The sequence below is a fragment of the Siccibacter colletis genome (assembly GCF_000696575.1).
GTDB lineage: Bacteria > Pseudomonadota > Gammaproteobacteria > Enterobacterales > Enterobacteriaceae > Siccibacter > Siccibacter colletis.
On sequence record NZ_JMSQ01000006.1, the window covers coordinates 114,334 to 227,438 of the forward strand.

Annotated in this window: 106 protein-coding genes and 7 tRNA genes (2 of these 113 only partly in view); 73 read left to right on the plus strand and 40 right to left on the minus strand. The window is 57.5% G+C overall.

Features of this window, described 5'->3' with window-relative positions:
• Both tkt and tal read right to left on the minus strand, forming a co-directional pair.
• Positions 1 to 1,187, minus strand: partial view of a transketolase gene (tkt, locus tag ET34_RS0106210; RefSeq protein WP_031520408.1) — the 5' portion only. Its footprint begins 808 nt before the window's first position; 1,187 of the gene's 1,995 nt are visible here — the first part of the coding sequence; it begins with the start codon at positions 1,185 to 1,187; its stop codon lies beyond the left edge, outside the window.
• A 20-nt stretch (positions 1,188 to 1,207) separates the two neighbouring features.
• Positions 1,208 to 2,158 (minus strand): transaldolase, encoded by a 951-nt coding sequence (gene tal / locus ET34_RS0106215; protein WP_031520410.1) that lies wholly within the window; start codon positions 2,156 to 2,158, stop codon positions 1,208 to 1,210.
• Between the two features lie 292 nt (positions 2,159 to 2,450).
• Here tal and maeB point away from each other — a divergent pair, with 292 nt between their 5' ends.
• A complete protein-coding gene (maeB, locus tag ET34_RS0106220) occupies positions 2,451 to 4,730 on the plus strand; it encodes an NADP-dependent oxaloacetate-decarboxylating malate dehydrogenase (RefSeq protein ID WP_031520412.1) in 2,280 nt (759 codons plus the stop codon).
• Between the two features lie 468 nt (positions 4,731 to 5,198).
• Positions 5,199 to 5,831 carry a LuxR C-terminal-related transcriptional regulator gene (locus ET34_RS0106225; RefSeq protein WP_031520414.1) on the plus strand — a complete coding sequence of 211 codons (633 nt, stop codon included), beginning with the start codon at positions 5,199 to 5,201 and terminating at the stop codon, positions 5,829 to 5,831.
• Between the two features lie 42 nt (positions 5,832 to 5,873).
• On the opposite strand, the gene hemF is transcribed toward ET34_RS0106225, so the two are convergent.
• Both hemF and amiA read right to left on the minus strand, forming a co-directional pair.
• A complete protein-coding gene (hemF, locus tag ET34_RS0106230) occupies positions 5,874 to 6,773 on the minus strand; it encodes an oxygen-dependent coproporphyrinogen oxidase (protein WP_031520416.1) in 900 nt (299 codons plus the stop codon).
• A 3-nt stretch (positions 6,774 to 6,776) separates the two neighbouring features.
• Positions 6,777 to 7,652, minus strand: coding sequence for an N-acetylmuramoyl-L-alanine amidase AmiA (gene amiA, locus ET34_RS0106235; RefSeq protein WP_031520418.1), 876 nt, complete (start codon positions 7,650 to 7,652; stop codon positions 6,777 to 6,779).
• 212 nt (positions 7,653 to 7,864) lie between these two features.
• Here amiA and ET34_RS0106240 point away from each other — a divergent pair, with 212 nt between their 5' ends.
• Positions 7,865 to 8,290, plus strand: a complete 426-nt coding sequence (locus tag ET34_RS0106240; protein ID WP_031520420.1) for a GNAT family acetyltransferase — start codon at positions 7,865 to 7,867, stop codon at positions 8,288 to 8,290.
• A gap of 45 nt (positions 8,291 to 8,335) precedes the next feature.
• Here ET34_RS0106240 and ET34_RS0106245 read toward each other — a convergent pair whose 3' ends face one another.
• Positions 8,336 to 8,728: a YgiW/YdeI family stress tolerance OB fold protein gene (locus ET34_RS0106245; RefSeq protein WP_031520422.1), complete on the minus strand. Its 393-nt coding sequence runs from the start codon at positions 8,726 to 8,728 to the stop codon at positions 8,336 to 8,338.
• 96 nt (positions 8,729 to 8,824) lie between these two features.
• Here ET34_RS0106245 and ET34_RS0106250 point away from each other — a divergent pair, with 96 nt between their 5' ends.
• The 8 genes from ET34_RS0106250 (at position 8,825) to cysM (ending at position 15,838) form a co-directional block, all read left to right on the plus strand.
• On the plus strand, positions 8,825 to 9,262 hold the full coding sequence (locus ET34_RS0106250) for a DUF2919 domain-containing protein (RefSeq protein ID WP_031520424.1): 438 nt from the start codon (positions 8,825 to 8,827) through the stop codon (positions 9,260 to 9,262).
• Between the two features lie 63 nt (positions 9,263 to 9,325).
• Positions 9,326 to 9,898 (plus strand): RpoE-regulated lipoprotein, encoded by a 573-nt coding sequence (locus ET34_RS0106255; protein ID WP_031520427.1) that lies wholly within the window; start codon positions 9,326 to 9,328, stop codon positions 9,896 to 9,898.
• A gap of 92 nt (positions 9,899 to 9,990) precedes the next feature.
• Positions 9,991 to 10,890: a Dyp-type peroxidase gene (locus ET34_RS0106260; protein WP_031520429.1), complete on the plus strand. Its 900-nt coding sequence runs from the start codon at positions 9,991 to 9,993 to the stop codon at positions 10,888 to 10,890.
• A 163-nt stretch (positions 10,891 to 11,053) separates the two neighbouring features.
• Complete coding sequence (locus ET34_RS0106265; protein WP_031520431.1) at positions 11,054 to 12,070, plus strand: sulfate ABC transporter substrate-binding protein; 1,017 nt, start codon at positions 11,054 to 11,056, stop codon at positions 12,068 to 12,070.
• On the plus strand, positions 12,070 to 12,903 hold the full coding sequence (gene cysT / locus ET34_RS0106270) for a sulfate/thiosulfate ABC transporter permease CysT (RefSeq protein WP_031520433.1): 834 nt from the start codon (positions 12,070 to 12,072) through the stop codon (positions 12,901 to 12,903). The genes ET34_RS0106265 and cysT overlap by 1 nt, the downstream gene beginning before the upstream one ends.
• Positions 12,903 to 13,775 (plus strand): sulfate/thiosulfate ABC transporter permease CysW, encoded by an 873-nt coding sequence (gene cysW, locus ET34_RS0106275; protein WP_031520435.1) that lies wholly within the window; start codon positions 12,903 to 12,905, stop codon positions 13,773 to 13,775. The genes cysT and cysW overlap by 1 nt, the downstream gene beginning before the upstream one ends.
• Positions 13,765 to 14,859, plus strand: a complete 1,095-nt coding sequence (gene cysA / locus ET34_RS0106280) for a sulfate/thiosulfate ABC transporter ATP-binding protein CysA (protein WP_031520437.1) — start codon at positions 13,765 to 13,767, stop codon at positions 14,857 to 14,859. The genes cysW and cysA overlap by 11 nt, the downstream gene beginning before the upstream one ends.
• 67 nt (positions 14,860 to 14,926) lie before the next feature.
• The gene (cysM, locus tag ET34_RS0106285; protein ID WP_031520439.1) at positions 14,927 to 15,838 is read left to right on the plus strand and encodes a cysteine synthase CysM; all 912 of its coding nucleotides are present in this window, start codon (positions 14,927 to 14,929) and stop codon (positions 15,836 to 15,838) included.
• Between the two features lie 60 nt (positions 15,839 to 15,898).
• Here the strand turns inward: cysM and crr are convergent, their stop codons facing one another.
• The 5 genes from crr to cysZ form a co-directional block, all read right to left on the minus strand.
• A complete protein-coding gene (crr, locus tag ET34_RS0106290) occupies positions 15,899 to 16,402 on the minus strand; it encodes a PTS glucose transporter subunit IIA (RefSeq protein WP_031520441.1) in 504 nt (167 codons plus the stop codon).
• 45 nt (positions 16,403 to 16,447) lie between these two features.
• A complete protein-coding gene (ptsI, locus tag ET34_RS0106295; RefSeq protein WP_031520443.1) occupies positions 16,448 to 18,175 on the minus strand; it encodes a phosphoenolpyruvate-protein phosphotransferase PtsI in 1,728 nt (575 codons plus the stop codon).
• 42 nt (positions 18,176 to 18,217) lie between these two features.
• On the minus strand, positions 18,218 to 18,475 hold the full coding sequence (gene ptsH, locus ET34_RS0106300) for a phosphocarrier protein Hpr (RefSeq protein WP_000487600.1): 258 nt from the start codon (positions 18,473 to 18,475) through the stop codon (positions 18,218 to 18,220).
• A 385-nt stretch (positions 18,476 to 18,860) separates the two neighbouring features.
• Entirely contained in the window at positions 18,861 to 19,832 is a 972-nt protein-coding gene (gene cysK / locus ET34_RS0106305) for a cysteine synthase A (RefSeq protein WP_031520445.1), read from the minus strand.
• Between the two features lie 149 nt (positions 19,833 to 19,981).
• A complete protein-coding gene (gene cysZ, locus ET34_RS0106310; protein ID WP_031520447.1) occupies positions 19,982 to 20,743 on the minus strand; it encodes a sulfate transporter CysZ in 762 nt (253 codons plus the stop codon).
• A gap of 329 nt (positions 20,744 to 21,072) precedes the next feature.
• On the opposite strand from cysZ, the gene zipA reads away from it, so the two are divergent.
• From zipA to ET34_RS0106330, 3 genes are all read left to right on the plus strand, one after another.
• The gene (gene zipA, locus ET34_RS0106320; protein WP_031520450.1) at positions 21,073 to 22,074 is read left to right on the plus strand and encodes a cell division protein ZipA; all 1,002 of its coding nucleotides are present in this window, start codon (positions 21,073 to 21,075) and stop codon (positions 22,072 to 22,074) included.
• 70 nt (positions 22,075 to 22,144) lie between these two features.
• Positions 22,145 to 24,172, plus strand: coding sequence for an NAD-dependent DNA ligase LigA (gene ligA / locus ET34_RS0106325; RefSeq protein WP_031520451.1), 2,028 nt, complete (start codon positions 22,145 to 22,147; stop codon positions 24,170 to 24,172).
• Positions 24,165 to 24,380 carry a DUF3820 family protein gene (locus tag ET34_RS0106330; protein WP_031520453.1) on the plus strand — a complete coding sequence of 72 codons (216 nt, stop codon included), beginning with the start codon at positions 24,165 to 24,167 and terminating at the stop codon, positions 24,378 to 24,380. Before ligA ends, ET34_RS0106330 begins: the two co-directional genes overlap by 8 nt.
• Here ET34_RS0106330 and ET34_RS0106335 read toward each other — a convergent pair whose 3' ends face one another.
• The 5 genes from ET34_RS0106335 to ET34_RS0106355 form a co-directional block, all read right to left on the minus strand.
• Positions 24,381 to 24,725, minus strand: coding sequence for a FlxA-like family protein (locus ET34_RS0106335; protein ID WP_031520455.1), 345 nt, complete (start codon positions 24,723 to 24,725; stop codon positions 24,381 to 24,383).
• 143 nt (positions 24,726 to 24,868) lie between these two features.
• Positions 24,869 to 24,944, minus strand: a tRNA-Lys gene (locus ET34_RS0106340).
• 4 nt (positions 24,945 to 24,948) lie between these two features.
• Positions 24,949 to 25,024 (minus strand) — tRNA-Val (locus ET34_RS0106345).
• Between the two features lie 42 nt (positions 25,025 to 25,066).
• Positions 25,067 to 25,142: transfer RNA gene (locus ET34_RS0106350), tRNA-Val, on the minus strand.
• 43 nt (positions 25,143 to 25,185) lie between these two features.
• A tRNA-Val gene (locus ET34_RS0106355) sits at positions 25,186 to 25,261 on the minus strand.
• A 257-nt stretch (positions 25,262 to 25,518) separates the two neighbouring features.
• On the opposite strand from ET34_RS0106355, the gene gltX reads away from it, so the two are divergent.
• On the plus strand, positions 25,519 to 26,934 hold the full coding sequence (gltX, locus tag ET34_RS0106360; protein ID WP_031520457.1) for a glutamate--tRNA ligase: 1,416 nt from the start codon (positions 25,519 to 25,521) through the stop codon (positions 26,932 to 26,934).
• Positions 26,935 to 26,972: 38 nt separating this feature from the next.
• Here gltX and ET34_RS0106365 read toward each other — a convergent pair whose 3' ends face one another.
• Together ET34_RS0106365 and ET34_RS0106370 are read right to left on the minus strand one after the other, a co-directional pair.
• Positions 26,973 to 28,118, minus strand: a complete 1,146-nt coding sequence (locus ET34_RS0106365; protein ID WP_031520459.1) for a trans-sulfuration enzyme family protein — start codon at positions 28,116 to 28,118, stop codon at positions 26,973 to 26,975.
• 13 nt (positions 28,119 to 28,131) lie between these two features.
• Entirely contained in the window at positions 28,132 to 29,499 is a 1,368-nt protein-coding gene (locus ET34_RS0106370) for a pyridoxal-phosphate dependent enzyme (RefSeq protein ID WP_031520461.1), read from the minus strand.
• Positions 29,500 to 29,956: 457 nt separating this feature from the next.
• Here ET34_RS0106370 and ET34_RS0106375 point away from each other — a divergent pair, with 457 nt between their 5' ends.
• The 3 genes from ET34_RS0106375 to ET34_RS0106385 are packed head-to-tail and all read left to right on the plus strand — an operon-like array spanning position 29,957 to position 32,465.
• Positions 29,957 to 30,979: a methionine ABC transporter ATP-binding protein gene (locus ET34_RS0106375; RefSeq protein WP_031520463.1), complete on the plus strand. Its 1,023-nt coding sequence runs from the start codon at positions 29,957 to 29,959 to the stop codon at positions 30,977 to 30,979.
• A complete protein-coding gene (locus ET34_RS0106380; protein ID WP_031520464.1) occupies positions 30,972 to 31,640 on the plus strand; it encodes a methionine ABC transporter permease in 669 nt (222 codons plus the stop codon). The genes ET34_RS0106375 and ET34_RS0106380 overlap by 8 nt, the downstream gene beginning before the upstream one ends.
• 21 nt (positions 31,641 to 31,661) lie before the next feature.
• On the plus strand, positions 31,662 to 32,465 hold the full coding sequence (locus ET34_RS0106385; protein ID WP_031520466.1) for a MetQ/NlpA family ABC transporter substrate-binding protein: 804 nt from the start codon (positions 31,662 to 31,664) through the stop codon (positions 32,463 to 32,465).
• A 43-nt stretch (positions 32,466 to 32,508) separates the two neighbouring features.
• Here the strand turns inward: ET34_RS0106385 and ET34_RS0106390 are convergent, their stop codons facing one another.
• Both ET34_RS0106390 and ET34_RS0106395 read right to left on the minus strand, forming a co-directional pair.
• Positions 32,509 to 32,901, minus strand: a complete 393-nt coding sequence (locus ET34_RS0106390) for a YfeC-like transcriptional regulator (RefSeq protein ID WP_031520468.1) — start codon at positions 32,899 to 32,901, stop codon at positions 32,509 to 32,511.
• 3 nt (positions 32,902 to 32,904) lie between these two features.
• Positions 32,905 to 33,267 carry a YfeC-like transcriptional regulator gene (locus ET34_RS0106395; RefSeq protein ID WP_031520470.1) on the minus strand — a complete coding sequence of 121 codons (363 nt, stop codon included), beginning with the start codon at positions 33,265 to 33,267 and terminating at the stop codon, positions 32,905 to 32,907.
• A gap of 220 nt (positions 33,268 to 33,487) precedes the next feature.
• On the opposite strand from ET34_RS0106395, the gene ET34_RS0106400 reads away from it, so the two are divergent.
• From ET34_RS0106400 to ET34_RS0106410, 3 genes are all read left to right on the plus strand, one after another.
• Positions 33,488 to 33,563, plus strand: a tRNA-Ala gene (locus ET34_RS0106400).
• Between the two features lie 44 nt (positions 33,564 to 33,607).
• Positions 33,608 to 33,683 (plus strand) — tRNA-Ala (locus ET34_RS0106405).
• Positions 33,684 to 33,887: 204 nt separating this feature from the next.
• Positions 33,888 to 36,080, plus strand: coding sequence for a sensor domain-containing phosphodiesterase (locus tag ET34_RS0106410; protein WP_031520472.1), 2,193 nt, complete (start codon positions 33,888 to 33,890; stop codon positions 36,078 to 36,080).
• Between the two features lie 39 nt (positions 36,081 to 36,119).
• On the opposite strand, the gene ET34_RS0106415 is transcribed toward ET34_RS0106410, so the two are convergent.
• Positions 36,120 to 37,304, minus strand: a complete 1,185-nt coding sequence (locus ET34_RS0106415) for a NupC/NupG family nucleoside CNT transporter (RefSeq protein WP_031520473.1) — start codon at positions 37,302 to 37,304, stop codon at positions 36,120 to 36,122.
• 323 nt (positions 37,305 to 37,627) lie between these two features.
• Between ET34_RS0106415 and ET34_RS0106420 the strand changes: the two genes are divergently transcribed.
• Positions 37,628 to 38,884, plus strand: coding sequence for an Nramp family divalent metal transporter (locus ET34_RS0106420; protein WP_264386197.1), 1,257 nt, complete (start codon positions 37,628 to 37,630; stop codon positions 38,882 to 38,884).
• A gap of 41 nt (positions 38,885 to 38,925) precedes the next feature.
• Here ET34_RS0106420 and ypeC read toward each other — a convergent pair whose 3' ends face one another.
• Both ypeC and mgrA read right to left on the minus strand, forming a co-directional pair.
• Positions 38,926 to 39,267 (minus strand): DUF2502 domain-containing protein YpeC, encoded by a 342-nt coding sequence (gene ypeC / locus ET34_RS0106425; protein ID WP_031520477.1) that lies wholly within the window; start codon positions 39,265 to 39,267, stop codon positions 38,926 to 38,928.
• A gap of 136 nt (positions 39,268 to 39,403) precedes the next feature.
• On the minus strand, positions 39,404 to 40,393 hold the full coding sequence (mgrA, locus tag ET34_RS0106430) for an L-glyceraldehyde 3-phosphate reductase (protein ID WP_031520478.1): 990 nt from the start codon (positions 40,391 to 40,393) through the stop codon (positions 39,404 to 39,406).
• Positions 40,394 to 40,811: 418 nt separating this feature from the next.
• On the opposite strand from mgrA, the gene glk reads away from it, so the two are divergent.
• A complete protein-coding gene (gene glk, locus ET34_RS0106435; protein WP_031520480.1) occupies positions 40,812 to 41,777 on the plus strand; it encodes a glucokinase in 966 nt (321 codons plus the stop codon).
• Positions 41,778 to 41,817: 40 nt separating this feature from the next.
• On the opposite strand, the gene ET34_RS0106440 is transcribed toward glk, so the two are convergent.
• Entirely contained in the window at positions 41,818 to 42,546 is a 729-nt protein-coding gene (locus ET34_RS0106440; protein WP_031520482.1) for a LytR/AlgR family response regulator transcription factor, read from the minus strand.
• Positions 42,543 to 44,255 carry a sensor histidine kinase gene (locus ET34_RS0106445; RefSeq protein ID WP_051640489.1) on the minus strand — a complete coding sequence of 571 codons (1,713 nt, stop codon included), beginning with the start codon at positions 44,253 to 44,255 and terminating at the stop codon, positions 42,543 to 42,545. The genes ET34_RS0106440 and ET34_RS0106445 overlap by 4 nt, the downstream gene beginning before the upstream one ends.
• A 388-nt stretch (positions 44,256 to 44,643) precedes the next feature.
• Here ET34_RS0106445 and alaC point away from each other — a divergent pair, with 388 nt between their 5' ends.
• Entirely contained in the window at positions 44,644 to 45,882 is a 1,239-nt protein-coding gene (gene alaC / locus ET34_RS0106450) for an alanine transaminase (protein ID WP_031520485.1), read from the plus strand.
• 38 nt (positions 45,883 to 45,920) lie between these two features.
• On the opposite strand, the gene ypdK is transcribed toward alaC, so the two are convergent.
• The 4 genes from ypdK to ET34_RS0106465 form a co-directional block, all read right to left on the minus strand.
• The gene (gene ypdK, locus ET34_RS23180; RefSeq protein ID WP_201770424.1) at positions 45,921 to 46,019 is read right to left on the minus strand and encodes a membrane protein YpdK; all 99 of its coding nucleotides are present in this window, start codon (positions 46,017 to 46,019) and stop codon (positions 45,921 to 45,923) included.
• Positions 46,020 to 46,305: 286 nt separating this feature from the next.
• The gene (gene corA / locus ET34_RS0106455) at positions 46,306 to 47,274 is read right to left on the minus strand and encodes a magnesium/cobalt transporter CorA (RefSeq protein WP_031520487.1); all 969 of its coding nucleotides are present in this window, start codon (positions 47,272 to 47,274) and stop codon (positions 46,306 to 46,308) included.
• A 142-nt stretch (positions 47,275 to 47,416) separates the two neighbouring features.
• Positions 47,417 to 47,488, minus strand: a tRNA-Arg gene (locus ET34_RS0106460).
• A gap of 87 nt (positions 47,489 to 47,575) precedes the next feature.
• Complete coding sequence (locus ET34_RS0106465; protein ID WP_031520489.1) at positions 47,576 to 48,517, minus strand: formate/nitrite transporter family protein; 942 nt, start codon at positions 48,515 to 48,517, stop codon at positions 47,576 to 47,578.
• A gap of 459 nt (positions 48,518 to 48,976) precedes the next feature.
• On the opposite strand from ET34_RS0106465, the gene mlaA reads away from it, so the two are divergent.
• Entirely contained in the window at positions 48,977 to 49,729 is a 753-nt protein-coding gene (mlaA, locus tag ET34_RS0106470) for a phospholipid-binding lipoprotein MlaA (RefSeq protein WP_031520491.1), read from the plus strand.
• A gap of 190 nt (positions 49,730 to 49,919) precedes the next feature.
• Here the strand turns inward: mlaA and fadL are convergent, their stop codons facing one another.
• Positions 49,920 to 51,239 (minus strand): long-chain fatty acid transporter FadL, encoded by a 1,320-nt coding sequence (fadL, locus tag ET34_RS0106475; protein ID WP_031520493.1) that lies wholly within the window; start codon positions 51,237 to 51,239, stop codon positions 49,920 to 49,922.
• Between the two features lie 367 nt (positions 51,240 to 51,606).
• Between fadL and ET34_RS0106480 the strand changes: the two genes are divergently transcribed.
• The 4 genes from ET34_RS0106480 to sixA all read left to right on the plus strand — a co-directional run bounded on the left by ET34_RS0106480 (position 51,607) and on the right by sixA (position 56,196).
• Positions 51,607 to 51,891: a YfcZ/YiiS family protein gene (locus ET34_RS0106480; protein WP_031520495.1), complete on the plus strand. Its 285-nt coding sequence runs from the start codon at positions 51,607 to 51,609 to the stop codon at positions 51,889 to 51,891.
• Between the two features lie 146 nt (positions 51,892 to 52,037).
• Positions 52,038 to 53,348, plus strand: a complete 1,311-nt coding sequence (fadI, locus tag ET34_RS0106485; RefSeq protein WP_031520496.1) for an acetyl-CoA C-acyltransferase FadI — start codon at positions 52,038 to 52,040, stop codon at positions 53,346 to 53,348.
• A complete protein-coding gene (fadJ, locus tag ET34_RS0106490) occupies positions 53,348 to 55,480 on the plus strand; it encodes a fatty acid oxidation complex subunit alpha FadJ (RefSeq protein ID WP_031520498.1) in 2,133 nt (710 codons plus the stop codon). The genes fadI and fadJ overlap by 1 nt, the downstream gene beginning before the upstream one ends.
• A 227-nt stretch (positions 55,481 to 55,707) precedes the next feature.
• Complete coding sequence (sixA, locus tag ET34_RS0106495; RefSeq protein ID WP_031520500.1) at positions 55,708 to 56,196, plus strand: phosphohistidine phosphatase SixA; 489 nt, start codon at positions 55,708 to 55,710, stop codon at positions 56,194 to 56,196.
• Positions 56,197 to 56,318: 122 nt separating this feature from the next.
• Here sixA and smrB read toward each other — a convergent pair whose 3' ends face one another.
• Positions 56,319 to 56,870 carry an endonuclease SmrB gene (smrB, locus tag ET34_RS0106500; RefSeq protein ID WP_031520501.1) on the minus strand — a complete coding sequence of 184 codons (552 nt, stop codon included), beginning with the start codon at positions 56,868 to 56,870 and terminating at the stop codon, positions 56,319 to 56,321.
• Between the two features lie 168 nt (positions 56,871 to 57,038).
• Here smrB and prmB point away from each other — a divergent pair, with 168 nt between their 5' ends.
• The 6 genes from prmB (at position 57,039) to ET34_RS0106530 (ending at position 61,617) form a co-directional block, all read left to right on the plus strand.
• Positions 57,039 to 57,971, plus strand: coding sequence for a 50S ribosomal protein L3 N(5)-glutamine methyltransferase (gene prmB, locus ET34_RS0106505; RefSeq protein WP_031520503.1), 933 nt, complete (start codon positions 57,039 to 57,041; stop codon positions 57,969 to 57,971).
• Positions 57,972 to 58,042: 71 nt separating this feature from the next.
• Positions 58,043 to 59,128 (plus strand): chorismate synthase, encoded by a 1,086-nt coding sequence (gene aroC, locus ET34_RS0106510; RefSeq protein ID WP_031520504.1) that lies wholly within the window; start codon positions 58,043 to 58,045, stop codon positions 59,126 to 59,128.
• 4 nt (positions 59,129 to 59,132) lie between these two features.
• The gene (gene mepA / locus ET34_RS0106515; protein WP_031520506.1) at positions 59,133 to 59,957 is read left to right on the plus strand and encodes a penicillin-insensitive murein endopeptidase; all 825 of its coding nucleotides are present in this window, start codon (positions 59,133 to 59,135) and stop codon (positions 59,955 to 59,957) included.
• A 9-nt stretch (positions 59,958 to 59,966) separates the two neighbouring features.
• Positions 59,967 to 60,767 (plus strand): sulfite exporter TauE/SafE family protein, encoded by an 801-nt coding sequence (locus tag ET34_RS0106520; RefSeq protein ID WP_031520508.1) that lies wholly within the window; start codon positions 59,967 to 59,969, stop codon positions 60,765 to 60,767.
• Positions 60,768 to 61,307 (plus strand): elongation factor P hydroxylase, encoded by a 540-nt coding sequence (locus ET34_RS0106525; protein ID WP_031520510.1) that lies wholly within the window; start codon positions 60,768 to 60,770, stop codon positions 61,305 to 61,307.
• Between the two features lie 31 nt (positions 61,308 to 61,338).
• Positions 61,339 to 61,617, plus strand: coding sequence for a YfcL family protein (locus ET34_RS0106530; RefSeq protein ID WP_031520511.1), 279 nt, complete (start codon positions 61,339 to 61,341; stop codon positions 61,615 to 61,617).
• Between the two features lie 67 nt (positions 61,618 to 61,684).
• On the opposite strand, the gene mnmC is transcribed toward ET34_RS0106530, so the two are convergent.
• Positions 61,685 to 63,685 carry a bifunctional tRNA (5-methylaminomethyl-2-thiouridine)(34)-methyltransferase MnmC2/FAD-dependent 5-carboxymethylaminomethyl-2-thiouridine(34) oxidoreductase MnmC1 gene (mnmC, locus tag ET34_RS0106535; protein ID WP_031520513.1) on the minus strand — a complete coding sequence of 667 codons (2,001 nt, stop codon included), beginning with the start codon at positions 63,683 to 63,685 and terminating at the stop codon, positions 61,685 to 61,687.
• 156 nt (positions 63,686 to 63,841) lie between these two features.
• Here mnmC and fabB point away from each other — a divergent pair, with 156 nt between their 5' ends.
• A complete protein-coding gene (gene fabB / locus ET34_RS0106540) occupies positions 63,842 to 65,062 on the plus strand; it encodes a beta-ketoacyl-ACP synthase I (protein WP_031520515.1) in 1,221 nt (406 codons plus the stop codon).
• Between the two features lie 59 nt (positions 65,063 to 65,121).
• On the opposite strand, the gene flk is transcribed toward fabB, so the two are convergent.
• The gene (gene flk / locus ET34_RS0106545) at positions 65,122 to 66,126 is read right to left on the minus strand and encodes a flagella biosynthesis regulator Flk (RefSeq protein WP_031520516.1); all 1,005 of its coding nucleotides are present in this window, start codon (positions 66,124 to 66,126) and stop codon (positions 65,122 to 65,124) included.
• Positions 66,127 to 66,286: 160 nt separating this feature from the next.
• Between flk and pdxB the strand changes: the two genes are divergently transcribed.
• The 15 genes from pdxB to hisP all read left to right on the plus strand — a co-directional run bounded on the left by pdxB (position 66,287) and on the right by hisP (position 80,459).
• A complete protein-coding gene (pdxB, locus tag ET34_RS0106550; RefSeq protein WP_031520518.1) occupies positions 66,287 to 67,423 on the plus strand; it encodes a 4-phosphoerythronate dehydrogenase PdxB in 1,137 nt (378 codons plus the stop codon).
• A 62-nt stretch (positions 67,424 to 67,485) separates the two neighbouring features.
• A complete protein-coding gene (locus ET34_RS0106555; RefSeq protein ID WP_031520519.1) occupies positions 67,486 to 68,499 on the plus strand; it encodes an aspartate-semialdehyde dehydrogenase in 1,014 nt (337 codons plus the stop codon).
• The gene (gene truA / locus ET34_RS0106560) at positions 68,499 to 69,311 is read left to right on the plus strand and encodes a tRNA pseudouridine(38-40) synthase TruA (RefSeq protein WP_031520521.1); all 813 of its coding nucleotides are present in this window, start codon (positions 68,499 to 68,501) and stop codon (positions 69,309 to 69,311) included. The genes ET34_RS0106555 and truA overlap by 1 nt, the downstream gene beginning before the upstream one ends.
• A gap of 25 nt (positions 69,312 to 69,336) precedes the next feature.
• A complete protein-coding gene (locus ET34_RS0106565) occupies positions 69,337 to 69,996 on the plus strand; it encodes a DedA family protein (RefSeq protein ID WP_031520523.1) in 660 nt (219 codons plus the stop codon).
• A 263-nt stretch (positions 69,997 to 70,259) separates the two neighbouring features.
• Positions 70,260 to 71,180, plus strand: coding sequence for an acetyl-CoA carboxylase, carboxyltransferase subunit beta (gene accD / locus ET34_RS0106570; protein WP_031520524.1), 921 nt, complete (start codon positions 70,260 to 70,262; stop codon positions 71,178 to 71,180).
• Positions 71,181 to 71,246: 66 nt separating this feature from the next.
• Positions 71,247 to 72,515, plus strand: a complete 1,269-nt coding sequence (folC, locus tag ET34_RS0106575; RefSeq protein WP_031520527.1) for a bifunctional tetrahydrofolate synthase/dihydrofolate synthase — start codon at positions 71,247 to 71,249, stop codon at positions 72,513 to 72,515.
• A complete protein-coding gene (gene dedD, locus ET34_RS0106580; protein WP_031520529.1) occupies positions 72,505 to 73,224 on the plus strand; it encodes a cell division protein DedD in 720 nt (239 codons plus the stop codon). The genes folC and dedD overlap by 11 nt, the downstream gene beginning before the upstream one ends.
• Before the next feature lie 187 nt (positions 73,225 to 73,411).
• Positions 73,412 to 73,900, plus strand: a complete 489-nt coding sequence (cvpA, locus tag ET34_RS0106585) for a colicin V production protein (protein ID WP_031520530.1) — start codon at positions 73,412 to 73,414, stop codon at positions 73,898 to 73,900.
• Positions 73,901 to 73,934: 34 nt separating this feature from the next.
• Positions 73,935 to 75,452, plus strand: coding sequence for an amidophosphoribosyltransferase (purF, locus tag ET34_RS0106590; protein ID WP_031520532.1), 1,518 nt, complete (start codon positions 73,935 to 73,937; stop codon positions 75,450 to 75,452).
• A 117-nt stretch (positions 75,453 to 75,569) separates the two neighbouring features.
• On the plus strand, positions 75,570 to 76,139 hold the full coding sequence (locus tag ET34_RS0106595; protein ID WP_031520534.1) for a UbiX family flavin prenyltransferase: 570 nt from the start codon (positions 75,570 to 75,572) through the stop codon (positions 76,137 to 76,139).
• 274 nt (positions 76,140 to 76,413) lie between these two features.
• Positions 76,414 to 77,196, plus strand: coding sequence for a lysine/arginine/ornithine ABC transporter substrate-binding protein ArgT (argT, locus tag ET34_RS0106600; protein WP_031520536.1), 783 nt, complete (start codon positions 76,414 to 76,416; stop codon positions 77,194 to 77,196).
• Positions 77,197 to 77,385: 189 nt separating this feature from the next.
• Complete coding sequence (gene hisJ / locus ET34_RS0106605; RefSeq protein ID WP_031520537.1) at positions 77,386 to 78,168, plus strand: histidine ABC transporter substrate-binding protein HisJ; 783 nt, start codon at positions 77,386 to 77,388, stop codon at positions 78,166 to 78,168.
• A gap of 103 nt (positions 78,169 to 78,271) precedes the next feature.
• A complete protein-coding gene (locus ET34_RS0106610; RefSeq protein ID WP_031520539.1) occupies positions 78,272 to 78,958 on the plus strand; it encodes a histidine ABC transporter permease HisQ in 687 nt (228 codons plus the stop codon).
• Positions 78,955 to 79,674: an ABC transporter permease gene (locus tag ET34_RS0106615; protein ID WP_031520541.1), complete on the plus strand. Its 720-nt coding sequence runs from the start codon at positions 78,955 to 78,957 to the stop codon at positions 79,672 to 79,674. The genes ET34_RS0106610 and ET34_RS0106615 overlap by 4 nt, the downstream gene beginning before the upstream one ends.
• An 11-nt stretch (positions 79,675 to 79,685) precedes the next feature.
• Complete coding sequence (gene hisP / locus ET34_RS0106620; protein ID WP_031520543.1) at positions 79,686 to 80,459, plus strand: histidine ABC transporter ATP-binding protein HisP; 774 nt, start codon at positions 79,686 to 79,688, stop codon at positions 80,457 to 80,459.
• A gap of 84 nt (positions 80,460 to 80,543) precedes the next feature.
• On the opposite strand, the gene ET34_RS0106625 is transcribed toward hisP, so the two are convergent.
• Positions 80,544 to 81,437 carry a TIGR01777 family oxidoreductase gene (locus tag ET34_RS0106625; protein ID WP_035890941.1) on the minus strand — a complete coding sequence of 298 codons (894 nt, stop codon included), beginning with the start codon at positions 81,435 to 81,437 and terminating at the stop codon, positions 80,544 to 80,546.
• Positions 81,438 to 81,512: 75 nt separating this feature from the next.
• A complete protein-coding gene (gene folX / locus ET34_RS0106630; protein ID WP_031520547.1) occupies positions 81,513 to 81,884 on the minus strand; it encodes a dihydroneopterin triphosphate 2'-epimerase in 372 nt (123 codons plus the stop codon).
• Positions 81,885 to 82,078: 194 nt separating this feature from the next.
• Between folX and yfcF the strand changes: the two genes are divergently transcribed.
• From yfcF to yfcD, 3 genes are read left to right on the plus strand one after another with little or no spacing between them, the layout of a single operon-like run.
• Positions 82,079 to 82,723 (plus strand): glutathione transferase, encoded by a 645-nt coding sequence (yfcF, locus tag ET34_RS0106635; RefSeq protein ID WP_031520549.1) that lies wholly within the window; start codon positions 82,079 to 82,081, stop codon positions 82,721 to 82,723.
• A gap of 35 nt (positions 82,724 to 82,758) precedes the next feature.
• Positions 82,759 to 83,310 carry a phosphodiesterase gene (gene yfcE, locus ET34_RS0106640; protein ID WP_031520550.1) on the plus strand — a complete coding sequence of 184 codons (552 nt, stop codon included), beginning with the start codon at positions 82,759 to 82,761 and terminating at the stop codon, positions 83,308 to 83,310.
• Positions 83,311 to 83,366: 56 nt separating this feature from the next.
• Positions 83,367 to 83,918 (plus strand): NUDIX hydrolase YfcD, encoded by a 552-nt coding sequence (yfcD, locus tag ET34_RS0106645; protein ID WP_031520552.1) that lies wholly within the window; start codon positions 83,367 to 83,369, stop codon positions 83,916 to 83,918.
• A 62-nt stretch (positions 83,919 to 83,980) separates the two neighbouring features.
• Here the strand turns inward: yfcD and ET34_RS0106650 are convergent, their stop codons facing one another.
• Positions 83,981 to 84,553, minus strand: coding sequence for a TetR/AcrR family transcriptional regulator (locus ET34_RS0106650; protein WP_031520554.1), 573 nt, complete (start codon positions 84,551 to 84,553; stop codon positions 83,981 to 83,983).
• Between the two features lie 309 nt (positions 84,554 to 84,862).
• On the opposite strand from ET34_RS0106650, the gene ET34_RS0106655 reads away from it, so the two are divergent.
• Complete coding sequence (locus ET34_RS0106655; RefSeq protein WP_031520556.1) at positions 84,863 to 85,213, plus strand: RamA family antibiotic efflux transcriptional regulator; 351 nt, start codon at positions 84,863 to 84,865, stop codon at positions 85,211 to 85,213.
• 59 nt (positions 85,214 to 85,272) lie between these two features.
• Here the strand turns inward: ET34_RS0106655 and pta are convergent, their stop codons facing one another.
• Together pta and ackA are read right to left on the minus strand one after the other, a co-directional pair.
• Complete coding sequence (gene pta, locus ET34_RS0106660; RefSeq protein ID WP_031520558.1) at positions 85,273 to 87,411, minus strand: phosphate acetyltransferase; 2,139 nt, start codon at positions 87,409 to 87,411, stop codon at positions 85,273 to 85,275.
• Positions 87,412 to 87,491: 80 nt separating this feature from the next.
• Positions 87,492 to 88,694, minus strand: coding sequence for an acetate kinase (gene ackA / locus ET34_RS0106665; protein ID WP_031520559.1), 1,203 nt, complete (start codon positions 88,692 to 88,694; stop codon positions 87,492 to 87,494).
• 331 nt (positions 88,695 to 89,025) lie between these two features.
• Here ackA and yfbV point away from each other — a divergent pair, with 331 nt between their 5' ends.
• From yfbV to ET34_RS0106685, 4 genes are all read left to right on the plus strand, one after another.
• Entirely contained in the window at positions 89,026 to 89,481 is a 456-nt protein-coding gene (gene yfbV / locus ET34_RS0106670) for a terminus macrodomain insulation protein YfbV (RefSeq protein ID WP_031520561.1), read from the plus strand.
• A gap of 76 nt (positions 89,482 to 89,557) precedes the next feature.
• A complete protein-coding gene (locus ET34_RS0106675) occupies positions 89,558 to 90,052 on the plus strand; it encodes a YfbU family protein (protein ID WP_031520563.1) in 495 nt (164 codons plus the stop codon).
• Positions 90,045 to 90,725, plus strand: a complete 681-nt coding sequence (locus ET34_RS0106680) for a sugar phosphatase (RefSeq protein ID WP_236633825.1) — start codon at positions 90,045 to 90,047, stop codon at positions 90,723 to 90,725. Before ET34_RS0106675 ends, ET34_RS0106680 begins: the two co-directional genes overlap by 8 nt.
• 95 nt (positions 90,726 to 90,820) lie before the next feature.
• Complete coding sequence (locus tag ET34_RS0106685) at positions 90,821 to 92,653, plus strand: SLC13 family permease (RefSeq protein ID WP_031520567.1); 1,833 nt, start codon at positions 90,821 to 90,823, stop codon at positions 92,651 to 92,653.
• A gap of 29 nt (positions 92,654 to 92,682) precedes the next feature.
• Here the strand turns inward: ET34_RS0106685 and yfbR are convergent, their stop codons facing one another.
• Entirely contained in the window at positions 92,683 to 93,282 is a 600-nt protein-coding gene (yfbR, locus tag ET34_RS0106690) for a 5'-deoxynucleotidase (protein WP_031520568.1), read from the minus strand.
• Positions 93,283 to 93,358: 76 nt separating this feature from the next.
• Positions 93,359 to 94,573: an alanine transaminase AlaA gene (gene alaA / locus ET34_RS0106695; RefSeq protein WP_031520569.1), complete on the minus strand. Its 1,215-nt coding sequence runs from the start codon at positions 94,571 to 94,573 to the stop codon at positions 93,359 to 93,361.
• A 973-nt stretch (positions 94,574 to 95,546) separates the two neighbouring features.
• Here alaA and lrhA point away from each other — a divergent pair.
• From lrhA to nuoN, 14 genes are all read left to right on the plus strand, one after another.
• Entirely contained in the window at positions 95,547 to 96,485 is a 939-nt protein-coding gene (gene lrhA / locus ET34_RS0106700) for a transcriptional regulator LrhA (protein WP_031520570.1), read from the plus strand.
• A 629-nt stretch (positions 96,486 to 97,114) separates the two neighbouring features.
• Complete coding sequence (gene nuoA, locus ET34_RS0106705; protein WP_031520571.1) at positions 97,115 to 97,561, plus strand: NADH-quinone oxidoreductase subunit NuoA; 447 nt, start codon at positions 97,115 to 97,117, stop codon at positions 97,559 to 97,561.
• 15 nt (positions 97,562 to 97,576) lie between these two features.
• The gene (gene nuoB / locus ET34_RS0106710; RefSeq protein WP_031520572.1) at positions 97,577 to 98,251 is read left to right on the plus strand and encodes an NADH-quinone oxidoreductase subunit NuoB; all 675 of its coding nucleotides are present in this window, start codon (positions 97,577 to 97,579) and stop codon (positions 98,249 to 98,251) included.
• Positions 98,252 to 98,395: 144 nt separating this feature from the next.
• On the plus strand, positions 98,396 to 100,207 hold the full coding sequence (gene nuoC, locus ET34_RS0106715) for an NADH-quinone oxidoreductase subunit C/D (RefSeq protein ID WP_031520573.1): 1,812 nt from the start codon (positions 98,396 to 98,398) through the stop codon (positions 100,205 to 100,207).
• Between the two features lie 2 nt (positions 100,208 to 100,209).
• Positions 100,210 to 100,710, plus strand: coding sequence for an NADH-quinone oxidoreductase subunit NuoE (nuoE, locus tag ET34_RS0106720; protein ID WP_031520574.1), 501 nt, complete (start codon positions 100,210 to 100,212; stop codon positions 100,708 to 100,710).
• Positions 100,707 to 102,044 (plus strand): NADH-quinone oxidoreductase subunit NuoF, encoded by a 1,338-nt coding sequence (nuoF, locus tag ET34_RS0106725; protein WP_031520576.1) that lies wholly within the window; start codon positions 100,707 to 100,709, stop codon positions 102,042 to 102,044. The genes nuoE and nuoF overlap by 4 nt, the downstream gene beginning before the upstream one ends.
• 121 nt (positions 102,045 to 102,165) lie before the next feature.
• The gene (gene nuoG / locus ET34_RS0106730; protein WP_031520578.1) at positions 102,166 to 104,892 is read left to right on the plus strand and encodes an NADH-quinone oxidoreductase subunit NuoG; all 2,727 of its coding nucleotides are present in this window, start codon (positions 102,166 to 102,168) and stop codon (positions 104,890 to 104,892) included.
• Positions 104,889 to 105,866 carry an NADH-quinone oxidoreductase subunit NuoH gene (nuoH, locus tag ET34_RS0106735; protein WP_031520579.1) on the plus strand — a complete coding sequence of 326 codons (978 nt, stop codon included), beginning with the start codon at positions 104,889 to 104,891 and terminating at the stop codon, positions 105,864 to 105,866. Before nuoG ends, nuoH begins: the two co-directional genes overlap by 4 nt.
• 14 nt (positions 105,867 to 105,880) lie before the next feature.
• Positions 105,881 to 106,423: an NADH-quinone oxidoreductase subunit NuoI gene (gene nuoI / locus ET34_RS0106740; protein ID WP_031520582.1), complete on the plus strand. Its 543-nt coding sequence runs from the start codon at positions 105,881 to 105,883 to the stop codon at positions 106,421 to 106,423.
• A 10-nt stretch (positions 106,424 to 106,433) separates the two neighbouring features.
• Positions 106,434 to 106,988 (plus strand): NADH-quinone oxidoreductase subunit J, encoded by a 555-nt coding sequence (nuoJ, locus tag ET34_RS0106745; RefSeq protein WP_031520584.1) that lies wholly within the window; start codon positions 106,434 to 106,436, stop codon positions 106,986 to 106,988.
• Positions 106,985 to 107,287, plus strand: a complete 303-nt coding sequence (gene nuoK, locus ET34_RS0106750) for an NADH-quinone oxidoreductase subunit NuoK (RefSeq protein ID WP_023479838.1) — start codon at positions 106,985 to 106,987, stop codon at positions 107,285 to 107,287. The genes nuoJ and nuoK overlap by 4 nt, the downstream gene beginning before the upstream one ends.
• A complete protein-coding gene (gene nuoL / locus ET34_RS0106755) occupies positions 107,284 to 109,125 on the plus strand; it encodes an NADH-quinone oxidoreductase subunit L (RefSeq protein ID WP_031520586.1) in 1,842 nt (613 codons plus the stop codon). Before nuoK ends, nuoL begins: the two co-directional genes overlap by 4 nt.
• Positions 109,126 to 109,333: 208 nt before the next feature.
• The gene (gene nuoM, locus ET34_RS0106760) at positions 109,334 to 110,863 is read left to right on the plus strand and encodes an NADH-quinone oxidoreductase subunit M (protein ID WP_031520588.1); all 1,530 of its coding nucleotides are present in this window, start codon (positions 109,334 to 109,336) and stop codon (positions 110,861 to 110,863) included.
• A 7-nt stretch (positions 110,864 to 110,870) separates the two neighbouring features.
• The gene (gene nuoN / locus ET34_RS0106765; RefSeq protein ID WP_031520590.1) at positions 110,871 to 112,328 is read left to right on the plus strand and encodes an NADH-quinone oxidoreductase subunit NuoN; all 1,458 of its coding nucleotides are present in this window, start codon (positions 110,871 to 110,873) and stop codon (positions 112,326 to 112,328) included.
• 88 nt (positions 112,329 to 112,416) lie between these two features.
• Here nuoN and rnz read toward each other — a convergent pair whose 3' ends face one another.
• Positions 112,417 to 113,105, minus strand: the 3' portion of a protein-coding gene (gene rnz / locus ET34_RS0106770) for a ribonuclease Z (RefSeq protein ID WP_031520592.1). 226 nt of this gene lie beyond the right edge of the window; the window shows 689 of its 915 coding nt (coding positions 227-915); the start codon falls outside the window, past its right edge; the stop codon is at positions 112,417 to 112,419.

The following is a 113,105-nucleotide window of genomic DNA, read 5'->3' on the forward strand; positions in this document are numbered from 1 at the left end:
TTCAGCGAGGTTGAGCCGGACCAGATGGTGAGGTTACTCGGTGCCAGGTCGGCAGAGCCGCCCAGAAACTCCGGCAATACCGGGCCGTATTCGTTGAGCGCGTTCTGTGAGGCTTTACGCGAGGCGATTTTCGCCGGCTCGGCCTGCAGCTTGTTGATGTAGTCGCGGGTCAGCTGCTCCCAGTTCTCCGGCAGCCCGCCGCCCATACGGCGGTTGAATTCGCGTGCCAGTTCCGGGTGGGCTTGTTCGTAGGCAGCAAATTTCTCATTCCACGCTGCTTCCTGCTGCTGGCCGCGCTCACGCGCATCCCAGGCCTGATAGATCTCTTTCGGGATCTCAAACGGCGCATAGTTCCAGCCCAGCTGCTTACGGGTCAGCGCTACCTCTTCATCACCCAGCGCGGCACCGTGCGCCTCTTCCTTACCGGCTTTGTTCGGCGACCCGAAACCAATCACCGTGCGACAGATAATCAGCGATGGTTTGTCGGTGACGCTTTGAGCTTCCTGAATGGCTCGCTTCAGCGCTTCCGGGTCATGGCCGTCAATCTCATGCACGACGTGCCAGTTATAGGCTTCGAAACGCTTCGCCGTGTCATCAGTGAACCAGCCTTCGGTTTCACCATCGATGGAGATACCGTTGTGGTCATAGAAGCCAATCAGCTTGCCGAGACCCAGCGTACCCGCCAGGGAGCAGACTTCATGGGAGATGCCTTCCATCAGACAGCCGTCGCCCATGAACACGTAAGTGTGGTGATCGACGATCTCATGGCCCGGCTGGTTGAACTGCGCCGCGAGGGTTTTCTCGGCAATCGCCAGACCGACCGCATTTGCCAGCCCCTGGCCCAGCGGCCCGGTGGTGGTTTCCACGCCCGGCGTGTAGCCGATCTCCGGGTGACCCGGGGTTTTCGAGTGCAGCTGGCGGAAGTTTTTCAGCTCTTCAATCGGCAGATCGTAGCCGCTCAGGTGCAACAGGCTGTAGAGCAGCATGGAAGCGTGACCGTTTGACAGAATAAAACGGTCGCGATCGTACCAGGTCGGGTTGGTCGGGTTGTGCTTCAGAAAATCGTTCCACAGCACTTCAGCAATGTCGGCCATCCCCATTGGAGCGCCGGGGTGGCCTGATTTGGCTTTTTGTACCGCGTCCATACTGAGGGCGCGGACCGCGTTAGCAAGCGCTTGACGAGACATGTTTCTCTCCATGACAAAGGTTAAAGTTTGGCGGCCAGCAGATCTTCGAGTTTGCGCTGGTCAACAGCGAACTGGCGTATGCCATCAGCCAGTTTTTCAACCGCCATCGGATCCTGATTGTGCTCCCAGCGGAATTCCGCTTCGGTCAGCGGGGCAGGGCGGTGGAAGGTCTGACGCGGCGGGACCAGCTTGCGCACCACCTCGCCCTCTTTAGCCTGCAGCTCTTTCAGCAGATCCGGGGAGATCGTCAGACGGTCACAGCCCGCCAGCGCCAGAATCTGCTCGGTGCGGCGGAAGCTGGCACCCATCACGATGGTGTCGTAGCGGTGCTGCTTGAAGTAGTCATAGATATTGCGTACCGATTTCACGCCCGGATCTTCGTCCACCACATACGGGTCCATCGGTTTGCGCGCCTGATACCAGTCGTAGATGCGGCCAACGAACGGGGAGATCAGGTAGACGCCTGCTTCGGCACAGGCGCGGGCCTGCGCGAAGGAGAACAGCAGCGTCAGGTTGCACTTGATGCCCTCTTTCTCCAGTTCCTCGGCGGCGCGAATGCCTTCCCAGGTGGAAGCGAGCTTGATCAGGATGCGCGATTTATCAATGCCCAGCTCCTGATAGAGCTCCACGATGTGGCGTGCTTTCGCGATGCTCTTCTCTTTGTCGTAAGAAAGGCGCGCATCCACTTCGGTAGACACGCGGCCAGGGATGCTTTTCAGAATTTCCGCACCCACCAACACCGCCAGTTTGTCGCTGGCATGCGCCACCTGCTTCTCCTGGGTGCTGCCCTTGCTCTTGCCGTAGCTAATGGCATCTTCAATCAGATGCCCGAAGTGCGGCAGGCCCGCTGCCTTCAGCAGCAGAGAGGGGTTGGTGGTCGCATCTTCCGGCTGGTAGCTGCGAATCGATTCAATATCACCGCTGTCGGCGACGACCGTGGTGAACTGTTTAACGCCGTCTAACTGATTCATCGTTAATACTCCTTGTAAAGCAAATGCTTGTGGGTGCGTTTCCTGTCACGCGCCCGGGAAATTTATGAGCTGCATAACAAAAAAGCATAGCAGACAGGCATGGCATTGCTTTAAAGACCTGGTAACATACAGCACCTGAATTGCTAACATTACCCGGTGGGAATGGTAAGAGTTTGGCTGCCTTCAAAGTTTACCGGCGGCGCAGACGGCATACTGAGCGGCACTTCAGGTGTGCCAGTGACTTCACCATGACGCTCCACTTATCAGAACGAGACGAAAAAGGATCCAAAAAATGGACGATCAGTTAAAGCAAAGTGCCCTCGACTTTCATGAATTCCCGATCCCCGGCAAAATCCAGGTCTCCCCGACAAAACCGCTGGCAACCCAGCGCGATCTGGCGCTGGCGTACTCCCCGGGTGTAGCCGCCCCCTGCCTTGAAATCGCAGCCGATCCGCTGGCGGCGCATAAATATACTGCGCGCGGCAACCTGGTGGCGGTGGTCTCCAACGGCACCGCGGTACTTGGCCTCGGCAATATCGGTGCGCTGGCCGGTAAGCCGGTGATGGAAGGGAAAGGCGTACTGTTCAAGAAGTTTGCCGGCGTTGACGTGTTCGACATCGAAGTAGACGAACTGAACCCGGACAAATTTATTGATGTGGTCGCGGCGCTGGAGCCGACTTTTGGCGGCATCAACCTCGAAGACATCAAAGCGCCTGAGTGCTTCTACATCGAGAAGAAGCTGCGCGAGCGCATGAACATTCCGGTGTTCCACGACGATCAGCACGGAACCGCGATTATTAGCACCGCCGCTATCCTGAATGGTCTGCGCGTGGTGGAGAAAAATATCTCTGACGTGCGCCTGGTGGTCTCCGGCGCGGGTGCTGCCGCAATCGCCTGTATGAACCTGCTGGTGGCGCTGGGTATGCAGAAGCACAATATCGTGGTCTGCGACTCGAAAGGCGTTATTTTCAAAGGCCGCGACGAGAAGATGGACGAGACCAAAGCGGCCTACGCCATCGACGACAACGGCAAGCGCACGCTGGATGACGTGATTGACGGGGCGGATATCTTCCTCGGCTGCTCCGGTCCGAAAGTGCTGACGCCTGAGATGGTGAAGAAGATGGGCACCGCGCCGCTGATCCTCGCGCTGGCCAACCCGGAGCCGGAGATCCTGCCGCCGCTGGCGAAAGAGGTGCGTCCGGACGCCATCATCTGCACCGGGCGTTCTGATTACCCGAACCAGGTGAACAACGTGCTTTGTTTCCCGTTCATCTTCCGTGGTGCGCTGGACGTGGGCGCGACGGCCATCAATGAAGAGATGAAGCTGGCAGCGGTGCACGCGATTGCCGAGCTGGCGCTGGCTGAGCAGAGTGAAGTGGTGGCATCCGCCTATGACGATCAGGAGCTGAGCTTCGGCCCGGATTACCTGATCCCGAAACCCTTTGACCCGCGTCTGATCGTGAAAATCGCCCCGGCGGTTGCCAAAGCGGCAATGGATTCCGGCGTGGCGACGCGTCCGATTCAGGATTTCGAAGCCTACAAAGACAAGCTCACCGAGTTCGTCTACAAAACCAACCTGTTCATGAAGCCAATCTTCTCCCAGGCGCGTAAAGATCCGAAACGCGTGGTGCTGGCGGAAGGGGAAGATAACCGCGTGCTGCATGCCACTCAGGAGCTGGTGTCACTCGGGCTGGCGAAACCGATCCTGATTGGTCGTCCGAGCGTCATCGAAATGCGCATTCAGAAACTCGGGCTGCAGATCAAGCCGGGCGTGGACTTCGAGATCGTAAATAACGAATCCGATCCGCGCTTCAAAGAGTACTGGAGCGAGTACTACAACATCATGAAACGCCGCGGCGTAACGCAGGAGCAGGCGCAGCGTGCAGTGATCGGCAACACCACCGTTATCGGCGCCATCATGGTGCACCGTGGTGAAGCAGATGCGCTGATCTGCGGCACCATTGGTGACTACCATGAACATTTTGGCGTGCTGGAGCCGCTGTTCGGCTACCGTGACGGCGTGAAAACCGCCGGGGCGATGAACGCGCTGCTGCTGCCGGGCGGCAACACCTTCATTGCCGATACCTACGTCAATGAAGATCCGACCCCGGAACAGCTGGCAGAGATTGCGATTATGGCCTCAGAAACCGTGCGTCGCTTCGGTATTGAGCCGCGCGTAGCGCTGCTGTCGCACTCTAACTACGGCTCGTCCAGTTCGCCGTCCGCCCTCAAGATGCGCGAAACCCTGCGTCTGGTGCGTGAGATTGCTCCGGACCTGATGATTGACGGTGAAATGCATGGCGACGCCGCGCTGATGGAGAGCATCCGTAACGAGCGTATGCCGGACAGCCCGCTGAAAGGGTCCGCTAACATCCTCATTATGCCGAACATGGAAGCCGCGCGTATCAGCTACAACCTGCTGCGCGTTTCCAGCTCCGAAGGTGTGACCGTTGGACCGGTATTGATGGGCGTTGCGAAACCGGTACACGTGCTGACGCCAATCGCCTCGGTGCGCCGTATCGTTAACATGGTGGCGCTGGCGGTGGTAGAAGCTCAGACCAACCCGCTGTAATCGCAGGCGCTGCATCAGCAGCGTTTTGCCGACGGGAGAGACGTTGAGAGACGCTCTCCCGTTTTTTATTTTATTCCGGAAATCGGCGTTTATTATTTAATAAAAATATGCTTTCCAATTCTTAATTTATCGCGTGAATATTTAAGGGCTGGTCGTTAATTGTTATTTTATATGTTCTATTAGTTCAGTCGGGCGGAAATAATATTTAGCATCCTGGGGCTCGACCCGGCAGAAATAACGCGCTATCTTCTCAGGGCTGTGATGCCATGCTTCAGCTGGCGTCAGCGCTATATCCTGTATGACAAAGCCTGCTGGCTCTCTGTTTCGCTAATACCGCTGGTATATTAATCTCATGAATAATGTGCGGGCGTGCATCAGGTAAATTCTCGCTGCGAACGCTCAGCTTTTAAGGCTGTTTGAGTGAAACGCAGTTATTGCAGCTATCAATAACTACGGAAGGTACGCGTAATGATCAATGTAATTATTCAGGACGTGGATAATTTTTTTAAACGCGGTCTCATTGAGGCGCTTCATCAGGCTTTCGAAGCGAAGTATCAGCGTTCATTGACCTTCTATGAAGAGATGACCGAAGAGACTATTGGCTATATGGATATTATTATCCTTGAGGTGCGCCCGGGCGATAACGTGCAGTGCTACCCGCTGCTGCAGTACCGCAAAAAACGCAGCGTTATTGTCGGTTTCTACGAAGGCGACGCGCCGCTGCTTCAGCCGCGTGCGCCGCTGTGCCTGAAGAACATGGTCTATCTCAATAAGCGCAGCCCGATGACGAAAATACGCAACGATGTGCTGTTTGCCTGGAATGAGCACATTACCGGAAACTGTGAATGGGTGATGCCCAACTGTAAAACCTGTAGTCACGTTATGCTGTCGCGCCAGCAGCAAAAAATCGCCCATTTCACTATTAAGGGTTTTAATAACCGGCAGATCGCCGGGCTGATGAATATCAATGCTAAAACCGTCAGCGCCCATAAGCACTGTATTATGGAAAAATTTAATATCGATAATAATGCGGAGCTGGTGCAGTTTTTACGCCGCCGTATCGCTGTACGTCCGGATGATAATCTGGAAGGAACCTGTTAATCGTTACGTTAAATATCAGGGCCTCGTGAGCCCTGATACCCTTTATATCCACGCTTTAACTTTCAGAAATTCGCTCAGCGCCGCTTCGGGGCTGTTGTTTTCCGGTTGATAATTATATTCCCAGCGCACCAGCGGCGGCATCGACATTAAAATAGACTCGGTGCGTCCGCCGGTTTGCAGGCCAAACAGCGTGCCGCGATCCCAGACCAGATTAAACTCCACATAGCGGCCACGGCGATAAAGCTGGAATGCGCGCTCGCGTTCACCCCAGGGCATCGCTTTGCGGCGCTCAACCACCGGCAGGTAAGCCGCGGTAAAGCCGTTGCCCACCGCCTGCATAAAGTTAAAGCAGTGCTCGAAGTCGGGAGCGTTGAGATCGTCGAAGAACAGGCCACCGATCCCGCGCTGCTCGTCGCGGTGTTTAAGATAAAAGTAGTCATCACACCACTTTTTGTAGCGCGGATAGACATCTTCCCCAAATGGCAGGCAGAGGTCGCGCGCGGTACGGTGCCAGTGCACCGCATCCTCTTCAAAACCGTAGAAGGGGGTCATATCGAACCCGCCGCCAAACCACCAGACCGGTTCGGCACCCGGCTTTTCAGCAATGAAAAAGCGCACGTTGGCGTGGCTGGTAGGGATGTACGGGTTACGCGGATGGATCACCAGTGACACGCCCATCGCCTCAAAGCTGCGACCGGCCAGCTCAGGACGGTGCGCGGTGGCGGAAGCGGGCATCGCATCGCCGTAGACGTGCGAAAAATTGACGCCTGCCTGTTCAAAGATTGCGCCGTCACGCAGTACCCGGCTGCGTCCGCCGCCGCCAGCTTCGCGCTGCCACGCGTCTTCGGTGAATGCCGAACCATCGACAGCGCTGAGCTGCCGACAGATGTCGTCCTGTAACGCAAGCAGGAAAGATTTAACGCGTTGGCTGTCAGGCTTCATAAATTAGCTACGTTTTGCATGGGCTTTCTGGTTATCAAACCAGTTGAAATAACTTACTACGCCGTCGGCAATGGCGCGGGCAATCTTCTGTCGAAAAGCCGTGGTGCCGAGCAGGCGCTCCTCTTCCGGGTTGGTAATGAAGGAGGTTTCCACCAGCACCGAAGGAATGGACGGCGATTTTAGCACGACAAACGCAGCCTGTTCGGTTGCTTTACTGTGCAGGCGGTGCACCGGCTTAATCTGACGCAGAATGTGTGAGCCGAGCGTCAGGCTGTTTTTAATGGTATCGGTCTGCACCAGGTCGAACAGCACCTGCTGCAGTAAATGATCTTTATCCTTCGCCGCCTTACCGGCCAGCTCATCGGCGGCGTTCTCGCGCTCAGAAAGATACTTCGCCATCGCGCTACTCGCACCGCGGTTAGAGAGGGCGAATACCGATGCGCCTGCCGCCGACGGGTTGGTGAAGCCGTCAGCGTGAATCGACATGAACAGGTCGGCACCGTGCTGATGGGCAATTTCCACGCGGTCGTAGAGGGGTATAAAGTGATCGCCGCTCCGGGTCAGCTTTGCTTCAATGCCGTGGCTGCGCAGCAGGGCGCGCACGTTTTTAGCGATCGCCAGCACCACGTGCTTTTCCTTCGACCCGTTATGGCCGATGGCACCGGTATCAATGCCGCCGTGGCCCGGGTCGAGCATTACAATGCGTTTTGCGCCCGGTTTTTTGGCTTTCGGTTTACTGTGCCCGGTGCTGGTATTCAGCGCCTTGCTCTCTTCCCGGGCCAGGGCTTTACTCATACCGGACAGCGTAAGCGCCGCAAGGCCCGTCAGCAGCAGCTGGCGGCGTGAGGTGGTTATTTTCAGGGATTTAATCGTGCTCATGCGGCCTGAGTTGCAAAATGGATGGTCAGTAAATGGAATATCGTATCGTAGCAGCGGAACGACAGCCTTGAAGCAGAAAAGTTTTAGTTTTCGTTTCAGGGCATTCATCGGCACGCTGAGGACATTCTTCAGTGTTGCTCAGGGATAATATTGGTTATTACCGCGCTTCGGTCCATAATCGGGGTTTAGCGATTAAAAAAGTGGGGATTACCATGGAGATACGCGTTTTTCGCCAGGAAGATTCAGAAGAAGTTATCACCCTGTGGGAGCGGTGCGATCTGTTGCGTCCATGGAACGATCCGGAGCTGGACATTGAACGCAAGCTCAACCACGACGTCAGTCTGTTTCTGGTCGCGGAAGTGGGCGGCGAGATCGTCGGGACCGTAATGGGCGGCTATGACGGCCACCGCGGCTCGGCCTACTACCTGGGCGTACACCCTGAATTTCGCGGGCGTGGCATTGCCAATGCGCTGCTGAGCCGGCTGGAGAAAAAACTTATCGCCCGCGGCTGCCCGAAGATCAACATCCAGGTGCGCGAGGACAACGATATCGTGATTGGCCTGTATGAGCGGCTGGGTTACGAGCAGGAAGACGTGCTGGTGTTGGGGAAACGCGTGATTGAGGATGACGAATACTAGGCGGGTCCGGGCATCAGGCCCGCCGGGTGGCGGGCCGGTACGCTATCAGGATTTTGTGACTTTCTTCACGTCAATCTCAACGGAGTTCCAGTCTTTATCCACTTCGCCTTCAAGGCGCACTTTATCATTCGGACCGACGGAGAGCCCCTGCCAGACGTGATCGTCGATATCGACATTGACGTTACCGCTGGCATCGCGGAATTCATACAGCTCTTTACCCATTTTACGGACGATATTCCCTTCCAGCACCACCCAGGCGTCGTCGCGCAGGTTTTTCGCTTCGGCGACCGTCGTGCTGGCCGCGTCCGGACCGACAAAGCCGCCCTGTTTCTGGCTGGTGGTGCTGTCCGGGCCATTGAAGCCGCCCTTCTGAGCGATTGCCGGAGCGGCGACCAGACCACTTGCCGCGATTAACAGTGCGATTGTTGCTTTTTTCATTTCCATCTCCTTTGGTTGAGGGCGAAAGACTATCTTCGCGCCGGGACTACAGCGATAATTTTGGCCCTGATTCAGAAATAGCCCAAGAGTCTATACATGTTTTTACCATCGGATTACGACAGCTTCGGGCGGCTGAAACTGCCGCTGCTGTTCTGGGGCGTGCTGATATTGCAGGCCCGCACCTGGGTGCTGTTCGTTATCGCCGGGGCCTCACGCGAGCAGGGCAGTGCGCTGCTGACGCTGTTTTACCCGGATCGGGATACCTTCTGGCCCGGCCTGCTGGTTGGTCTGCCGGCGGCAGTCGCGTTTATGCTGAGCGGCAGACGACAGCAATGGCCTGCGCTGTGGCGGGCATGGCGCAGCGTGCTGGTGGCAACCCAGCTTCTGCTGCTACTCTGGCAGGCGCTGCTGTGGTGGCGGGGCGAAGTGGTCACCGGCGTCACGCTGGCGCTGCTGATTACCGACGTTTACGCCCTGTTGTGGATGCTGACCAGCCGTCGTCTGCGCGGCTGTTTCCAGCCGGAAAACGACTAACGGCACTTTTTGCGCCGCTAGCACTCAAAGGTGCGTGTCTGGAATTGTTAAAAGGAAGAAGTGATGAAAAAGCTGCGTGTATTGCTGTGCGGATCGGCGCTGCTGCTGTCCGGGTGTTCGACGCTGTCAAATGTCCCCTGGTCTGCCGCGAACCCGTGGAACTGGTTTGGCTCCTCGCTGGAGGTCACCGAAGAGGGCGTTGGCGATCTGACGGCGGCGACACCGCTGGAAGAAGGCGCAATCACCGATGCGCTCGGCGATGATTACCGGGTACGCAGCGGTATGAAGACGGAAAATGGCAATATCGTGCGCTATTTCGAAGCGCTGAAAGACGATCGTCTCGCGCTGGTGGTGAATGGCGATGCCACGGTGCGCCGCGTTGAGGTGCTGGATAAAGACATCACCACCGACAGCGACGTCAGTATCGGCACGCCGTTTACCGACCTCTATGACAAAGCCTATGGCAACTGCCAGAGCGCCAACACCCTGGAGAGCAAAGGCGTAAGCTGTAAAGCCCCGGGCAGCGAGCATATTCACTATCTGTTCAGCGGCGCATGGAGCGGCCCGGACGGCCTGATGCCGCCGGATGACGTGCTCAAACGCTGGAGCGTGGAGCGTATTATCTGGCAGCGCTAAGCATGCGCCAGCGCAACGGCAAAGGGTGAAACCAGGGTAGAATGGCGCGATTAATGCCACATGGTGTGGCATCTGTGCTTCAGGAGAAAAACGTGTCTCAGGTTCAGAGCGGCATTTTGCCCGAACATTGTCGCGCCGCTATCTGGCTGGAAGCGAACGCCAGCGATGATATCGCGGCCATTCGCGCCGGCTGCCGGGTGTTTGCGGATAAGCTGGCGACTTTCCAGCTGCAGTTTCCCGATGCGCATCTCGGGGCGGTGATTGCCTTTGGTCACGATCTGTGGCGCACCCTCAGCGAAGGTGAAGGCGCGCAGGAGCTGAAAAACTTCGCCCCGCTGGGTAAAGGCCTGGCACCGGCAACCCAGCGTGATGTGATGATTCACGTGATGTCGCTACGCCATGACGTGAATTTTTCGGTTGCCCAGGCTGCGCTTGCCGCCTTTGGCGAGGCGCTGACAGTGGAAGAAGAAACCCACGGCTTCCGCTGGGTGGAAGATCGCGACCTGAGCGGCTTCGTTGATGGCACCGAAAACCCGCAGGGCGACGAGCTGCGTCGTGAGGTGGCGGTGATCCAGGACGGCATCGATGCCGGCGGCAGCTACGTGCTGGTCCAGCGCTGGGAACATAACCTGCGCCAGCTCAACCGCATCAGCGTCGAAGATCAGGAGATGATCATCGGCCGCACCAAAGTGGCTAATGAAGAGATTGACGGCGATGTACGCCCGGTGACATCGCACCTCACCCGCGTCGATCTCAAGGAGAACGGCAAAGGGCTGAAGATTGTGCGTCAGAGCCTGCCGTGGGGCACTGCCAGCGGTAAAAATGGCCTTTATTTCTGCGCCTACAGCGCCCGCCTGTATAACATTGAGCAACAGCTGCTGAGCATGTTTGGCGATACCGACGGCAAGCGCGACGCCATGCTGCGCTTCACCCGTCCCGTCACCGGTGGCTACTACTTCGCCCCGTCGCTGGAGCGCCTGTTCGCGCTCTGATCCTTCGCCCTCTTCGCGCACCGGAGAGGGCTGTTTCACGCCTGAATGCTTATTCCCTTTTACGCTTGCAAATCACCAAACGGTATATAAAAGCGTTATAGCTTTGCCACCGGTTATAAATACACTGAACCCTCATTCGTCGTCACACGGGTAAGGGTGAAACATGGCCGGTAAGTCAGTGAAAAAAGGGTGCTTTGCGGTAGCGGTCTCGTTGCTACTGGCAGGCCATGCGCAGGCAACAGAACTGCTGAACAGCTCCTATGATGTATCGCGCGAGCTGTTTGCTGCACTTAATCCTCCCTTTGAGCAGCAGTGGGCCGCCGAAAACGCTGGCGATAAACTGACGATAAAACAGTCCCATGCCGGCTCTTCAAAGCAGGCACTGGCCATTCTGCAGGGCTTAAAAGCAGACGTTGTAACTTATAACCAGGTGACCGACGTCCAGATCCTGCACGACCGCGGCAAGCTGCTCGCTGCCGACTGGCAGGCGCGGCTCCCGAACAACAGCTCGCCGTTCTACTCCACCATGGCGTTTCTGGTGCGCAAAGGTAATCCGAAGAACATTCACGACTGGAACGATCTGGTCCGCAGCGATGTAAAACTCATCTTCCCGAACCCCAAAACCTCCGGTAACGCTCGTTACACTTATCTGGCGGCGTGGGGTGCTGCGGATAAAGCCGACGGCGGCGATGCAGCAAAAACCAGAGCGTACATGACGCAATTCCTGAAGAACGTCGAAGTGTTTGATACCGGCGGTCGTGGGGCGACGACCACTTTCGTTGAGCGTGGCCTCGGCGACGTGCTGATCAGCTTTGAATCGGAAGTGAATAACATCCGCAAACAGTATGAAGCGCAGGGCTTTGAAGTGGTGGTGCCAAAGGTGAATATCCTTGCGGAATTCCCGGTGGCGTGGGTGGATAAAAACGTGAAGGCCAACGGTACCGGGAAAGTGGCGAAGGCCTATCTCAACTACCTCTACAGCCCGCAGGCCCAGACCATCATCACTGACTACTACTACCGCGTGAACAACCCGCAGGTGATGGACAAGCTGAAGGACAAATTCCCGCAGACTGAACTGTTCCGCGTGGAAGACACCTTCGGGGGCTGGCCACAAGCGATGAAAACGCACTTCGCCAGCGGCGGCGAGTTCGACACGCTGTTGAGTCAGGGGCGTAAGTAATGTTTGCAGTGGCTTCCAGACGCGTGCTGCCCGGCTTTACCCTGAGCCTGGGAACCAGCCTGCTGTTCGTCTGCCTGATTTTACTTTTACCCCTCAGCGCGCTGGTGATGCAGCTGGCGCAGATGAGCTGGGAACAGTACTGGGACGTGATCACCAATCCGCAGGTGGTGGCTGCCTATAAGGTAACGCTGCTCTCAGCCGCCGTGGCATCGGTGTTTAACGGCGTGTTCGGCCTGCTGATGGCGTGGATCCTGACGCGCTATCGCTTTCCGGGCCGCACGCTGCTGGATGCGCTGATGGACCTGCCGTTTGCGCTGCCCACCGCCGTGGCGGGCCTGACGCTGGCCTCGCTGTTCTCGGTAAACGGTTTTTACGGCGAATGGCTGGCGCAGTTTGGTATCAAGGTCACCTACACCTGGCTCGGTATTGCCGTGGCGATGGCGTTCACCAGCATCCCGTTCGTGGTGCGTACCGTACAGCCGGTGCTCGAAGAGCTGGGGCCGGAATATGAGGAAGCGGCGGAAACCCTCGGCGCGACGCGCTGGCAGAGTTTCCGCAAAGTGGTGCTGCCGGAACTCTCTCCGGCGCTGATGGCGGGCGTAGCGCTGTCGTTTACCCGTAGCCTCGGCGAGTTCGGGGCGGTAATTTTCATCGCCGGGAACATCGCCTGGAAAACTGAAGTCACCTCGCTGATGATTTTCGTGCGTCTGCAGGAGTTCGATTATCCCGCCGCCAGCGCGATAGCTTCGGTGATCCTTGCCGCATCGCTGCTGCTTCTTTTCGCGATTAACACGCTGCAAAGCCGCTTTGGCCGCCGGGTAGTGGGGCACTGATGACAACGATTTCGCAAACAGGACAGCGCCGCGTGCGCATTAACTGGGGTAAATGGTTTTTGATCGGCACCGGGATGCTGGTCTCGATCTTCATTCTCGTTGTACCGATGGTGTACATCTTCTCGAAGGCCTTCTCTGAAGGGCTGATGCCCGTTCTGAATAATCTGGCCGACCCGGATATGCTGCACGCTATCTGGCTGACAGTGCTGATCGCGCTGATCACCGTGCCGGTTAATCTGGTGTTCGGTACGCTGCTTGCCTGGCTGGTGACGCGCTTCACCTTCCCTGGCCGCCAGTTGCTGCTGACCCTGCTGGATATTCCATTTGCCGTCTCGCCGGTGGTGGCGGGGCTGGTTTATCTGCTGTTCTATGGCTCCAACGGCCCGCTGGGCGGCTGGCTCGACGAACACGATCTGCAAATTATGTTCGCCTGGCCGGGGATGGTGCTGGTGACCATCTTCGTGACCTGCCCGTTCGTGGTGCGTGAACTGGTGCCGGTGATGCTGAGCCAGGGCAGTAATGAAGATGAAGCCGCGATTTTGCTCGGCGCGTCAGGCTGGCAGATGTTCCGCCGCGTCACGCTGCCGAACATTCGTTGGGCGCTGCTCTACGGCGTGGTGCTGACCAATGCCCGCGCCATCGGCGAATTCGGCGCGGTGTCGGTGGTATCCGGCTCGATTCGCGGTGAAACGCTGTCGCTGCCGTTGCAGATTGAACTTCTGGAGCAGGACTACAACACCGTCGGCGCCTTTACTGCTGCAGCGCTGCTGACGCTGATGGCGATCCTGACCCTGTTTTTAAAGAGTGTGGTGCAGTGGCGCCTGAATAATCAGGAAAAACGCCAGCATCAGGAGGAAAATCATGAGCATTGAGATTGACGCAATTAACAAATCCTTCGGGCGCACGCAGGTGCTGAACGATATCTCTCTGGATATTCCTTCTGGCCAGATGGTGGCGCTGCTGGGGCCGTCCGGCTCCGGAAAAACCACGCTGCTGCGCATCATTGCCGGGCTTGAGCATCAGACCAGCGGCAATATCCGTTTTCACGGCACCGACGTGAGTCGTCTGCACGCCCGCGATCGAAAAGTGGGTTTCGTGTTCCAGCACTACGCGCTGTTCCGGCATATGACGGTGTTTGAAAACATCGCCTTTGGCCTGTCGGTACTGCCGCGTCGCGAGCGACCGAACGCAGCCGCCATCAAGCAGAAGGTCACCCGACTGCTGGAGATGGTGCAGCTGGCACATTTAGCTGAACGCTATCCGGCACAGCTCTCCGGCGGACAGAAGCAGCGCGTCGCCCTGGCGCGTGCGCTGGCGGTGGAGCCGCAAATCCTGCTGCTGGATGAGCCGTTTGGTGCGCTGGACGCCCAGGTGCGTAAAGAGCTGCGCCGCTGGCTGCGCGAGCTGCATGCTGAACTGAAATTCACCAGCGTGTTCGTCACCCACGATCAGGAAGAGGCGATGGAAGTGGCTGACCGCGTGGTGGTGATGAGCCAGGGGAACATCGAGCAGGCGGATGCCCCGGAGCAGGTGTGGCGCGAGCCCTCGACCCGCTTCGTGCTGGAGTTCCTCGGCGAGGTGAATCGCTTGAAAGGTACAATTCGCGGCGGCCAGTTCCAGGTCGGCGCGCATCGCTGGTCGCTCGGCTATACGCCATCCTATCAGGGGCCGGTGGATCTGTTCCTGCGCCCGTGGGAAGTGGATATCAGCCGCCGTACCAGTCTTGATTCTCCACTGCCGGTGCAGGTGCTGGAGGTCAGCCCGAAAGGGCACTATCTGCAGCTGGTGGTGCAGCCGCTGGGCTGGTATGACGAGCCGCTGTCGGTGGTGTTTCAGGATGAGCATGTTCCGCAGCGTGGCGAACGGCTCTTTGTGGGCCTGGAGCAGGCGCGCCTCTACCACGGCGACCAGCGCATCGAACGTAGCGAACGCCTTGCCCTGGCGCAGTCCGCCTGATAGCTTAACGAAAACGATGTGGAAGCGGCCTCGTGGCCGCTTTTTTTATGCTTCCGGACAGACAAACGTGAACACACTAGAACAGACCATCGGTAACACGCCGCTGGTAAAACTGCAGCGCATGGGGCCGGATAACGGCAGTGAAATCTGGGTAAAGCTGGAGGGGAATAACCCCGCCGGGTCGGTGAAGGACCGGGCGGCGCTCTCGATGATCCAGCGCGCCGAAGCGCGCGGCGAAATTTCGCCCGGCGACGTGCTGATTGAGGCGACCAGCGGCAACACCGGTATCGCCCTGGCGATGATTGCCGCCATCAAGGGCTACCGCATGAAACTGCTGATGCCGGACAACATGAGCCAGGAGCGCCGCGCCGCAATGCGCGCCTATGGCGCAGAGCTGATTCTGGTATCGAAAGAGCAGGGGATGGAGGGCGCGCGCGAGCTGGCGCAGGCGATGGCCGAGCGCGGCGACGGCAAGGTGCTCGATCAATTTAACAATCCGGATAACCCTTACGCCCATTACGCTACCACCGGGCCGGAAATCTGGCAGCAGACCGGCGGGCGCATTACCCATTTCGTTTCCAGCATGGGCACCACCGGCACCATCACCGGCGTGGCGCGTTTTATGCGCGAGCAGAGTAAGCCTGTCACTATCGTCGGTCTGCAGCCGCAGGAGGGGAGCAGCATTCCGGGGATCCGCCGCTGGCCTGCCGCCTGGATGCCCGGCATCTATAACGCTGACCTGGTGGATGTGGTGCTGGATATTCATCAGCGTGATGCGGAAGTGACAATGCGCGAGCTGGCGGTGCGGGAGGGTATTTTCTGCGGGGTGAGTTCTGGTGGTGCCGTGGCGGGCGCACTGCGCGTAGCCCATGACAACCCCGGCGCGGTAGTGGTGGCCATCATCTGCGATCGCGGTGACCGCTATCTTTCTACCGGGGTCTTTGGCGAAGAGAGCTACAGCCAGGGGGCCGGGATTTAAGCCCGCTGCGGCAATAAAAAATGGCGCCCTCGGGCGCCATTTTTGTTCGCAGTATCGAACTTATTTCTTGATGCGGATAACCGGGGTTTCGCCAACGGTTACGCTACCAGTGAGTTTGATCAGCTCTTTGATTTCGTCCATGTTGGAGATAACAACCGGCGTCAGCGTGGATTTCGCTTTCTCTTCCAGCAGGGCCAGGTTGAATTCGATAACCGGATCGCCTTTCTTCACGCGCTGACCTTCTTCAGCGATACGCGTGAAGCCTTCGCCTTTCAGTTCAACGGTGTCGATACCGAAGTGGACAAACAGCTCAATGCCGCTGTCAGATTCGATAGAGAACGCGTGGTTGGTTTCGAAAATCTTACCGATGGTACCGTCAACCGGTGCGACCATTTTGTTACCGGTCGGTTTGATAGCGATGCCATCACCAACGATTTTTTCAGCGAACACGACATCCGGTACGTCTTCGATATTAACGATTTCACCAGACAGTGGAGCAACGATCTCAATGGTTCCGGTGTCGCTATTGCCTTTGTCACCGAACAGTTTACTAAATAACCCCATTAGCCTTCTCTCCTAAGCAGTAATTTGGGCCGCGCATCTCGTGGATTAGCAGATTGTTTTTTCTTCAATGAACTTGTTAACCAGCGTCATTAACTCGTCCGTTGTCGGTTGAGCAAGAGCCTGCTCTGCTAAAACCTTCGCATCTTCGAAGTTCGTGTTACGAATAATCTTCTTGATACGCGGGATAGAAATGGCGCTCATACTGAACTCATCCAGACCCATCCCCAGCAACAGAAGTGTAGCACGTTCATCGCCTGCAAGCTCACCGCACATTCCGGTCCACTTGCCTTCTGCATGAGATGCATCAATCACTTGCTTAATAAGATTCAGTACGGACGGTGACATCGGCTGGTAAAGATGGGAAATCATATCATTACCGCGGTCAACTGCCAGCGTATACTGTGTTAAATCGTTGGTACCAATGCTAAAGAAATCAACCTCTTTGGCGAGATGACGCGCAATGGTCGCTGCCGCCGGGGTTTCAACCATCACGCCGATTTCAATGGTTTCGTCGAAGGCTTTACCTTCGTCGCGCAGTTCCTGCTTGAAGATGTCGATCTCTTTCTTCAGCGCGCGCACTTCTTCCACCGAGATAATCATCGGGAACATGATGCGCAGCTTGCCGAAGGCGGAAGCACGCAGGATGGCACGCAGCTGATCGCGCAGGATCTCTTTGCGATCCATCGCGATACGAATCGCGCGCCAGCCGAGGAACGGGTTCTCTTCTTTCGGGAAGTTCATGTACGGCAGCTCTTTATCGCCGCCAATGTCCATGGTACGCACGATCACAGCCTGAGAGCCACAGGCTTCAGCCACGGCTTTATAGGCCTGGAACTGCTCTTCTTCGGTCGGCAGCGCGTCGCGGTCCATGAACAGGAATTCGGTGCGGTACAGGCCAACACCTTCAGCGCCGTTGCGCTCTGCACCGGCGACATCGCGCACGGTACCAATGTTGGCGCAGACTTCAACCTGGTGGCCGTCAAGGGTAATGGCCGGCAGATCTTTCAGCTTCGCCAGTTCGGCTTTCTCTTCAGCGACCTGCGCCTGCGTAGCGCGCAGTTCGTCAATCACCTCGTTGGTCGGGTTAACGTAAACCTTGTTGTTAACCGCATCGAGGATCAGGTAATCGTCGTTTTTAACCTGGGTGGTCACGCTACCGGTGCCCACAATGGCCGGCAGCTCAAGCGAGCGCGCCATGATGGAGGTGTGCGAGGTGCGACCGCCGATGTCCGTGATGAAACCCAGCACCTTGTTCAGGTTGAGCTGTGCGGTTTCAGACGGCGTCAGGTCAACGGCCACCAGGATTACTTCGTCCTGAATAGCGCTGAGGTCAATAATGGCGAGGCCGAGGATATTGCGCAGCAGGCGCTTACCGATGTCGCGCACGTCAGCCGCACGCTCTTTCAGGTATTCATCGTCCAGCTCTTCCAGGGCGTGAGCCTGACCTTCGATAACCTCATGAGCTGCCGCGTCGGCAGTCATCAGCTTATCTTTAATCAGGGCTATGATTTCCTGCTCCAGCTCTTCATCTTCAAGCAGCATGATATGCCCTTCGAAGATGGCTTCTTTTTCTTCACCGAAGGTTTCGCCGGCTTTCGTTTTGATCGCTTCTAACTGAGCGGATGCCTTGGCACGACCGCTCAGGAAACGTTCAACTTCCTGAGAAACCTTGTCGGCAGAAATTTTTTTCCGGTCGATGACAATCTCATCTTCTTTAAGCAGAAGCGCTTTGCCAAATGCAATACCCGGAGATGCTAAAATGCCTGAAATCATAACCCTACCTTACTTGTGACTGATCGTTAAAAGAACGCGAACTTACTCGAGTTCAGCCATCAGTTTTACCAGATGTTCAACCGCTTTCTGCTCGTCTTCGCCTTCAGCAGAAATGGTAACAACGGTACCCTGAGTCAGACCCAGAGTTTGCAGTTTGAACAGGCTTTTCGCGCTGGCGCTTTTGCCGTTGGAGGTCACAGTGATCTCAGAGGTGAAGCCTTTAGCTTCTTTAACAAACTGAGCAGCAGGGCGGGTATGCAGACCGTTCGGAGCGGTAATAGTAACTTCTTGCTGGAACATTGTATTTCCCCAACTTATTGGTTTAGTGTTGTGGAACTAAAGTCTAGCCTGGCGGTTCAACTTTAGCCTGTATTGTTAGCGCCGACGTAACAGAACGCGACACAAGATGCATGAAGAAACAACCAAAACACGCAGGGCAGGACGCCATGCGGTACGCGTTTCGCTCGTCACTAATATTATGCCGCGAAGCAGAAGAGGGACCAAACCCTTAAATCGATTCAGCAGTGGCTTTTACGGTAACGATTAATTTCACGCATCAAAATAATTGCTGGTTAAATACCAGACCCGACGGGGTGAAGCAATGCTGAGCGCAGCAAAAGTTTGATGTACGCCACAAAAAAGCACCCGAATGGGTGCTTTTTTCGCCGCATTTAACAACCTGGCATCACTGTTGCAGTTCTTTCTCGGTAAACAGATCGGCAAACAGCGCGGTACTGAGATAGCGCTCGCCGGAAGAGGGCAGGATCACCACGATATTTTTATTCGCGAATGACTCATCTTCCTGCAGTTTCAGCGCGGCAGCTACCGCTGCGCCGGAGGAAATTCCCGCCAAAATACCTTCATCTTCCATCAGGCGACGGGCAGTGGAGATAGCCTCTTCGTTAGTGATGGCCACCACTTTATCAACCAGCTTAAGATCCAGGTTGCCCGGAATGAAACCGGCACCGATACCCTGAATTTTGTGCGGACCCGGTTTGATCTCTTCTCCGGCGATCGCCTGTGCAATAACCGGAGAATCGGTCGGTTCTACCGCCACGGTGATGAGATCGGTTTTACCTTTGGTATTTTTGATATAGCGGCTGACGCCGGTCAGGGTACCGCCGGTTCCCACGCCCGCGATAAATACATCAACCTGGCCGTCGGTATCTTCCCAGATTTCAGGCCCGGTGGTTTTTTCGTGAATTTCCGGGTTCGCCGGGTTGCTGAACTGCTGCAGCAGCAGATATTTGGCCGGGTCGCTGGCAACGATCTCTTCCGCCTTCTGAATAGCGCCCTTCATGCCTTTTGCGCCTTCGGTCAGCACCAGATTCGCGCCCAGCGCCTTCAGCAGCTTGCGGCGTTCAGTACTCATGGTTTCCGGCATGGTCAGCGTCAGCTTGTAACCACGCGCCGCGGCAACATACGCCAGCGCGATACCGGTGTTGCCGCTGGTCGGTTCAACCAGTTCGACGCCAGGCTTCAGAACACCTCGTTTTTCAGCGTCCCAAATCATATTGGCACCGATACGGCACTTGACGCTGAAGCTTGGGTTGCGGGATTCAACTTTCGCCAGGATGCGTCCGTTGCCAATGCGGTTCAGTCGTACTAACGGCGTATGACCAATAGTCAACGAGTTGTCTTCAAAAATCTTACTCATGGCCCGTCCTTAACTGGTTGAAATTTGGGAACTGCCTCAGCATACCTGCTCAGGCTTTATGCGGAAGTAAGTAAATCGCATATTATATGCTGTAGCGAAATAATGATGATCAGTATGGAATAAGCGCTGACAGATGCCACCTTTGCGGGTTATTTCCACTGTGCATGCTTCATGCGATACGCATCCACCCACATCGCGGTGGCGCCGCACACGGCAACCGGCATGATAAACAGATTCAGGAAAGGAATTAGCGTAAACAGGCTCACCACGGTGCCGAACTGCATATTGAGCGTTTTACGCGCGCGCAGCGCCTGGCGCATGTCGCGGAACGGGACTTTATGGTTGTCGAACGGGTAGTCGCAGTACTGGATCGCCAGCATCCAGGCGCTGAACAGGAACCACAGCACCGGCGCGACGGTCTGACCAATCCCCGGTATGAAGTACAGCACCAGCAGCACGGCGGCACGCGGCAGATACCACGCCAGCTTCTGCCACTCGCGTTTCATAATGCGCGGGATATCTTTAGCAATGCCCAGCACTCCGGTATCAGGCGGCGTCGCCCCGGTCAGCCGTGCTTCCAGCTGCTCCGCCAGCAGGCCGTTGAACGGTGCGGCGATCCAGTTGGCAATAGTAGAAAAGAAATAGCCGAACACCAGCACGATACTTATTACCGCCAGCGGCCAGAGCAGGTAGCTGAGCCACTGAAGCCAGTCGGGTACGTGAGTCATCAATGCGGGGATCCAGGCGTCAAGCCGGGTAAACAGCCACCAGAAGGCGCCGCCCATCAGCAGAATATTCAGGACCAGCGGAACGATAACGAAGCGGCGAATGCCCGGTAGCGTCACGAGTTTCCAGCCCTGAGCGAAATAATGAAAACCGCTGCGCGGCGCGTTTGCTGTGTTTGAAACCATGTCAGAAGACTACTCCTTTATCACTGCCGGATTGTTGCGCGGCTATATTAACCAGGTCGTTTCAGATAACGACTTCGGAAATGGTCGAAAAATCAGCGAAAAGCACGATTTATCGTATCTTTATGGGATGAAAACCAAGCGCGCACTTGCACTTAAGCAGATGCGCAAATACTCTTAGTGATGAAATGTTTGCCGCGGTGGCGGGGGGTTATCCCACCATCTTTATGATGCAGCTAAGTTAGCTGCGATCGTCTCACAGGCTTACCTGCGGTGACGACTGACCTCCCGGCGCAACGTAAGTTTAATGGTTTAGAACAACAGAGAATATAATGATGCAGGATTTGCGTCTGATATTAATCATTGTTGGCGCGATCGCCATAATCGCCTTGCTGGTGCACGGTCTCTGGACCAGCCGTAAGGAGCGCTCCTCCGTGTTTCGCGATCGCCCCCTGAAGCGCATGAAATCTCGTCGTGACGACGAGGAAGAAGACGACATCGACGACGAGGAAGAAGGCGTCGGTGAAGTGCGCGTGCGTCGGGTTAATTCGCCGCAGGAATCTGTTCAGGAAGACGCGCCGCGCCCGGGTCCACAACACCAGTATCAGCCGCCTTATGCCTCTGCTCAGCCGCGTCCGGCCGCCGCACCGCAGCCTGCTCCTGAAACCCCGTTTGAACCTGTCGCTCCCGCGCAGCCAGTTCGCCAGCAACCTCAGGCCCAGCAGGCCCCCGTTGCCGCGCAGCCGGAACCTGCACCTCAGCCTGTTGCTCAACCCGCGCAGCCGGTTCATCAGCCCGAAGCGCAGCCGGTTCGCGCCGAGCCAATGTTCGCGCCTGAACCGCAGTGGGACGAGCCTGCACAGCCTGCTGAACCGCAGCATGCCCCTGAGCCGGTAGTGGAAAAGCCGCGGCTCAAAGAGACCGTTATCATCATGAACGTGGCGGCACATGCCGGCACCGAGCTTAATGGTGAAGTACTGCTCAACAGCATTCAGCAGGCCGGTTTCAAGTTTGGCGAAATGAACATTTTCCATCGTCACCTCAGCCCGGACGGCAGCGGCCCGGTGCTGTTCAGCCTGGCGAATATGGTGAAACCGGGGTCGTTCGACCCGGAAACCATGGGCGATTTCACTACCCCTGGCATCACCATCTTTATGCAGGTGCCTTGCTACGGGGATGAAAAGCAGAATTTCAAACTGATGCTGCAGTCCGCGCAGCACATTGCTGACGAAGTGGGTGGCGTAGTGCTGGACGATCAGCGCCGTATGATGACGCCCCAGAAGCTGCGTGAATATCAGGATCGCATCCGTGAAGTCTGCGAGGCTAACAGCTAAGCGCCACGAAGTCTCCGAACTGCTTACAAGCCCCCGCTCGTCGGGGGTTTTTTATCATTGATGGTGTGATATGAAATCAATCGAAGAACAACTTACTGAGCTGCGAACTACGCTTCGCCATCATGAATACCTCTACCACGTGATGGACGCGCCGGAGATCCCGGACGCGGAATACGACCGCCTGCTGCGCGAGCTGCGCGCCCTGGAGGAGGAGCATCCGGAACTTATCACGCCGGATTCGCCCACCCAGCGCGTGGGTGCCGCGCCGCTGACCGCCTTCAGCCAGGTACGCCATGAAGTGCCGATGCTGTCGCTGGACAACGTGTTTGATGAGGCCAGCTTCCTGGCTTTCAATAAGCGCGTGCAGGATCGCCTCAAGAACAGTGATGCGCTGGTGTGGTGTTGCGAGCTGAAGCTGGACGGCCTGGCAGTGAGCCTGCTGTATGAGAACGGCGTGCTGGTACGTGCGGCCACCCGTGGGGACGGCACCACCGGGGAAGATATTACGGTTAACGTGCGCACCATCCGCGCAGTGCCGCTTAAGCTGCACGGGGAAAATATCCCGGCGCGTCTCGAAGTGCGTGGCGAAGTGTTTTTACCTCAGGCGGGCTTTGAAAAAATTAATGAAGATGCCCGCCGTACCGGGGCGAAAGTGTTTGCCAACCCGCGTAATGCGGCCGCTGGTTCCCTGCGCCAGCTCGATCCGCGTATCACGGCTAAACGCCCACTGACCTTCTTCTGCTACGGTGTCGGTCTGCTGGAGGGCGGCGAGCTGCCGCGCAGCCATATGGGCCGCCTGCAACAGTTTAAAGCCTGGGGTCTGCCGGTCAGCGATCGGGTTCGTCTGTGCGACACCCCGGACGCGGTGCTCGATTTCTATCATCAGGTTGAAAATGACCGACCGCATCTGGGCTTTGATATCGACGGCGTGGTGATTAAGGTCGATTCGCTGGAGCTGCAGGAGCAGCTTGGCTTCGTGGCGCGTGCGCCGCGCTGGGCGGTGGCGTTTAAATTCCCTGCGGTGGAGCAGATGACTACCGTTCGCGAAGTGGAGTTCCAGGTCGGTCGTACCGGGGCTATTACCCCGGTGGCGCGCCTTGAGCCGGTACAGGTGGCGGGAGTGCTGGTGAGCAATGCCACCCTGCATAACGCCGATGAAATCGAGCGCCTGGGGCTGCGCATCGGCGACAGAGTCGTGATTCGGCGCGCAGGAGACGTTATCCCGCAGGTGGTTAACGTGGTGATGACCGACCGCCCGGACGATACTCGTCCCGTGGTCTTCCCGGCTCACTGCCCGGTATGCGGCTCTGACGTTGAGCGTGTGGAAGGCGAAGCCGTCACCCGCTGCACCGGTGGCCTGATATGCGGTGCGCAGCGTAAAGAGGCGCTCAAGCATTTTGTGTCGCGCCGTGCGATGGACGTTGACGGCATGGGCGACAAGATCATCGATCAGCTGGTGGAAAAAGAGTACGTCAAAACCCCAGCCGACCTGTTCCGTCTTACCGCCGGCAAGCTGACCGGGCTGGATCGTATGGGGCCAAAATCCGCGCAGAACGTGGTGAATGCCCTTGAGAAAGCCAAAGAGACCACCTTTGCCCGTTTCCTTTATGCGCTTGGTATCCGGGAAGTAGGCGAGGCGACGGCTGCCGGGCTGGCGGCGCATTTTGGTAATCTCGACGCGCTCTCTAAGGCAAGTATTGACGAGCTGCAGAAAGTGCAGGACGTCGGCATCGTGGTCGCGACGCACGTGTTCAACTTCTTTGAGGAGGAGAGCAACCGCGAGGTGATCCGCCAGCTGGTGGAAGAAGTGGGTATTCACTGGCCTGCGCCGGCAGTGATCAACGCTGAGGAAATCGACAGCCCGTTTGCCGGTAAGACGATCGTCCTGACCGGGACGCTGAGCCTGATGTCGCGTGACGATGCCAAAGCGCGTCTGACCGAACTCGGCGCGAAGGTCAGCGGCAGCGTATCGAAAAAAACCGATCTGCTGATTGCGGGCGAAGCCGCAGGGTCGAAACTGGCTAAAGCGCAGGAGCTGGGCGTGGACGTCATCGACGAGGCGGAGATGGTACGCCTGCTGGGCGAATCCAATGGATAAAGAGCAGCTGGTCGCCATCGCCAATACCGAGATGCCGTTTGGCAAATATAAAGGACGGCGGCTTATCGATTTGCCTGAAGAGTATCTGCTGTGGTTCGCCCGTAAAGACGAGTTTCCGGCCGGACGGCTGGGGGAACTGATGGCCGTGACGCTGCTTATTAAAACAGAGGGGCTGGGCCATCTGGTTCAGCCCCTCAGACGCCCCTGATCAGATATAAATATCAACCTGGTGCTGCGCGGAAGGTGAATTCACGCCTTCTGCTTTTACCGTATTCTGCGCCTGTTTCTGCTGCGCTTCTTCGGCTTGTTGACGCTGAAGCTGCGCCAGCTGAGCCTGCAGCATCTTAATCTGCGCCTGAATCATCTCCTGCTGCTTAAGCTTGTCTTCTGTCTCGCCGCTGCTGTTCGCCACATCTTTCAACTTCTGCGTCAGGTTTTTAATCTGCTGCGTGATGCGGTTGATTTGCGACCCGATATCGCTACCGGAAGAGGCGCTGGACCCGCCCTGGGCTGACTGCGCAGTGGTTGCAATGCTATTGCTTATAGTGGTCATTTACTGCTCCTTTCTTGCCATAACTCGTTCTTTTATCGGCAATCGGAGGGATAAGCTTAGGGGAGATAGTAAACGTCAGGAGAGCAAGTAAGTGGGTAAAATAGAGCATAGCAAAAAGGCGCCTTTAGGGCGCCTTTTTACACTGGTGGGTCGTGCAGGATTCGAACCTGCGACCAATTGATTAAAAGTCAACTGCTCTACCAACTGAGCTAACGACCCGAAGTGGTGGGTGATGACGGGATCGAACCGCCGACCCCCTCCTTGTAAGGGAGGTGCTCTCCCAGCTGAGCTAATCACCCACTTCGGTACTTCAATGACAGAAAACTTCGCTGGTGAGAAAGTGGTGGGTGATGACGGGATCGAACCGCCGACCCCCTCCTTGTAAGGGAGGTGCTCTCCCAGCTGAGCTAATCACCCACTTCTCAATTCTCTGTCTACACTGCGGAAGCCACATAAAATGTGGTGGGTGATGACGGGATCGAACCGCCGACCCCCTCCTTGTAAGGGAGGTGCTCTCCCAGCTGAGCTAATCACCCCCGCTGTGTGGAGTCGCATTATAGGGAGAGCTGAAAAGGAGTCAACGCCTTTTCCAAAGAATTTGATTGTTCGTTGAAAAATCAGGCGATGCGACGAGATATTGAACCGCAATGCATGATTATTAAACAAAAAGCCAGAGAAAAGCCTCATCGCGGGGATGCCGATTGAGGAATCAGCGCAGGGTGGTAGAATATTGCCCACGCAAAATCCCTGGCATCTGCCGGCCACCGGCACTCAGGACATATAAGGTCATTTAATGAAAATCAAAACCCGCTTCGCGCCAAGCCCGACCGGCTATCTGCACGTTGGTGGCGCCCGTACCGCGCTCTACTCCTGGCTGTTTGCCCGTAACCACGGCGGCCAGTTTGTGCTGCGCATTGAAGATACCGATCTCGAACGTTCTACCCCCGAGGCTATCGAAGCCATCATGGACGGGATGAACTGGCTGAGCCTGGAGTGGGATGAAGGCCCGTATTTCCAGACCAAACGTTTCGATCGCTACAACGCGGTGATCGACGAGATGCTGGCTGCCGGCACTGCCTATAAATGCTACTGCTCGAAAGAGCGTCTGGAGCAGCTGCGTGAAGAGCAGATGGCGAAAGGCGAAAAGCCGCGCTATGACGGTCGTTGCCGCCACGATCACGAACATCATGCCGACGATGAGCCGTGCGTAGTGCGCTTTGCTAACCCACAGGAAGGGTCGGTCATCTTTGACGATCAGATCCGCGGCCCGATTGAGTTCAGCAACCAGGAGCTGGACGATCTGATTATTCGCCGTACCGATGGTTCTCCGACCTACAACTTCTGCGTGGTGGTCGATGACTGGGATATGGAGATCACCCACGTGGTGCGTGGCGAAGACCACATTAACAATACCCCGCGTCAGATCAACATCCTGAAAGCGCTGAACGCGCCGGTGCCGCTTTATGCGCATGTGTCGATGATCAACGGCGACGACGGTAAAAAGCTCTCCAAGCGCCACGGCGCGGTGAGCGTCATGCAGTATCGCGACGACGGTTACCTGCCGGAAGCGCTGCTGAACTATCTGGTGCGCCTGGGCTGGTCCCACGGTGACCAGGAGATCTTCACCCGCGAAGAGATGGTCTCGCTGTTCAGCCTTGATGCGGTGAGCAAATCTGCCAGCGCCTTCAACACGGAAAAACTGCAGTGGCTAAACCACCACTACATTAACCATCTTCCGGCTGAATACGTTGCCACCCAGCTGCAGTGGCATATCGAGCAGGCAAACATCGATACCCGTACCGGCCCTGAGCTGGCGGATCTGGTGAAACTGCTCGGCGAGCGCTGCAAGACGCTAAAAGAGATGGCGGAAAGCTGCCGCTACTTCTATGAAGAGTTTGACGAGTTTGATGCCGACGCGGCGAAGAAACACCTGCGCCCGGTTGCTCGTCAGCCGCTGGAAGTGGTGCGTGACAAGCTCGCTGCCATTACAGAATGGAGCGCGGAAAACGTGCATCACGCCATTCAGACTACCGCCGACGAACTGGAAGTGGGCATGGGCAAAGTCGGTATGCCGCTGCGCGTGGCGGTAACCGGAGCAGGGCAGTCGCCGGGTCTGGACGTGACCGTTCACGCCATCGGCAAAACCCGCGCCGTCGAGCGCATCAACAAAGCGCTGGGCTTTATTGCGGAGCGTGAAGCGCAGCAATAATCGCGCAGCAAAAAACGGCGGATCTCTCCGCCGTTTTTTTAGCCTGCCAGCGCCGCATCCAGATCGGCGATCAAATCCCCCGCATCCTCAATTCCCACCGACAGGCGAATCAGCTGCGGCGTAATGCCGTTAGCCAGACGCTGCTCCAGTGGAATGGAGGCGTGGGTCATGCTGAACGGCTGGCTGACGAGGCTTTCAACCCCGCCCAGGCTCTCCGCCAGGGTGAAGAGTTTCAGTCGTGCGATAACCGCCGCCGCACGCTGCTCATCGCCCTTCACCACAAATGCGATCATCCCGCCCGGCTGCGACATCTGCTCGCGCGCCAGCGCATGCTGAGGATGTGAGGCCAGCCACGGGAACCAGACTTTCTCCACCTGCGCATGCCCCTCCAGCCACTCCGCCACCGCCAGCGCGTTTTTGCCGTGGCGCTCAATGCGCAGATCCAGCGTGCGAATGCCGCGCAGCGTCAGGAAACTGCTGAACGGATCGAGCACGCCGCCCACCGCGTTGTGCAGATACGCCAGCTGCTCTGCCAGCGCCGGATTATCGCCCACCACTGCCAGACCGGCCACCACATCGGAGTGGCCGTTCAGGTATTTCGTCGCGGAGTGCACCACAATATCGAAGCCCAGCGCCAACGGACGCTGAATTGCTGGCGAGGCGAAGGTATTATCCGCCACGCTCAGCACGCCGTGGCGTCGGGCGATGGCCGCGATGGCGCGCAGATCCGCCAGCTTGAGCAGCGGGTTGGTTGGCGTTTCCACCCAAATCATGCGGGTATCTGGCTGAATGGCAGCCTCAATAGCGGCCAGATTGTCCGGTTTTACCCAGCTGATTTTTAACCCGGCGGTGCGACGGCGCACGTTTTCCATCAGACGCCAGGTGCCGCCATAGACGTCATCCACCGCCACGATATGGCTCTCTTTATCCAGTAGTTCCAGCACCGTGGCGATGCCCGCGAGGCCTGAAGCAAAGGCGTAACCGCGCGTGCCGCCTTCCAGTTCAGCAATGGCGTTTTCCAGCGCGGCGCGGGTCGGGTTACCGCTGCGCGAGTATTCGTATCCGGTGTGCTGGCCTGGGGCAGGCTGGGCAAAGGTTGAGGTGGCATAGATCGGCGGCATTACCGCGCCGTATTGATCCGAAAACGCACCGCTGTGCACGCTCAGTGTGGCAAATTTAGTCATGATCTACTCCTTATTATTCAAGGCGGTTACGCCAGCGATTCAGTACATCGCTGCGGGTGATGAGTCCTGAGAACGCGCCGTTACGCGTGACGACAGCAACGTGACCGCGGGCGAAAATGTCATGCAGGGCGCTTTCCGGGCTGGCGGCATCAAGGGTTTCTACGTGACGGGTCATGGCATCAGAGACCGGTGTCAGGAAGCGCGCGCTGTCGCCGCGCACGTGCGCCAGCAGATCCCATTCATCGACAATGCCCACCACCTCGCCCTGCGCCAGTACCGGCAACTGGGAGATGTCGTACAGCCGCATCCGCGCCAGCACGGCGGCGAGAGTATCGTCCGGCGCGGCGACTACGGTGGCCCCTTCGTCATGACGGAAAGCAATAAGATCGCGCAGATCGCCGGTTTGCGGGGGTGTGAGCAGACCCTGCTGACGCAGCCAGTCATCGTTAAACATCTTTGACAGGTACTTGTTACCGCTGTCGCAGGCGAAGGTGACCACGCGCTTCGGTGTGGTCTGGGCACGGCAATAGCGCAGCGCCGCTGCCAGCAGCGTGCCGGTGGAGGAGCCCGCCAGAATACCCTCCGCTTTGAGTAATTCCCTGGCGGTGGCGAACGCCTCGGCGTCGCTGATGCGGTATGCGTGCCGCACGCCTTCCAGCCTTGCCAGCGGCGGAATGAAATCTTCGCCGATCCCCTCCACTCGCCAGGCTCCGGCGTCGCCATACTTCCCGTGTTCCACCTGGTCGGCCAGCACCGAGCCATCGGGGTCGGCGAGGATAAATTCGGTATGCGGCGATACCTCGTTAAACCAGGCCTGCAAGCCGCCCAGCGTGCCGCCGGAGCCGACGCCGACCACTACGGCATCAATGGCCCCTTCGCTCTGGGCGGTCAGCTCTGGACCCGTGGTGGTGAGATGCGCCAGCGCATTCGCCGGGTTTGAGAATTGATCGATATAGAAGGCGCCGGGCGTCTCTGCCGCGAGGCGACGGGCATAATCCTGATAGTAGGCGGGGTGCCCTTTGTTGACGTCTGAGCGCGTCAGCAGTACCCGGGCACCGAGCGCCCGCAGGTGAAAGATCTTCTCGCGGCTCATCTTATCCGGCACCACAAGAGTCAGCTGATAACCTTTTTGCGCCGCGATCAGCGCCAGCCCGAGGCCGGTATTGCCCGCCGTGGCTTCAATAATGGTGCCACCGGGTTTCAGGACGCCGCGTCGCTCCGCATCCTCAATCATCGACAGCGCCACGCGATCTTTTATCGAGCCGCCGGGGTTCTGGTTCTCCAGTTTCAGCAGCAGTTCACAGGGGCCAGTATCCAGCTTGCTTAAACGCAGCAGCGGTGTATTGCCAATCAGCGCCACGACGTCATTAACGATGGCCATATGCATTCTCCAGACAGGGTAGTTGGAGCGATCCTGAACTGAAAAATGGCGGCGACTAAAGAACCTTTCTGAGGTGATTAGAACGAAAAGTAATATTATCTGCTAATTCAGCCATCAGGATGTCAGGCCGTTTAGTCGCCTGGCTATGTACATGGCTAAAAATGCCATTTTTAACGGTTTTCTGCCTCAAAATCAGGCATCTGACACCCTGCGTTATGCCTTTCCCGGCAATCGATAGTTAAAAATATTCATTCCCGTTGCGAATAGTAAATGTACAAATTAAGCGCGTTAACGGCATCGAAGGCGCTTTTTATTCACTAATGTTATAAATGCCGACGTTTTTGTTATTTCAAATTATCTGGCCCTTGTTTATTATCATCCAGACGTCTATACCGCTATTTATAAAAGCGGACAGGCTACAAACTTTTGCTTTGCGCAACGCCGGATAACAACACCTATGATCGTTCTCAGGAACATTTCGAAGATTTTTAAACACGGCACCGACCCCATTACCGCCGTGGACGATGTGAATCTCTCCATCGAACAGGGGCAAATTTACGGCATTATCGGCTACAGCGGCGCGGGTAAAAGTACCCTGATTCGCCTGCTGAATGGCCTGGAAAAACCGACGTCCGGCACCGTGACGGTGAACGGGCAGGATATTTCCGCCGCCCGCGGCGAAACGCTGCGCCAGGCGCGTCTGAAAATCAGCATGGTGTTCCAGCATTTCAATCTGCTGTGGTCGCGCACCGTCAGTGAAAACATTGCGTTTTCCATGCAGATTGCCGGTACGCCAAAAGCAAAAATCAATGCCCGCGTTGCCGAGCTTATCGATCTCGTCGGGCTACGCGGCCGCGAGAACGCCTATCCGTCGCAGCTGAGCGGCGGACAGAAGCAGCGCGTCGGTATCGCCCGCGCGCTGGCGAACAATCCGGACGTGCTGCTTTGCGACGAAGCCACATCGGCGCTGGACCCGCAAACTACCGATCAGATCCTCGATCTGCTGTTGGACATTAACCGCAAGTTCAGATTGACCATCGTGCTCATCACCCACGAGATGCACGTGGTGCGCAAAATCTGCGATCGCGTGGCGGTGATGGAAAACGGCAAAGTGGTGGAAGAGGGCGAAGTGCTGAACGTCTTTACCCATCCGCAGCAGCCGATTACGCGTCAGTTCGTGCGCCAGGTCAGCCAGTATGCTGAAGAAGAGGCGTTTAATCCGGAACTGGCCGCCGGGCTGGACGGCAACGTTATTAAGCTGACGTTTGTCGGCCTGAGTACCCATCAGCCGGTGGTCGGGGAACTGACCCTGCGCTACGGCCTACCGTTCAATATTCTGCACGGCAAGATGACCCAGACCGCGCACGGCGTGTTCGGGCAGCTCTGGCTGCACGTCGTCGCTACGCCGGAACAACTGAACAATATTCTTAACGATTTACAGCTGCATGAGATCGACACTGAGGTGGTGAAGTATGCCTGAGAACCTGTTTCCCCATCTGAAGTGGGACCAACTCTGGGCGGCCACCCAGGAGACGCTGTACATGACCACTCTCTCCGGCGTCGCGACCTTTGCATTAGGGCTGCTGCTGGGCCTGGCGCTGTTCCTGACCGCGCGCGGTGGGCTGTTCCAGAACCGGGCGGTCTACAGCGTGATTTCGCTGGTGGTGAACATTTTCCGCTCCATTCCGTTCATCATCCTGATCGTGCTGCTGATCCCGTTTACCAAAAGCATCGTCGGCACCATTCTCGGGGCTGATGCGGCACTGCCGGCGTTGATTGTCGGTGCTGCGCCGTTCTACGCACGCCTCGTGGAGATCGCGCTGCGTGAAGTGGATAAAGGCGTGATTGAGGCGACCCGCTCGATGGGCGCGCGTCTGAGCACGTTGGTTTTCCGGGTTTTACTGCCTGAATCCTCGCCCGCGTTGGTTTCAGGTATTACCGTCACCCTGATTGCGCTGGTGAGCTATAGCGCGATGGCCGGTGTGATCGGTGCAGGCGGGTTAGGAAATCTGGCTTATCTGGAAGGATTCCAGCGCAACCATAACGACGTCACGCTGGTGGCGACGGTGACCATTTTGATCATCGTGTTCATTATCCAGTTCTGCGGCGACGTTATTACCTCTCTGTTAGACAAACGCTAATAATATTGAGACCACAACATCATGAAAAAAGTACTGACACTGATTGCCGCAGCCACCCTGAGCGTCTCAGCCTGGGCTGACACCCTGACCGTAGGCGCGTCCAACGTGCCGCACGCAGAAATTCTTGAGCAGGCGAAGCCGATCCTTGCTAAACAGGGTATCGATCTCGAAATCCGTCCGTTCCAGGATTACATTCTGCCGAACACCGCGCTCTCCAGCCGCGATATCGACGCCAACTACTTCCAGCACATTCCTTACCTGAACAGCGTGCTGAAAGATCACGAAGGCGATAAAACCTATGATTTCGTCAGCGCTGGCGCGATTCACATCGAGCCGATCGGCATCTACTCTAAAAAATTCAAATCGCTGAAAGATCTGCCGGAAGGCGGGAAAGTGATTATGCGTGACGCCGTTGCAGAAGAGGGACGTATCCTCTCCATCTTCGAGCGCGAAGGCGTGATCAAACTGAAGCCGGGCGTGGATAAAGTGGCCGCGCGCATCAGCGACATCGTGGAGAACCCGAAAAAGCTGAAGTTCCTGCCGAACGTGGAAGGCTCTCTGCTGCCGCAGATGTACAACAATGATGAAGGCGACGCGGTGGTGATCAACGCCAACTACGCCATCGACGCGGGCCTGGATCCGGTAAAAGATCCGATCGCTGTTGAAAGCGGCGAGAACAACCCGTATGCCAACATCATCACCGTACACCGCGGCGACGAGAAGAAGAAAGACATCGTTGCACTGGTTAACGTGCTGCACTCGAAAGAGATTCAGGACTGGATCCGCACCAAGTATAAAGGCGCGGTTATTCCGGTAAACAACTGAGTTTTCTGCCTGCAAAAAAGCCTCCGTCCGGAGGCTTTTTTAATCAACTGGCATCGCCGATGCCGAGCTTACCCAGCAACCCCGTCACGCCTTCGCGCAGCAGAAGCGCCGCCAGCCGCCGCTGTTCGCTCTCTGACATGGCGCGAATCGCCTCGGTCATCTGGCGCTCAACGTTATCCTGCACGCTGCCATAGGGAACGTGTGGCTCCTCAGCGCGGCTCAGTTCAGGGTAACGCTTACGCATTTTACTGGTGTTAATGATGAACAGACGCACCGGGTCGGAAATGATGATGACGTGCGCTTTTCCGCCTTTCACCCCTTTAATTTTGCGCGTCTGCCAGCGCTGGGCGTGCACCCACTTGTTGATGGTCTGCGGGCTGTAGCCGGTCAGTTCGGCAAGATCGCCCGGCGTCATTTGCGATTTGAACATTATCATAGGCTAGTCGCTGTTACGGATCCCAAGACGACGCAGGACGCTGTCAATCCCTTCCCTGAGCAGAAGCGAAGCAAAGTGCTTTTGCTCCTGTTCCGTCATTTCGCGCAGCGAGCTGAGTATCAGGCTCTCTGACGAATTTTCGACCGGTATCATGCCGATCGTTACTGCGTTATGGCTTTGCCGCGTGGCGCTGAGAAGAAAGTCGCGAACCTGCTGATTTACGTGAATCAAACGCGCCTTACCACCTTGCACCCCGGGCCTGGGCGAAGTTTCCCAGCCCTGCTTACGAACCCATTTATTAATGGTCTGGCGGCTAAATCCCGTTTCCTGCGCCAGCTCTTCCGGAGTCATCCTTTCCTTGAGCATAGTATTTCCCGAAGTTGCGTAAGGTTATTACGGGTTCATTTTATAACATCCTTTTACGAGAAAACGTTAATGTGGCGGGTTTTGTGAGCCGCTACGCGGCTAAGAATGCGAAAACGCTGGCTTTTTCAGCATTTGAACAGCGAGGGCGATTTTGCCGTTGACACTCTGGTGTGGAATTCTTATCATGCCGCCCGTTAACACGATTTGATGTGTTCGCAACGGGGCTATAGCTCAGCTGGGAGAGCGCCTGCATGGCATGCAGGAGGTCAGCGGTTCGATCCCGCTTAGCTCCACCAAACCTTCATCCCGCAAGGTCTGGTGCGTAACAAAACATCTTCGTGGGGCTATAGCTCAGCTGGGAGAGCGCCTGCATGGCATGCAGGAGGTCAGCGGTTCGATCCCGCTTAGCTCCACCACCTTTCAAACCCTCGCTGAAAAGCGGGGGTTTTTTGTTTTCCCGTCGTTAAAATTATACTTACACACAAACTGTGAATTGGTTACATATTCTTATTTAGTGACAGCGTGGAGTCTGAATATAATTCCGGGCTTGCACTGTATACGAAATAAACATACCATCCTGGCCGCTATTAATTGCATACAGGATCGAATTATTAACCATAATGATAAATAAATATTACACTTCATTTAAATATAACCTCATAGCGTTTGCATTATGTTTACTGGTGCTGCCTTTTTCCCGTGTTATTGCTCCCCGGGCGATTATTGAAGGGCAGGCGCTGTATCTGACCTGGCTACCCCTGAGCGTAATGCTGGCGCTGCTGCTTATTTTTGGTCGCCATGCTATCGCCGGTATTTGCATTACCCTGGCGCTGGTCAATTATAACGAGTGGCAGCTCTCTGCATTGCAGAACCTCACGCTGGTAGGGTGCCAGGTGATTCCGGTGCTGGCCTGCTGCGCGGCGGTGCGCCTGATCCTCGGGCGGCGCTGGCGCTACGGATTGCCGGATAGTCGCATGGGCGTCAGGATTTTCTGGTTAGGGTTTATCGCCCCGTGCCTGATGAAATTATTGATGGCGCTGGCGGGGAAATATGTCGCCTTTCCCGCTGAGATATCCTCATTTTTTATTTCCGATTCTGTTCTCTACCGCATCGTTGATACGTTAAGTTTAATTGTCGCATCACTGATGTTTACCCTGATTTTTTATTTCCCGTTACGCATGATATTAACGCCACGCTATGCGAAAACGCTGTGGCGGGCCTGTATTATTCCCTGCATGGCTGCGGATAAAAGATGCTTTGTTATCGGCTGGATTAGTACCCTCGCATTAACTCTGATATTGCTCTGTTCTTCCCATAATTCGATTCTACTGAGTGGCTATCTGGTGCCGATAATTTTTGTCATTTTCACACTTGGCATTCGCAAGCTTGGGCATCGCTTTATTTTACTCAGCTGGTCAGTTTCAGCGTGGCTGCTTCTGACCTATAACCATAATTTCCTGCTCGGGCTGAAGAGCGAGTATTCACTCTCATTTGCGCTGTCGGTGTTCGTCTCGTTTACTATCTGCCTGCTCTATATGACCCGGCTGTTCCGCAAAAGCGAATGGGCGAAACGCCTCTGGCAGGAGCAGGCGCTCACTGACCCTCTGACGCAGCTGCCGAACCTGCGCGCGCTGGAGCAGAGCCTGACCCAGCATCAGACCCCGTACCTGTGCTGTCTGCGCATGAACAACCTGGAGTTTCTCAGCCGTCACTACGGCATGATGATGCGTGTGCACTGCAAGGTCACCATCAACAAGCTGCTACAGCAATGGCTGCAGGAAGGGGAGTGCGTATTCCAGCTGCCGGGCAACGAGCTGCTGATAAGCCTGACCGGCCCGGCCCCCCAGGCGCGACTCACGCATATGGTCGAGTCGCTCAACAGCCGTAAGATCCGCTGGAATCATCACTGGCTGGAGATCGATTTCAGCGCCGCATGGGCGGTGGCAGACAGCGATATCACTAACCTGCAACCGACTCTCGGCCAGCTCAGCTATCTGGCGGAGCAGGCATCGGCGGCGGACCGGGTGCTGCCGCTGAACGGCAGACAGGCGGTGGTATCGGGCCAGACCAGCGAGCGGGTATTTATGCTGCAGAAGGTGAAGCGCGCGCTGGATGAAGGCGGTGTGCTGCTGCATGCCCAGCCGATAGTAAACGCCAGCGGGCAGGGGTATCACGAAATTCTTACCCGACTGAACTGCGACGGCGAAATCATTACGCCGGACAAATTCATTCCCATTATTGCCCAGTTCAATCTGAGCGCCCGCTTTGATCTGCTGGTGGTGGAAACGATGCTGGCATGGCTGCAGGCGCATCCGGCTCAGCAGAACACGCCGCGTTTCTCGGTCAACCTGATGCCGATGACGCTGATGCGTAAGGATACCGCCCAGCACATTATCGCGCTGTTTACGCGCTACGCCGTGCCGGTCAGCCACGTCATCATTGAAATCACCGAAGAGCAGGCGTTTTCCCACTCCGAAGCCAGTATTCAGAATCTCAGCCTGCTGCGTGCTGCGGGATTCAGTATCGCCATTGATGACTTTGGCACCGGGTATGCCAATTACGAGCGGCTGAAAAGCCTGCAGGCCAGCATCATCAAAATCGACGGCAGCTTTGTGAAGGATATTGTCACCGACTCGATGGATGCCATGATTGTGAAATCTATCTGCGAGCTGGCGCGGGTGAAAAACCTTAGCGTGGTGGCGGAATTCGTTGAAACCGAGGCTCAGCGCGAACTGCTGCTGCGTCTTGGGGTGGAATATTTACAGGGCTGGCTCACCGGAAAACCGCAGCCGCTCGCCGATCTGCAGGCATAAAAAAACCGGAGCCGTGGCTCCGGTTTTGGTCTGGAAAACTTACAGTACCAGCGCAGCGATTGATGCAGAGAGCACGCTCACCAGCGTTGAACCGTATACCAGCTTCAGGCCGAAGCGGGAAACCACGTTACCCTGCTCTTCGTTCAGGCCTTTGATCGCACCGGCGATGATGCCGATAGAGGAGAAGTTCGCGAAGGAGACGAGGAATACGGACAGAATGCCTTCCGCACGCGGCGACAGCGTGGTGGCAATTTTCTGCAAATCCATCATCGCAACGAATTCATTAGAGACCAGTTTGGTCGCCATGATACTGCCCACCTGCAGCGCTTCCTGCGCCGGCACGCCCATCACCCAGGCCACCGGGTAGAAGATGTAGCCGAGGATACCCTGGAAGGAGATGCCCAGTACCGCCGCGAACAGCGCGTTAAGACCGGAGATCAGGGCGATAAAGCCGATCAGCATCGCGGCAACGATAATTGCGACTTTGAAACCTGCCAGAATGTACTCACCGAGCATTTCGAAGAAGCTCTGACCTTCATGCAGATTCGCCATCTGCAGATCTTCTTCGTTTTCAACGCGGTACGGGTTGATGATGGAGAGCACGATAAAGGTGCTGAACATGTTAAGCACCAGCGCTGCCACAACGTACTGCGGCTTCAGCATGGTCATGTAAGCACCGACGATCGACATCGATACGGTAGACATCGCGGTGGCCGCCATGGTGTACATGCGGTTTTGCGACATCTTGCCAAGAATATCCTTATAGGCGATGAAGTTTTCTGATTGTCCCAGAATCAGCGAGCTTACCGCGTTGAAAGATTCCAGCTTACCCATACCGTTCACTTTAGAGAGAACCGTACCGATAGAGCGGATGATAATCGGCAGGATACGAATATGCTGCAGAATACCGATTAACGCGGAAATAAAGACGATAGGGCAAAGCACTTTCAGGAAGAAGAAAGCCAGACCCTGGTCGTTCATATTGCCAAATACGAAGTTCGTCCCTTCATTCGCGAAGCCGAGCAGCTTCTCGAACATATCGGCGAAGCCCTTTACAAAGCCCAGACCGACGTTAGAGTTAAGGAAGAACCACGCAAGCAGCACTTCGATCACTAACAGCAGACCGATATAGTTTAAACGAATTTTTTTGCGGTCATTGCTGACCAGCCAGGCAAGCAGTGCGACAAACGCGAGTGCCAGAATAAAGTGCAGAACGCGGGACATGTGTGCTCCGAATATGAGGCAGGTTAAGTTTCGGTGCACATTCTATGCAACAAGCATGAATAAAACGAGATCAAATGCACAGTATAGTAATGCCATGTGACGTGACTCAAAAATAGTGATCTGCCATACATTTCCGCTATGTTAAGTAAAGAAGTGAAAAGTTAAATTGCTGTGCTACACTTTTCCTTACGTCCCGCCACAAGCGGGCCTCGATTCATACTCCTGCCTTCTATCGATTTCAGCTATCACAATCATCACGTTAAATGCTCTTAATGATCTTGATAATCATTCGCATTTTGATAGCATGAAACATAGCAAAGGCTATATCTCAGAGGCAGAGCATGACTAACAGTCGCGTTGAAAGAAGCAGTGGGCGTACAGCGCGTAAAATGCGGCTCGCCCTGATGGGGCCGGCATTTATTGCCGCCATTGGCTATATCGATCCCGGTAACTTCGCCACCAATATTCAGGCCGGTGCCGCATTTGGCTACCAGCTGCTGTGGGTGGTGGTCTGGGCGAACCTGATGGCAATGCTGATCCAGGTGCTGTCGGCCAAGCTCGGCATTGCCACCGGGAAAAACCTGGCGGAGCAGATCCGCGATCACTATCCGCGTCCGGTAGTCTGGTTCTACTGGGTGCAGGCGGAAATCATCGCTATGGCCACCGATCTGGCCGAATTTATCGGGGCGGCTATCGGCTTCAAGCTGCTGCTTGGCGTTTCGCTGTTACAAGGAGCCATTCTTACCGGGATCGCCACCTTCCTGATCCTGATGCTGCAAAGCCGGGGCCAGAAACCGCTGGAAAGAGTGATCGGCGGTCTGTTGCTGTTTGTGGCGGCGGCCTACATCGTTGAGCTGATCTTCTCCCAGCCAGCGCTGGCACCGCTCGCCAGGGGCATGGCAATCCCGAGCCTGCCGAATACCGAAGCGGTGTATCTGGCCGCTGGCGTGCTGGGCGCAACCATCATGCCGCACGTGATTTACCTGCACTCTTCCCTGACCCAGAACCTGCACGACGGCAGCCGCAAAGAGCGCTACAGCGCCACAAAATGGGACGTGGCGATTGCCATGACCATCGCCGGCTTCGTTAACCTCGCTATGATGGCTACCGCAGCAGCGGCGTTTCACTTCAGCGGCCACACCGGCGTGGCGGATCTCGATGAAGCTTACCTGACGCTGGAGCCGCTGTTGAGCCATGCCGCGGCAACTATCTTCGGTTTAAGCCTGGTGGCTGCCGGTCTGTCATCCACCGTAGTCGGCACCCTCGCCGGACAGGTGGTGATGCAGGGATTTGTACGCTTCCATATCCCACTCTGGGTGCGTCGTTCCATTACCATGGCCCCGTCGTTCATTGTCATTCTGATGGGGCTGGACCCGACGCGTATTCTGGTGATGAGCCAGGTGCTGCTGAGCTTTGGTATCGCGCTGGCGCTGGTGCCGCTGCTGATCTTTACCAGCAATCCTAAGTTGATGGGCGAGCTGGTTAACACCACGCTGGTGCGACGTATCGGCTGGTTGATTGTGGTGCTGGTGGTTGCGCTCAATCTCTGGCTGCTGGTGGGCACCGCGATGGGGTTGTAACCGCAGGAAAGTAAAAAGGGAGCCGCGGCTCCCTTTTTTAATCAGTGGTGGTGTCTGTGCCCGTGTCCACGGCCATGTTTGCCCCAGCCGCGGTGATCGTCCCGGTCACGCCAGCCTTCGCGGTAGCCGCGCTCCCAGGCCTTGCGCTTGTCCCAGCCGCGATGCCAGCCGTTGTCGTGACGGTGCCAGCGGTTCTTACGCCATTCATAATTCCGGTGCCAGTAGTCGCGATCGCGCCAGTGGCCGCCGTCCCAGTAGTTCCCGCGGTCGTCGCGATCGCCAATGTGTAATTTTATGGACGGCAACAGGGTGATTTCCCCGGCGTTGGCCACTAATGGCGTGGCGACCAGTAGCGCTGCTGCAAGAATCAGTGACCTGAACATACTTCTCTCCTCACGATCATGGCCCCAGAGGCCTGTTGAGGAGGATGTTACAAAGCTGTAAAGCCCCTGAGCAGTGCTATTACTCTTAAACAGAGGCGATACCCTTACATTTAAGTTTAATCCTAAAAGGCCAGGCTTACGCGAGGATCGCGTCAATCTCCTGGCGCTCCGCCGCGCTGAATGCCCGGTTGCTCAGCATGGCAACCGCGTCGTCGATTTGCGCGGTCTTGCTGGCCCCAATCAGCACCGAGGTTACTTTCTCGTCGCGCAGCACCCAGGCCAGCGCCATCTGAGAAAGCTTTTGCCCGCGACGTTCGGCGATGGCATTGAGCTGGCGCACTTTTTCCAGCTTCGCTTCGGTGATCTGGTCCGGATTGAGAAAGCGGCTGTCGCTGGCCGCGCGGGAGTCCGCCGGAATGCCGTTGAGATAGCGATCGGTCAGCTGGCCGCCCGCCAGCGGTGAAAACGCGATGCTGCCGACGCCTTTTTCCTGCAGTACATCCAGCAGACCGTCTTCAACCCAGCGCTCAAACATCGAGTACTTCGGCTGGTGGATCAGGCACGGCGTGCCGAGCTGATTAAGAATGTCGATGGCTTCTGCGGCCTGCGTGGCAGGGTAGTTGGAAATACCCACGTACAGCGCTTTCCCCTGGCGCACCACGTGATCGAGTGCGCGCATGGTCTCTTCCAGCGGCGTGTCCGGATCAGGACGATGGTGGTAGAAAATGTCCACGTAGTCGACACCCATACGCTTCAGGCTCTGGTCGAGGCTGGAGATAAGATATTTACGCGAACCCCAGTCGCCATAAGGCCCATTCCACATGGTATAACCCGCTTTGGTGGAGAGGATCAGCTCGTCGCGCCAGGCGCTGAAGTCTTCCTTCAGAATACGGCCAAAGTTGCTCTCAGCCGAACCGGGAGGCGGGCCATAGTTGTTCGCCAGATCGAAGTGGGTGATGCCCAGGTCGAAAGCACGACGCAGCAGCTGACGGCTGTTTTCCACCAGCGTGGCATCGCCGAAGTTGTGCCACAGCCCAAGCGAAATAGCGGGAAGCTTTAAGCCGCTGCGGCCGCAGCGACGGTATTCCATGTTTTCATAGCGTGATGCATCTGGCTGATAGCCCATAGCGCTGCCCCATCAGTGAGAAAATGATAAGTGTATACGGTTACACAAAATCCGGCAGGCATCACCTTACTCTCTCTCTTTCACGCCCCCCGTGCGTTCTGTGAAATCCAGCATACAGAAGCTTGAAGCAGATCACACTCTACCCGGCGCGTGACTGGTAACGCTTCCAAAAAATTCTGACGTAGCGATATGACGCCAGGAGAAGCAGAAAATTCCCCTTGTCCGGGGGCGCATGTGGCGGCTCAATGTGGCGGGCGCGTGCGGGAGGCGCGCGTTACAGGCGAGCAGAAAGCGTATTCCCTTTCTGTGATTTGCTTCAATAATACCGGAGCCCTTATGCTATGGTCATTGTTGTTCTTGCGCCTTGAAATTACAGTGTTCCAGGGACTTATTCTGACTTAAGCGGAGCAGTTGAATAATGACAAAATATGCTTTGGTGGGTGATGTGGGTGGGACCAACGCCCGTCTGGCGCTTTGTGACCTCGCAACCGGCGACATTTCCTGCGAGAAAACCTGGTCCGGGCTGGACTATCCGTCGCTCGAAGCGGTGGTGCGCGTTTACCTTGAAGAGCAAAACGTGGCCGTGACCGATGGCTGTATCGCCATTGCCTGTCCGATTACCGGCGACTGGGTAGCGATGACGAACCACACGTGGGAATTCTCCATCGCCGAAATGAAAGCCAACCTCGGCTTTGATCATCTGGAAATCATCAACGACTTCACCGCTGTCTCAATGGCGATCCCGATGCTGAAACGGGATCACCTGATTCAGTTTGGCGGCACCGAACCGGTGGAAGGTAAACCTGTCGCCGTGTACGGAGCGGGCACCGGGCTGGGCGTCGCGCATCTGGTTCACGTCGATAAGCGCTGGGTCAGCCTGCCGGGCGAGGGCGGCCACGTCGATTTCGCGCCGAACAGCGAAGAAGAGGGAATTATCCTCGAAGAGCTGCGCGCAGAGCTGGGCCACGTTTCTGCAGAGCGCGTGCTGTCCGGGCCGGGGCTGGTCAACCTTTACCGCGCTATCGTTAAGTCAGACGGCCGCCTGCCGGAAAATCTGCTGCCAAAAGAGATCACCACCCGTGCGCTGTCAGACACCTGCATCGACTGCCGTCGCGCGCTGTCGCTGTTCTGCGTCATCATGGGGCGCTTCGGCGGCAACCTGGCGCTGAACCTCGGTACCTTTGGCGGGGTCTATATCGCAGGCGGCATCGTGCCGCGCTTCCTCGACTTCTTCCGCGCGTCGGGCTTCCGTGGCGGGTTTGAAGATAAGGGCCGCTTCAGAAGCTACGTCCAGGATATTCCGGTCTATCTGATCGTGCATGACAACCCGGGCCTGCTGGGGGCCGGCGCGCATCTGCGTCAGACGCTGGGACAGGTACTGTAAACGTAAAGGGCGCCAGACGGCGCCTTTACTGTATGTCGCGCTACAGGCGCATCAGCTGGCGGAACTCCTTCACCTTGCTGCGGCTCACTGGCACCTGAAAATCGAGATCCCGCAGGCGCAGAATGTAGGTGTTGTTAAACCAGGGTTCAATTTCACGGATTTTGCTCAGGTTAACGCAATACGAGCGGTGGCAGCGGAAGAAGTGCGCCTCCGGCAGGCGGCTGCAAAATTCGGTGATGTTCATCGGCATCACGTAAGCCTCTTTGCGCGTATAAACAAACGTCATCTTCTCGTGCGCTTCGGCGTAGTAAATGTCGTTGATGTCGGTAACGATGATGCGCTCATCTTTGATCAGGTTAATGGTCGCGCTTTCCCGGCTGGCGGGCGCTGCGGCCTGCGGCTGTTGCTGCTGAGCAGCGGCTTCCAGCTTCTGCAACATGGTGATGATGCGCGACTCCTGATACGGCTTAAGGATGTAATCAAACGCCTCCAGCTCGAAGGCTTCTACCGCATGTTCTTTCCAGGCGGTGATAAACACGATAAACGGCTTATGCGCGAACTGGCTGATATTTTGCGCCAGCAGTACGCCGTCGAGCGAAGGAATGTTGATGTCGAGAAAAATGGCGTCCACCTTGTTGTGCTGCAAAAACTTCAGCACGTCCAGCCCGTCCTCAAAGGTGCCGACGATCTCCATCTGACTGTGGGTTTTTATCAGCCAGCTCAGCTCCTGCTGGGCCAGCACCTCATCCTCGACGATGATAACTTTCATCCTTTCTCCTCAGGCCAGGGCGCCGCGGCGGCCATCTGCTGCGACGGGGCGGTGTTCGGGACGTAAAACGCAATTTCGGTGCCGGGATCGAGACGACGGATATGCAGCCCTTCGCCATAGAGCAGTTTCACCCGGTGATGCACATTCAACAGGCCAATCTTGTTGCCCGGCATCTCGTTCGCCTCTACGCGGTCAATCACCTGCTGGTCGATGCCGTGTCCGGTATCGCGCACCGCAATGCGCACCCGGTTTCCGGCCTCGGCGATGCTGATGGTTACCACGCCTTTGCCTTTACGCGGCTGAATGCCGTGCACAATGGCGTTCTCTACCAGCGGCTGGATCAGCAGGCTCGGCACCACGCAGTTCACCTCTTCGTCAATATCGTAGATCACCGTCAGCTTATCGCCGAAGCGCGCCTGCTCAATGGCGATGTAATCCTTGATCTGATACAGCTCGCGCTTGATGTCGATCTGCTCGTCATCTTTTAATTCAAGGTTATAGCGCAGGTAGCGCGAGAGATTAAAAATCAGCTGGCGTGCGGTGTCCGGATTGAGCCGTATTGAAGAGGAGATCGCGTTCAGGGCGTTAAACAGGAAGTGCGGATTGATTTTGCTCTGCAGCGCGCGCAGCTCCGCTTTATTCGCCATCTCGCGCAGCTGCTCGGCGCGGGAGACTTCCAGCTGGGTGGAGATAATCTGCGACAGGCCAACCGCCATCTCCTGCAGCGACGAGGTGATCTGGTGCGCGTGGCAGTAGTAGATCTTCAGCGTGCCGGTTACTTCCCCTTTTTCCCACAGCGGGATCACGATCATCGAGTGAATTTCCGGGGTGCGGTGCGCTTCATCATTGTTTTTGATAATGATTTTGCCGTAGCGGATCGCCTGCCAGGTGGTCGGGCTCAGCGAGTCATTGCCCCGGCGGTAGTTCTCTTCCCCCACGCCGACGTAGGCCAGCACGCGCTCGTTGTTGGTAATCGCCGCCGCATCGGCATTGATATCCCGGCGAATGATCTCGCACACCTGGCGCAGCGACTCGCCGTTCACTTTGCGAAACAGCGGCAGCGTCTTGTTAGCGATATCCAGCGCCAGCTTCGCCTGCCGCGCGGCGATGGCCTCTTTTTCGCCCTCTACGCTCTGCACCAGCAGCACGATAAAGCCGATAGAAACGGTGCCGAGGATCATCGGAATACCGATCTTCGACACGATATCCAGCCCCAGCGAAACAGAAGGTGCCCAGAGCACCACCAGGATCATGGTCAGGGTTTCGCACAGCATCCCGCCGAGGATGCCGGCGCGCCAGCGCTGCGCTTTCGGCACTTTAACGTGGATCCAGCCGGCGATAAATCCGGCAGTGATGCTGGTGATAAGACAAGGTATGGAAGTAATGCCGCCAATATCGATGAGATAGCGGTGAACCCCGGCGATCACGCCGGTAATGGCACCGACCCACGGGCCAAACAGAATGCCCCCGGCCATCACCGCGATAATACGCACATTAACCAGCGATCCTTCGACGTGCACCCCTGACCAGGTGCTGAACAGGGCAAACATTGAGAAGATTGCCGTGACCGCCAGCAGCTCTTTCGGCGTATGGGCATTCTTATGCAGCAGCTCGCGGAACAGGCGGATTCGGATCAGAAAGAACAGGCAGATGAGCATCAGCGCGGCGCGATCGAACACCGCCAGCAGCATGTTAAAGATATCGTGCACGGGTTATCCACGGCAGGCAGTAAAAGAGGCATCATAGAAAACCTGACGCGGAATGACCAGCGCTGTGCGTGCAGCAGGCGATATCCGGAAAACCTTTTTTATAAAAGGGGTTTTATGGTTTGTAACAATGCGAGCCTGGCAGCGGGCAGATGACGCGGATCGTAATAAGAGGCGGGTAACCTGTATGTTGCCGCAGGGTTACTGGCCGCGCGCAGGGATTTCCGCTTTTTTATTTTGCCGAAATGGACTTCCCCTTTACGCGCCAGAAAATTATTTTTTGCTTTCCCTCTCGACAGCATAAAATTTTTCAGGCTATTTTCTCTACAGGCCACGTTTGTGGCAGCGTCGCTCGGACGGTCCGGGCGCTTACGTCATCTGAGAGGAAACCATGGCTGATTCCAGTCCTGTTCGTCGTTTTTCGCGTATCGATCGTCTTCCCCCGTATGTATTCAATATCACTGCTGAACTGAAAATGGCTGCGCGTCGGCGTGGCGAAGACATTATCGATTTCAGCATGGGTAACCCCGATGGCGCGACTCCGCCGCACATCGTGGAAAAACTCTGCACCGTGGCTCAGCGCCCGGACACCCACGGCTACTCCACCTCGCGCGGCATTCCGCGTCTGCGCCGCGCCATTTCGCGCTGGTATCAGGATCGTTATCAGGTGGATATCGACCCGGAAAGCGAAGCCATTGTCACCATCGGCTCCAAAGAGGGGCTGGCGCACCTGATGCTGGCGACGCTAGACCACGGTGATACCGTGCTGGTGCCCAATCCCAGCTACCCGATTCACATCTACGGTGCCGTGATTGCCGGCGCCCAGGTGCGCTCCGTACCGCTGGTGGAAGGAGTCGATTTCTTTAACGAGCTGGAGCGCGCCATCCGCGAGAGCTATCCCAAGCCGAAAATGATGATCCTCGGCTTCCCGTCGAATCCGACCGCGCAGTGCGTGGAGCTGGAGTTCTTCGAGAAAGTGGTGGCGCTGGCGAAACGCTACGACGTGCTGGTGGTTCACGATCTCGCTTACGCTGATATCGTGTATGACGGCTGGAAAGCCCCGTCCATCATGCAGGTGCCGGGCGCGCGCGACGTGGCGGTGGAGTTCTTCACTCTCTCCAAGAGCTACAACATGGCGGGCTGGCGCATTGGTTTCATGGTCGGCAACCAGCAACTGGTGAGCGCGCTGGCGCGGATCAAGAGCTATCACGATTACGGCACCTTCACCCCGCTGCAGGTGGCGGCCATCGCCGCGCTGGAAGGGGACCAGCAGTGCGTCCGCGACATCGCTGAGCAGTACAAACGCCGCCGCGACGTGCTGGTCAAAGGGCTGCACGAAGCGGGCTGGATGGTAGAGTGCCCGAAAGCCTCGATGTATGTCTGGGCAAAAATTCCGGAGCAGTATGCTGCGATGGGCTCGCTGGAGTTCGCGAAAAAGCTGCTGCAGGACGCGAAAGTCTGCGTCTCACCGGGGATTGGTTTCGGGGATTATGGCGACACTCACGTGCGCTTCGCGCTGATTGAGAACCGCGACCGTATTCGCCAGGCGGTGAGAGGCATTAAAGCAATGTTCCGGGCCGACGGCCTGCTGCCGAAAGAGAGCAAAGCGCAGACCGAAAGCGCAGAATAAAAAAAGGAGCCGAAAGGCTCCTTTTTCAATGGCGCTGCTCAGATCATGAGGGCGAAAGTACCGGCCCAAAGTAAGACGATTACCGATACGCCCATAAAGAAATATTTCACGTTACATCGCTCCGCATGCATAAACATGCACAAATCATTCACGCAAGGTTCTAGTATAGAGAGGTGGAGCCACCGCTGTACCACTTTGGGATAAATCCCCCGGTCAGCCTGCCGCTGCACCTGAAATTCTCGGCTACTTGGGTAGCCTGCGGGCGCTACTGTAATCCTTTATTTCGGGCTAAACAAGCGGTGGCAGGGGCGGGCAAATAAAAATAGTTTTCGCCCGGTAACCGTTGCGCGCCGGGCGTAATTTTTTGCTAAAAATAAAAGACTTAGCGCCAGCCATGCGTGCATGAAACCGCAGGCTTTATGACTACAGCCAGCCCGAGCGCTTCAGCTTCCAGTAGAGCAGCCAGCACACCGCCACGGTCCCGCCCATCGCCAGCGGATAGCCGTAAAGTGAATCCAGCTCCGGCATATGCTCAAAGTTCATGCCGTACATGCTGAACACCACCGTCGGCACCACCAGAATCGCCCCCCAGCCCGCCAGCTTTTTCACCACTTCGTTCTGCTGCACCGTCACCAGCGCCAGGTTAACGTGCATCGCGCTGGTGAGCATCTCGCGCATGTCCTCGGTATCCATCACCACATGGTGGGCGTGATCCTGCACGTCGCGCAGATAAGGGCGCAGCGCTTTGGGGATGATGTCCTCATGCAGGCGAATCAACTGGTTACAGATCTCATCCACCGGCAGCGCCGCGTTGCGGATCGCCAGCAGATGACGGCGTAGCATATAGACGTTCTGCACCTCCTGGCGATCGAACTCGCTGCAGAACATATTGCCCTCCAGCTCGTTGATGCGGGTGGTCAGTGATGAGGTGATTTCCAGATAGTTATCGACGATAAAATCGAGCAGGCAGTAAAGCGCATACCCCGGCCCGTGCTCCAGCATCTCCGGACGCTCCTCAACGCGGGTACGCAGCGGCGCATAGCTCTCGGAAGCACCGTGGCGCACGCTTATCAGAAAGTTTTTACCGACGAACAGGTGGGTTTCGCCAAATTCGATATTGTTATTTTCGTCCCGGCACGCGGTTTTCACCACGATAAAGATCGAGTCGCCGTACTGCTCGATTTTGGGCCGCTGATGGGCGGTCAGCGCATCTTCAATGGCCAGCTCGTGCAGCCCGAACTCATGCTGAATGGTCTGCATAAACGGCTCATCCGGCTGCCACAGCCCCAGCCAGATAAACGCATCCGGCTCCTGAACCGCGTCGCTGATATCGTCGATATCAATCGTGCGCGCCGCTTGCCCTGGACGATAAACCCGACTGTTAATAATCATGTGTCGCTCCCTGCTGTCTCGTTTAACGTTAACTATAACGCGCTTTGCTGGCGTGTGAGGGTGCAGCGGGGGAATTCGGGGGATTCCGTGCGGCGGAAGAATCAGTGGAAAAAAGAGGAAGAGGAGAAGAGGCGCTGGAATATGTCCCCTGCAGGAATCGAACCTGCAACTAGCCCTTAGGAGGGGCTCGTTATATCCATTTAACTAAGGGGACAACGCGGCCGCTAGTATACCTTTTTTTCATCACGCGTTAAGCGTAACGCGGCCGTTTGCTCATTCTGTCGCCATCCCTGGCAATGGCTTACTCTGCGCTTTCCGCTTTCTTGCGGGCTTCACGCGCTTCTTTTTCTTTCGCTTTGGCTTCGGCTTTGCGCTTGTTGATCATGTCGTTTCTGATCTGCGCGTGGCTCAGCAGGGCGAATATAAAGGTGCCGCCGCAGATGTTACCGGCCAGCGTCGGCAGGGCGAACGGCCAGATAAACTCGCTCCAGTGCAGGTTGCCGTTGAACACCAGGTAGAAGATCTCCACCGCGCCCACCACGATATGGGTGGTGTCGGCCAGGGCGATAAGCCAGGTCATCAGGATGATTACCCAGATTTTGGCCGCGCCGGCGGACGGGAACATCCATACCATCGTGGCGATAATCCACCCGGAGATGATGGCGTTAGAGAACATCTCCAGCGGCGAGTTCTCCATCACGTCCATACCGATTTTCACAAACGCATCCCGCGTCGCTTCGTCAAATATCGGCATGTACTCAAATGCCCAGGCGGCGACCGCAGTACCAATCAGGTTACCCAGCAGCACCACGCCCCACAGGCGACCCAGCAGCAGCATGTTGGCCCCGGTCGGGTTCTGCATCACCGGCAGCACGGCGGTAACGGTGTTCTCGGTGAACAGCTGCTGGCGCGCCATAATGACGATGATAAATCCGAAGGTGTAACCGAGGTTCTCAATCAGGAATCCGCCCGGCACGCCTTCGAGGTTGACGTGGAAAATCCCTTTTGCCAGCAGCGACGCGCCCATCGACAGCCCGGCGGCGATGGCCGACCAGAGCAGCGCCATCGCGTCGCGCTCCATCTCTTTTTCCCCGTCCTGACGGATGTGTTCGTGGATCGCCATTGCCCTGGAAGGCAGGCGCTCCTCGTCCACCTCAATCTCTTCGCCGCTCTCGTTCTCCTGGCTTTCTACTTCCAGTTCGTCGCTCGTTTTATCAATTTTGTCGTTATCGAGTTTGTCCATGATCTTCCCCGGTTATCGAATTGCTCCGAAATAAGCGTAGCGCGTCAGGGCCATAAGGTATGGAATTGCGGAAGGATTCAGACAAATTTCCTTACGTTATGACAAGCTTTGACGGCACAGGGGCAAACTGCGGCTATGCTCAATACAGACTCGCGCACGGCGTACCCCATCCGCGCGGGAGGCGTAGCGCGACGACGCAGCATAGACAATCGTGCGCTGGCTGTTAAAATCACGTCTCGCCAGCGGCGGAAACACCTTACTCATTAATCAGATACAAGAGGCGTCCCGTCACGGCTGGCACCAGGGCACCTGCGGGTTATTCCGCCATCGCTTGTGCTGAAGGTTTATGCGCCTGTAGCGCACCGGCATTATCCGCATGGGTCATGCGCCTGGTTTGTCAGGCGAAAGGGCATCCTGCCTGAACCTGAAGCGACAGTTATCATTTACAGGGAGACTGCTATGAATTTTCGCCTGACCGGGCTTGCGCTGGCCTGCACAGCGCTTATTGGCTGCGCCAGTTCACCAGATGATCAGGGACGTTCCGACCCGTTTGAAGGGTTCAACCGTACCATGTACAGCTTCAACTATGACGTGCTTGATCCCTACGTGGTGCGCCCCGTCGCGGTGGCCTGGCGCGATTACGTGCCGCAGCCGGCGCGTAACGGCCTGAGCAACTTCACCAGCAACCTTGAAGAGCCAGCGTCGATGGTGAACTACTTCCTGCGCGGCGACCCGTATCAGGGGATGGTGCACTTCACCCGCTTCTTCCTGAATACCCTGCTGGGCATGGGCGGCTTTATTGACGTCGCCGGCATGGCGAACCCGAAACTGCAGCGCGTTGAGCCGCACCGTTTCGGCAGCACGCTCGGGCATTATGATGTTGGCTACGGTCCTTACGTGCAGCTTCCGTTCTATGGCAGCTTTACGCTGCGTGAAGACGGCGGTGATATGGCTGACACGCTCTATCCGGTGCTCTCCTGGCTGACCTGGCCGCTGTCGGTGGGGAAATGGACGGTCGAAGGGCTGGAAACCCGCGCTCAGCTGCTGGATTCCGACGGTCTGCTGCGTCAGTCCTCCGATCCGTACATCCTGGTGCGTGAGGCCTATTTCCAGCGCCACGACTTTATCGCTAACGGCGGGAAGCTACAGCCGAATGAAAACCCCAACGCCCAGGCGATTGAGGGTGACTTAAAAGATATCGATTCGGAATAACCGGCGTTTATTGGTATGTAGGGTGGGTAAGCGAAGCGCACCCACCTTGAGTAACGTTGCGGTGGCGGGTGCGCAGGCTTACCCGCCCTACGAAGCTCAAAAGATATCGATTCGGAATAACTGGCGGGCGCGATGCCATGCCAATAAAAAAGGTGAGCCGAAGCTCACCTTTTTTTATGCGCGGCGTTTATCAGAACGCATAGTTAAAGTTCGCGCCGTACAGCCAGGCTTTACCTTCAGACTTGAAGGTATACGGACCCTCTTCGATGGTCACTTTCTGGCCGTGCATGTAAGACACGCCCAGGTCTACCGATGCATCTTCATTGAAGGCATAGGTGGTACCGGCGCTCAGCCACAGACGGTCCTGATCCGGGATGGAGATGGAGCGTTTGTCAGCCGGAACCGGGCTGTCATCGAAGGCGATACCGGTGCGGAAGGTCCAGTTATCATCCATATAGTAGGTGGTACCCAGCGCGATACGGTACGCGTCGCGGAAGCCTTCTTCTTTCTGGAACAGGGTCTGACCATCGCTGCCTTTCGCTTTCAGCTCCTGGAACTGGCTCCAGCTGGTGTAGGTCAGGCTGTAGTGAACCGCCCACTGCGGTGCAACGCGGTTATAACCTGAGATCTCCCACATTTCCGGCAGGTTCAGGGTCAGAGAACCCGGAATGGTTGCGCCACTGGTCCCGTAGAGATTATATCCTGCCAGGATAGGGTTAAACGCGGCCGGCAGGCTGCTCTTGTAATCGCCATCGAAATCGATTTTCACTTCTGAGCGGTAGGTCAGGCCGTAGCGGTTATCTTTATCCAGCTCGTACAAAATACCGGCGTTCCAGCCGAAGCCCCATTCATCACCTTTCAGGTGAGTAATCTGGGTATCTGCCGGGATCCCTGCCACGGTCGGTGCCAATGGTCCCAGGGATGGATTACTTGCAGCCAGTAATGGCCCCAGGTCACCGGCGTAACGCTCGATCTTCGCCCGTGCATAGACCGCATCAAAGCCCAGACCGAAGCTCCAGTGGTTATCCAGACGGTAAGCACCGCTCAGGTTGAGGTTAACGGTCGTCAGATCGGTTTTACCGGCAACGGAGCCTGCGGTGTAGCTGTTATTAAACTCGGTGGCGAGGCCGTAGTTAGAGGTAACTGACGCGCCCCAGCCAAACTGTTCATTAATAGGTGCAACGAAATGCAGGTTCGGTACCCAGGCGGTCGGCGCAATATTATCGGCGTCGGTGCTGCGGCCTGAAGGAGAAGTACCGGAAATATTCACATCGGGATCAACGAATACCGCACCGCCGGAAAAGGTCGGGCGATCGAACATGGTGATCAGTGCTGGGTTGCGGCTGACGTTGCCGGCATCGTCGGCAATGGCGCCTTCCCCGGAATAGGCACGGCCAAGGCCCGAGGAAGAAAATTCGTTTAGCTGGAAACCTGCTGACCAGGCGTTAGTAGAGACGATTGCCACTGCGACTGCGAGTACAGATTTCACAAACCGGGTTTTCTGGCTCATGACCATGACCTCATACATTATTTTTATTTAAATGTTACGTGACGTAACAGGAGCGCGAGAGTGTAGGGTCTGAGCTACAGCAGAGAAATCAGACCAGTGGCGTGAGTATAGGTCCGACCAGACGGGATGTTGCAAGTATGTTTATAAGTTTTTTCAATTGTGATCTTATAAACGAGATCCCGCTGGCAAAATAACCACCGCTTTGTTTCATCCCACCTGGTTAATTTTGCGCTGGATCATTTTTAACTGTGATATCTGTCACTTAATCCGGGTTTGGCAATTCTCGGCTGGAGTGGCTTTGTGGCGGCGCGTAAAATAACCGACAGTTTATTTACGCACTCCGGTGCACTATTCAGAGGAAATCACGATGAGCAAAAACAGCGCTGATGAAACCCCGGTTTGCTGCTGTATTGATGTCGGCACCATCATGGATAACACCGACTGCACCGCCTCGTACAGCCGCGTCTTCAGCAACCGCGCCGATGCAGAAGCCACGCTGGACGCCCTGAGCGCCAAAGCGCGTGAAGTGGAATCCGAGCCGTGCCAGATTACCCCGCGTTTCAGCGAGGTTGATGGCGGCGTGCAGATGGATATCGATTTTGTCTTTGCCTGTCAGGCAGAAACCATGATCTTCCAGCTCGGTCTGCGTTAATCCCTCCCGCGCCCCGATAACCGGGGCGCAACTGTGTTATCCCTCTCACTTTTCCGCTTCCCCGATTGGCTGGATGTAAAAATCTGGTTAAAACTGTTATCAGGTCAGACCACTTTTTTACATACAAAATTTTACAGGGGAGCGTTATGAGTCAGGCACTTCCGCTGGTTGCCCGTGAGGGCGGCCGCATTGCCATTGTCAGTGGTTTACGCACGCCTTTTGCCCGTCAGGCGACGGCATTTCACGGCGTTCCCGCCGTCGATCTCGGAAAAATGGTGGTTGGCGAACTGCTGGCCCGCAGCGAGATCCCGCCCGAGGTTATCGAACAGCTGGTATTTGGCCAGGTGGTGCAGATGCCCGAAGCACCCAATATCGCCCGTGAGATCGTGCTTGGCACCGGTATGAATGTGCATACCGACGCCTACAGCGTAAGCCGCGCCTGCGCCACCAGCTTTCAGGCGGTCGCCAACGTAGCGGAAAGCCTGATGGCGGGTACCATCCGTGCCGGGATCGCCGGCGGCGCGGACTCCTCCTCGGTATTACCCATTGGCGTCAGTAAAACCCTCGCACGCACGCTGGTGGATGCCAATAAGGCGCGCACCCTGGGGCAGCGCCTGAAGCTGTTCTCGCGGCTGCGGCTGAAAGATCTGCTGCCGGTGCCCCCGGCGGTAGCGGAGTATTCCACCGCGCTGCGCATGGGCGACACCGCGGAACAGATGGCGAAAAGCCACGGCATTTCCCGCGAAGCCCAGGACGCGCTGGCGCACCGCTCCCATCAGCTTGCAGCCCAGGCCTGGCGCGAAGGTAAACTGGCGCAGGAGATGATGACCGCTTACGTTCCGCCGTACCGCGAGCCGCTCAGCCAGGACAACAATATTCGCGAATCTGCCAGCCTGGCGGATTACGCAAAGCTGCGCCCGGCGTTTGACCGCAAGCATGGCACCGTTACCGCCGCAAACAGCACGCCGCTGACCGACGGCGCGGCGGCGGTGATCCTGATGACGGAATCCCGCGCCCGCGAACTGGGCCTGACGCCGCTGGGCTATCTGCGCAGCTATGCCTTTACTGCGGTTGATGTCTGGCAGGATATGCTGCTGGGACCGGCCTGGGCGACGCCGCTGGCGCTGGATCGTGCCGGGTTAACGCTGGGTGACCTGACGCTGTTCGATATGCATGAAGCCTTTGCCGCCCAGACCCTGTCGAACCTGAAAATGCTGGCAAGCGATCGCTTTGCCCGCGAGGTGCTGGGGCGATCCCGGGCCACCGGTGAGGTGGATGACAGCATGTTTAACGTCTCGGGTGGCTCGATTGCTTACGGTCATCCGTTTGCCGCCACCGGCGCGCGCATGATCACCCAGACGCTGCACGAGCTGAAACGCCGCGGCGGCGGCTTCGGTCTGGTCACCGCCTGTGCGGCGGGTGGTCTGGGCGCGGCTATGGTTCTGGAGGTGGAATAATGGAACAGCTAACCGCATTTTCGTTAACGGTTCGCCCGGACAATATCGCCGTCGTGACGATCGATGTGCCGGGGGAGAAGATGAACACCCTGAAAGCGGCGTTCGCCGGTGAAGTTCGCGCTATTCTGAAGCAGATCCTCGCGCACAAGCAGCTGGAAGGAGTGGTGTTTATTTCCGGTAAGCCCGACAGCTTTATCGCCGGGGCCGACATCAACATGATCGCCGACTGCCGCAGCGCGCAGGAAGCGGAAGCCCTGGCGCGCCAGGGGCAGCAGATTATGGGCGACATCCGCGCCCTGACCATACCGGTGGTGGCAGCCATTCACGGTGCCTGCCTCGGCGGCGGGCTGGAGCTGGCGCTGGCCTGTCATCGCCGTATCTGTACCGACGATAAGCGCACCCAGCTTGGCCTGCCGGAAGTGCAGCTCGGCCTGCTGCCCGGCTCGGGCGGCACCCAGCGACTGCCGCGCCTGATTGGTATCAGCACCGCGCTGGAGATGATGCTGACGGCCAAAAGCCTGCGGCCGCGTCAGGCGCTGAAGGCGGGGCTGGTGGATGATGTGGTACCGCCGTCGATATTGCTGGAGGCTGCGGTGGCGCTGGCGAAACAGGGCAAGCCGGGAAGCCGTCGGCTGCCGGTGCGCGAACGCGTGCTCGCCGGGCCGCTGGGCCGCACGGTGCTGTTTTCAATGGCTGAGAAAAAGACGCTAGCGAAAACGCAGGGTAACTACCCGGCGGCGATGCGTATTCTTGAGGTGGTGCGCGTTGGGCTGACCCAGGGAATGCAGAGTGGACTGGCCGCCGAGGCGCGTGCCTTTGGTGAACTGGCCATGACACCGCAGTCAGCCGCGCTGCGTAACATCTTCTTTGCGACCACCGAAATGAAAAAGGAGAGCGGCAGCAGCGCCGCTCCTGCACCGCTTCATGAGATCGGTGTGCTTGGCGGCGGCCTGATGGGCGGCGGCATTGCTTATGTCACGGCGGTAAAAGGCAATCTGCCGGTGCGCATCAGGGACATCAGCGAGAAGGGTATCAACCATGCGCTGAAGTACAGCTGGGATCTGCTTGATAAAAAAGTGCGTCGCCGCCATATCAAACCTCAGGAGCGGGCCAGCCAGCTGGCGCGTATTTCCGGCACCACCGACTACAGCGGCTTTCGCCAGCGCGATGTGGTGATCGAAGCGGTATTTGAGGATCTGGCTCTGAAACAGCAGATGGTCAGCGAGGTGGAGCAGCACGCGGCGCCGCACACTATTTTCGCCTCCAATACCTCTTCGCTGCCTATCGCAGATATCGCCGCCGGGGCACTACGCCCGGAGCAGGTGGTGGGATTACACTACTTCAGCCCGGTGGATAAGATGCCGCTGGTGGAAGTGATCCCCCATGCGCAGACATCGCCGGAAACGGTGGCGACCACCGTCGCGCTGGCGAAGAAGCAGGGTAAAACGCCCATTGTTGTCGGCGACGTGCCGGGCTTCTACGTTAACCGTATCCTGGCGCCGTATATCAATGAAGCGATGCGTTGCCTGATGGAAGGCGAGCGCGTTGAGGCGATTGACCGGGCGCTGGTGAAATTTGGTTTTCCGGTTGGGCCGATTCAGCTGCTCGACGAAGTCGGCATTGATGTCGGCACCAAAATCATTCCCGTGCTGGAGCAGGCGTATGGTAGCCGCTTCAGCGCACCGGATGCCGCGGTCGCGGCAATACTTAAGGACGATCGCAAAGGCAGAAAAAACGGGCGTGGCTTCTATCTTTACCCCGCTAAAGGGCGTACAAGCAAGAAGCAGGTCGACCCTGCCATCTATCCGCTGATTGGCGTAACGCCGGGGCAGCACCTTGCGCCGGAGGCTATCGCCCAGCGCTGCGTGATGATGATGCTCAATGAAGCGGCGCGCTGCCTTGATGAAGGCGTGATCCGCTCAGCGCGCGATGGCGATATCGGCGCGGTGTTCGGCATCGGTTTTCCGCCGTTTTTGGGCGGCCCGTTCCGCTATATGGATAGTCTCGGCGCGGGTGAGGTTGTCGCCATTCTGCAACGTCTGGCAACCACGCACGGGGAGCGTTTTACCCCCTGCGAGGCATTGTTGCGCATGGCCCGGGAGCAGCACAGTTTCTGGCCCCGCACGGCGTAAGTCACGTCGACGGTGGTCCGACAAGGGTTATTCCAGTATTGAGAACGGAACCGCTGGCTGGTCAATTTGTAAACGCTAATTGACTATACTTACAGCATTGAGGTAAAAAACAGCGTTCCATTTGAAGTATGGATAAGGCACAATGCCCGACCGCCAGCTTTCCCGCACAAAAAATGTCCCTTTGTGCCGGTGAACGCGGCGATTCTGGTCAACAAAAGCGGTGCAATATGCAAGTTTTTATTATGCGTCACGGCGACGCAGCACTCGATGCCGCCAGCGATGCGGTTCGTCCTCTCACTCACTGTGGGTGCGATGAATCCCGTCAGATGGCGACCTGGTTAAAAGGTCAGAAGGTGGATATCGAACGCGTTCTGGTGAGTCCTTTCCTGCGCGCCGAACAGACGCTGGGTGTGGTCAGCGAGGTGATGAACCTGCCGGCAACCTCTGACGTTCTGCCGGAGCTGACTCCCTGTGGAGATGTCACGCAAGTAGGTGCTTACCTGCACATGCTGGCAGACGAAGGCGTGAAGTCCGCGCTGGTGATTTCTCACCTGCCGCTGGTGGGGTATCTGGTCTCAGAGCTCTGCCCGGGGGAAGCCCCGCCGATGTTTACCACCTCGGCAATCGCAAATGTGACGCTGGATGCGCACAACCCGTGCGGTGTATTTAACTGGCAGATGAGTCCGTGCAATTTAAAAATGGCGAAAGCGATGTAAGTCGTGGTGCCTGTTCCCTGCTAACAAGAGCCGCTGATGCGGCTCTTGTCGTTTCTGGCGCGGCGCGCAACGACCAGGATGGGTAAGCGCAGCGCACCCACCTTTTATCAGCAGCGCCCTTGTTACGGCAGCACTGGCGGCTGCCACTCTTCCACTTCAATCAGCACCAGCACCGCTGCATCGCCGCCGTACTCTTTCGGCGCCTGATGGAATGCCATCACGTGCGGATGCTGCGCCAGCCAGAGCGGGGTTTGCTGCTTGAGGATGTGTTTGCCGTGCCCGTGCATCACACAGGCGCAAAACACATGCTCGCGGCGACAGGCGGCAATCAGCGCCCCCAGCTCCTGCTTGGCCTGCATCTGGGTTAAGCCGTGCAGATCTAAAAACAGCTCCGGCGAATAGTCGCCGCGTCGCAGCTTCTTCAGCTCGAAGTGGCTGACGTCGTCACGCACGTAGCGCGTTGGCCCCTCGTTATTGAGCAGCGGCTGAAACTCATCGGAGAAATAGTGGCTGGCGTCGGCCTGCTCTTGTATCAGACGTTTTTCCGGCACCTGGGACAGTTTCTTACGTGCCGGACGGTGAACGATGGTGTCGTGGGTGATCTTCCGCGTGTCGCGCATCAGCTCGCGGAACAGCGCCTGATCCTCCTCGTTCAGCGATGGTTTTTTCTTCATCTTTTCGATTTCCTGTCAGGCTAATGCGGGCAGTTTACCTGACGATGGGCGCGGCGCTAAATAAAACGCGCCTTTTCGCCGCCGCGCGCCGCCGTGAATGCTGATTTATCGCTGTCTTCATGGCAAACTACCCGCCGAGTAAAAGCGGAGCGTGCCTGGGGAGGGCCAGTGGATAAAATTTTCGTCGATGAAGCAGTCAATGAGCTGCACACCATTCAGGATATGCTGCGTTGGGCGGTGAGCCGCTTTAGCGCCGCCGGTATCTGGTATGGTCACGGCACCGATAACCCGTGGGACGAGGCGGTCCAGCTGGTACTACCTTCGCTCTGGCTGCCGCTGGATATTCCTGAAGAGATGCGCAATGCGCGTCTGACCTCCAGCGAGCGTCACCGCATCGTTGAGCGCGTGATTCGCCGCGTTAACGAGCGCATTCCGGTGGCCTATCTCACCAATAAAGCCTGGTTCTGCGGCCACGAATTCTACGTCGATGAGCGCGTGCTGGTGCCACGTTCGCCGATTGGCGAGCTGATTAACAACCACTTCGCCGGACTTATCGACCATCAGCCGCAGCACATCCTCGACATGTGTACCGGCAGCGGCTGCATTGCTATCGCCTGTGCTTACGCCTTCCCGGATGCGGAAGTGGACGCGGTGGATATCTCTGCCGATGCGCTGGCGGTGACCGAGCACAACATCGAAGAGCACGGCCTGCTGAATCACGTGACGCCGATCCGCTCCGATCTGTTCCGCGACCTGCCGAAAGTACAGTACGACATCATCGTCACCAATCCGCCGTATGTGGATGCGGATGATATGTCCGATCTGCCGGGCGAGTACCGCCACGAGCCGGAGCTGGGCCTGGCAGCGGGCAGCGATGGTCTCAAGCTGGCGCGTCGCATTCTCGCCTGCGCCCCGGACTACCTGACCGAAAACGGTATCCTGGTGTGCGAAGTGGGCAACAGCATGGTACACATGATGGAGCAGTACCCGGATGTGCCGTTCACCTGGCTTGAGTTTGACAACGGTGGCGACGGCGTCTTCATGCTGACCCGCGACCAGCTCATCGCCGCGCGCGAGCACTTCAGCATCTACAAAGATTAAAATAATAACTCCGGCGGGCTGCGGCCCGCTTCACTACTCCTTGAAAACACAACAACGACAACGGGGCCGTGATGGCAGGAAACAGTATTGGACAATTCTTCCGCGTGACCACTTTCGGTGAGTCGCACGGTCTGGCGCTGGGTTGCATCGTGGATGGCGTACCGCCGGGCATCCCGCTGAGCGAGGCGGATCTGCAGCACGATCTCGACCGCCGCCGCCCTGGCACCTCGCGCTACACCACCCAGCGTCGTGAACCCGACCAGGTAAAAATCCTCTCCGGCGTCTTTGACGGCGTCACCACCGGCACCAGCATTGGTCTGCTGATTGAAAACACCGATCAGCGCTCGCAGGATTACAGCGCCATCAAAGACGTGTTCCGTCCGGGGCATGCCGACTACACCTACGAACAAAAATATGGCCTGCGCGACTATCGCGGCGGTGGACGATCCTCTGCGCGTGAAACGGCGATGCGCGTCGCCGCCGGGGCCATTGCCAAAAAATACCTGGCGCAGAAATTTGGCATTGTCATCCGCGGCTGCCTGACCCAGATGGGCGATATTCCGCTGGCGATCAAAGACTGGGCGCAGGTCGAGCAGAATCCGTTCTTCTGCCCGGACCCGGACAAAATCGAGGCGCTGGACGAGCTGATGCGCGGCCTGAAGAAAGAGGGCGACTCCATCGGCGCGAAAGTGACCGTGGTGGCAGATAACGTTCCGCCGGGTCTCGGTGAGCCGGTCTTCGATCGTCTGGATGCCGATATTGCCCACGCGCTGATGAGCATCAACGCGGTGAAAGGGGTGGAAATCGGTGAAGGTTTCGGTGTGGTTGCCCTGCGCGGTAGCGAAAACCGGGACGAAATCACCGAGGCGGGCTTCCAGAGCAATCATGCCGGCGGCATCCTCGGCGGTATCAGCAGCGGTCAGCAGATTGTGGCGAATATGGCGCTGAAGCCAACCTCCAGCATCATGGTGCCAGGGCGCACTGTAAATCGCGACGGCGAGGCGGTGGAGATGGTGACCCGCGGTCGTCACGATCCCTGCGTCGGTATCCGCGCGGTGCCGATTGCTGAAGCCATGCTGGCCATCGTCCTGATGGATCACCTGCTGCGCCAGCGCGCACAGAACGGCGATGTGGTCAGTTCACTCCCTCGTTGGTAACGCGATGAAAAAAACGCTCGCTCTGCTGCTGGCCCTCGTGGCCGGCAGCGCGGCTCAGGCCGCCACCCCCTGGCAGCAAATCACCCATCCCATCGCCGGCAGCCCGCAGTCCATCGGCAGTTTCTCCAACGGCTGCATTATCGGTGCATCCGCGCTACCGCTTGACGCGGAAAACTATCAGGTGATGCGCACCGACCAGCGCCGCTATTTCGGTCATCCGCATCTGGTGCGTTTTATCGAGCGGATGAGCCAGCAGGTGCGCAGCCAGGGGCTGGGCACCGTGCTGGTGGGCGACATGGGCATGGCCGCCGGCGGGCGCTTCAGCAGCGGTCACGCCAGCCATCAGACCGGGCTGGACGTCGACATCTTCCTGCAACTGCCGCAGACGCGCTGGACCAGCGCTCAGCTACGCAGGCCACAGGCCATCGACCTGGTGGCCGTCAACGGCAAAGGGGTTATTCCGTCATTGTGGAAGCCGGAGATCGGCACGCTGATCAAAACCGCCGCGCAGGACGATGAGGTCACGCGCATCTTCGTGAACCCGGCAATCAAGCAGCAGCTCTGCCTTGAGGCTGGACCGGATCGCGGCTGGCTCAATAAAGTCCGCCCGTGGTTTGCCCATCGCGCCCACATGCACGTGCGCCTGCGCTGCCCGGCTGACAGCCTGGAGTGCCTGGAGCAGGCAGCGCCGCCGCCGGGCGATGGTTGCGGTGCAGAATTGCAGAGCTGGTTCCTGCCACCGCCGCCGGGCAGCAAAGCTCCGACGAAATCTACGCCGCCACCGCCGCCGCCGTCATGCCAGGCGCTGCTCGATAAGCATCTGCTTTAAGGAAGAGTAATGGAATGGTTTATGGTCTCCCCGCTGATGCTGGCCGCGCTGTTTTTCGTCGCGGTGCTGGCGGGTTTTATTGATGCTCTGGCGGGTGGGGGCGGCTTGCTTACCGTCCCTGCGCTGCTGGCGGCGGGGATGTCACCGGCCCAGGCGCTGGCCACCAACAAGCTTCAGGCCTGCGGCGGCTCGTTTTCGGCCTCGCTCTATTTTATCCGCCGCAAGGTGGTGAATCTCGCCGATCAGAAGCTCAATATTCTGATGACCTTTATCGGCTCGACCAGCGGCGCGCTGCTGGTGCAGCATGTTAATTCAGATCTGCTGCGCCAGATCCTGCCGATTCTGGTGATCGCCATTGGCCTCTACTTCCTGCTGATGCCGAAGCTGGGCGAGGAGGATCGCCACCGCCGCCTGTACGGCCTGCCGTTCGCGCTGGTGGCCGGGGGCTGCGTCGGTTTCTACGATGGCTTTTTCGGGCCGGGCGCCGGATCGTTTTATGCGCTGGCGTTCGTCACGCTGTGCGGCTATAACCTGGCAAAGTCCACTGCCCACGCGAAGGTACTGAATGCCACCTCCAACTTCGGCGGCCTGCTGCTGTTTATCATCGGCGGCAAAGTGGTCTGGGGCACCGGGCTGGTAATGCTGGTCGGCCAGTTCTGCGGCGCGCGCCTCGGATCGCGGCTGGTATTGAGTAAAGGACAGACGCTGATCCGTCCGATGATCGTTATCGTCTCGGCGGTAATGAGCGCCAAACTTTTATATGACAGCCATGGACAGGAAATCCTAAACTGGCTGGGGATGAATGGATAAATGACACACCGCTATCAGGACCTGATCGACATTTTCGACGGCTGCTTTGCCGGCGATTTTAATACCCGTCTGATTAAAGGCGACGACGAACCGATCTATCTTCCTGCTGATGAGCAGGCGCCTTATCACCGGATCGTCTTTGCGCACGGCTTTTACGCCAGCGGCATGCACGAGATCTCCCACTGGTGTATCGCCGGGGCAGCCCGGCGCGAGCTGGTTGATTTTGGCTACTGGTACTGCCCGGATGGCCGCGATGCGGCAACTCAGGGGCAGTTTGAAGATGTGGAAGTAAAACCCCAGGCGCTGGAGTGGATGTTCTGCGTGGCGGCGGGCTTCCCGTTTAACGTCAGCTGCGACAATCTGGAAGGTGACGTTGAGCCGGATCGCATTGCATTTCAGCGCCGCGTCCACGCCCAGGTGATGACGTGGCTGGAGCACGGCATTCCGCCGCGCCCGACCCGTTTTATTGCCGCCCTGCAGGTTTATTACAATACGCCGCCCCTGACGGCGGACCAGTTTCCATGGCCGGAAGATCTCTGATGCGGCCATGTCATTTGAATGAGGAAAGAAGATGATCGCGGAATTTGAAGCACGCATTCTGGCGTTAATTGACGATATGGTGGAGCACGCCAGTGATGATGAGTTGTTTGCCAGCGGTTATCTGCGCGGCCATCTCACGCTCGCGGTGGCTGAACTGGAGGCCGGCGACGATCACTCTCCGCGCGCGGTGCACGCCAAAGTGACCTCCAGCCTGGAGAAAGCCATTCACGCCGGTGAGCTGTCACCGCGCGATCAGGCGCTGGTTGTCGGCATGTGGGAAAACCTGTTCCAGCAGGCCACGCTGCGTTAAGTCAGACCCCCTGTCGCCTGGCAGGGGGCATCATACTGCTCGTGCATCGTTCCAGCATCCGCGCCCGTCACTTCACCGGTCTGCCCTTCAGTAATTTTCGTACCCACAGTCGATTTGGATTCAGCGCGGCCAGCGTGGCGGCATCCAGCGGCAGCGGTTCATCACTCATCTGCGCAGCCAGAGTTTCCGCAGCCAGTGGGGCGCTGCACAGCCCGCGCGACCCAAGCGCACCCAGCATAAACAGATCGGGATAGACCGGCGCGAGCGGCGCGTCGCTCGGCTGCTCGCAGAGATCGGCATACGCGCTCAGCGTGGCGTCATAGTCCGGCACGCCGCCCAGCATCGGAAGATGATCCCGGGTAGCGCAGCGCACGCCGCAACGGGCGTCACTTCCGCTGACATCCACCTCCTGCGTCCAGTCGGCCTGCGGCAGGCAGTCAATCAGCCGCTGGCGATTGTGCTGCTGATCCGCTTCGCTGTATGTCATTTCCCGCTGGCCGCGATGGTAGCTGGCCCCGATGCAGTGCTGCTGGCTGACAGGGTTCGCCGGCGTCAGATAGCCGTCGTAGCACAGCACCTGGCGCAGGGCGGACAGCCCCGGTGTGGTGGGAATATGGCTTACCTGGCCGCCCACCGCGTACACCGGCAGCTCACGGGTCTGGGCGAAGTCGCCGATCTGGTGCCCGTTCGCCAGTACCACCACCTGATGCGTGGCCTGGCTGCCGTCAGCAAACTGAAGTTGCCACTGGTCTGCCGCGCGCTGAAGCGCCGTGACCTTACGGCCATAGTGCACTTTCATGCCCTGTTCTCTGGCCAGCGCCAGCGCTGCGGCAGTAAGCTGCGCCGGACACAGCCAGCCGCCGAGCGGGTAGCTGATGCCGCCGCAGCCGGTGGCTACGCCGCAGGCCTCATGCACCGCATCGGCGCTAACCGCATGGGCGATCGCCTCAGGCAGGTCGAGGCGCAGCATCTGCGCAATTTTGTGCTGCGACTTCTCGTCCCAGCCGAGCTGAGTCACACCGCACCAGTCGTGGTCGAAATCGAGCGGCAGGGCATCATACAGGCGGCGGGCAAAGGTGAAGGCCGCCGGAAAGAACGCCGCCAGCGCCGGATCGTGCTGGCTCAGCAGCGGGTACAGCGCCCCCTGGCGGTTGCCGGAGGCACCCTGCGCCGGAGCGTCATCTTCGCACCACAGCGTGACCTGAAAACCGCGTCGCAGCAGGGCCAGGGCCAGCATCGCACTGGCCACGCCGCCGCCAATCAGCGCCACTTCACGACCCTGCGCCGGGCCGCGGGCGTACCAGGGGGTACACGGCCTGGCCGGTGAGGCTGGCTGCTTCCGGCCTACCAGCATCTCGCGCTTGCGGCCAAACCCCTTGCGTTTTTGCATGTCGAACCCGGCATCCTGCAGCCCGCGACGCACAAAGCCAGCGGAGGTGAAGGTCGCCAGCGTGGCGTCCGGGCGGGCCAGACGCGCCAGGGCAGCGAACAGGCCGGGGGTCCACATGTCCGGGTTTTTGGACGGGGCAAATCCGTCGAGGAACCAGGCATCCACTTTCCCGTTAAGGGTCTCGTCCAGCTCATCGGTCAGCCCGTTGATATCGCCAAACCACAGATCGAGGGTCACGCGGCCGCCGTCAAGCAGCAGACGATGGCAGCCGCGGAAGGGCAGGGGCCACTGCGCCTGCAGCTCGGCGGCAAAGGGAGCCAGCTCCGGCCAGTGGGCGTGTGCCCGGGTTAGATCGTCGCGGGTGAGGGGAAATTTTTCAAAACTGATGAAGTGTAATCTTTGTAAGGTAGCCTGCGGTTGCGCGCGCGCGAAGGCAGCGAAGGCCTGCCAGAGCGTCAGGAAGTTAAGCCCGGTGCCAAAGCCGCTTTCGCCCACCACCAGCAACTGGCGCTCATGGCTGGCGAAGCGCTGAGGCAGGCCGTTGCCGTCGAGAAAAACGTAACGCGTTTCTTCGAGTCCATTATCATTAGAAAAGTAAACATCGTCGAAATCTCGGGAAACAGGTGTACCCTCATCATTGAAGTGCAGGCGGGCAGGCTGAATGGCGTTTTCTTTCACGGAAGTTCTCGTCTGGCAGGCAGTGGAGCGATGTTAGCGATGTGAGCCGCCAGGCGCAAATTTACCAGCAAATCGGCTGATCGGACTTGTTCGGCGTACAAGTGTACGCTATCTTGCGTCTCGAATCCTAAAACAGAGCTATTACAGAGGTATTGAATGAAACGTGCAGTGATTACTGGCCTGGGCATCGTTTCCAGCATCGGTAACAACCAGCAGGAAGTCCTGGCATCTCTGCGTGAAGGGCGTTCAGGGATTACTTTCTCTCAGGAATTCAAAGATTCCGGAATGCGCAGTCACGTCTGGGGTAACGTTAAACTGGATACCACTGGCCTTATCGATCGCAAAATCGTGCGTTTCATGAGTGATGCATCTGTCTATGCTTTTCTCTCTATGGAACAGGCGGTTGCTGATTCCGGCCTGACGGAAGAGCAATACCAGAACAATCCGCGCGTCGGCCTGATTGCTGGCTCCGGCGGCGGCTCCCCGAAATATCAGGTGTTCGGCGCTGACGCGATGCGTAGCCCGCGCGGTCTGAAAGCGGTTGGCCCTTACGTGGTAACCAAATCAATGGCATCCGGCGTCTCCGCGTGCCTCGCGACCCCGTTCAAAATTCACGGTGTGAACTACTCCATCAGCTCCGCCTGTGCCACCTCCGCGCACTGTATTGGTAACGCGGTTGAGCAGATCCAGCTCGGCAAACAGGACATCGTCTTTGCCGGCGGCGGCGAAGAGCTGTGCTGGGAAATGGCGTGTGAATTCGACGCGATGGGCGCGCTGTCGACCAAATACAACGAAAACCCGGACCTGGCCTCCCGTACCTATGATGCCAACCGCGATGGTTTCGTTATCGCTGGCGGCGGCGGTATGGTTGTGGTTGAAGAGCTGGAGCACGCGCTGGCACGTGGCGCGCACATCTACGCTGAGATCGTCGGCTACGGCGCGACCTCCGACGGCGCGGACATGGTAGCTCCGTCTGGCGAAGGCGCAGTGCGCTGCATGAAGATGGCGATGCACGGCCTGGATACCCCGATCGACTACCTGAACACCCACGGCACCTCTACGCCGGTGGGCGATGTGAAAGAGCTGGGTGCAATTCGCGAAGTCTTCGGTGACAACACCCCGTCTATCTCCGCTACCAAAGCTATGACCGGTCACTCTCTGGGTGCGGCGGGCGTGCAGGAAGCGATTTACAGCCTGCTGATGCTTGAGCACAGCTTCGTGGCGCCGAGCATCAACATCGACGAGCTGGACGAGCAGGCGAACGGCATGAACATCGTCACCAAACCGACCGAGCAGGCACTCACTACCGTGATGTCCAACAGCTTCGGCTTCGGTGGTACCAACGCCACGCTGATAATGCGTAAATACAACGCGTAAGCCGCTAAGCAATAAAAAAGGAGCCAACTGGCTCCTTTTTTTATGGGCGCGGCGCAACGTCAGATCAGCATCCAGAACAGGATCATCACCACCAGCAGGGCGAGCAGCGCGATGCCGGGGCGAGCGGTCAGGGTTTTGATCGGCGTAATAAACGGCGCGATAAAAGGGTTGTAGATTGGCTGCACGTTGCGCGCTTCAAGGAAATCAGGTGCGCGTTCGGCGCGGCGCAGGAAGACCTGGTTGAGAATGTCCTGCACCTGGGCGGTAGTCAGAATGTTCTGCGGCGTCACCTGCCAGCGCTGCTGCGCATAGTCGGTCATCTCACGCCACTCCTGCGGCTCCAGCGGCTGTTTGAGCGCGGCCTGCACGCTGTGCAGCGTCGGCGCGGCCTGGTTCGCCAGCGTCTGGCGCGCCTGCAGCCAGGTGTTAAGCAGCGCAAAGTGCCGGGCCGGGATCAGTTCACCGCTTTTCACCCCGGAGAGTTCCAGCATCGACTGCCAGATCAGCTTCCCGGATTCGCCGGTCGCCGCCGCGAGTTTTGTCACCGCCTGGTTGAGGGTGTTGTGCTCCACCGGCAGCAGCGGACGATCGGTCTGCGGGCGCTGCTGCGGCTGCGGGATGGCGATCTGACCCTCTTTCAGCACCGTCAGCACGGTTTTGAGCTGCTCTGGCGTAAGCTGGCTCAGCGCGGTCTGGCCGAACTGCTGGCGGATAAAGTCGCTCACCGCCTGGCGGTTATTGCCCTGGCCCAGCAACTCGGTGAGCTGCTGCAGCACCTGACGGGTGGCGTGGCTGTCCTGGGCCGTGCTGAGCTTCTGGCTGAGGCTCTGTTCGGCCGCAGGGAAGTGGCGCGACAGCAGCTGCGTTTCGCTCTGCAACCCGAGGTCGTGGCGCAGGGTAGCCCAGACTTCAGCGCTTTGCTGATGCGTCAGCGCCACCAGGCGCGTAATGAGCCGCTCCAGCACGGTGCGCTGATGGCTGGAAAGCGGTTGCTCTCCGGCAGTGGTCTGCGGGGAAGGGGGGTCGCCGGGAGGGCGAGCCTGAGCCCCCTGAATGGGTTGCATCATCAATAGTCCTTAAATCTGCCACGAGGTAGCGCCACACTGGGCCAGTTGAGCAAGTATGCCTGGCGGCGAGATTATGGCACACTTACGCCCTGGCCCAACAGCCCCGATGGGCAGGCTTTGCAAAGGTTATTTCCCGCACTCAGACAGGTACCGTATCGTGAAAATCCTCGTTGATGAAAATATGCCTTACGCCCGTGAACTCTTCAGTCGTCTCGGCGACGTGAAGGCCGTGCCGGGCCGCCCGATCCCGGAGCAGGAGCTGAACGACGCCGACGCACTGATGGTGCGCTCGGTGACGAAAGTTAACGCCCAACTGCTGGACGGGAAACCGGTACGTTTTGTCGGTACTGCAACGGCGGGCACCGATCATGTGGATGACGCCTGGCTTGCGCAGGCGGGGATTGGCTTTTCCGCAGCACCAGGCTGCAATGCCATTGCCGTGGTGGAGTATGTCTTTTCCGCACTGCTGCTGCTCGCCGAGCGCGACGGCTTTACCCTGACCGACCGCACGGTGGGCATCGTCGGTGTCGGCAACGTTGGCTCACGGCTGCAGGCGCGTCTTGAGGCGCTCGGCGTGCGCACGCTGCTGTGCGATCCGCCGCGTGCCGATCGCGGCGACGACGGCGATTTCCTGCCGCTGGAAGCCCTGGTACGCGATGCGGATATTCTGACTTTTCATACGCCGCTGTTCAAAGACGGTCCTTATAAAACCCATCATCTCGCCGATGAGGCACTGATCCGCAGCCTGAAGCCCGGCGCTATCCTGATTAACGCCTGTCGCGGGCCGGTGGTGGATAACGCCGCGCTGCTTGCTCGTCTGGACGCGGGGCAGCGCCTCAGCGTGGTGCTGGACGTCTGGGAGCCGGAGCCGGATCTCAATCTGGCGCTGCTGGCGCGGGTCGATATCGGCACTGCCCATATCGCCGGCTATACCCTGGAAGGCAAGGCGCGTGGCACCACGCAGGTGTTTGAAGCATTCAGCGAGTTTATCGGTCAACGGCAGCAGGTGGCGCTCGATACCCTGTTGCCCGCACCGGCGTTTGGTCGCCTGACGCTGCACGGTCCGCTCGATCAGGCTACGCTGAAAAGCCTGGTGCATCTGGTGTATGATGTGCGCCGCGACGATGCGCCGTTGCGCGCGGTCGCCGGGCAGGCGGGTGAGTTCGACAAGCTGCGCAAACATTATCAGGAGCGTCGCGAGTGGTCATCGCTCTATATTCAGTGTGATGATGCCGACGCCGCTGCGCTGCTGGCGAAGCTTGGTTTTAACGCCGTTCATCACCCGGCCCGCTAATACGATTCTCACGTTCCTCGCAGCAGGCGGGGAACGCTTTTTTATTGTCTGGAGTAAACCACATGTCTGAAGGCTGGAATATCGCCATCCTGGGCGCCACGGGAGCCGTGGGTGAAGCCTTGCTTGAACTGTTAGAAGAACGCCAGTTCCCGGTTGGTGAGATTTATCCCCTGGCACGCAGCGAAAGCGCCGGGCAGACCCTGCGCTACGCCGGCAAAAGCATCCGCGTTGAGGATGTCGCCGCCTTTGACTGGACGCAGGCCCAGCTCGCTTTCTTTGTCGCGGGTGCCGAAGCCTCCGCGGCCTGGTGTGATGAGGCGACCAATGCGGGCTGCCTGGTCATCGACAGCAGCGGCCTGTTTGCGCTGGAGCCGGACGTGCCGCTGGTAGTGCCGGATGTGAACCCGTTCGTGCTGGCCGACTACCGCAACCGCAACCTGGTGGCGGTCGCCAACAGCCTGACCAGCCAGCTGCTGGAAGCGCTGAAACCGCTGATCGACGCGGGCGGTTTGTCGCGTATTCAGGTCACCAGCCTGCTGGCCGCCTCACGCCACGGCAAAGCGGCGGTAGATGCCCTCGCCGGGCAGAGCGCGCGTCTGCTCAACGGTATTCCGGTGGACGAAGACGACTTCTTTGGCCGTCAGCTGGCGTTCAACCTGCTGCCGCTGCTGCCGGACGCCCAGGGCGTGGTGGCGGAAGAGCGCATTATCATTGATGAAGTGCGTAAGATCCTGCAGGACGAAGGCGTGATGATCTCCGCCAGCTGCGTGCAGTCACCGGTGTTCTACGGTCATGCCCAGATGGTGAGCTTCGAAGCGATGCGCCCGCTGGCCGCAGAAGAGGCGCGCGATGCGCTGGGTCTGGCGGAAGACATTGCGCTGTCAGAAGAGAACGCCTTCCCGACGCAGGTGGCGGATGCCTCCGGCAACGCTCAGCTCTCCATTGGCTGCGTGCGTAACGATTACGGTATGCCGGAGCAGATCCAGTTCTGGTCGGTAGCAGATAACGTGCGCTACGGCGGCGCGCTGATGGCAATTAAAACCGCAGAGAAGCTCCTGCAGGAGTATCTCTACTGATGTCTGAGTTGCACGATAAACCGCGCCGTAAGATCGCGCTGGGCATTGAGTACGACGGCAGCAAGTACTACGGCTGGCAGCGCCAGAATGAAGTGCGCAGCGTGCAGGAGAAGCTGGAGAAAGCGCTGTCCCAGGTGGCGAATGAGCCGATTAGCGTTTTCTGCGCCGGGCGCACCGATGCCGGCGTGCATGCTACCGGCCAGGTGGTGCATTTCGAAACCAGCGTTGAGCGTAAAGACGCGGCCTGGACGCTGGGTGTAAATGCGAATTTACCTGGAGACATCGCGGTACGCTGGGTCAAAGATGTGCCGGATGATTTTCATGCGCGGTTTAGCGCAACGGCGCGTCGCTATCGCTACATTATCTACAACCAGCGGCTGCGCCCGGCGGTTTTACAGCAAGGAGTTACCCACTTCTATCATCCTCTCGATGAGAAGCGGATGCACCGGGCGGCACAGAGCCTGATCGGCGAGAACGATTTCACCTCGTTTCGCGCCGTACAGTGCCAGTCCCGTACTCCCTGGCGTAACGTGATGCATATCAACGTCGCGCGCTACGGGGCGTATGTAGTGATAGATATCAAGGCGAATGCCTTTGTTCATCACATGGTGCGTAATATTACGGGCAGCCTGATGGAAGTGGGCTGTGGTAACCAGCCAGAGAGCTGGATTGCACAACTGCTGGCGGCAAAGGACAGAACGCTTGCGGCAGCGACGGCGAAAGCGGAAGGGCTGTATCTGGTAGCAGTTGACTATCCGGCGCAGTTTGACCTGCCGCACCCGCCGATGGGCCCACTTTTTTTAGCTGACTGAATGCAGTCTGGGAAACCGGAATATTATGGATGTTATTCTTTTCATTGTTGATTTTATTCTGCATATCGACGTTCACCTTGCTGAACTGGTGGCGGAGTACGGCGTCTGGGTATATGCCATTCTGTTTTTGATTCTGTTCTGTGAAACGGGGCTGGTGGTAACACCTTTTCTGCCGGGAGATTCACTGCTGTTTGTCGCCGGTGCGCTGGCGTCGCTGCCGGGCAACGATCTGAACGTGCATCTGATGGTGCTGCTGATGATCATTGCGGCGATCCTTGGCGATGCCGTCAACTACACCATCGGACGACTGTTCGGCGATAAGCTGTTCAGCAATCCGGACTCGAAAATCTTCCGTCGCAGCTATCTGGATAAAACCCACGCGTTTTACGCCCGTCACGGCGGCAAAACCATCATCCTGGCGCGTTTCGTGCCGATCGTACGCACCTTTGCGCCGTTCGTCGCCGGCATGGGTAAAATGTCCTATCGTCACTTCGCCGCCTACAATGTGATCGGCGCGCTGGTGTGGGTGCTGCTGTTTACCTACGCCGGTTTCTTCTTCGGGACGCTGCCGTTTGTGCAGGAGAACCTGAAGCTGCTGATCGTGGCCATCATTATCGTGTCGATCCTGCCGGGCGTGGTGGAAGTTATTCGCCATAAACGTGCAGCGGCGCGGCAGGGGCGCTAAGGTTAAGCTTCCGGCCCGGTGGAATATCACCCTCCGGGCCGGTACGATAACCGGAAATATGCGCAGCTAAGCGCGGTTCGACCACTTTTTTATCCCAAGTCGTCGGCCATTATGTTTTAATGTGCACCATTTATTTGGTTGCCCGGGGGGATTTGCATTCCGCGCCCCACGGTCAAAACTGGCATCTGTACCCGCGCCGGCATGTACTGTAGTGCTATGGCAGTACGGTTCGGGTATCCCAGGTTCAGGCAGAAAGGTCATCAATGAGCTGGATTGAACGAATTCTCAATAAGAGCAATATCACCCCCACCCGCAAGGCAAGCATCCCTGAAGGGGTGTGGACCAAGTGCGACAGCTGCGGCCAGGTACTTTACCGTGCCGAGCTGGAGCGTAACCTTGGCGTCTGCCCGAAGTGCGACCACCACATGCGTATGTCGGCGCGCGATCGCCTGCACAGCCTGTTAGATGAAGGCACGTTAGTGGAGTTGGGTAGCGAACTTGAGCCGAAAGATGTTCTGAAGTTCAAAGACTCCAAAAAATACAAAGACCGCATGGCGACCGCGCAGAAAGAGACCGGTGAGAAAGACGCGCTGGTGGTGATGAAAGGCACCCTGCACGATATGCCGGTTGTGGCGGCAGCCTTTGAGTTTGCCTTCATGGGCGGCTCGATGGGTTCCGTGGTGGGCGCGCGTTTCGTGCGTGCGGTTGAGCAGGCGCTGGAAGACAACTGCCCGCTGATCTGCTTCTCCGCCTCCGGTGGCGCGCGTATGCAGGAAGCGCTGATGTCGCTGATGCAGATGGCGAAAACCTCTGCGGCGCTGGCAAAAATGCAGGAGCGCGGTCTGCCGTACATTTCCGTGCTGACCGACCCGACCATGGGCGGCGTATCGGCAAGCTTCGCGATGCTCGGCGATCTCAACATCGCTGAACCGAAAGCGCTGATCGGCTTTGCCGGTCCACGCGTTATCGAGCAGACGGTACGTGAAAAACTGCCGGCTGGGTTCCAGCGCAGTGAGTTCCTGATCGAAAAAGGCGCTATCGATATGATCGTGCGTCGTCCGGAGCTGCGCCTGAAGCTGGCCAGCATCCTGGCGAAAATGATGAATCTTCCCGCCCCAAATCCTGACAAGCCGCGCGAGAGCATCGTCGTTCCGCCTGCGCCGCAGCAGGACGAGATCGAGTAACTGAAAGGCAGGGCCAGTCTGGCCCTGCCTTTTTGCCTTTCAAGCACGTAAAAAGACACGGGTATGATGGACAAAGACGTAATTCCCAACGCCACGTCGCCCCTGGCCACGTGGCTTTCTTATCTGGAAAATCTGCACGCGAAAACCATCGACATGGGGCTTGAGCGTGTCAGCCGCGTCGCTGCGACGCTCAACGTGGCAAAACCGGCCCCGTTCGTATTTACCGTCGCCGGCACCAACGGCAAAGGCACCACCTGCCGCCTGCTTGAAGCGATGCTGATTGCTGCAGGCTATCGCGTCGGCGTGTACAGCTCGCCGCACCTGGTGCGCTATACCGAGCGGGTACGCATCCAGGGCGCGGAGCTGAGTGAAGCAGACCATACCGCCTCCTTTGCGCAGATCGAAGCCGCACGCGGTGAAACTTCGCTCTCCTATTTTGAGTACGGCACTCTGTCGGCGCTGTGGCTGTTTAAGCAGGCTCGGGTGGACGTCGCTATCCTTGAAGTGGGGCTGGGCGGGCGTCTGGATGCCACCAACCTGGTGGACGCCGACGTGGCGGTGGTGACCAGCATCGCACTGGATCACATCGACTGGCTGGGTCCGGATCGCGAGAGCATCGGTCGTGAAAAGGCGGGAGTGTTCCGTGCCGGTAAGCCTGCGGTGGTGGGCGAGCCGGATATGCCGCGCAGCATCGCTGATGTCGCCGCAGAGAAGGGCGCGCTGTTGCTGCAGCGAGATAAGCAGTGGCGCTATGAGGTGCAAACCGACGGCTGGCGTTTCAGCGACGCTCAGGGCGAGCTGACGGCGCTGCCGCTGCCGTTAGTGCCACAGCCTAACGCCGCTACGGCGCTTGCCGCGCTGCGTGCCAGCGGGCTTGCGGTGAGCGAGGCGGTTATTCGCGAGGCGCTGGCTTCTGCGACGTTGCCGGGCCGTTTCCAGATTGTTCAGGACGCGCCGCAGGTGATCCTCGACGTTGCCCATAATCCCCATGCTGCCGCTTATCTGGCGCAGCGCCTGGCACAGCAGCCGAAAAACGGACGCACGCTGGCGGTGATCGGCATGCTGCATGATAAGGACATTGCCGGTACGCTGGCCTGTCTGGAGCCGGTAGTCGATAGCTGGTATTGTGCCCCTCTGGACGGGCCGCGGGGCGCGAAGGCTGAAGAGCTGATTGCCCATCTGGGCGCAGGCGAGCCGTTCGCAAGCGTGCCGCAGGCGTGGCTGCGTGCGATGTCTGAGGCAACGCCACAGGACACCGTGCTGGTGTGCGGCTCGTTTCACACGGTCGCGCAGGTAATGGAAGAAATCGAAGCGGGGAGAACCGGTGGCAAGTAAGTTTCAGAACCGTTTAGTCGGCACCATTGTGCTGGTCGCGCTCGGGGTGATCCTGCTTCCGGGCATGCTCGACGGGCAGAAAAAACACTATCAGGATGAGTTCGCCGCAATCCCGCTGGTGCCGAAGCCCGGGGATAACGACGAGCCGGACATGCTGCCGGCAGCCACCCAGGCGCTGCCCGCGCAGCCGCCGGAGGGTGCCGCAGAAGAGGTGAGGGCGGGCAATGCCGCTGCACCGTCGCTGGACGGGACGCAGATGGTCGCCGATAACGGCACGGGTATTGACGAGGCCCCGGTGCCGGCCGCGAAGCCGAAACCGACTCAGGTCAAGCCGAAGCCGCAGGAAGCCGCGAAACCGAAGCCGGTTGAAAAACCGCAGCCGCAGCGCGACACCACCGGGGAGCAGCTGGCGATGGCTAACGAGTCCCCTGACGTGGCCGAGCAAAAACCGATCCCGGCACCGACCGGCAAGGCGTATGTGGTTCAGCTGGGTGCATTAAAAAATGCCGACAAAGTGAATGAAATTGTTGGTAAACTTCGCGCCAACGGGTACCGCGTTTACACCTCGCCATCCACGCCGGTACCGGGCAAAATCACCCGTATTCTGGTCGGGCCGGACGCGTCACGCGATAAGCTGAAAGGCTCGCTGGGCGAGCTGAATCAGCTCTCCGGCCTGAACGGTGTGGTCATGGGGTATAGCGCCAACTGATGCCGGATTGCTGCGGTTCGCCGCAGCGAAACGGGACAAAAAAGCAGCTAACTCCGCGATGGCGTTGAATGTTTTTTCAACGCCTTTTTTATTTCTGTAGGGCACGGAAATCCCTACGCAAACGTTTTCTTTTTCTGTTAGAATGCGCCCCGAACTGGACGACAGGGCGTAACATCGTGGGACACTTATGGTCTGGATTGATTACGCCATTATCGCAATCGTTGGTTTTTCCGCTCTGGTTAGCCTGATTCGCGGCTTTGTTCGTGAAGCGTTATCGCTGGTGACATGGGGATGTGCTTTCTTTGTTGCCAGTCATTACTACACTTACCTGTCTGTCTGGTTTACGGGCTTTGAAGACGAACTGGTACGTAATGGGATTGCCATCGCGGTGCTGTTTATCGCGACGCTTATCGTCGGCGCTGTCGTTAACTACGTGTTAGGCGCGCTGGTGGAAAAAACCGGCCTGTCGGGTACAGACCGGGTGTTAGGGATCTGCTTTGGTGCACTGCGCGGGGTGTTAATCGTCGCTGCCATTCTGTTCTTCCTTGATACCTTCACCGGCATGTCGAAAGGCGAAGACTGGCAGAAGTCAGTGTTAATCCCACACTTCAGCGTCATCATCGGGTGGTTCTTCGACTACCTGAAAGGCTCGTCAAGTTTTTTGCCCAGGGCGTAAGCCCTGTGATGTGGCTTAACGAGGAATAAGACGTATGTGCGGTATTGTCGGTATCGCCGGTGTCATGCCGGTCAACCAGTCGATTTATGACGCGTTAACGGTGCTTCAGCACCGTGGGCAGGATGCCGCAGGCATCATCACCATTGATGCAAACAACTGCTTCCGTCTGCGTAAAGCAAACGGTCTGGTGAGCGATGTATTTGAAGCACGCCATATGCAGCGTATGCAGGGCAACATGGGTATCGGCCACGTGCGCTACCCTACCGCCGGCAGCTCAAGCGCATCCGAAGCGCAACCTTTCTACGTTAACTCTCCTTACGGCATTACCCTTGCTCACAATGGTAACCTGACCAACGCGCACGAACTGCGCAACAAGCTGTTTGAAGAGAAGCGTCGCCACATCAACACCACTTCAGATTCTGAAATCCTGCTCAACGTGTTCGCCAGCGAGCTGGATAACTTCCGCCACTACCCGCTTGAGGCGGATAACATTTTTGCCGCCATCGCGGCGACTAACCGCCTGATCCGCGGTGCCTATGCCTGTGTGGCGATGATTATCGGCCACGGCATGGTCGCCTTCCGCGACCCGAACGGTATTCGCCCGCTGGTACTGGGCAAACGCGACGTGGGCGATGGTCGCACCGAGTATATGGTGGCCTCTGAGAGCGTGGCGCTGGATACCCTGGGCTTCGAATTCCTGCGCGACGTGGCGCCGGGCGAAGCGGTTTACATCACCGAGAAGGGCCAGCTGTTCACGCGCCAGTGCGCGGACAACCCGGTGAGCAACCCGTGCCTGTTCGAATACGTCTACTTCTCGCGTCCGGACTCTTTCATCGACAAAATTTCCGTCTACAGCGCGCGCGTCGGCATGGGGCAGAAGCTTGGCGAGAAGATCGCCCGCGAATGGGAAGATCTGGATATCGACGTGGTGATCCCGATCCCGGAGACCTCCTGCGATATCGCGCTGGAGATCGCGCGCATTCTCGATAAGCCATACCGTCAGGGGTTCGTGAAGAACCGCTACGTTGGCCGTACCTTTATCATGCCGGGCCAGCAGCTGCGCCGTAAGTCAGTGCGCCGCAAGCTCAACGCTAACCGCGCCGAGTTCCGCGACAAGAACGTGCTGCTGGTGGATGACTCCATCGTGCGCGGCACCACCTCGGAGCAGATTATCGAGATGGCGCGTGAAGCCGGGGCGAAGAAGGTCTATCTGGCCTCTGCGGCACCGGAAATCCGCTTCCCCAACGTCTACGGTATCGATATGCCGACCGCCAACGAGCTGATTGCCCACGGCCGTGAAGTGGACGAGATCCGCCAGATCATCGGTGCTGACGGGCTTATCTTCCAGGACCTGGACGACCTGATTGATGCGGTACGTGCGGAAAATCCGGATATTCAGCAGTTTGAATGCTCGGTATTTAACGGCGTGTACGTGACCAAAGACGTCGATCAGCAGTATCTCGACTATCTCGACTCCCTGCGCAACGACGACACCAAAGCGCTGGTGCGCCAGAACGAAGTCGAAAACCTCGAAATGCATAACGAAGGCTAACGCCTTTTGCCTTCCCTCTCGCGGGGGAAGGCCGTTTTCCTCCCGGCAACCGTGGGTTGCAACTCCCTGCGTATTACGGCAAAGTCAGCGCCAGATGCTTTTATTCAGGCGACAGATATGAAACGACTCATTGTTGGGATCTCCGGCGCAAGCGGTGCCATTTACGGGGTGCGCCTGTTACAGGTGCTGCGCGACGTGGCGGGGGTGGAAACCCATCTGGTGATGAGCCAGGCGGCGCGTCAGACGCTGTCGCTGGAAACCGACTATTCGCTGCGCGACGTGCAGGCGCTGGCCGACGTGGTGCACGACACGCGCGACATTGCCGCCAGCATCTCCTCCGGCTCGTTCAAAACCGCCGGCATGATTATCCTGCCCTGTTCGATTAAAACCCTTTCCGGGATTGTGCACAGCTATACCGACAGCCTGGTAACCCGCGCGGCTGACGTGGTGCTGAAAGAGCGCCGTCCGCTGGTGCTGGCCGTGCGCGAAACGCCGCTGCATCTGGGCCATCTGCGGCTGATGACCCAGGCCGCCGAGCTGGGTGCCATCATTATGCCGCCGGTACCGGCGTTCTATCATCGTCCGCAAAGCCTCGACGATGTGATTAACCAGACCGTGAATCGCGTGCTGGACCAGTTTGATATTGAGCTGCCCGCCGATCTGTTCACCCGCTGGCAGGGTGCCTGAAGCACGCTTTTAGTGCAAAGCGAGGCGCGGTGCCTCATTTTGGCGCAAATCTGCAAGCGCGATCATATCCTGCAAAATTAACTTCCTCCTGAGCCTCTTCTCCCTCCGGCAACCGCCGGAAGGGTGCTATCTTTCATTGCTGAGCGTGATTGCAACCTTTCGTTAACATTTGCCACCCCCTCGTGCGTTCCGCGAAAAGTGGCACAAGAAGTGCAACACCTTCGGGCAACACACAACATTCGATAATAAAAATCTCATCACTTGAGGGTTATGTATGAACAAGAAGGCTCTTGCTCTGTCACTGCTGCTCGGGCTGTCTGTCAGCGCCAGCACCTTTGCAGCACTTCCGCAGACCGTTCGTATTGGTACGGATGCCACCTATGCGCCGTTTTCCTCTAAAGATGCCAAAGGCGAGTTCGTCGGCTTCGATATCGATCTCGGCAATGAGATGTGCAAACGCATGCAGGTGAAATGTACCTGGGTGGGTAGCGATTTCGACGCGCTGATCCCGTCTCTGAAAGCGAAGAAAATCGATGCGATTATCTCCTCGCTCTCCATCACCGAAAAACGCCAGCAGGAAATTGCCTTCTCTGAAAAGCTTTACGCAGCGGATTCGCGCCTTATCGCCGCCAAAGGCTCGCCGATCACCCCGGAGATTGACGTCCTGAAAGGCAAGCACGTCGGTGTGCTGCAGGGCTCAACCCAGGAGTCGTACGCTAACGCCAACTGGCGCAACAAGGGCGTGGACGTGGTGGCCTACCAGAACCAGGATCTGATTTACTCCGACCTGGCCGCCGGTCGCCTTGATGCCGCGTTCCAGGATGAAGTGGCTGCCAGCGAAGGTTTCCTCAAGCAGCCTGCCGGTAAAGAATTTGCCTTCGCGGGCCCGTCCGTGAAGGACAAGCAGTATTTTGGCGACGGCACTGGCATTGGCCTGCGTAAAGATGACGCCGAGCTGAAAGCCGCGTTCGATAAAGCGTTTGCTGAACTGCGTAAAGACGGCACCTACGACAAGTTCGCGAAGAAGTATTTCGACTTCAACGTCTACGGCGACTAAGCGCGCCTGCGCCACGCTGGTGCACGCATTGCACCAGCGTGGCGCATAACTGCATAGTTACGCACCAGAATTGTGAAGATGCGCGCATACCGCAGAATATTTTGCCCTGTCATGCATAAAATGGCACGATACCAGCACTTTTATCCTTATACGCTTTCCGTTTAAAAAAAGAGTCTGACGAGGATTTTTATGAAGAAGCTGGTTTTGTCTTTATCTCTGGCGCTGGCGTTCTCCAGCGTATCCACTGCATTCGCCGCGCTGCCGTCTACCGTACGTATCGGCACCGATCCGACTTATGCCCCGTTTGAATCGAAAAATGCCCAGGGTGAGCTGGTCGGTTTTGACATCGATCTGGCGAAAGAGCTATGCAAACGCATTCAGACCAAATGTACCTTCGTGGAGAACCCGCTGGACGCGCTGATCCCGTCGCTGAAAGCGAAGAAAATCGATGCCATCATGTCATCCCTGTCGATCACCGAAAAACGCCAGCAGGAAATCGCCTTTACCGACAAACTTTATGCCGCCGATTCGCGTCTGGTGGTAGCAAAAGGGTCGGCTATCGAGCCTTCACTGGAGAAGCTGCAGGGCAAACGCGTCGGCGTGCTGCAGGGCACCACGCAGGAAACCTACGGTAACGTCCACTGGGCACCGAAAGGCGTGGAGATTGTCTCCTATCAGGGGCAGGACAACATCTACGCCGACCTGACCGCCGGGCGTATCGACGCTGCGTTCCAGGACGAAGTGGCTGCCAGCGAAGGCTTCCTGAAACAGCCGATCGGTAAAGACTACCAGTTCGGCGGCCCGTCAATTAAAGATGAAAAGCTGTTTGGCGTCGGCACCGGTATGGGTCTGCGTAAAGAGGATAAGGAACTGCGCGAAGCGCTGAATAAAGCGTTTGCCGACATGCGCGCGGATGGAACCTACGAAAAACTGGCGAAAAAGTATTTTGATTTTGATGTGTACGGTGGCTAAACCCCACCTGTGAGCAAGGTGCGATCCCCGTCGCCGCGCGTCATGTGCGGCGGCGGACCACAAGACACCGCTCGCTGAATACCACTTATCACAGGACAGTCGCATGCTGCACGGGTTTTCTCAGGTCATATTTCAGGGCGCGTTGGTGACGCTTGAACTCGCCATCACCTCCGTCATCCTCTCCGTTTTCATCGGCCTGGCCGGTGCGGCGGCAAAACTTTCCCGCAACCGTCCGCTGGCGTTGCTGTTTGAAGCCTATACCACGTTGATCCGCGGCGTGCCGGATCTGGTGCTGATGCTGCTCATCTTTTACGGGCTGCAAATCGTGCTCAACAGCATCACCGAGGCCCTGGGGGTCGGACAGTTTGACATCGACCCGATGGTGGCGGGGATCATTACCCTCGGCTTTATCTACGGTGCCTACTTTACCGAAACCTTCCGCGGCGCCTTTATGGCGGTGCCGAAGGGGCATATCGAAGCCGCCACCGCGTTTGGCTTCACCAACGGGCAGACCTTCCGCCGCATTCTGTTCCCGGCGATGATGCGCTATGCGCTGCCCGGCATCGGCAACAACTGGCAGGTGATTCTCAAAGCTACGGCGCTGGTGTCGCTGCTGGGGCTGGAAGACGTGGTGAAAGCCACGCAGCTGGCCGGGAAAAGCACCTGGGAGCCGTTTTATTTTGCCATTGTCTGCGGGGTGATTTATCTGGTGTTTACTACCGTATCGAACGGCGTGCTGTGGCTGCTTGAGCGTCGCTACACCGTGGGCGTGAAGAGGGCAGAGCTGTGATCGAGATTATTCAGGAGTACTGGAAGTCCCTGCTCTGGACCGACGGCTATCGCTTTACCGGCGTGGCGATTACGCTGTGGCTGCTGATCGCCTCGGTGGTGATGGGCGGTATTCTGGCCGTGTTTCTCGCCATCGGCCGCGTCTCCAGCAATAAATTTATTCAGTTCCCGATCTGGCTGTTTACCTGGGTGTTTCGCGGCACGCCGCTCTATGTCCAGCTGCTGGTGTTCTACTCCGGGATGTACACGCTGGAGATCGTAAAAGGCACCGAGATGCTCAACGCCTTTTTCCGCAGCGGGCTGAACTGTACCGTGCTGGCGCTGACGCTCAATACCTGTGCCTATACCACCGAAATCTTTGCCGGTGCGATTCGCGCCGTGCCGCACGGCGAAATTGAAGCCGCGCGCGCCTACGGTTTCTCGCGCTTCAAAATGTACCGCTGCATTATTTTGCCGTCGGCTCTGCGCATCGCGCTGCCGGCCTACAGCAATGAAGTGATCCTGATGCTGCACTCCACGGCGCTGGCCTTCACCGCCACGGTGCCGGATCTGCTGAAGATCGCCCGGGATATTAACTCGGCGACCTATCAGCCGTTTACCGCCTTTGGCCTCGCTGCGGTGCTGTACCTGATTATCTCTTATGTCCTGATTAGCCTGTTCCGCAAAGCGGAGAAGCGCTGGCTGGGGCACGTTAAACCGACTTCCCCGTCGCACTGAGTGATTAACGCATGTCCGAGAATAAATTAAATGTTACCGATCTGCACAAGCGCTACGGCGAACATGAAGTGCTGAAAGGGGTGTCTTTAAAAGCGAACGCCGGGGATGTGATCAGCATTATCGGCTCGTCAGGCTCCGGAAAAAGCACCTTCCTGCGCTGTATTAACTTCCTCGAAAAACCGAGCGAAGGCACGATTGTGGTGAGCAACCAGAACATCACCTTAGTGCGCGACAAAGACGGCCAGCTTAAGGTGGCGGATAAAAACCAGCTGCGCCTGCTGCGCACCCGTCTGACGATGGTGTTTCAGCACTTCAATCTCTGGAGCCACATGACGGTGCTGGAGAACGTGATGGAAGCGCCGATTCAGGTGCTTGGCCTGAGCAAGGCGGATGCCCGCGAGCGGGCGCTGAAGTATCTGGCGAAGGTGGGCATCGACGAGCGCGCCCAGGGGAAATACCCGGTGCATCTCTCCGGCGGCCAGCAGCAGCGCGTCTCTATTGCCCGTGCGCTGGCGATGGAGCCGGAGGTGCTGCTGTTCGATGAGCCGACCTCGGCGCTCGACCCGGAACTGGTGGGGGAAGTGCTGCGCATTATGCAGCAGCTCGCCGAAGAGGGAAAAACCATGGTGGTGGTGACCCACGAGATGGAGTTCGCCCGTCACGTCTCCAGCCATGTTATTTTCCTGCACCAGGGAAAAATCGAGGAAGAGGGCGCGCCGGAAGCAGTATTCAACAACCCGCAAAGCCCGCGTCTGCAGCAGTTCTTAAAAGGCTCGCTGAAGTAAGTTAAGGCGACAATGCCACCCTTCACCCGGCCCTCTTATCAGGAGGGCGTGGGAAAGGGGGCTCAGATATGAGGCATCGCCGGATTAGCGCACCACATCCCGCAACGCCTCCTCCAGCTCAAACCAGCGAAACCCGAAACCGGCGGCTTCAAGGCGTTTGGGCAGGGCGCGCTGGCCGCCGAGCACCAATACCGAGGATTCTCCCATCATCAGCCGCACGGCGGTTGACGGCGCGCGCATAAATGCCGGGCGATGCAGGGCGTGGCCGAGGGCATGCGCGAACTGTTCGTTACGCACCGGATAAGGCGAAACCATGTTAAACGGCCCGCGCAAATCGTTATTCAGCAGCCACAGAATGCCGTTCACCATGTCATCCAGATGGATCCACGCCAGATACTGACGTCCTGAACCGATCGGGCCGCCAAGCCCCATGCGGAACAGCGGCACCAGTTTGCCCAGCATCCCGCCGTTGGGGGCCAGCACCGCGCCAGTGCGCAGCAGACAGACGCGGGTGGCCGGCGAGGAGGCACCCGCGGCGATCTGCTCCCAGCGGGAACAGAGCTTGTGGGTGAATTCGTTGTGCGGCGGCTCCTCTTCGGTCACCACCACTTCGCCGAGATCGCCGTAGTAACCCACGGCGGAGCCGGAAATAAACACCGAGGGCGGCTTGTCGCTGGCTTTGATGAGATCGACCAGTCGCTGGGTTATCTGCCAGCGGCTGTCGCACAGGCGCTGTTTTTGCGCCTCGGTCCAGCGTTTGTCGGCGATGGGTTCGCCCGCCAGATTAATCACCGCCTCCACCCCGTTGAGATCGGTACGGTCATTCAGACCGCGCCACAGGGTGATGCGGGGATCGAGTGCCTTTCGGGCGCGCTCGACATCACGCGTCACCACCGTCACCTGATGCCCCGTCTCAAGCAAACGCGACACCAGCGCGCGACCGATAAGGCCAGTACCGCCCGTCACCACAATGTTCATGCGTGCTCCCTGTTGTGCGTGTTCCGCTGTTATCAGCGTAGCGCATTCCCGCGCGGCCTTCACACTGGCAGGTGATTATTGCGGACGTCGCCAGCCCATCGTCATTGACACCGAATCGGCGTAGCGCAGGGCGTGGAGTTTGTCGATCTCCACATCGGCGCGGGTGACCCAGGCATGACCGCGGGCGATATCCAGCACGTCCTGGGTTAGCTTCTCCAGCAGGGCAAAACGGTTGTTTTCCACGTGCTGAATGATGTTCTTGGTGATGGTGCGGTAGTTGAGCGCATCGTTGATGTCTTCGCTCTGGCGCGCCTGGTCGGCCGGATAGTGGATAACCACGTTGATGACGATATCCTGACGATTGGCGATCTCTTCTTCTTTGATACCGATAAACGTACGCAGGCGCAGATTTTTAATACGAATGATGGCGTCTGGCTGGGCTGACATGGTGACAATCCTCTGTGTATAAATCGCGTCAATAATACACGAGGAAAATCAGTGCGCCCATGAGGGCGCAGCGCTTTAATTACGCCTGTAAGCCGGTGGGGAACGGGAATAGCTGAACAGGGCGATTTTTTGCAGGTGACACTGCCCAAGCTGCGTTATATTTTTCTTTCTCACCCCTGATTTTGCGAGGATTTATGAGTCAGCCTTCGATAACGCTGTGGTCAGATGCAAATTTCTTTAGCCCGTACGTGATGTCGGTATTTGTTGCCCTGACCGAAAAGGGGCTGAAGTTTTCGCTGGAAACCATCGACCTCAACACCGGACAGCATCAGCATGCTCGCTGGCCGGGTGCCGATCTGACGCGCCGCGTGCCGGTGCTTATTGTGGACGACTTTGCGCTGACCGAATCCTCGGCTATCACCGAATACCTTGAAGATCGCTTTGCGCCGCCAACCTGGGAGCGTATCTATCCGCATAATCCAGAAAACCGCGCCCGAGCGCGGCAGATTCAGGCGTGGCTGCGCAGCGATCTGGGACCAATCCGCGAAGAGCGTCCTACCGACGTGGTGTTTGGCGGGGTGAAAAAACCGGCGCTGAGTGCGGTGGGGGAGGCCCAGGCACAGCGGCTGATCGGCGCGGTGGAAACGCTGCTGCCCGAAGGCCAGCAGAATCTGTTCGGCGAATGGTGTATTGCAGATACCGATCTGGCACTGATGGTTAACCGACTGATCCTTAATGGTGATAAGGTGCCGGCGCGTCTGGTTGAGTACGCAACCTTTCAGTGGCAGCGCGCCTCGGTTCAGCAGTTTATTGACCTGAAAAGCCGGCTGGCAGTCTGAGTCAGGCAGCGCGCGCAGAGCAGTAAGGAGTCATGATGAAACTGATGTTTGCTTCAGATATCCACGGTTCGCTGGCGGCAACCGAGGCGGTGCTGACGCGATTTGAACAGAGCGGTGCACGCTGGCTGGTGCTGGTGGGCGATCTTCTCTACCACGGGCCACGTAATGCGCTGCCGGACAGCTACAATCCGGCGGCGGTGGCGGAGCGCCTGAATCAGGTCGCCAGCAGAGTAATTGCAGTACGCGGCAACTGCGACAGCGAAGTGGATCAGATGCTGCTGAACTTCCCGATTACGGCAGCCTGGCAACAGATTTTACTGGGCGAGCAGCGCCTGTTTCTGACCCACGGTCATCTTTACAATCCGGACAATTTACCGCCGCTGGAACCGGGCGATGTGTTTATTTCCGGCCATACTCATATTCCGGTGGCGGAGAAACGCGATGGGTTGTTTTTCTTCAATCCCGGTTCGGTGAGCATTCCTAAAGGCGGCTTTGCAGCCAGCTACGGGATGCTGGACGAGGGCGTTCTGAGCGTTCGCACACTGAAAGACGACGCGGTTATTGCACAGATACGCATTAGCCCTTAACGTAACGCAGTTAACCACTTATACGCCGCAAGAGCGCATTGAAAAAAGGTCCGATGATGGTGGAGCAGAGTCAAATTTCCGGCACGGAATGGGTAGACATTGTTAGTGAAAACAATGAGGTAATCGCACAGTCGAGCCGCGAACAGATGCGCGCTCAGCGCCTGCGTCATCGTGCCACCTATATTGTGGTTCACGACGGCATGGGTAAAGTGCTGGTGCAGCGTCGTACCGAAACCAAAGATTTCCTGCCTGGCATGCTGGATGCCACCGCCGGTGGCGTGGTGCAGGCGGGCGAGGGAATGCTGGAGTCGGCGCGTCGTGAAGCGGAAGAGGAACTGGGTATTGCCGGGGTGCCTTTCGCTGAGCACGGTCAGTTTTACTTTGAAGATGAACACTGCCGCGTCTGGGGCGGGTTGTTCAGCTGTGTGTCGCACGGCCCGTTCGCTCTGCAGGAGAGCGAAGTCAGCGAAGCCAGCTGGATGTCTCCGGACGAAATCACTGCCCGCTGCGATGAGTTCACGCCGGATTCGCTGAAAGCGCTGGCGCTGTGGATGAGCCGCTATAAAGGCGCAGAAAGCAGCAGCAGCGTAGAGCACGAAGCGCAGTAAGCCTTCACCATGACGCCCCGCTCGGGGCGTCGGTCATTTCAGGCGGGCGTAAAACGTCGGGGTTACGAGACGCAGAGGGCGCGCCACACGGCATCAAATCCAGTGGCTTTGAAATCATCGGTGCGATGCGGTTCGCGCGCGGCAAATTCCATGGTGGTTTGTGCCAGCGCAAAAAACATTTCATCCCCGAAGTTACGAAATTCAGGGGAGCGGAACACCGGAGATACTGCCTGTTCGCAGATCTCGTACATCTCGGGATAAAGATCGTTTACCACCTGCTCACTCTCTTCGGTAATGCGGTTGCTGACTTCCAGTTTGCGCATCGTCAGGTTGGCCTGCGGATGGGCTAAGCCCCAGTCAATAAAGCGGTTCCAGATATAGCGGGTATTCTCTTTATGATCGCCTTTGCTGTCGAGCTTATCGATCATCGACTGGCAGAACCCCTGTTTCAGATGAATGTACAGGGCGTTGTGCAGCTCATCTTTGGTGGCAAAGTAGCGAAACAGCGTGCCTTCTGCGACCCGGGCCTTACGGGCGATCAGAGCGGTGGATGCGCCCAAACCCGCTTCGGCAATCGCCTCGATTGCGGCTTCAAGAATAGCCATACGTTTATCTTCACTGCGGGGACGCGCCACTGACGTTGCTCTCCTGAAATCAAAACCGAGATTGAAACATGACTCATTAGCCGCTGCAAGGTGAGGGATCACATTGTAAAAACGGGTTGACGCATTAAGCATCGTTTCTATAATGAGTGTCTACTCACTCATTATAGATGCGCCTACCGGCAGGTAAAGTGATGACGTATAAAAAGCGAGCAAATAAATCGTAGCACCGTAAAAACGTAACAGACCGCGCACTACCATAGCGTTGCGGTAGTAAACCAGCCGCAGGCGCAGCCGCCTGCAAACGATTCGACCATTTGCACATTTTCTGGAGGGGATCGCATGGAACTTCCCGCTCAGGTTATTGAAACCATTGCTGACTGGATAGACGACAATCTGCACAAGCCGCTACGCATCGACGATGTTGCCCGTCATGCCGGTTATTCGAAGTGGCATCTGCAACGACTTTTCCATCACCATAAAGGTGAAAGTCTGGGGCGCTACATTCGCGAGAAAAAGCTCAAGCTGGCAGCGCAGGATCTGTGCGCGACCAACGATCGGGTGCTGGATATTTCGATGAAGTACGGGTTTGACTCACAGCAGACGTTTACCCGTCTGTTCACCCGCCGCTTCAGCATGTCGCCCGGCAACTATCGCCGTCAGGGCGGCAGCTACGTCAACTGTTCTCGCTGATGTTCAACGAGCAATAAAAAAGGGCCGCGATTGCGGCCCTTTTCACATCGGCAGACAACTTACTGCTGAGAAGCCTGAATCGCAGTCAGGGCGATGGTGTAGACGATATCGTCAACCAGCGCGCCACGGGACAGGTCGTTCACCGGCTTACGCATCCCCTGGAGCATCGGCCCGATGGAGATGAGGTCAGCGGAACGCTGAACCGCTTTGTAGGTGGTGTTACCGGTGTTCAGATCCGGGAAGATGAACACGGTAGCGCGGCCAGCCACCGGCGAGTTCGGTGCTTTAGACTTCGCGACGTCAGCCATTACCGCAGCGTCATACTGCAGCGGACCGTCGATCACCAGGTCCGGACGTTTTTCCTGCGCGATGCGGGTTGCTTCACGCACTTTCTCAACGTCGCTACCCGCGCCGGAGTTACCGGTGGAGTAGGAGAGCATGGCGACGCGCGGGTCGATGCCAAACGCGGCAGCAGAGTCGGCGGACTGGATAGCGATCTCGGCCAGCTGTTCTGCGGTCGGGTCCGGGTTGATGGCGCAGTCGCCATACACGTAAACCTGTTCCGGCAGCAGCATGAAGAACACAGAAGAAACCAGCGAGCTGTTCGGCGCGGTTTTGATGATCTGCAGCGGCGGACGGATGGTGTTCGCAGTGGTGTGAACCGCACCGGAAACCAGACCGTCAACTTCGTCCTGCTCCAGCATCAGCGTGCCCAGCACCACGTTGTCTTCCAGCTGCTCGCGCGCCACGGCTTCGGTCATGCCTTTGTTCTTACGCAGCTCAACCAGGCGGGCAACGTAGCTTTCACGTACCACTTCCGGGTCGACGATTTCGATACCGGTGCCCAGCTCAACGCCCTGAGAGGCCGCAACGCGGTTGATCTCATCCGGGTTGCCGAGCAGCACGCAGGTCGCGATACCGCGCTGGGCGCAGATAGCTGCCGCCTTAACGGTACGCGGCTCGTCGCCTTCCGGCAGCACCACGCGCTTGCCCGCTTTACGCGCCAGCTCGGTAAGCTGGTAGCGGAACGCCGGCGGCGACAGACGACGGCTGCGCTCGGAGGTCGCGGTCAGCGACTCGATCCACTCGCTGTCGATGTGGCTTGCCACATACTCCTGCACTTTCTCGATGCGCTCGTGATCATCCACCGGCACTTCGAGGTTGAAGCTCTGCAGGCTCAGGGAGGTCTGCCATGTGTTGGTGTTCACCATGAATACCGGCAGGCCGGTGGCGAAGGCACGCTCACACAGCGCCTTAATGCGGTCGTCCATTTCGTAGCCGCCGGTCAGCAGCAGGGCGCCGATTTCCACACCGTTCATTGCCGCAAGGCAGGCCGCAACCAGCACGTCGGGACGGTCAGCGGAGGTGACCAGCAGGGAACCCGGACGGAAATGCTCCAGCATGTGCGGAATGCTGCGCGCACAGAAGGTAATGGACTTCACGCGGCGGGTGTTGATGTCGCCTTCGTTGACGATGGTTGCATTCAGGTGACGCGCCATATCGATTGCACGGGTGGCAATCAGATCGAAGCTCCACTGTACGGCACCCAGCACCGGCAGCGGACTGATGTCATGCAGCTGCTGCGCATCGATGTTCACGATTTGCGCTTTGCTGGAGTCATCAAAGATCTCGGACAGGTCCGGACGAGTACGACCCTGCTCATCAACCGGGGCGTTCAGTTTGTTTACGATAACGCCGGTGATGTTGGTATTTTTGCTGCCGCCGAAGCTGCTGCGGGTCAGCTCGATACGCTCTTTCAGCTGTTCCGGGGTATCGGTGCCCTGAGACATCACGAAGACGATTTCCGCGTTCAGGGTTTTGGCGATTTCGAAGTTCAGTGACTGGGCGAACGCGTGTTTACGGGTCGGCACCAGGCCTTCAACCAGCACCACTTCCGCATCTTTGGTGTTTTCGTGGTAGCGGGCGATGATCTCTTCCATCAGCACGTCCTGCTGATTGCTGGAGAGCAGCGACTCCACGTGGCTCATACGCAGCGGCTCGGCAGCCGGCAGGCCGGAGTTAGAGCGCACGATGGCGGTAGTCTGGTCAGGCGCATCGCCGCCGGCGCGCGGCTGGGCGATAGGTTTGAAGACGCTCAGACGAACGCCTTTACGTTCCATAGCGCGGATCACGCCGAGGCTGACGCTGGTCAGGCCGACGCTGGTTCCGGTAGGAATAAGCATAATGGTACGGGACACGGTTTATCCTCTTGTCGTTACGGCCAGAAACGCTGGCACATACAAAACAACACCGCCAGCGGGTGGCTGGCGGTGGGGAATCAGGCGGTCAGACGGCTGGCGTCTTGCGCAATTACCAACTCTTCGTTGGTCGGGATGACCATCGCGAGGGTAGTGCCTTCTTTATTGATGAAGCCGGACTTGCCGAAGCGTGCAGCCAGGTTGCGTTCGTGGTCAACGTCAAAGCCGAGCACGCCCAGTTTGCCGAGGGAGAGTTCACGCACCATCGCGGCGTTTTCGCCGATACCACCGGTGAAGACGACAGCGTCGAGGCGGCCATCCATCAGTGCGGTGTAAGAACCGATGTATTTCGCCAGGCGGTGGCAGTAAACGTCCATCGCACGCTTCGCGTCTTCTTTGGTCGCGTAGTTATCTTCAACGTAGCGGCAGTCGCTGGTGACTTCGGTCAGACCCAGCAGGCCGGACTCTTTGGTCAGCATTTTGTTGATATCGTCAACGCTCATGCCCAGGGTGTCGTGCAGGTGGAAGATAATCGCCGGGTCGATGTCGCCAGAGCGGGTACCCATCACCAGACCTTCCAGCGGGGTCAGACCCATAGAGGTGTCTACGCACTTGCCGTTACGGATAGCCGAGACGGAACCGCCGTTGCCCAGGTGGCAGGTGATGATGTTAACTTCATCAACCGGCTTGTTCAGCATCTTCGCCGCTTCCTGAGTCACGTAGAAGTGGCTGGTGCCGTGCGCGCCGTAGCGACGAACGCCGTGCTCTTTGTACAGTTTGTACGGCAGGGCATAGAGGTAGGACTCTTCCGGCATGGTCTGGTGGAACGCGGTGTCAAACACGGCCACGTTTTTGTCTTTCAGGTTCGGGAAGGACTTCAGCGCTTCAGCGATGCCGATCAGGTGAGCCGGGTTATGCAGCGGTGCAAATGACGCGGATTCTTTGATACCCTGAATCACGGACTCGTCGATGATCACTGAGCGGGTGTATTTCTCGCCGCCGTGCACGATACGGTGACCGATAGCGGTCAGCTGTGCGGACAACTCCGGTTTTTGTGCCAGAATGGTATTAACGATAAAGTTAAGCGCTTCACTGTGCGCAGCGCCTGCACCCAGAGCCGCTTCTTCTTTAGCGCCATCCATTTTCCATTTGATACGGGCTTCAGGAAGATGGAAACACTCAGCTAAACCAGAGATGTACTCGTCACCGGTGGCGGCATCAATGATCGCGAATTTCAGTGAGGAGCTACCGCAGTTCAGAACCAGTACTAACTTACTCGACATGGAAGTACCTACTATTAAACGTGGCTAAAAAAAGTCAGCGAGCCTCGTAGCGTAGCGCAAGTTGGCGCTGACATTTATGATTAACGTCATGCCCGGTGCATAATGACATGGCGAAGAAATAAACAGAGTTTACGCCATATTTGCCTGGTATGTACGACATGACGAAAACACAAAATAGTTATACCGCGTACGGTTTAGTATCGGGTGCCATAAAGGCCCGCAAAGGATACCCGATCGCGTTATGGTATGACAAAATATTTTGAACGTTGTTATTTGCAGTTGTTGTTTTGCACAAAAATTTTATTTTTTATTCGTGAAGTTGAGGTAAGCCATGTCGACACCTGAGAATCGCCCGGTCAGCTTTTTTAGCCTGTTTCGTCGCGGGCAGCATTACGCGAAGACGTGGCCACTGGATAAACGTCTCGCGCCCGTCTTTGTGGAAAACCGCATCATTCGCGCCACCCGCTACGCTATTCGCTTTATGCCGCCGCTGGCGGTATTCACCTTAACCTGGCAAATCGCCCTCGGTGGCCAGCTTGGCCCGGCGGTCGCGACAGCGCTGTTTGCCCTGAGTCTGCCGATGCAGGGGTTGTGGTGGCTGGGTAAGCGTTCGGTGACGCCGCTGCCGCCGTCCACGCTCGACTGGTTCTATGAAGTGCGCGGCAAGTTACAGGAAGCCGGGCAGGCGCTCGCCCCGGTAGAGGGTAAGCCCGACTATCAGGCGCTTGCCGATACGTTAAAACGCGCCTTCAGACAGCTCGATAAAACATTTCTCGATGACTTGTAATTGATCAAAAGGCGTATCGGGAAAAACGGGCAGAGTAGGGGCAGTATCCATTTTTGATCTCTCACAGGAGTCCCCCATGGAAATGACCCACGCTCAGCGCCTGATTCTGTCAAACCAGTACAAAATGATGACCCTGCTCGACCCCGATAACGCCGAACGCTACCGCCGCCTGCAAACCATCATCGAACGCGGTTACGGCCTGCAGATGCGCGAGCTGGATCATGAGTTCGGCCAGCTGACCGAAGAGACCTGCCGCAGCATCATCGATATCATGGAGATGTACCACGCGCTGCACGTCAGTCGGACGAACCTCAAGGACACGCAGGGTATTGATGAGCGCCGGGTAACCTTCCTCGGCTTCGATGCCGCAACCGAAGCGCGCTACCTGGGTTACGTGCGCTTTATGGTCAACACGGAAGGCCGCTACACCCATTTCGATGCCGGTACCCACGGCTTCAACGCGCAAACCCCGATGTGGGAAAAATATCAGCGCATGCTGCAGGCGTGGCACGCCTGTCCGCGCCAGTATCATCTGAGCGCAAATGAAATTAACCAGATTATCAATGCATAACCCGGAGGCGGTTTTGAAGTGTAAAGGCTTTCTGTTTGACCTGGATGGTACCCTGGTAGATTCACTCCCGGCCGTTGAACGCGCCTGGTGCAACTGGGCGGACCGCTTCGGTATTGCCCATGATGAGGTGCTCGGTTTCATTCATGGTAAGCAGGCCATCACCTCGCTACGCCACTTTATGGCCGGTCAGTCGGACGAAGCCATTGCCGCCGAGTTCACCCGCCTCGAACAGATTGAAGCCAGCGATACCGAGGGCATTATTGCGCTACCTGGCGCTCAGGCGCTGCTTGCTCACCTCAACGAAGCCGGCATTCCCTGGGCGATCGTCACGTCTGGGTCGCTGCCGGTGGCCTCGGCGCGCCGTGAGGCGACCGGGCTGCCGCTGCCCGAGGTGTTCGTGACCGCCGAGCGCGTTTCGCGCGGTAAGCCGGAGCCGGATGCCTATCTTCTGGGCGCGCAGCTGCTGGGCCTTGCGCCAGAGGAGTGCGTGGTGGTGGAAGACGCCCCGGCGGGTGTGCTGTCGGGTCTGAATGCGCGCTGTCATGTGATAGCCGTTAACGCCCCCGCAGAGACACCGCGTCTGGATGAGGTCGATCTGGTGCTGACCAGCCTTGAACAGCTGAGCGTGGAGAAAGATCGCGACGGCGTGGTGACGGTCAGCAAAAAAGCCTGATATCACTGTCAATAGCCCATGACATGACGTAGCCCCGCATCGCCGGGGCTTTTTTATGCGATGCTTTTTGCATGTTTAACCATCAGGGACAGGACGTGAACAGCGAACTGATCTGGGTACTTTCTCTTCTCTTCATTGCCGTGGTGCTGTTTGCCACCGGTAAAGTCCGCATGGACGCCGTGGCGCTGCTGGTGATCGTCGCCTTTGTACTGAGCGGAACGCTGACGCTGAGCGAGGCGCTGGCGGGGTTCAGCGATCCTAACGTCATTCTGATTGCCGCGCTGTTTATCATCGGTGATGGTCTGGTCCGCACCGGCGTCGCGACAAAAATGGGGGCCTGGCTGATGCAGGTGGCTGGCAGCAGCGAAACCAAAATGCTGGTGCTGCTGATGCTCACCGTGGCCGGACTGGGGGCGTTTATGAGCTCCACCGGCGTGGTGGCGATCTTTATCCCGGTGGTGCTCAGCGTATCGCTGCGCATGAAAACCTCCCCGGCGCGGCTGATGATGCCGCTCAGCTTTGCCGGCCTTATCAGCGGCATGATGACGCTGGTGGCTACCCCGCCGAACCTGGTGGTGCACAGCGAATTGCTGCGTGAGGGGCTGGAGGGCTTTCACTTCTTCAGCGTGACGCCGCTCGGGGTGTTAATCCTGATGCTCGGCATTCTCTATATGCTGGTGGCGCGCTTTGCGCTGGTGGGCCGGGACGATGTCGTTCAGGGCGACGACTGGAAGCGCCCGACGTTTCGGGAACTGATCAAAACCTATCGCCTGTCCGGGCGGGCGCGGCGGCTGGCGGTGCGCCACGGGTCGCCGATGATTGGCCGACGTCTGGACGATCTGAAACTGCGCGAGCGCTACGGGGCAAACGTCATTGGCGTCGAGCGCTGGCGGCGATTTCGTCGCGTGATGGTGGATGTGCAGGGCGTCAGCGAATTCCGCGAGCGGGACGTCCTGTTGATCGATATGTCCGCCTCGGACGTCGATCTACGACAGTTCTGCAGCGAGCAGCTGCTGGAGCCGATGGTGTTGCGTGGCGACTATTTCTCCGACCACGCGCTGGACGTAGGCATGGCGGAAGTCTCGCTGGTGCCGGAATCAGAGCTGACGGGGAAAAGCGTGCGGGAAATCGCGTTCCGCACCCGTTACGGGCTTAACGTGGTTGGGTTGCGGCGCGATGGCGTGGCGCTGTCGGGTAACGTGGCCGATGAGCCGCTGCGGCTGGGCGATATTCTGCTGGTGGTGGGGAACTGGAAACTTATCACTCAGCTCGGGCAGCGCAACCGTAACTTTCTGGTGCTCAATCTGCCGGTGGAGGAGAGCGATGCCTCCCCGGCGCACAGTCAGGCACCGCACGCGCTGTTTTGCCTGGTACTGATGGTCGCGCTGATGCTGACCGATGAAATTCCCAATCCCATCGCGGCGATTATCGCCTGTTTGCTGATGGGCAAATTCCGCTGTATTTCCGTGGAGAGCGCGTACCGGGCGATCCACTGGCCGAGCATTATTCTCATCGTCGGCATGATGCCTTTCGCGCAGGCGCTGCACAAAACCGGCGGGGTGGATTTGATTGTGCGTGGGCTGTTGGATGTGGGGGGCGGCTACGGGCCTTACGGCATGCTGATATGCCTGTTTATCATGTGCGCTGCCATCGGGTTGTTTATCTCTAACACCGCAACCGCCGTGCTGATGGCGCCGATTGCACTGGCTGCGGCGAAGTCTATGGGTGTCTCGCCGTATCCGTTTGCCATGGTGGTGGCGATGGCGGCGTCCGCGGCGTTTATGACGCCGGTTTCATCGCCGGTAAATACGCTGGTGCTGGCGCCGGGGAATTATCGCTTCAGCGATTTTGTGAAAATCGGTGTGCCGTTCACCCTCATCGTGATGGTGGTGAGCGTGGTCGTCATCCCACTGCTGTTTCCATTCTGAGGGCGCATCGACCGCGCCCCGTTACGGCATTACAGCGGTGAATCCTGGCTGATTTCATCGAGGGAAAGATGGAAGCTGGGAACGAAAATCGCCATGAAATAATCCATCTCCTGGCTGCGTCGCGATTCCAGCGTTTTCTCCAGGCGACTTTTCGCCAGCCGGAATTCGTTGTTGCCGGCGGAAAGTTCTTCCAGGCACTTAAGATAGGCACACAGCGCATCTGCCTGCTTGACCATTGCCTTTTCTTCATCGCTGTAATGATGCTCATCAATTAACGGGGCGAACAGATCCCGTAGCTCTTCCGGCACCATATCCACCAGCTTCTGCTGGGCAATTTTCTCGATCGCTTTATATTCCTGCGCAATCTGGCTGTTGAAGTATTTCACCGGCGTCGGCAGATCGCCGGTCAGCACTTCGCTGGCATCGTGATACATCGCCAGCAAGGCAATGCGCTCGGCGTTAAGCGCGCCGCCAAATTTACGGTTTTTGATCACGGCAAGCGCGTGAGCGACCATCGCCACCTGCAGACTGTGTTCAGACACGTTCTCGGTGCGCACGTTGCGCATCAGCGGCCAGCGATTGATTAGTTTGAGGCGGGACAGGTAGGCAAAAAAATGGCTCTGGTTCATAGCACTCTCGATCGGTGACAACTGGAGAGCCATTGTGCTGGCAGCGGGGGGAAGATGCAAATCCTCCCCCGGCGGCTTACTGGTGGTAGCCTGAGAGGAAGCGGCCAAACTTGGTGATGGCCATATCCAGCTCATCAATGCGCGGCAGCGTCACGATGCGCACATGGTCCGGCCACGGCCAGTTAAAAGCGGTGCCCTGGACCAGCAGCACTTTTTCCTGCAGCAGGAAATCGAGCACCATCTTCTGATCGTCGTGAATATTGAAGCGCTTTGCGTCTATTTTCGGGAACATATAGAGCGCGCCTTTAGGCTTCACGCAGCTCACGCCCGGGATCTCATTGATAAGTTCCCATGCCCGGTTACGCTGCTCAAACAGGCGGCCCCCCGGTGCGATGAATTCGCTGATGCTCTGATAGCCGCCAAGCGCGGTCTGGATGGCGTGTTGCGCCGGTACGTTGGCGCACAGGCGCATCGACGCCAGCATCTCCAGCCCTTCAATATAGCCTTTAGCGTGCTTTTTCGGGCCGTTAAGCACCATCCAGCCCTGGCGGAAGCCCGCCACGCGGTAGGTTTTCGACAGGCCGTTGAAGGTGACGGTCAACAGGTCAGGGGCCAGCGCGGCGATGGAGTGATGCTCCGCCTCGTCGTAAAGGATTTTGTCGTAAATCTCATCGGCAAAGATGATGAGATTATGCTGACGGGCGATTTCCACCACTTCCATCAACAACTCTTTGGAGTAAACCGCGCCGGTGGGATTGTTCGGGTTGATAATGACAATGCCCCGGGTGCGCGGCGTGATTTTGGCGCGAATATCGTCCAGATCGGGGAACCAGTCCGATGATTCATCGCACAGATAATGCACGGCTTTACCGCTGGATAGCGCGACCGCTGCGGTCCAGAGTGGATAATCCGGGGCCGGCACCAGCATCTCGTCGCCGCTGTTCAGCAGCGCCTGCATCGATTGCACGATCAGCTCGGAAACGCCGTTACCAATATAGATATCTTCTACGGTAACATCGCGCATATCCCGCGCCTGATAGTGCTGCATGATGGCTTTGCGGGCTGAATAGAGGCCTTTGGAGTCCGAGTAACCCTGCGCGGTCGGCAAATTGCGAATGACATCGACGAGAATTTCGTCCGGCGCGTCGAAGCCGAACGGTGCCGGATTACCGATGTTCAGTTTCAGGACTTTATTGCCTTCTTCTTCGAGGCGCTTTGCCTCTTTGAGAACCGGCCCGCGGATGTCGTAACAGACATTATCTAGCTTGCTGGATTTTTCAATTGGTGACATGACTCTTGGCCTGTAGCAGTTGCGACGCTTCCTGCCATGGAAGCGAGATGGCGACAATGTACTCTTCACACCGGCGGTTTTGAAGTCTGACAGCGCAGCGGGCAGCATTTTATTTTTAGCAATGGCACACTGTGAGCAAAGTTGGCTGGATAAGCTGTATGGGGTAATGTATGGCAGAGCAATGTTCGGTCAGGTGGTGTCACCAGTACGCCAGTTTCAACTGGTTGTTTCTCTGGTAACCTCATGGTTTTATGTTTTTTTATGCTAAATCTCCTGAAGTGACCGCGCTAATAGCTCAGAAAAAATGAATTAACCCCGGTAGCAGAACGCCATCTTCCCTCTGGCAGCTTAATTAAATTTGTCGAAACACGGTTATAACGGTTAATTGAAAACGAACGAAATTAGTTAGCGTTATTTTATCTTTAGTGACAAGACAGACGGGAAATAAAGGGTCGGGAAAGAATACATCTCATTCCGGCTGTAAGTAATGGTAAGAATTGCGCTTATACGCTTATAAAAAGTGGTGATTTAGGTTAAGATTAGCGCTTCGGTGTGGTAAGCCAGCGTTGCACAGTGGGAAGTACCGCTATTAAGCGTGGAGGTCGTTGTAAATGCTCCTGATCCTTTCAGGCCTGAGTGGCTGTTCCAGCTGAGAACCGCAGCGCGAAATGTTATGTAAAGTTTAACCGGGTAAACACCGGTCATATTTACTAATGTTGCCTCATATTTATCGTTAGACTGGTATAACCACCTGAAAGTTTGTATGTTGTAGCCCGGGTTAAATATTTTTTTGTAGCGAACGCGCTCCGCTCGCGCTCTTTTAATGCAAATTTATATAAATAAACCGTCTCACCGCTGGCAGACAGATTTAACCCGTGGACGCATTTTTTAAATGGAATTCCTTAATTTTCCAATAACACATAGCAATAGGCCGGGGCAGCTCCAGACGAGCGACCTGACAGTGAATAACAATATGATTAATGCAAATCGTCCGATACTCAATCTCGACCTCGATCTGCTGAGAACCTTTGTTGCGGTCGCTGACCTGAATACTTTCGCTGCCGCTGCGGTGGCAGTAAGTCGTACTCAGTCTGCGGTGAGTCAACAAATGCAGCGTCTGGAGCAGTTGGTCGGCAAGGAACTCTTCGCCAGGCATGGCCGTAACAAATTACTGACCGAGCACGGGATTCAACTTCTGGGCTACGCCAGAAAAATTCTGCGCTTCAATGATGAAGCTTGCATGTCGCTAATGTTTAGCAACCTGCAGGGCGTGCTTACGCTTGGGGCGTCAGACGAAACCGCTGATACCATCCTGCCGTTCGTGTTAAGCCGCATCACTTCGGTTTATCCGAAGCTTGCGCTGGATGTGCGCGTGAAGCGCAACCCCCAGATGCAGGATATGCTGGCGCAACAGGAGGTTGACCTGATTATCACCGCGCATCGTCAGCTTCAGGGCGAAAGCGTGGTGCTACGCACGTCGCCGACGCTGTGGTACTGCGCAGCGGATTACATCCTGCAACCCGGGGAACCCATCCCGCTGGTGCTGCTTGACGATCCGAGTCCGTGTCGCGACCTGCTGCTGGCAAAGCTCAACGAAGCCGGTCTGTCGTGGCGCATCGCCTATGTTGCTTCGACGCTGCCTGCTATGCGTGCCGCGGTGAAGGCGGGATTGGGTATTACCGCACGGCCGGTGGAAATGATGAGCCCGGAACTGCGTGTGCTGGGGCAAAGCGAAGGGCTGCCGCAGTTGCCGGAAACGGAATATCACCTTTCACGCAATCCCAACAGCCAGAACGAGCTGGCAGACGTTATTTTTGAAGCGATGGAGAGTCTTCAGACGCCGTGGCGCTATACGGCCCCGGTCGATGGCGGGGATGACAGCGTGCTGCTGGACGGTAGCATCAGTGAATAACCCTTCAGGAATAGTAACAATTTGTTAATTGCTAAAAACGCGCCCCTGAAAACATTTTGCATTTCAGCGGCGCGTTTTTTACATATTCCAAATTTCATCCTTCCGCACACCCCGTATTCCTTATGCTCTGCAAGGGCTTTTGCGCGTCGTTGAGCAAATTTCACTCGCGATTGCAAGCTGCGCAAAGGGGCACTTATTGTTAAAAATTAACCTCGTTTGTTGCTGCTTTTTTGAGGGAATTAACAAAAGCGTGTCTCAGATCAAGAAAATACCCCTGTTGAGGGGGATGAATAGTTGAGAATTCCTGCCAAAATAGAGGGGTAATTTTTTATTTCCTCCATCAACGGACACGATTCAACAACATGGATTACGCTTACCCCTGTACACATCAGGGGCAAAAAGGGCATGAAATGTTAATGAAATGAGGCCGATGTAAATTAATGTGAGGATACTTTTGTTAAAGTTGACAAAAGGTTATAGAAAGGAGTAAAAAACCACATCAATTTGCTGCCTAAGTCACGTTTTCCGGCAATGATTGTACGGTTTCTTTGTTCCTCCCCATGAATCGATGTGATGTTCATCTGCCAATAAGAGTAGAGATTTTCCGCATCACTTTTGATGAGTAAGCAATGAGTATGTCAACATCCACTGAAGTCATCGCTCATCACTGGGCATTCGCAATCTTTCTTATTGTCGCCATCGGCCTGTGCTGTCTGATGCTGCTCGGGGCCTGGTTCCTCGGCGGTCGCGCAAGAGCCCGGCACAAAAACACGCCTTTCGAGTCGGGTATCGACTCCGTTGGTACAGCGCGTCTGCGCCTGTCCGCTAAGTTCTACCTTGTGGCGATGTTTTTCGTCATCTTCGACGTAGAAGCCCTGTATCTTTTCGCGTGGTCGACATCGGTTCGCGAAAGCGGATGGGTCGGCTTCGTTGAAGCCGCAATTTTCATTTTAGTGTTACTGGCCGGTCTGGTTTATCTGGTGCGTATCGGCGCGCTGGACTGGACGCCTGCAGCCTCACGCCGCAGTCGTATCAACCCGGAAACCGACAGCGACACTAGTCGTCATACGCAGTAACAGCGAGGCAATAAGATGGATTATACGCTCACCCGCATAGATCCTAACGGTGAGAACGACCGTTACCCCCTGCAAAAACAGGAGATCGTTCCGGATCCCCTGGAGCAAGAGGTTAACCGCAGCGTGTTCATGGGCAAGCTCGAAGATGTCCTGCACGGCATGGTCAACTGGGGCCGTAAAAACTCAATCTGGCCTTATAACTTCGGCCTTTCATGCTGCTATGTAGAAATGGTGACGTCGTTTACTGCGGTACACGACGTTGCGCGTTTTGGTGCGGAAGTACTGCGTGCTTCACCGCGTCAGGCCGACCTGATGGTTATCGCCGGTACGCCGTTTACCAAAATGGCACCGGTGATTCAGCGTCTTTATGACCAGATGCTCGAACCAAAATGGGTCATTTCTATGGGCGCCTGCGCCAACTCCGGCGGCATGTACGATATCTATTCCGTGGTCCAGGGCGTGGATAAGTTCCTTCCGGTTGATGTGTATATCCCGGGATGTCCGCCGCGTCCGGAAGCCTATATGCAGGCACTGATGCTGCTGCAGGAGTCCATCGGCAAAGAGCGTCGTCCGCTTTCATGGGTGGTCGGGGATCAGGGCGTGTACCGCGCCAATATGCAGTCAGAGCGTGAGCGTAAACGCGGCGAGCGCATTGCGGTCACCAACCTGCGTACACCAGACGAAATTTAATTTGCGCTTGCGGGGCGTGGATGACCCGGACGTATTAAGCCGCAGCGGAACCTGCTGCGTGGCTGAATAAGAAGGGAATACTTCGCACATTATTAAACAAAAACGCGAAGCCACGATCTGCCAGTCACTACTGAACCATTTAACATGGTGAACATTATGACCGATTTAACTGCGCATGAAGCCGCTACGCCTTTCTGGCAAACCCGCGATCATCTGGACGATCCGGTAATCGGCGAACTGCGTAACCGTTTTGGGCCGGATGCTTTTTCTGTTCAGGCTACCCGCACCGGGGTTCCGGTGGTCTGGGTCAAGCGTGAGCAATTACTGGAAGTTGGCGATTTCTTAAAGAAACTCCCGAAACCTTATGTCATGCTTTTCGATCTGCATGGCATGGATGAGCGTCTACGCACCCACCGCGCGGGTTTACCTGCCGCGGATTTTTCCGTTTTCTATCATCTGATGTCCCTCGACCGCAATCGCGACATCATGCTCAAAGTGGCGCTGAGCGAAAACGATCTCAACGTGCCGACTTTCACCAAACTGTTCCCGAATGCTAACTGGTACGAGCGTGAAACCTGGGAGATGTTTGGCATCACCTTTAACGGTCACCCGCACCTGACGCGTATCATGATGCCGCCGACCTGGGAAGGGCACCCGCTGCGTAAAGACTACCCGGCGCGCGCTACCGAATTCGATCCGTTCGAGCTGACAAAGCAGAAGCAGGATCTGGAGATGGAAGCGCTGACCTTCAAGCCGGAAGACTGGGGCATGAAACGCGGGACCGACAACGAGGACTTCATGTTCCTCAACCTCGGTCCGAACCACCCATCGGCGCACGGGGCATTCCGTATCATCCTTCAGCTTGATGGCGAAGAGATTGTCGATTGCGTACCGGATATCGGCTACCACCACCGTGGTGCGGAGAAGATGGGCGAACGTCAGTCCTGGCACAGCTACATTCCGTACACCGACCGCATTGAATACCTCGGCGGCTGCGTGAACGAAATGCCTTACGTGCTGGCCGTGGAAAAACTGGCGGGTATCGTAGTGCCGGATCGCGTTAACGTGATTCGCGTGATGCTCTCCGAGCTGTTCCGCATCAACAGCCATCTGCTCTATATCTCGACCTTTATTCAGGACGTCGGTGCGATGACGCCGGTATTCTTCGCCTTTACCGACCGTCAGAAAATCTACGATCTGGTTGAAGCGATCACCGGTTTCCGTATGCACCCGGCCTGGTTCCGCATCGGCGGCGTGGCGCATGACCTGCCGCGCGGCTGGGATCGCCTGCTGCGCGAGTTCCTTGAGTGGATGCCGAAGCGTCTGGATTCTTACGAGAAAGCGGCGCTGCGCAACACCATTCTGAAAGGGCGCTCTCAGGGCGTGGCCGCTTACGGCGCGAAAGAAGCGCTGGAGTGGGGCACCACCGGCGCAGGTCTGCGCGCCACCGGGATCGACTTCGACGTGCGTAAGGCGCGTCCTTACTCTGGCTATGAAAACTTCGACTTCGAAATTCCGGTGGGCGGCGGCGTCAGTGATGCTTACACCCGCGTGATGCTGAAAGTGGAAGAGCTGCGCCAGAGCCTGCGTATTCTTGAGCAGTGCCTCAACAACATGCCGGAAGGCCCGTTCAAAGCGGATCACCCGCTGACCACGCCGCCGCCGAAAGAGCGCACGCTTCAGCATATCGAAACCCTGATCACTCACTTCCTGCAGGTTTCCTGGGGTCCGGTAATGCCGGCCAACGAATCCTTCCAGATGATCGAGGCGACCAAAGGGATCAACAGTTACTACCTGACCAGCGACGGCAGCACCATGAGCTACCGTACCCGCGTCCGTACTCCAAGCTTCCCGCACCTGCAGCAGATCCCGTCCGTGATCCGCGGTAGCCTGGTGTCCGACCTGATCGTCTATCTGGGTAGTATCGATTTTGTTATGTCAGATGTGGACCGCTAATTATGCACGAGAATCAACAACCACAAACCGAGGCTTTTGAGCTGAGTGCGGCAGAGCGTGAAGCAATTGAGCACGAAAAGCACCACTACGAAGACCCGCGTGCGGCGTCCATTGAAGCGCTGAAAATCGTACAGAAACAGCGTGGCTGGGTGCCGGATGGCGCGATCTACGCCATCGCCGACGTGCTGGGTATTCCGGCAAGCGACGTAGAAGGCGTGGCGACGTTCTATAGCCAGATCTTCCGTCAGCCGGTGGGCCGTCATGTCATTCGCTACTGCGACAGCGTGGTGTGCCACATCACCGGCTACCAGGGCATTCAGTCGGCGATTGAAAAGCACCTGAGCATTAAGCCGGGCCAGACCACATTCGACGGCCGTTTCACGCTGCTGCCGACCTGCTGCCTGGGCAACTGCGACCGCGGTCCGACCATGATGATTGATGAGGATACTCACAGCTATCTGACGCCGGAGGGGATCCCCAACCTGCTGGAGCAGTATAAATGAAGACAATTATTCGTACTGCCGAGACCCATCCGCTGACGTGGCGACTGCGCGACGACAAACAACCGGTGTGGCTCGAAGAGTATCGCAGCAAAAACGGTTATGAAGGCGCGCGTAAAGCCCTGACCGGCATGGCGCCGGATGACATCGTGAATGCGGTAAAAGACGCTGGCCTGAAAGGGCGCGGCGGCGCAGGCTTTTCCACCGGTCTGAAGTGGAGCCTGATGCCGAAAGACGAATCCATGAACATTCGCTACCTGCTATGCAATGCGGATGAAATGGAGCCGGGCACCTATAAAGACCGCCTGCTGATGGAGCAACTGCCGCACTTGCTGGTCGAAGGCATGCTGATCTCCGCCTTCGCGCTGAAAGCGTACCGCGGCTATATCTTCCTGCGCGGCGAGTACATCGAAGCCGCCGATCGCCTGCGTCGCGCCATCGCGGAAGCGACCGAAGCGGGCCTGCTTGGGAAAAATATCCTCGGCACCGGTTTCGATTTTGAGCTGTTTGTTCATACCGGCGCAGGGCGTTACATCTGCGGCGAAGAAACTGCACTCATCAACTCCCTCGAAGGGCGTCGTGCTAACCCACGTTCCAAGCCGCCGTTCCCGGCGAGTAGCGGCGTGTGGGGCAAGCCAACCTGCGTGAACAACGTAGAAACCCTGTGTAACGTGCCGGCTATTCTCTCAAACGGCGTCGAATGGTATCAGAACATCTCTACCAGCAAAGACGCGGGTACCAAGCTGATGGGCTTCTCCGGCCGCGTGAAAAATCCTGGCGTCTGGGAATTGCCGTTTGGCACCACTGCTCGTGAAATCCTTGAGGATTACGCCGGTGGTATGCGTGATGGCCTGAAGTTCAAAGCCTGGCAGCCGGGCGGCGCGGGGACTGACTTCCTGACCGAATCACACCTCGATTTGCCAATGGAATTCGAAAGCATCGGTAAAGCGGGCAGCCGTCTGGGTACGGCGCTGGCGATGGCCGTCGACCATGAAATTGGTATGGTGCCGCTGGTGCGTAACCTGGAAGAGTTTTTCGCGCGCGAGTCCTGCGGCTGGTGTACGCCATGTCGCGACGGCCTGCCGTGGAGCGTGAAGATCCTGCGCGCGCTTGAGCGTGGGGAAGGGCAACCGGGGGATATCGAGACGCTTGAGCAGCTGTGTCGCTTCCTCGGTCCGGGTAAAACCTTCTGTGCCCACGCGCCAGGCGCCGTAGAGCCGCTGCAAAGCGCGATTAAATATTTCCGTGACGAATTCGAAGCGGGCATCAAACAGGACTTCAGCAATACCCGTCATATCAGCGGGATTCAGCCTAACCTGTTAAAAGCACGCTGGTGATCGTTTTCACTCCCTCAGGCTGACGCTCTTTCGCGGAAGAAACGGGTGAGGGGAGTGAAATAACGAAAGAATTTTGATTAACGCTCAGCGTTTAGCTGGGATAACTGGAAGCATGCTGACTATGGCTACGATTCATGTAGACGGCAAAGAATATGAGGTAGACGGTGCGGACAACCTGTTACAGGCATGTCTGTCGCTTGGCCTCGATATTCCTTACTTTTGCTGGCACCCGGCGCTGGGAAGCGTTGGCGCCTGCCGCCAGTGCGCGGTAAAGCAATATCAGAACGCAGAAGATACTCGCGGTCGTCTGGTGATGTCCTGTATGACACCGGCATCCGACGGGACCTTTATCTCTATTGACGATGGCGAAGCAAAACAGTTCCGCGAAAGCGTGGTGGAGTGGTTGATGACTAACCACCCGCACGACTGTCCGGTCTGTGAAGAGGGGGGCAACTGCCACCTGCAGGATATGACCGTAATGACCGGTCATAGCTTCCGTCGCTACCGTTTCACTAAGCGTACCCACCGCAATCAGGATCTGGGGCCGTTCATCTCTCATGAAATGAACCGCTGCATCGCCTGCTACCGCTGTGTGCGCTACTACAAAGACTATGCGGACGGCAAAGATCTGGGCGTTTACGGCGCGCATGACAACGTCTACTTCGGTCGTCCGGAAGACGGCACGCTGGAAAGCGAGTTTTCCGGCAACCTGGTTGAGATTTGCCCGACCGGCGTCTTCACCGATAAAACGCACTCCGAGCGCTACAACCGTAAGTGGGACATGCAGTTCGCACCGAGCATCTGTCAGCAGTGCTCTCTCGGCTGTAACACCAGCCCGGGCGAGCGCTACGGTGAACTGCGCCGTATCGAAAACCGCTACAACGGTACCGTTAACCACTACTTCCTGTGCGATCGCGGTCGTTTTGGCTATGGCTATGTGAACCTGAAAGACCGTCCGCGTCAGCCGGTTCAGCGTCGTGGCAACGACCTCATCACCCTCAACGCCGAGCAGGCAATACAGGGCGCGGCGGATATCCTGCGCCAGTCGAAGAAAGTGATCGGTATCGGTTCCCCGCGTGCCAGCGTCGAGAGCAACTTTGCGCTGCGTGAGCTGGTCGGTGCGGAAAACTTCTATACCGGGATTGCGGCGGGCGAGCAGGAACGTCTGCAGCTGATGCTGAAACTGCTGCGTGAAAGCGGCATTCGCACCCCGGCGCTGCGTGAAATCGAATCCTACGATGCGGTACTGGTGCTGGGCGAAGACATTACCCAGACCGGCGCACGCGTTGCGCTGGCGGTTCGTCAGGCGGTGAAAGGGAAAGCGCGTGAGATGGCAGCGGCACAGAAAGTGGCCGACTGGCAGATTGCGGCAATTCTGAACATCGGTCAGCATGCGAAACATCCGCTGTTTGTGACCAACGTTGACAGCACCCGTCTGGACGATATCGCCGCGTGGACCTACCGCGCGCCGGTTGAAGATCAGGCGCGTCTCGGTTTTGCCGTTGCTCATGCCCTCGACAGCGCCTCTCCGGCGGTTGAAGGTCTTTCCAGCGATCTGCAGAACAAAGTAGACGTCATCGTTCAGGCGCTGGCCGGGGCGAAGAAACCGCTGATTATCTCTGGGACTAACGCCGGTAGCGTGGAAATGCTGCAGGCGGCGGCGAACGTGGCGAAAGCCCTGAAAGGTCGCGGCGCAGACGTGGGTATCACCATGATTGCCCGCGCGGTAAACAGCGTCGGCCTCGGTATGATCGGTGGCGGCTCGCTGGACGAGGCGTTAAGCGAGCTGGAAACCGGTGCCGCAGATGCGGTGGTGGTGCTGGAGAACGATCTGCATCGTCACGCCAGCGCCGCGCGCGTCGACGCTGCGCTGGCGAAAGCGCCACTGGTACTGGTTATCGATCACCAGCGCACCGCCATCATGGAACACGCGCACCTGGTGCTCTCTACGGCAAGCTTTGCCGAGAGCGACGGCACGGTGATCAACAACGAAGGTCGCGCCCAGCGCTTCTTCCAGGTGTATGACCCGGCGTACTACGACAGCAACGCCATCATGCTGGAAAGCTGGCGCTGGCTGCATTCGCTGCACAGCACCGTCACCAACCGCGAGGTTGACTGGACCCAGCTCGACCACGTTATCGATGCTGCCATCACCGCGCTGCCGCAGCTCGCAGGCATTAAAGATGCTGCGCCAGAAGCGTCGTTCCGTATTCGTGGTCAGAAACTGGCGCGTGAACCGCACCGCTACAGCGGTCGTACCGCGATGCGTGCCAACATCAGCGTACACGAACCGCGTCAGCCGCAGGATAAAGACACCATGTTCGCCTTCTCAATGGAAGGTAACAACCAGCCGTCTGCTCCGCGTTCGCAGATCCCGTTTGCCTGGGCGCCAGGCTGGAACTCCCCGCAGGCATGGAACAAATTCCAGGCTGAAGTGGGCGGTTCGCTGCGTCACGGTGACCCTGGCGTGCGTCTTATCGAAGCCTCAGAAACCGGTATCGATTACTTCGCTCAGGTTCCGGCGCGCTTCGAAGCGCAGGACGGAAAATGGCTGATTGCCCCGTACTATCACCTGTTTGGTAGTGACGAGATGTCGCAGCGTTCGCCGGTATTCCAGCAGCGTATGCCGGAGCCGTACATCAAGCTTAATCCGGCGGATGCCGCGAAGCTTGGCGTGAACGCCGGTGCGAAAGTCTCCTTCAGTTACGAAGGTCAGATCATCAGCCTGCCGCTGGTCATCTCTGAAGGGCTGGTAGAAGGGCAGGTGGGTCTGCCGATGGGAATGCCAGGTATTGCCCCGGTACTTGCCGGGGCTCGTCTTGAAAATCTGCAGGAGGCGCGCGCATGAGCTGGTTTACACCGGAACTTATCGAGATCCTGCTGAGCATTCTCAAAGCGGTCGTTATTCTGCTGGTCGTGGTGATCTGCGGCGCGTTCATGAGCTTTGGCGAGCGTCGTCTGCTCGGCCTGTTCCAGAACCGTTACGGGCCGAACCGCGTTGGCTGGGGTGGTTCACTCCAGCTGGTCGCGGACATGATCAAGATGTTCTTCAAAGAGGACTGGGTACCGCGCTTCACCGACCGCATGATCTTTACCCTTGCGCCGATGATCGCCTTTACCTCGCTGCTGCTGGCGTTTGCTATCGTCCCGGTCAGTCCGACCTGGGTGGTAGCCGACCTCAACATCGGCATCCTGTTCTTCCTGATGATGGCAGGGCTGGCAGTTTACGCGGTGCTGTTTGCGGGCTGGGCGAGTAACAACAAATACTCGCTGCTCGGCGCGATGCGTGCCTCTGCGCAAACCCTGAGCTACGAAGTGTTCCTCGGACTCTCCCTGATGGGCGTGGTGGCGCAGGCCGGTTCGTTCAACATGACCGACATCGTCAACAATCAGGCCGACATCTGGAACGTGATCCCGCAGTTCTTTGGCTTTATTACCTTTGCTATCGCCGGCGTGGCGGTGTGTCACCGTCACCCGTTTGACCAGCCGGAAGCAGAGCAGGAGCTGGCCGATGGTTACCACATCGAATATTCCGGTATGAAGTTCGGTCTGTTCTTTGTCGGTGAATACGTCGCTATCGTTACCGTTTCGGCACTGATCGTCACCCTGTTCTTTGGTGGCTGGCATGGCCCATGGTTACCGCCATTCATCTGGTTCGCGCTGAAAACCGCGTTCTTCATGATGATGTTTATTCTGATCCGCGCAGCATTACCGCGTCCGCGTTATGACCAGGTAATGTCCTTCGGCTGGAAAGTGTGCCTGCCGCTGACGCTGATCAACTTGCTGGTAACGGCGGCTGTCATTCTCTGGCAGGCGCAATAAGGGGCGAATTGACCATGACATTAAAAGAATTAGTGGTAGGGTTCGGCACCCAGGTCCGCAGTATCTGGATGATCGGCCTGCACGCGTTCGCGAAACGCGAAACGCGTATGTATCCGGAAGAGCCGGTTTACCTGGCACCGCGTTACCGTGGTCGTATCGTGCTGACGCGCGATCCGGACGGCGAAGAGCGCTGCGTGGCCTGTAACCTGTGCGCGGTAGCCTGTCCGGTAGGCTGTATCTCTCTGCAGAAAGCCGAAACCGTCGATGGCCGCTGGTATCCGGAGTTTTTCCGTATCAACTTCTCACGCTGCATCTTCTGCGGGATGTGTGAAGAGGCGTGCCCGACCACGGCGATTCAGCTTACCCCGGACTTTGAGCTGGGCGAGTATAAGCGTCAGGATCTGGTGTACGAAAAAGAGGATCTGCTGATTTCCGGCCCGGGTAAATATCCGGAGTACAACTTCTACCGGATGGCGGGTATGGCAATCGACGGCAAAGACAAGGGCGACGCGGAAAACGAAGCTAAGCCTGTCGACGTCAAAGGCCTGTTACCTTAAGGAGTCAGGAATGGAATTTGCTTTTTATATCTGCGCCCTCGTGGCCGTCCTGACCACCTTACGGGTGATCACGCATACCAATCCGGTACATGCGCTGCTGTATCTCATCATCTCTCTGCTGGCTATTGCCGGGGTGTTCTTCTCCATTGGCGCTCATTTTGCGGGCGCACTGGAGATCATCGTTTACGCCGGGGCCATCATGGTGCTGTTCGTATTCGTGGTGATGATGCTGAACCTGGGCGGCTCCGAGATTGAGCAGGAGCGCCAGTGGCTGAAGCCGCAGATCTGGATCGGACCGGGCATTCTGTCCGCTGTGCTGCTGGCGGTGATCGTCTACAGCATTCTGGGCATCAACGATCAGGGCATTGACGGTACGCCAATCAGCGCTAAAGAAGTCGGTATCACGCTGTTCGGGCCGTACGTTCTGGCCGTTGAGCTGGCATCCATGCTGCTGCTGGCAGGGCTGGTTGTCGCCTTCCACATCGGTCGTGAAGAGCGTCCCGGTGAAGTGCTGAGCAACCGCCCGGCTGAAAGCGTGAAAAGAAAACCGGAGGAGCACGCATGATCCCGCTACAACATGGACTGATCCTCGCCGCCATTCTGTTTGTCCTCGGACTGACCGGGCTGGTGATCCGTCGTAACCTGCTGTTTATGCTGATTGGTCTTGAGATCATGATCAACGCCGCCGCGCTGGCGTTTGTCGTGGCAGGCAGCTACTGGGGCCAGACCGATGGTCAGGTAATGTATATTCTGGCGATTAGCTTAGCGGCGGCCGAAGCCAGTATCGGCCTTGCGCTGCTGCTGCAGCTTCATCGTCGTCGCCAGAGTCTGAATATCGATTCAGTAAGTGAGATGCGCGGATGAACATGCTCGCGTTAACCATTTTATGGCCATTGATTGGCTTTGTTTTGCTCGCGTTTTCCCGCGGTCGCTGGTCAGAAAATCTGTCCGCTGCCATTGGGATGGGCTCCGTTGGCCTGTCAGCACTGACCACGGTCTTTGTTGGCTTTGACTTCTTCAACCAGGGCGCACAGCCCTGGACCCAGCCGCTCTGGACCTGGATGGCGGTCGGTGATTTCAACATCGGCGTTAACCTGGTGCTCGACGGCCTGTCGCTGACCATGCTCTCTGTGGTGACCGGTGTCGGTTTCTTCATCCACATGTTCGCTTCCTGGTACATGCGCGGTGAAGAAGGGTATTCGCGCTTCTTCGCCTACACCAACCTGTTCATTGCGAGCATGGTGGTGCTGGTGCTGGCCGATAACCTACTGCTGATGTATCTCGGCTGGGAAGGCGTGGGCCTCTGCTCCTATCTGCTGATTGGTTTCTACTACACCGATCCGAAGAACGGCGCGGCAGCAATGAAAGCGTTTGTGGTGACCCGCGTCGGGGACGTGTTCCTCGCCTTCGCGCTGTTCATCCTCTACAACGAGCTGGGTACGCTGAACTTCCGCGAAATGGTGGAACTGGCGCCGGCGCACTTCGCGGCCGGTAACGATATGCTGATGTGGGCGACCCTGATGCTGCTGGGCGGTGCGGTGGGTAAATCGGCGCAGCTGCCGCTGCAGACCTGGCTTGCGGACGCGATGGCTGGCCCGACGCCGGTCTCCGCGCTGATCCACGCCGCGACCATGGTCACCGCGGGTGTCTACCTGATTGCCCGTACTCACGGCCTGTTCCTGATGACGCCGGAAGTGCTGCATCTGGTCGGCATCATTGGTGCGGTTACCCTGCTGATGGCCGGCTTCGCCGCGCTGGTGCAGACCGACATCAAACGCGTACTGGCTTACTCCACCATGAGTCAGATTGGCTACATGTTCCTGGCGCTGGGCGTTCAGGCGTGGGACGCCGCGATTTTCCACCTGATGACCCATGCGTTCTTTAAAGCGCTGCTGTTCCTCGCGTCCGGTTCGGTGATCCTTGCCTGCCACCACGAGCAGAACATCTTCAAAATGGGCGGCCTGCGTAAATCCATTCCGCTGGTGTATGCCTGCTTCCTGGTTGGCGGCGCTGCGCTGTCGGCGCTGCCGCTCATCACGGCGGGCTTCTTCAGTAAGGATGAAATCCTTGCCGGGGCGATGGCGAACGGCCATATGAATCTGATGATCGCCGGTCTGGTAGGAGCATTTATGACGTCGCTCTATACCTTCCGCATGATCTTCATCGTGTTCCACGGCAAAGAGCAGATCCACGCCCACGCAGGGAAGGGAATTACCCATCACCTGCCGCTGATTGTGCTGCTGATCCTCTCTACCTTTGTGGGCGCGATGATCGTTCCGCCGCTGCACGGCGTACTGCCGGAAACCACCGAACTGGCGCACGACAGCGTGCTGACGCTGGAGATCACCTCCGGAGTCGTCGCCATCGCGGGCATTCTGATCGCTGCATGGCTGTGGCTGGGCAAACGCTCGCTGGTCAGTGCGGTGGCGAAAAGCGCGCCGGGCCGTTTCTTCGGTACCTGGTGGTTCCATGCCTGGGGCTTCGACTGGCTGTATGACAAAGTGTTCATCAAGCCATTCCTCGGCATTGCCTGGCTTATCAAGCGCGACCCGCTGAACGCGGTCATGAACACCCCGGCCATTCTGTCTCGCCTCGCGGGCCGCGGCCTGGTGTTCAGCGAGAACGGCTATCTGCGCTGGTACGTGGCTTCGATGAGCATCGGTGCCGTTGTGGTGCTGGGCCTGCTGATGGTATTGCGTTGAGTTTGTGAGCCTGAAGTGAATTTTCTCGTGTGAGAATTCGTTGAAATCAAGTCCGAAAGGACAGGCGTTATCGGCGAAGCCAGACTGAACACCGCCTGCGCGCTACAACCGGAACGTACTGATGTACGTGAAGATTGTGAGCACAGTCGGGGTTCAGCAGGGCGGGTAGATAGCCTGAGCCGGACTTAAACAAGGAATAAAAATTGCCATGTTATTACCCTGGCTGATATTGATCCCCTTCATCGGCGGCTTCCTCTGCTGGCAGACCGAACGCTTCGGCGTTAAGGTTCCACGCTGGATTGCGCTGATCACTATGGGGCTGACGCTGGCGCTCGGATTGCAACTCTGGTTGCAGGGTGGCTATACGCTGACGCAGGCTGCCGGCTTACCGCAGTGGCAGTCCGAGTTTGTGATGGAATGGATCCCGCGTTTCGGCATCTCTATCCATCTGGCGATTGACGGCTTGTCGCTGCTGATGGTGGTGCTCACCGGCCTGCTGGGCGTGCTGGCCGTGCTCTGTTCCTGGAACGAAATCGAAAAATACCAGGGCTTCTTCCACCTCAATCTGATGTGGATCCTCGGCGGCGTTATCGGTGTGTTCCTTGCCATCGATATGTTCCTGTTCTTCTTCTTCTGGGAAATGATGCTGGTGCCGATGTACTTCCTCATCGCGCTCTGGGGTCACAAAGCCTCTGATGGGAAGACGCGTATCACCGCGGCGACCAAGTTCTTCATCTACACCCAGGCGAGCGGTCTGGTGATGCTGATTGCCATCCTGGCGCTGGTGTTTGTGCACTACAACGCCACCGGAGTCTGGACCTTCAACTATCAGGATCTGCTGAAAACGCCGATGTCGCACGGCGTGGAATGGCTGTTGATGCTGGGCTTCTTCATCGCCTTTGCGGTGAAAATGCCGGTGGTGCCGCTGCACGGCTGGCTGCCGGACGCTCACTCCCAGGCACCGACGGCGGGTTCCGTTGATCTCGCGGGCATCCTGCTGAAAACTGCGGCCTACGGTCTGCTGCGCTTCTCGCTGCCGCTGTTCCCGAACGCGTCTGCAGAGTTTGCGCCGATTGCGATGTGGCTTGGCGTTATCGGTATCTTCTACGGTGCGTGGATGGCGTTCACCCAGTACGACATTAAGCGCCTGATTGCCTACACCTCAGTCTCGCACATGGGCTTCGTGCTGATTGCCATCTACACCGGCAGCCAGCTGGCGTACCAGGGCGCAGTGATCCAGATGATCGCGCACGGTCTGTCTGCGGCGGGTCTGTTCATTCTTTGCGGTCAGCTTTACGAGCGTCTGCATACGCGTGACATGCGCCTGATGGGCGGGCTGTGGAGCAAGATTAAATGGCTGCCGGCAATGTCGATGTTCTTCGCGGTCGCTACCCTGGGGATGCCGGGTACCGGTAACTTCGTCGGCGAATTCATGATCCTGTTCGGCAGCTTCCAGGTCGTGCCGGTGATCACCGTGATCTCCACCTTCGGCCTGGTGTTCGCCTCGGTTTACTCGCTGGCGATGCTGCACCGCGCTTACTTCGGTAAGGCGAAGAGTGAAGCGGCGAAGCAGGATATCCGTGGGATGTCAGCGCGCGAGCTGTTAATCATTCTGTTGCTGGTAGCGCTTCTGGTGCTGCTGGGCATCTATCCGCAGCCGATTCTGGATACCTCGCACTCCGCGATGAGCAATATCCAGCAGTGGTTTGTTAATTCCGTTTCAACTACAAGGCCGTAACTCGCTCATGACTATAACTCCTCAACATCTGATCGCGCTGCTCCCGCTGCTGATCGTCGGATTGACGGTGGTGGTTGTGATGCTCTCTATAGCATGGCGACGCGACCATTTTCTTAACGCTACGCTGTCAGTGATCGGCCTCAACGCCGCGCTGGTATCACTATGGTTCGTGGGCCAGGCAGGCCCGATGGACGTTACACCGCTGATGCGAATTGACGGCTTTGCAATGCTCTATACCGGCCTTGTGCTGCTGGCGAGCCTTGCGACCTGCACCTTCGCGTACCCGTGGCTGCAAGGTTATAACGACAACAAAGAAGAGTTCTATCTGCTGGTGCTGATTGCTGCCCTCGGCGGTATTCTGCTTGCGAATGCGAACCATCTGGCGGCGCTGTTCCTCGGTATTGAGCTTATCTCGTTGCCGCTGTTCGGCCTGGTTGGTTATGCCTTCCGTCAGAAGCGCTCTCTGGAAGCGGCCATCAAGTACACCATTCTGTCCGCTGCTGCGTCGTCTTTCCTGCTGTTCGGTATGGCGCTGGTGTATGCCCAGTCCGGCAGCCTGTCGTTCCTGGCGCTCGGTAAGAGCCTGGCGGACAACATGCTGCACGAACCGCTGCTGCTGGCGGGCCTGGGTCTGATGATTGTGGGTCTCGGCTTCAAGCTGTCGCTGGTGCCGTTCCACCTGTGGACGCCGGATGTGTACCAGGGCGCGCCTGCGCCGGTATCAACCTTCCTGGCAACCGCCAGTAAAATCGCCATCTTTGGCGTGGTGATGCGTCTGTTCCTCTACGCCCCGGTGGGTGACAGCGAAGCGGTGCGCGTCGTGCTTGGCATTATCGCCGTTGCGTCCATTCTGTTTGGTAACCTGATGGCCCTTAGCCAGAGCAACATCAAGCGTCTGCTCGGCTACTCCTCCATCTCTCACCTTGGCTATTTGCTGGTGGCGCTCATCGCCCTGCAGAGCGGTCAGATGGCGATGGAAACCGTCGGGGTTTATCTGGCGGGTTACCTGTTCAGCAGCCTCGGTGCCTTTGGTGTGGTCAGCCTGATGTCCAGCCCGTATCGCGGTCCGGACGCCGACTCGCTCTACTCCTATCGCGGCCTGTTCTGGCACCGTCCGGTGCTGTCAGCGGTGATGACGGTAATGATGCTGTCGCTGGCGGGTATTCCGATGACCCTCGGCTTTATCGGCAAGTTCTACGTGCTGGCCGTCGGTGTGCAGAACGGTCTGTGGTGGCTGACTGCCGCCGTAGTGGTGGGTTCCGCGATCGGTCTCTACTACTACCTGCGCGTTGCCGTCAGCCTCTACCTGAGCGCGCCGCAACAGCTGAATCGTGATGCGCCGTCCGACTGGGCCTATAGCGCGGGCGGTATCGTAGTGCTGATTTCTGCTCTGCTGGTACTGGTTCTCGGCGTCTGGCCGCAGCCGCTGATTACGCTGGTGCAGACGGCACAGCCGCTGATGTAATGCAGCAAACGCTAAAAAGCCGCCTCCGGGCGGCTTTTTTATTGTCACCTTTAAACCACCTCACCATCGGGGAGGTGGTGATGGCTTCTCAAACGGCAACCGTAAGAAAGTCTTCTGCCATTTCGCTCCCCGGAAATACCGCCTGGCACTCCGCGAGCAGCGCCTCGCATCCCGCGGCGTCATAGCGCGAGCTGATATGAGTGACAACCAGCCGCTTCACACCCGCTGCACGCGCCAGATCTGCCGTCTGTACCGTTGTCGAATGGCCACGTTCGTTGGCTTTCTCCGCCATGTCCGCTTCCAGCGTGGCTTCATGCACCATCAGATCCGCATCACGTGCCAGTGCCAGAGCGGCATCAGCAGGACCAGTATCACCGAAGAGGGCGAGTGTTTTACCCCGCTGCGCTGCGCCGAGGTAATCAGCACCGTTGACCACACGTCCGTCCTCAAGCGTGACGCTTTTTCCCAGTTTGAGCTGCTGGAACAACGGCCCTGGCGTCACGCCGGCAGCGATAAGGCGCGCAGCATCCAGCGCCCCGGGTTTATCATGCTGCTCAATGCGAAAGCCGTAGCACTCCACCGGGTGGGTGAGGGGGTACGCCGTTACCCGCAGGTCGTCGTCATCCAGCACCATGCCGCCGCCGATTTCGATAATCTCCAGCGGGTAGCTGGTCCAGGAGCCGCTCAGCGCCAGCGACATCTCGATAAACTGCCTGATGCCTTTTGGCCCATAAACCGTCAGCGGTAGCTGACTACCCGCCATCGATCGGCTGCACA

Excerpts from the sequence above, each read along its gene's own strand:
- flk (WP_031520516.1), bottom strand. The coding sequence starts at position 66,126 with ATGCAACCCATTCAGGGGGCTCAGGCTCGCCCTCCCGGCGACCCCCCT.
- nuoF (WP_031520576.1), top strand. The coding sequence starts at position 100,707 with ATGAAGACAATTATTCGTACTGCCGAGACCCATCCGCTGACGTGGCGA.
- accD (WP_031520524.1), top strand. The coding sequence starts at position 70,260 with ATGAGCTGGATTGAACGAATTCTCAATAAGAGCAATATCACCCCCACC.
- nuoK (WP_023479838.1), top strand. The coding sequence starts at position 106,985 with ATGATCCCGCTACAACATGGACTGATCCTCGCCGCCATTCTGTTTGTC.
- fadJ (WP_031520498.1), top strand. The coding sequence starts at position 53,348 with ATGGAACAGCTAACCGCATTTTCGTTAACGGTTCGCCCGGACAATATC.
- ET34_RS0106440 (WP_031520482.1), bottom strand. The coding sequence starts at position 42,546 with ATGAAAGTTATCATCGTCGAGGATGAGGTGCTGGCCCAGCAGGAGCTG.
- nuoG (WP_031520578.1), top strand. The coding sequence starts at position 102,166 with ATGGCTACGATTCATGTAGACGGCAAAGAATATGAGGTAGACGGTGCG.
- ET34_RS0106595 (WP_031520534.1), top strand. The coding sequence starts at position 75,570 with ATGAAACGACTCATTGTTGGGATCTCCGGCGCAAGCGGTGCCATTTAC.
- yfcD (WP_031520552.1), top strand. The coding sequence starts at position 83,367 with ATGGTGGAGCAGAGTCAAATTTCCGGCACGGAATGGGTAGACATTGTT.
- ackA (WP_031520559.1), bottom strand. The coding sequence starts at position 88,694 with ATGTCGAGTAAGTTAGTACTGGTTCTGAACTGCGGTAGCTCCTCACTG.
- ET34_RS0106265 (WP_031520431.1), top strand. The coding sequence starts at position 11,054 with ATGGCCGGTAAGTCAGTGAAAAAAGGGTGCTTTGCGGTAGCGGTCTCG.
- ptsH (WP_000487600.1), bottom strand. The coding sequence starts at position 18,475 with ATGTTCCAGCAAGAAGTTACTATTACCGCTCCGAACGGTCTGCATACC.
- ET34_RS0106410 (WP_031520472.1), top strand. The coding sequence starts at position 33,888 with ATGATAAATAAATATTACACTTCATTTAAATATAACCTCATAGCGTTT.
- purF (WP_031520532.1), top strand. The coding sequence starts at position 73,935 with ATGTGCGGTATTGTCGGTATCGCCGGTGTCATGCCGGTCAACCAGTCG.
- ET34_RS0106380 (WP_031520464.1), top strand. The coding sequence starts at position 30,972 with ATGCCTGAGAACCTGTTTCCCCATCTGAAGTGGGACCAACTCTGGGCG.
- fadI (WP_031520496.1), top strand. The coding sequence starts at position 52,038 with ATGAGTCAGGCACTTCCGCTGGTTGCCCGTGAGGGCGGCCGCATTGCC.
- alaC (WP_031520485.1), top strand. The coding sequence starts at position 44,644 with ATGGCTGATTCCAGTCCTGTTCGTCGTTTTTCGCGTATCGATCGTCTT.
- amiA (WP_031520418.1), bottom strand. The coding sequence starts at position 7,652 with ATGAGCACGATTAAATCCCTGAAAATAACCACCTCACGCCGCCAGCTG.
- ptsI (WP_031520443.1), bottom strand. The coding sequence starts at position 18,175 with ATGATTTCAGGCATTTTAGCATCTCCGGGTATTGCATTTGGCAAAGCG.
- corA (WP_031520487.1), bottom strand. The coding sequence starts at position 47,274 with ATGATTATTAACAGTCGGGTTTATCGTCCAGGGCAAGCGGCGCGCACG.
- yfcE (WP_031520550.1), top strand. The coding sequence starts at position 82,759 with ATGAAACTGATGTTTGCTTCAGATATCCACGGTTCGCTGGCGGCAACC.
- ET34_RS0106530 (WP_031520511.1), top strand. The coding sequence starts at position 61,339 with ATGATCGCGGAATTTGAAGCACGCATTCTGGCGTTAATTGACGATATG.
- ET34_RS0106465 (WP_031520489.1), bottom strand. The coding sequence starts at position 48,517 with ATGGACAAACTCGATAACGACAAAATTGATAAAACGAGCGACGAACTG.
- yfbR (WP_031520568.1), bottom strand. The coding sequence starts at position 93,282 with ATGAACCAGAGCCATTTTTTTGCCTACCTGTCCCGCCTCAAACTAATC.
- ET34_RS0106625 (WP_035890941.1), bottom strand. The coding sequence starts at position 81,437 with ATGAACATTGTGGTGACGGGCGGTACTGGCCTTATCGGTCGCGCGCTG.
- tal (WP_031520410.1), bottom strand. The coding sequence starts at position 2,158 with ATGAATCAGTTAGACGGCGTTAAACAGTTCACCACGGTCGTCGCCGAC.
- ypdK (WP_201770424.1), bottom strand. The coding sequence starts at position 46,019 with ATGTTTATGCATGCGGAGCGATGTAACGTGAAATATTTCTTTATGGGC.
- glk (WP_031520480.1), top strand. The coding sequence starts at position 40,812 with ATGACAAAATATGCTTTGGTGGGTGATGTGGGTGGGACCAACGCCCGT.
- ET34_RS0106225 (WP_031520414.1), top strand. The coding sequence starts at position 5,199 with ATGATCAATGTAATTATTCAGGACGTGGATAATTTTTTTAAACGCGGT.
- nuoC (WP_031520573.1), top strand. The coding sequence starts at position 98,396 with ATGGTGAACATTATGACCGATTTAACTGCGCATGAAGCCGCTACGCCT.
- cysT (WP_031520433.1), top strand. The coding sequence starts at position 12,070 with ATGTTTGCAGTGGCTTCCAGACGCGTGCTGCCCGGCTTTACCCTGAGC.
- mlaA (WP_031520491.1), top strand. The coding sequence starts at position 48,977 with ATGAATTTTCGCCTGACCGGGCTTGCGCTGGCCTGCACAGCGCTTATT.
- cysK (WP_031520445.1), bottom strand. The coding sequence starts at position 19,832 with ATGAGTAAGATTTTTGAAGACAACTCGTTGACTATTGGTCATACGCCG.
- ET34_RS0106385 (WP_031520466.1), top strand. The coding sequence starts at position 31,662 with ATGAAAAAAGTACTGACACTGATTGCCGCAGCCACCCTGAGCGTCTCA.
- cvpA (WP_031520530.1), top strand. The coding sequence starts at position 73,412 with ATGGTCTGGATTGATTACGCCATTATCGCAATCGTTGGTTTTTCCGCT.
- hisP (WP_031520543.1), top strand. The coding sequence starts at position 79,686 with ATGTCCGAGAATAAATTAAATGTTACCGATCTGCACAAGCGCTACGGC.
- truA (WP_031520521.1), top strand. The coding sequence starts at position 68,499 with ATGTCTGAGTTGCACGATAAACCGCGCCGTAAGATCGCGCTGGGCATT.
- nuoI (WP_031520582.1), top strand. The coding sequence starts at position 105,881 with ATGACATTAAAAGAATTAGTGGTAGGGTTCGGCACCCAGGTCCGCAGT.
- nuoN (WP_031520590.1), top strand. The coding sequence starts at position 110,871 with ATGACTATAACTCCTCAACATCTGATCGCGCTGCTCCCGCTGCTGATC.
- gltX (WP_031520457.1), top strand. The coding sequence starts at position 25,519 with ATGAAAATCAAAACCCGCTTCGCGCCAAGCCCGACCGGCTATCTGCAC.
- ypeC (WP_031520477.1), bottom strand. The coding sequence starts at position 39,267 with ATGTTCAGGTCACTGATTCTTGCAGCAGCGCTACTGGTCGCCACGCCA.
- alaA (WP_031520569.1), bottom strand. The coding sequence starts at position 94,573 with ATGTCACCAATTGAAAAATCCAGCAAGCTAGATAATGTCTGTTACGAC.
- ET34_RS0106680 (WP_236633825.1), top strand. The coding sequence starts at position 90,045 with ATGCATAACCCGGAGGCGGTTTTGAAGTGTAAAGGCTTTCTGTTTGAC.
- ET34_RS0106245 (WP_031520422.1), bottom strand. The coding sequence starts at position 8,728 with ATGAAAAAAGCAACAATCGCACTGTTAATCGCGGCAAGTGGTCTGGTC.
- ligA (WP_031520451.1), top strand. The coding sequence starts at position 22,145 with ATGAAATCAATCGAAGAACAACTTACTGAGCTGCGAACTACGCTTCGC.
- yfcF (WP_031520549.1), top strand. The coding sequence starts at position 82,079 with ATGAGTCAGCCTTCGATAACGCTGTGGTCAGATGCAAATTTCTTTAGC.
- cysW (WP_031520435.1), top strand. The coding sequence starts at position 12,903 with ATGACAACGATTTCGCAAACAGGACAGCGCCGCGTGCGCATTAACTGG.
- ET34_RS0106520 (WP_031520508.1), top strand. The coding sequence starts at position 59,967 with ATGGAATGGTTTATGGTCTCCCCGCTGATGCTGGCCGCGCTGTTTTTC.
- ET34_RS0106675 (WP_031520563.1), top strand. The coding sequence starts at position 89,558 with ATGGAAATGACCCACGCTCAGCGCCTGATTCTGTCAAACCAGTACAAA.
- lrhA (WP_031520570.1), top strand. The coding sequence starts at position 95,547 with ATGATTAATGCAAATCGTCCGATACTCAATCTCGACCTCGATCTGCTG.
- ET34_RS0106655 (WP_031520556.1), top strand. The coding sequence starts at position 84,863 with ATGGAACTTCCCGCTCAGGTTATTGAAACCATTGCTGACTGGATAGAC.
- folC (WP_031520527.1), top strand. The coding sequence starts at position 71,247 with ATGGACAAAGACGTAATTCCCAACGCCACGTCGCCCCTGGCCACGTGG.
- ET34_RS0106395 (WP_031520470.1), bottom strand. The coding sequence starts at position 33,267 with ATGCTCAAGGAAAGGATGACTCCGGAAGAGCTGGCGCAGGAAACGGGA.
- fabB (WP_031520515.1), top strand. The coding sequence starts at position 63,842 with ATGAAACGTGCAGTGATTACTGGCCTGGGCATCGTTTCCAGCATCGGT.
- ET34_RS0106365 (WP_031520459.1), bottom strand. The coding sequence starts at position 28,118 with ATGACTAAATTTGCCACACTGAGCGTGCACAGCGGTGCGTTTTCGGAT.
- smrB (WP_031520501.1), bottom strand. The coding sequence starts at position 56,870 with ATGAAGAAAAAACCATCGCTGAACGAGGAGGATCAGGCGCTGTTCCGC.
- argT (WP_031520536.1), top strand. The coding sequence starts at position 76,414 with ATGAACAAGAAGGCTCTTGCTCTGTCACTGCTGCTCGGGCTGTCTGTC.
- mgrA (WP_031520478.1), bottom strand. The coding sequence starts at position 40,393 with ATGGGCTATCAGCCAGATGCATCACGCTATGAAAACATGGAATACCGT.
- hisJ (WP_031520537.1), top strand. The coding sequence starts at position 77,386 with ATGAAGAAGCTGGTTTTGTCTTTATCTCTGGCGCTGGCGTTCTCCAGC.
- ET34_RS0106565 (WP_031520523.1), top strand. The coding sequence starts at position 69,337 with ATGGATGTTATTCTTTTCATTGTTGATTTTATTCTGCATATCGACGTT.
- zipA (WP_031520450.1), top strand. The coding sequence starts at position 21,073 with ATGATGCAGGATTTGCGTCTGATATTAATCATTGTTGGCGCGATCGCC.
- ET34_RS0106240 (WP_031520420.1), top strand. The coding sequence starts at position 7,865 with ATGGAGATACGCGTTTTTCGCCAGGAAGATTCAGAAGAAGTTATCACC.
- fadL (WP_031520493.1), bottom strand. The coding sequence starts at position 51,239 with ATGAGCCAGAAAACCCGGTTTGTGAAATCTGTACTCGCAGTCGCAGTG.
- yfbV (WP_031520561.1), top strand. The coding sequence starts at position 89,026 with ATGTCGACACCTGAGAATCGCCCGGTCAGCTTTTTTAGCCTGTTTCGT.
- cysA (WP_031520437.1), top strand. The coding sequence starts at position 13,765 with ATGAGCATTGAGATTGACGCAATTAACAAATCCTTCGGGCGCACGCAG.
- crr (WP_031520441.1), bottom strand. The coding sequence starts at position 16,402 with ATGGGGTTATTTAGTAAACTGTTCGGTGACAAAGGCAATAGCGACACC.
- ET34_RS0106330 (WP_031520453.1), top strand. The coding sequence starts at position 24,165 with ATGGATAAAGAGCAGCTGGTCGCCATCGCCAATACCGAGATGCCGTTT.
- nuoM (WP_031520588.1), top strand. The coding sequence starts at position 109,334 with ATGTTATTACCCTGGCTGATATTGATCCCCTTCATCGGCGGCTTCCTC.
- ET34_RS0106250 (WP_031520424.1), top strand. The coding sequence starts at position 8,825 with ATGTTTTTACCATCGGATTACGACAGCTTCGGGCGGCTGAAACTGCCG.
- ET34_RS0106480 (WP_031520495.1), top strand. The coding sequence starts at position 51,607 with ATGAGCAAAAACAGCGCTGATGAAACCCCGGTTTGCTGCTGTATTGAT.
- nuoH (WP_031520579.1), top strand. The coding sequence starts at position 104,889 with ATGAGCTGGTTTACACCGGAACTTATCGAGATCCTGCTGAGCATTCTC.
- nuoE (WP_031520574.1), top strand. The coding sequence starts at position 100,210 with ATGCACGAGAATCAACAACCACAAACCGAGGCTTTTGAGCTGAGTGCG.
- aroC (WP_031520504.1), top strand. The coding sequence starts at position 58,043 with ATGGCAGGAAACAGTATTGGACAATTCTTCCGCGTGACCACTTTCGGT.
- ET34_RS0106375 (WP_031520463.1), top strand. The coding sequence starts at position 29,957 with ATGATCGTTCTCAGGAACATTTCGAAGATTTTTAAACACGGCACCGAC.
- ET34_RS0106415 (WP_031520473.1), bottom strand. The coding sequence starts at position 37,304 with ATGTCCCGCGTTCTGCACTTTATTCTGGCACTCGCGTTTGTCGCACTG.
- nuoJ (WP_031520584.1), top strand. The coding sequence starts at position 106,434 with ATGGAATTTGCTTTTTATATCTGCGCCCTCGTGGCCGTCCTGACCACC.
- cysZ (WP_031520447.1), bottom strand. The coding sequence starts at position 20,743 with ATGGTTTCAAACACAGCAAACGCGCCGCGCAGCGGTTTTCATTATTTC.
- ET34_RS0106525 (WP_031520510.1), top strand. The coding sequence starts at position 60,768 with ATGACACACCGCTATCAGGACCTGATCGACATTTTCGACGGCTGCTTT.
- nuoB (WP_031520572.1), top strand. The coding sequence starts at position 97,577 with ATGGATTATACGCTCACCCGCATAGATCCTAACGGTGAGAACGACCGT.
- ET34_RS0106335 (WP_031520455.1), bottom strand. The coding sequence starts at position 24,725 with ATGACCACTATAAGCAATAGCATTGCAACCACTGCGCAGTCAGCCCAG.
- ET34_RS0106255 (WP_031520427.1), top strand. The coding sequence starts at position 9,326 with ATGAAAAAGCTGCGTGTATTGCTGTGCGGATCGGCGCTGCTGCTGTCC.
- nuoA (WP_031520571.1), top strand. The coding sequence starts at position 97,115 with ATGAGTATGTCAACATCCACTGAAGTCATCGCTCATCACTGGGCATTC.
- ET34_RS0106370 (WP_031520461.1), bottom strand. The coding sequence starts at position 29,499 with ATGGCCATCGTTAATGACGTCGTGGCGCTGATTGGCAATACACCGCTG.
- ET34_RS0106390 (WP_031520468.1), bottom strand. The coding sequence starts at position 32,901 with ATGATAATGTTCAAATCGCAAATGACGCCGGGCGATCTTGCCGAACTG.
- ET34_RS0106610 (WP_031520539.1), top strand. The coding sequence starts at position 78,272 with ATGCTGCACGGGTTTTCTCAGGTCATATTTCAGGGCGCGTTGGTGACG.
- sixA (WP_031520500.1), top strand. The coding sequence starts at position 55,708 with ATGCAAGTTTTTATTATGCGTCACGGCGACGCAGCACTCGATGCCGCC.
- maeB (WP_031520412.1), top strand. The coding sequence starts at position 2,451 with ATGGACGATCAGTTAAAGCAAAGTGCCCTCGACTTTCATGAATTCCCG.
- ET34_RS0106555 (WP_031520519.1), top strand. The coding sequence starts at position 67,486 with ATGTCTGAAGGCTGGAATATCGCCATCCTGGGCGCCACGGGAGCCGTG.
- folX (WP_031520547.1), bottom strand. The coding sequence starts at position 81,884 with ATGTCAGCCCAGCCAGACGCCATCATTCGTATTAAAAATCTGCGCCTG.
- mepA (WP_031520506.1), top strand. The coding sequence starts at position 59,133 with ATGAAAAAAACGCTCGCTCTGCTGCTGGCCCTCGTGGCCGGCAGCGCG.
- nuoL (WP_031520586.1), top strand. The coding sequence starts at position 107,284 with ATGAACATGCTCGCGTTAACCATTTTATGGCCATTGATTGGCTTTGTT.
- hemF (WP_031520416.1), bottom strand. The coding sequence starts at position 6,773 with ATGAAGCCTGACAGCCAACGCGTTAAATCTTTCCTGCTTGCGTTACAG.